This is a genomic window from Streptomyces sp. NPDC085460 (genome assembly GCF_044541975.1).
Classification (GTDB): Bacteria; Actinomycetota; Actinomycetes; order Streptomycetales; family Streptomycetaceae; genus Streptomyces.
In genome coordinates this window covers 336,053-448,797 of the sequence record NZ_JBITTO010000004.1, presented here as the reverse complement: position 1 = coordinate 448,797, position 112,745 = coordinate 336,053, and the positions used below count along the sequence as shown (strand labels likewise).

At 74.2% G+C, this 112,745-nt stretch carries 103 protein-coding genes, 1 pseudogene and 1 riboswitch (2 of these 105 running past the window's edge); of the genes and pseudogenes, 63 read left to right on the top strand and 41 right to left on the bottom strand.

Annotated features, from left to right (window positions below; translation table 11 throughout):
- Positions 1-196: the beginning of a hypothetical protein gene (locus ACIGHB_RS13095; protein WP_399912460.1), read on the bottom strand. Its footprint begins 401 nt before the window's first position; 196 of the gene's 597 nt are visible here — the first part of the coding sequence; the start codon lies at positions 194-196; the stop codon falls past the left edge of the window.
- A gap of 118 nt (positions 197-314) precedes the next feature.
- Here ACIGHB_RS13095 and ACIGHB_RS13090 point away from each other — a divergent pair, with 118 nt between their 5' ends.
- Positions 315-1,652 (top strand): phytase, encoded by a 1,338-nt coding sequence (locus tag ACIGHB_RS13090; protein WP_399912457.1) that lies wholly within the window; start codon positions 315-317, stop codon positions 1,650-1,652.
- Between the two features lie 16 nt (positions 1,653-1,668).
- Here ACIGHB_RS13090 and ACIGHB_RS13085 read toward each other — a convergent pair whose 3' ends face one another.
- Entirely contained in the window at positions 1,669-2,154 is a 486-nt protein-coding gene (locus tag ACIGHB_RS13085; RefSeq protein WP_399912454.1) for a VOC family protein, read from the bottom strand.
- A 143-nt stretch (positions 2,155-2,297) separates the two neighbouring features.
- Between ACIGHB_RS13085 and ACIGHB_RS13080 the strand changes: the two genes are divergently transcribed.
- Positions 2,298-3,695: a cytochrome P450 gene (locus tag ACIGHB_RS13080; RefSeq protein ID WP_399912452.1), complete on the top strand. Its 1,398-nt coding sequence runs from the start codon at positions 2,298-2,300 to the stop codon at positions 3,693-3,695.
- A gap of 8 nt (positions 3,696-3,703) precedes the next feature.
- Here the strand turns inward: ACIGHB_RS13080 and ACIGHB_RS13075 are convergent, their stop codons facing one another.
- The 4 genes from ACIGHB_RS13075 to ACIGHB_RS13060 all read right to left on the bottom strand — a co-directional run bounded on the left by ACIGHB_RS13075 (position 3,704) and on the right by ACIGHB_RS13060 (position 8,649).
- The gene (locus ACIGHB_RS13075; RefSeq protein ID WP_399912449.1) at positions 3,704-4,912 is read right to left on the bottom strand and encodes a helix-turn-helix domain-containing protein; all 1,209 of its coding nucleotides are present in this window, start codon (positions 4,910-4,912) and stop codon (positions 3,704-3,706) included.
- A 220-nt stretch (positions 4,913-5,132) separates the two neighbouring features.
- Positions 5,133-6,077 carry a hypothetical protein gene (locus ACIGHB_RS13070; RefSeq protein ID WP_399912446.1) on the bottom strand — a complete coding sequence of 315 codons (945 nt, stop codon included), beginning with the start codon at positions 6,075-6,077 and terminating at the stop codon, positions 5,133-5,135.
- Between the two features lie 41 nt (positions 6,078-6,118).
- Positions 6,119-7,747 (bottom strand): DUF6801 domain-containing protein, encoded by a 1,629-nt coding sequence (locus tag ACIGHB_RS13065; protein ID WP_399912443.1) that lies wholly within the window; start codon positions 7,745-7,747, stop codon positions 6,119-6,121.
- A gap of 272 nt (positions 7,748-8,019) precedes the next feature.
- Positions 8,020-8,649 (bottom strand): hypothetical protein, encoded by a 630-nt coding sequence (locus tag ACIGHB_RS13060; RefSeq protein WP_360310952.1) that lies wholly within the window; start codon positions 8,647-8,649, stop codon positions 8,020-8,022.
- Positions 8,650-9,266: 617 nt separating this feature from the next.
- On the opposite strand from ACIGHB_RS13060, the gene ACIGHB_RS13055 reads away from it, so the two are divergent.
- The 13 genes and pseudogenes from ACIGHB_RS13055 to ACIGHB_RS12995 all read left to right on the top strand — a co-directional run bounded on the left by ACIGHB_RS13055 (position 9,267) and on the right by ACIGHB_RS12995 (position 21,364).
- Positions 9,267-10,280: an ABC transporter ATP-binding protein gene (locus ACIGHB_RS13055; RefSeq protein WP_399912439.1), complete on the top strand. Its 1,014-nt coding sequence runs from the start codon at positions 9,267-9,269 to the stop codon at positions 10,278-10,280.
- Between the two features lie 5 nt (positions 10,281-10,285).
- Positions 10,286-11,041: pseudogene (locus ACIGHB_RS13050) on the top strand (MlaE family ABC transporter permease); the annotation flags it as partial.
- 4 nt (positions 11,042-11,045) lie between these two features.
- A complete protein-coding gene (locus tag ACIGHB_RS13045) occupies positions 11,046-11,852 on the top strand; it encodes an MlaE family ABC transporter permease (protein WP_399912436.1) in 807 nt (268 codons plus the stop codon).
- A 1-nt stretch (position 11,853) separates the two neighbouring features.
- Positions 11,854-13,107: an MCE family protein gene (locus ACIGHB_RS13040; RefSeq protein ID WP_360310960.1), complete on the top strand. Its 1,254-nt coding sequence runs from the start codon at positions 11,854-11,856 to the stop codon at positions 13,105-13,107.
- Complete coding sequence (locus tag ACIGHB_RS13035) at positions 13,104-14,159, top strand: MlaD family protein (RefSeq protein ID WP_360310962.1); 1,056 nt, start codon at positions 13,104-13,106, stop codon at positions 14,157-14,159. The genes ACIGHB_RS13040 and ACIGHB_RS13035 overlap by 4 nt, the downstream gene beginning before the upstream one ends.
- Positions 14,156-15,202: an MCE family protein gene (locus tag ACIGHB_RS13030; protein ID WP_360310964.1), complete on the top strand. Its 1,047-nt coding sequence runs from the start codon at positions 14,156-14,158 to the stop codon at positions 15,200-15,202. The genes ACIGHB_RS13035 and ACIGHB_RS13030 overlap by 4 nt, the downstream gene beginning before the upstream one ends.
- Positions 15,199-16,275, top strand: a complete 1,077-nt coding sequence (locus tag ACIGHB_RS13025; RefSeq protein WP_360310966.1) for an MCE family protein — start codon at positions 15,199-15,201, stop codon at positions 16,273-16,275. The genes ACIGHB_RS13030 and ACIGHB_RS13025 overlap by 4 nt, the downstream gene beginning before the upstream one ends.
- Positions 16,272-17,552 carry an MCE family protein gene (locus ACIGHB_RS13020; protein ID WP_399912430.1) on the top strand — a complete coding sequence of 427 codons (1,281 nt, stop codon included), beginning with the start codon at positions 16,272-16,274 and terminating at the stop codon, positions 17,550-17,552. The genes ACIGHB_RS13025 and ACIGHB_RS13020 overlap by 4 nt, the downstream gene beginning before the upstream one ends.
- Positions 17,549-18,823, top strand: a complete 1,275-nt coding sequence (locus ACIGHB_RS13015; protein WP_399912428.1) for an MCE family protein — start codon at positions 17,549-17,551, stop codon at positions 18,821-18,823. Before ACIGHB_RS13020 ends, ACIGHB_RS13015 begins: the two co-directional genes overlap by 4 nt.
- Positions 18,820-19,326, top strand: coding sequence for a hypothetical protein (locus ACIGHB_RS13010; protein WP_399912426.1), 507 nt, complete (start codon positions 18,820-18,822; stop codon positions 19,324-19,326). The genes ACIGHB_RS13015 and ACIGHB_RS13010 overlap by 4 nt, the downstream gene beginning before the upstream one ends.
- Positions 19,323-19,997: a hypothetical protein gene (locus tag ACIGHB_RS13005; protein WP_399912423.1), complete on the top strand. Its 675-nt coding sequence runs from the start codon at positions 19,323-19,325 to the stop codon at positions 19,995-19,997. Before ACIGHB_RS13010 ends, ACIGHB_RS13005 begins: the two co-directional genes overlap by 4 nt.
- Positions 19,998-20,023: 26 nt before the next feature.
- Positions 20,024-20,566 (top strand): nuclear transport factor 2 family protein, encoded by a 543-nt coding sequence (locus ACIGHB_RS13000; protein ID WP_360310976.1) that lies wholly within the window; start codon positions 20,024-20,026, stop codon positions 20,564-20,566.
- A 54-nt stretch (positions 20,567-20,620) separates the two neighbouring features.
- Complete coding sequence (locus tag ACIGHB_RS12995; protein WP_399912419.1) at positions 20,621-21,364, top strand: hypothetical protein; 744 nt, start codon at positions 20,621-20,623, stop codon at positions 21,362-21,364.
- Between the two features lie 10 nt (positions 21,365-21,374).
- On the opposite strand, the gene ACIGHB_RS12990 is transcribed toward ACIGHB_RS12995, so the two are convergent.
- Both ACIGHB_RS12990 and ACIGHB_RS12985 read right to left on the bottom strand, forming a co-directional pair.
- Entirely contained in the window at positions 21,375-22,166 is a 792-nt protein-coding gene (locus ACIGHB_RS12990) for a putative protein N(5)-glutamine methyltransferase (protein ID WP_399912416.1), read from the bottom strand.
- Between the two features lie 198 nt (positions 22,167-22,364).
- On the bottom strand, positions 22,365-22,847 hold the full coding sequence (locus ACIGHB_RS12985; protein ID WP_399912412.1) for a glutathione peroxidase: 483 nt from the start codon (positions 22,845-22,847) through the stop codon (positions 22,365-22,367).
- Positions 22,848-22,886: 39 nt separating this feature from the next.
- On the opposite strand from ACIGHB_RS12985, the gene ACIGHB_RS12980 reads away from it, so the two are divergent.
- A complete protein-coding gene (locus ACIGHB_RS12980) occupies positions 22,887-23,120 on the top strand; it encodes a DUF6011 domain-containing protein (protein WP_360310984.1) in 234 nt (77 codons plus the stop codon).
- 132 nt (positions 23,121-23,252) lie between these two features.
- On the top strand, positions 23,253-24,323 hold the full coding sequence (locus tag ACIGHB_RS12975) for an RNA ligase (ATP) (protein WP_399912409.1): 1,071 nt from the start codon (positions 23,253-23,255) through the stop codon (positions 24,321-24,323).
- Positions 24,324-24,327: 4 nt separating this feature from the next.
- Here ACIGHB_RS12975 and ACIGHB_RS12970 read toward each other — a convergent pair whose 3' ends face one another.
- The gene (locus tag ACIGHB_RS12970) at positions 24,328-25,194 is read right to left on the bottom strand and encodes an acyl-CoA thioesterase II (protein ID WP_360310988.1); all 867 of its coding nucleotides are present in this window, start codon (positions 25,192-25,194) and stop codon (positions 24,328-24,330) included.
- Between the two features lie 12 nt (positions 25,195-25,206).
- A complete protein-coding gene (locus ACIGHB_RS12965; RefSeq protein WP_360310990.1) occupies positions 25,207-27,720 on the bottom strand; it encodes a DUF3516 domain-containing protein in 2,514 nt (837 codons plus the stop codon).
- A gap of 132 nt (positions 27,721-27,852) precedes the next feature.
- Between ACIGHB_RS12965 and ACIGHB_RS12960 the strand changes: the two genes are divergently transcribed.
- Together ACIGHB_RS12960 and ACIGHB_RS12955 are read left to right on the top strand one after the other, a co-directional pair.
- Entirely contained in the window at positions 27,853-28,644 is a 792-nt protein-coding gene (locus ACIGHB_RS12960) for a metal-dependent hydrolase (RefSeq protein WP_360310992.1), read from the top strand.
- A 161-nt stretch (positions 28,645-28,805) separates the two neighbouring features.
- The gene (locus ACIGHB_RS12955) at positions 28,806-29,501 is read left to right on the top strand and encodes a S1 family peptidase (RefSeq protein WP_399912742.1); all 696 of its coding nucleotides are present in this window, start codon (positions 28,806-28,808) and stop codon (positions 29,499-29,501) included.
- 70 nt (positions 29,502-29,571) lie between these two features.
- On the opposite strand, the gene ACIGHB_RS12950 is transcribed toward ACIGHB_RS12955, so the two are convergent.
- From ACIGHB_RS12950 to ACIGHB_RS12930, 5 genes are all read right to left on the bottom strand, one after another.
- Complete coding sequence (locus tag ACIGHB_RS12950) at positions 29,572-31,353, bottom strand: ABC transporter ATP-binding protein (protein WP_399912403.1); 1,782 nt, start codon at positions 31,351-31,353, stop codon at positions 29,572-29,574.
- Positions 31,350-33,155 (bottom strand): ABC transporter transmembrane domain-containing protein, encoded by a 1,806-nt coding sequence (locus ACIGHB_RS12945; protein ID WP_399912399.1) that lies wholly within the window; start codon positions 33,153-33,155, stop codon positions 31,350-31,352. The genes ACIGHB_RS12950 and ACIGHB_RS12945 overlap by 4 nt, the downstream gene beginning before the upstream one ends.
- A gap of 301 nt (positions 33,156-33,456) precedes the next feature.
- Positions 33,457-35,406, bottom strand: a complete 1,950-nt coding sequence (locus tag ACIGHB_RS12940; RefSeq protein WP_360311000.1) for an ABC transporter ATP-binding protein — start codon at positions 35,404-35,406, stop codon at positions 33,457-33,459.
- Between the two features lie 207 nt (positions 35,407-35,613).
- A complete protein-coding gene (locus ACIGHB_RS12935; protein ID WP_399912395.1) occupies positions 35,614-38,538 on the bottom strand; it encodes an FAD-binding and (Fe-S)-binding domain-containing protein in 2,925 nt (974 codons plus the stop codon).
- A 34-nt stretch (positions 38,539-38,572) separates the two neighbouring features.
- Complete coding sequence (locus ACIGHB_RS12930; RefSeq protein WP_360311119.1) at positions 38,573-39,019, bottom strand: MarR family transcriptional regulator; 447 nt, start codon at positions 39,017-39,019, stop codon at positions 38,573-38,575.
- 113 nt (positions 39,020-39,132) lie between these two features.
- Here ACIGHB_RS12930 and ACIGHB_RS12925 point away from each other — a divergent pair, with 113 nt between their 5' ends.
- On the top strand, positions 39,133-40,968 hold the full coding sequence (locus tag ACIGHB_RS12925; protein ID WP_399912392.1) for an ABC transporter ATP-binding protein: 1,836 nt from the start codon (positions 39,133-39,135) through the stop codon (positions 40,966-40,968).
- A gap of 303 nt (positions 40,969-41,271) precedes the next feature.
- Positions 41,272-41,610: a hypothetical protein gene (locus tag ACIGHB_RS12920; protein WP_399912389.1), complete on the top strand. Its 339-nt coding sequence runs from the start codon at positions 41,272-41,274 to the stop codon at positions 41,608-41,610.
- Here ACIGHB_RS12920 and ACIGHB_RS12915 read toward each other — a convergent pair.
- Positions 41,600-42,724, bottom strand: coding sequence for an NAD(P)-binding domain-containing protein (locus tag ACIGHB_RS12915; protein ID WP_399912387.1), 1,125 nt, complete (start codon positions 42,722-42,724; stop codon positions 41,600-41,602). The genes ACIGHB_RS12920 and ACIGHB_RS12915 overlap by 11 nt on opposite strands.
- Before the next feature lie 194 nt (positions 42,725-42,918).
- Between ACIGHB_RS12915 and ACIGHB_RS12910 the strand changes: the two genes are divergently transcribed.
- Positions 42,919-43,341 (top strand): YjbQ family protein, encoded by a 423-nt coding sequence (locus tag ACIGHB_RS12910; protein ID WP_399912384.1) that lies wholly within the window; start codon positions 42,919-42,921, stop codon positions 43,339-43,341.
- Between the two features lie 110 nt (positions 43,342-43,451).
- Positions 43,452-44,234, top strand: a complete 783-nt coding sequence (locus tag ACIGHB_RS12905; RefSeq protein ID WP_399912381.1) for an SAM-dependent methyltransferase — start codon at positions 43,452-43,454, stop codon at positions 44,232-44,234.
- A 57-nt stretch (positions 44,235-44,291) separates the two neighbouring features.
- Here the strand turns inward: ACIGHB_RS12905 and ACIGHB_RS12900 are convergent, their stop codons facing one another.
- The 3 genes from ACIGHB_RS12900 to ACIGHB_RS12890 all read right to left on the bottom strand — a co-directional run bounded on the left by ACIGHB_RS12900 (position 44,292) and on the right by ACIGHB_RS12890 (position 47,942).
- The gene (locus ACIGHB_RS12900) at positions 44,292-45,848 is read right to left on the bottom strand and encodes a hypothetical protein (RefSeq protein ID WP_399912378.1); all 1,557 of its coding nucleotides are present in this window, start codon (positions 45,846-45,848) and stop codon (positions 44,292-44,294) included.
- Between the two features lie 222 nt (positions 45,849-46,070).
- Positions 46,071-47,318, bottom strand: coding sequence for a cytochrome P450 (locus ACIGHB_RS12895; protein WP_399912375.1), 1,248 nt, complete (start codon positions 47,316-47,318; stop codon positions 46,071-46,073).
- 93 nt (positions 47,319-47,411) lie between these two features.
- Positions 47,412-47,942: a GtrA family protein gene (locus tag ACIGHB_RS12890; protein WP_399912372.1), complete on the bottom strand. Its 531-nt coding sequence runs from the start codon at positions 47,940-47,942 to the stop codon at positions 47,412-47,414.
- Positions 47,943-48,501: 559 nt separating this feature from the next.
- Between ACIGHB_RS12890 and ACIGHB_RS12885 the strand changes: the two genes are divergently transcribed.
- Positions 48,502-48,987, top strand: a complete 486-nt coding sequence (locus tag ACIGHB_RS12885; RefSeq protein ID WP_360311016.1) for a VTT domain-containing protein — start codon at positions 48,502-48,504, stop codon at positions 48,985-48,987.
- A gap of 60 nt (positions 48,988-49,047) precedes the next feature.
- On the opposite strand, the gene ACIGHB_RS12880 is transcribed toward ACIGHB_RS12885, so the two are convergent.
- The 3 genes from ACIGHB_RS12880 to ACIGHB_RS12870 all read right to left on the bottom strand — a co-directional run bounded on the left by ACIGHB_RS12880 (position 49,048) and on the right by ACIGHB_RS12870 (position 52,934).
- The gene (locus ACIGHB_RS12880) at positions 49,048-49,491 is read right to left on the bottom strand and encodes an acyl-CoA thioesterase (protein ID WP_399912367.1); all 444 of its coding nucleotides are present in this window, start codon (positions 49,489-49,491) and stop codon (positions 49,048-49,050) included.
- Positions 49,492-49,562: 71 nt separating this feature from the next.
- Positions 49,563-49,719: riboswitch (cobalamin riboswitch) on the bottom strand.
- Between the two features lie 126 nt (positions 49,720-49,845).
- Entirely contained in the window at positions 49,846-52,197 is a 2,352-nt protein-coding gene (locus ACIGHB_RS12875; protein ID WP_399912364.1) for an ABC transporter permease, read from the bottom strand.
- Positions 52,194-52,934 carry an ABC transporter ATP-binding protein gene (locus tag ACIGHB_RS12870; protein WP_360311020.1) on the bottom strand — a complete coding sequence of 247 codons (741 nt, stop codon included), beginning with the start codon at positions 52,932-52,934 and terminating at the stop codon, positions 52,194-52,196. Before ACIGHB_RS12870 ends, ACIGHB_RS12875 begins: the two co-directional genes overlap by 4 nt.
- 351 nt (positions 52,935-53,285) lie before the next feature.
- Between ACIGHB_RS12870 and ACIGHB_RS12865 the strand changes: the two genes are divergently transcribed.
- From ACIGHB_RS12865 to ACIGHB_RS12840, 6 genes are all read left to right on the top strand, one after another.
- The gene (locus tag ACIGHB_RS12865; RefSeq protein WP_399912361.1) at positions 53,286-54,611 is read left to right on the top strand and encodes a sensor histidine kinase; all 1,326 of its coding nucleotides are present in this window, start codon (positions 53,286-53,288) and stop codon (positions 54,609-54,611) included.
- A complete protein-coding gene (locus ACIGHB_RS12860) occupies positions 54,608-55,297 on the top strand; it encodes a response regulator transcription factor (RefSeq protein ID WP_360311024.1) in 690 nt (229 codons plus the stop codon). The genes ACIGHB_RS12865 and ACIGHB_RS12860 overlap by 4 nt, the downstream gene beginning before the upstream one ends.
- A 62-nt stretch (positions 55,298-55,359) precedes the next feature.
- On the top strand, positions 55,360-56,001 hold the full coding sequence (locus ACIGHB_RS12855) for a PadR family transcriptional regulator (protein WP_399912358.1): 642 nt from the start codon (positions 55,360-55,362) through the stop codon (positions 55,999-56,001).
- 64 nt (positions 56,002-56,065) lie between these two features.
- A complete protein-coding gene (locus tag ACIGHB_RS12850) occupies positions 56,066-57,796 on the top strand; it encodes an acyl-CoA dehydrogenase family protein (protein WP_399912354.1) in 1,731 nt (576 codons plus the stop codon).
- Between the two features lie 79 nt (positions 57,797-57,875).
- Positions 57,876-59,543, top strand: a complete 1,668-nt coding sequence (locus ACIGHB_RS12845; RefSeq protein WP_399912351.1) for a protein kinase — start codon at positions 57,876-57,878, stop codon at positions 59,541-59,543.
- 27 nt (positions 59,544-59,570) lie between these two features.
- Positions 59,571-61,595 (top strand): prolyl oligopeptidase family protein, encoded by a 2,025-nt coding sequence (locus tag ACIGHB_RS12840; protein WP_399912347.1) that lies wholly within the window; start codon positions 59,571-59,573, stop codon positions 61,593-61,595.
- A gap of 42 nt (positions 61,596-61,637) precedes the next feature.
- Here ACIGHB_RS12840 and ACIGHB_RS12835 read toward each other — a convergent pair whose 3' ends face one another.
- Positions 61,638-62,621: a LuxR family transcriptional regulator gene (locus ACIGHB_RS12835; RefSeq protein ID WP_360311034.1), complete on the bottom strand. Its 984-nt coding sequence runs from the start codon at positions 62,619-62,621 to the stop codon at positions 61,638-61,640.
- 150 nt (positions 62,622-62,771) lie between these two features.
- On the opposite strand from ACIGHB_RS12835, the gene ACIGHB_RS12830 reads away from it, so the two are divergent.
- The 11 genes from ACIGHB_RS12830 to ACIGHB_RS12780 all read left to right on the top strand — a co-directional run bounded on the left by ACIGHB_RS12830 (position 62,772) and on the right by ACIGHB_RS12780 (position 72,218).
- Positions 62,772-64,184, top strand: coding sequence for an aminopeptidase P family protein (locus tag ACIGHB_RS12830; RefSeq protein WP_360311036.1), 1,413 nt, complete (start codon positions 62,772-62,774; stop codon positions 64,182-64,184).
- 129 nt (positions 64,185-64,313) lie between these two features.
- On the top strand, positions 64,314-64,643 hold the full coding sequence (locus tag ACIGHB_RS12825) for a hypothetical protein (RefSeq protein WP_360311038.1): 330 nt from the start codon (positions 64,314-64,316) through the stop codon (positions 64,641-64,643).
- A 233-nt stretch (positions 64,644-64,876) separates the two neighbouring features.
- Positions 64,877-65,083, top strand: a complete 207-nt coding sequence (locus tag ACIGHB_RS12820) for a cold shock domain-containing protein (RefSeq protein WP_360311040.1) — start codon at positions 64,877-64,879, stop codon at positions 65,081-65,083.
- Between the two features lie 164 nt (positions 65,084-65,247).
- Positions 65,248-65,820, top strand: coding sequence for a GNAT family N-acetyltransferase (locus ACIGHB_RS12815; protein WP_360311042.1), 573 nt, complete (start codon positions 65,248-65,250; stop codon positions 65,818-65,820).
- 155 nt (positions 65,821-65,975) lie between these two features.
- Positions 65,976-67,415, top strand: coding sequence for a rifampin monooxygenase (rox, locus tag ACIGHB_RS12810; protein ID WP_399912340.1), 1,440 nt, complete (start codon positions 65,976-65,978; stop codon positions 67,413-67,415).
- Between the two features lie 350 nt (positions 67,416-67,765).
- A complete protein-coding gene (locus tag ACIGHB_RS12805) occupies positions 67,766-68,158 on the top strand; it encodes an STAS domain-containing protein (protein ID WP_360311046.1) in 393 nt (130 codons plus the stop codon).
- Positions 68,159-68,181: 23 nt separating this feature from the next.
- The gene (locus ACIGHB_RS12800; RefSeq protein WP_399912337.1) at positions 68,182-68,748 is read left to right on the top strand and encodes a helix-turn-helix transcriptional regulator; all 567 of its coding nucleotides are present in this window, start codon (positions 68,182-68,184) and stop codon (positions 68,746-68,748) included.
- A 102-nt stretch (positions 68,749-68,850) separates the two neighbouring features.
- Complete coding sequence (locus ACIGHB_RS12795; protein ID WP_399912334.1) at positions 68,851-70,077, top strand: DUF2306 domain-containing protein; 1,227 nt, start codon at positions 68,851-68,853, stop codon at positions 70,075-70,077.
- Positions 70,074-71,033 (top strand): hypothetical protein, encoded by a 960-nt coding sequence (locus ACIGHB_RS12790; RefSeq protein WP_399912331.1) that lies wholly within the window; start codon positions 70,074-70,076, stop codon positions 71,031-71,033. The genes ACIGHB_RS12795 and ACIGHB_RS12790 overlap by 4 nt, the downstream gene beginning before the upstream one ends.
- A 46-nt stretch (positions 71,034-71,079) precedes the next feature.
- Complete coding sequence (locus tag ACIGHB_RS12785) at positions 71,080-71,697, top strand: isochorismatase family protein (RefSeq protein ID WP_399912328.1); 618 nt, start codon at positions 71,080-71,082, stop codon at positions 71,695-71,697.
- A complete protein-coding gene (locus ACIGHB_RS12780) occupies positions 71,694-72,218 on the top strand; it encodes a GNAT family N-acetyltransferase (protein ID WP_399912326.1) in 525 nt (174 codons plus the stop codon). The genes ACIGHB_RS12785 and ACIGHB_RS12780 overlap by 4 nt, the downstream gene beginning before the upstream one ends.
- Here ACIGHB_RS12780 and ACIGHB_RS12775 read toward each other — a convergent pair.
- Positions 72,175-72,933 carry a carboxymuconolactone decarboxylase family protein gene (locus ACIGHB_RS12775; RefSeq protein WP_399912322.1) on the bottom strand — a complete coding sequence of 253 codons (759 nt, stop codon included), beginning with the start codon at positions 72,931-72,933 and terminating at the stop codon, positions 72,175-72,177. The two genes, ACIGHB_RS12780 and ACIGHB_RS12775, sit on opposite strands and share 44 nt — an antisense overlap.
- A gap of 839 nt (positions 72,934-73,772) precedes the next feature.
- Here ACIGHB_RS12775 and ACIGHB_RS12770 point away from each other — a divergent pair.
- The gene (locus ACIGHB_RS12770) at positions 73,773-74,255 is read left to right on the top strand and encodes an SSI family serine proteinase inhibitor (protein ID WP_399912318.1); all 483 of its coding nucleotides are present in this window, start codon (positions 73,773-73,775) and stop codon (positions 74,253-74,255) included.
- Between the two features lie 187 nt (positions 74,256-74,442).
- On the top strand, positions 74,443-76,677 hold the full coding sequence (locus tag ACIGHB_RS12765; protein WP_399912315.1) for a SpoIIE family protein phosphatase: 2,235 nt from the start codon (positions 74,443-74,445) through the stop codon (positions 76,675-76,677).
- Between the two features lie 24 nt (positions 76,678-76,701).
- Here the strand turns inward: ACIGHB_RS12765 and ACIGHB_RS12760 are convergent, their stop codons facing one another.
- A complete protein-coding gene (locus ACIGHB_RS12760) occupies positions 76,702-77,322 on the bottom strand; it encodes a DinB family protein (protein ID WP_360311064.1) in 621 nt (206 codons plus the stop codon).
- Between the two features lie 312 nt (positions 77,323-77,634).
- Entirely contained in the window at positions 77,635-78,129 is a 495-nt protein-coding gene (locus ACIGHB_RS12755) for an Lrp/AsnC family transcriptional regulator (RefSeq protein ID WP_360311065.1), read from the bottom strand.
- A gap of 360 nt (positions 78,130-78,489) precedes the next feature.
- Between ACIGHB_RS12755 and ACIGHB_RS12750 the strand changes: the two genes are divergently transcribed.
- The 4 genes from ACIGHB_RS12750 to ACIGHB_RS12735 all read left to right on the top strand — a co-directional run bounded on the left by ACIGHB_RS12750 (position 78,490) and on the right by ACIGHB_RS12735 (position 82,850).
- Positions 78,490-79,050: a heme-binding protein gene (locus ACIGHB_RS12750; protein WP_399912310.1), complete on the top strand. Its 561-nt coding sequence runs from the start codon at positions 78,490-78,492 to the stop codon at positions 79,048-79,050.
- Positions 79,051-79,237: 187 nt separating this feature from the next.
- Complete coding sequence (locus ACIGHB_RS12745) at positions 79,238-79,918, top strand: ankyrin repeat domain-containing protein (RefSeq protein ID WP_399912308.1); 681 nt, start codon at positions 79,238-79,240, stop codon at positions 79,916-79,918.
- A 267-nt stretch (positions 79,919-80,185) separates the two neighbouring features.
- The gene (locus ACIGHB_RS12740) at positions 80,186-81,688 is read left to right on the top strand and encodes an FUSC family protein (protein WP_399912305.1); all 1,503 of its coding nucleotides are present in this window, start codon (positions 80,186-80,188) and stop codon (positions 81,686-81,688) included.
- Between the two features lie 100 nt (positions 81,689-81,788).
- A complete protein-coding gene (locus tag ACIGHB_RS12735; RefSeq protein WP_399912302.1) occupies positions 81,789-82,850 on the top strand; it encodes a lactonase family protein in 1,062 nt (353 codons plus the stop codon).
- Positions 82,851-82,919: 69 nt separating this feature from the next.
- Here ACIGHB_RS12735 and ACIGHB_RS12730 read toward each other — a convergent pair whose 3' ends face one another.
- Together ACIGHB_RS12730 and ACIGHB_RS12725 are read right to left on the bottom strand one after the other, a co-directional pair.
- Positions 82,920-83,837 carry a hypothetical protein gene (locus ACIGHB_RS12730; RefSeq protein ID WP_360311073.1) on the bottom strand — a complete coding sequence of 306 codons (918 nt, stop codon included), beginning with the start codon at positions 83,835-83,837 and terminating at the stop codon, positions 82,920-82,922.
- Positions 83,838-84,008: 171 nt separating this feature from the next.
- Complete coding sequence (locus ACIGHB_RS12725; RefSeq protein ID WP_399912298.1) at positions 84,009-85,028, bottom strand: N-acetylglucosamine kinase; 1,020 nt, start codon at positions 85,026-85,028, stop codon at positions 84,009-84,011.
- Positions 85,029-85,118: 90 nt separating this feature from the next.
- Between ACIGHB_RS12725 and ACIGHB_RS12720 the strand changes: the two genes are divergently transcribed.
- A complete protein-coding gene (locus tag ACIGHB_RS12720; protein WP_399912295.1) occupies positions 85,119-85,796 on the top strand; it encodes a uracil-DNA glycosylase in 678 nt (225 codons plus the stop codon).
- A 34-nt stretch (positions 85,797-85,830) separates the two neighbouring features.
- On the opposite strand, the gene ACIGHB_RS12715 is transcribed toward ACIGHB_RS12720, so the two are convergent.
- Positions 85,831-86,913 (bottom strand): exo-alpha-sialidase, encoded by a 1,083-nt coding sequence (locus ACIGHB_RS12715; RefSeq protein WP_360311079.1) that lies wholly within the window; start codon positions 86,911-86,913, stop codon positions 85,831-85,833.
- Between the two features lie 143 nt (positions 86,914-87,056).
- On the bottom strand, positions 87,057-88,136 hold the full coding sequence (locus tag ACIGHB_RS12710) for an NADH:flavin oxidoreductase/NADH oxidase (protein ID WP_399912292.1): 1,080 nt from the start codon (positions 88,134-88,136) through the stop codon (positions 87,057-87,059).
- 158 nt (positions 88,137-88,294) lie between these two features.
- On the opposite strand from ACIGHB_RS12710, the gene ACIGHB_RS12705 reads away from it, so the two are divergent.
- On the top strand, positions 88,295-88,687 hold the full coding sequence (locus ACIGHB_RS12705) for a helix-turn-helix domain-containing protein (protein WP_360311083.1): 393 nt from the start codon (positions 88,295-88,297) through the stop codon (positions 88,685-88,687).
- Here the strand turns inward: ACIGHB_RS12705 and ACIGHB_RS12700 are convergent.
- The gene (locus ACIGHB_RS12700; protein ID WP_399912287.1) at positions 88,665-89,321 is read right to left on the bottom strand and encodes a DUF305 domain-containing protein; all 657 of its coding nucleotides are present in this window, start codon (positions 89,319-89,321) and stop codon (positions 88,665-88,667) included. The two genes, ACIGHB_RS12705 and ACIGHB_RS12700, sit on opposite strands and share 23 nt — an antisense overlap.
- A gap of 175 nt (positions 89,322-89,496) precedes the next feature.
- On the opposite strand from ACIGHB_RS12700, the gene ACIGHB_RS12695 reads away from it, so the two are divergent.
- Positions 89,497-91,050: an LVIVD repeat-containing protein gene (locus ACIGHB_RS12695; protein WP_399912284.1), complete on the top strand. Its 1,554-nt coding sequence runs from the start codon at positions 89,497-89,499 to the stop codon at positions 91,048-91,050.
- An 18-nt stretch (positions 91,051-91,068) separates the two neighbouring features.
- On the opposite strand, the gene ACIGHB_RS12690 is transcribed toward ACIGHB_RS12695, so the two are convergent.
- The 4 genes from ACIGHB_RS12690 to ACIGHB_RS12675 form a co-directional block, all read right to left on the bottom strand.
- Positions 91,069-91,686: a helix-turn-helix domain-containing protein gene (locus tag ACIGHB_RS12690; protein WP_360311087.1), complete on the bottom strand. Its 618-nt coding sequence runs from the start codon at positions 91,684-91,686 to the stop codon at positions 91,069-91,071.
- 132 nt (positions 91,687-91,818) lie between these two features.
- On the bottom strand, positions 91,819-92,487 hold the full coding sequence (locus tag ACIGHB_RS12685) for a phosphatase PAP2 family protein (RefSeq protein ID WP_399912280.1): 669 nt from the start codon (positions 92,485-92,487) through the stop codon (positions 91,819-91,821).
- 96 nt (positions 92,488-92,583) lie between these two features.
- Positions 92,584-93,528 (bottom strand): M56 family metallopeptidase, encoded by a 945-nt coding sequence (locus ACIGHB_RS12680; RefSeq protein WP_360311091.1) that lies wholly within the window; start codon positions 93,526-93,528, stop codon positions 92,584-92,586.
- A 111-nt stretch (positions 93,529-93,639) separates the two neighbouring features.
- Positions 93,640-94,230 (bottom strand): DUF5134 domain-containing protein, encoded by a 591-nt coding sequence (locus tag ACIGHB_RS12675; RefSeq protein WP_399912277.1) that lies wholly within the window; start codon positions 94,228-94,230, stop codon positions 93,640-93,642.
- A 170-nt stretch (positions 94,231-94,400) separates the two neighbouring features.
- On the opposite strand from ACIGHB_RS12675, the gene ACIGHB_RS12670 reads away from it, so the two are divergent.
- The 5 genes from ACIGHB_RS12670 to ACIGHB_RS12650 all read left to right on the top strand — a co-directional run bounded on the left by ACIGHB_RS12670 (position 94,401) and on the right by ACIGHB_RS12650 (position 99,344).
- On the top strand, positions 94,401-94,997 hold the full coding sequence (locus ACIGHB_RS12670) for a GNAT family N-acetyltransferase (RefSeq protein ID WP_399912274.1): 597 nt from the start codon (positions 94,401-94,403) through the stop codon (positions 94,995-94,997).
- 156 nt (positions 94,998-95,153) lie between these two features.
- Positions 95,154-96,560 (top strand): DUF6421 family protein, encoded by a 1,407-nt coding sequence (locus tag ACIGHB_RS12665; RefSeq protein WP_360311097.1) that lies wholly within the window; start codon positions 95,154-95,156, stop codon positions 96,558-96,560.
- Positions 96,561-96,595: 35 nt separating this feature from the next.
- Positions 96,596-97,354 (top strand): SDR family NAD(P)-dependent oxidoreductase, encoded by a 759-nt coding sequence (locus ACIGHB_RS12660; RefSeq protein ID WP_360311099.1) that lies wholly within the window; start codon positions 96,596-96,598, stop codon positions 97,352-97,354.
- The gene (locus ACIGHB_RS12655) at positions 97,351-98,433 is read left to right on the top strand and encodes a low specificity L-threonine aldolase (RefSeq protein WP_360311129.1); all 1,083 of its coding nucleotides are present in this window, start codon (positions 97,351-97,353) and stop codon (positions 98,431-98,433) included. The genes ACIGHB_RS12660 and ACIGHB_RS12655 overlap by 4 nt, the downstream gene beginning before the upstream one ends.
- Positions 98,434-98,651: 218 nt before the next feature.
- On the top strand, positions 98,652-99,344 hold the full coding sequence (locus ACIGHB_RS12650; RefSeq protein ID WP_360311101.1) for a phenylalanine--tRNA ligase beta subunit-related protein: 693 nt from the start codon (positions 98,652-98,654) through the stop codon (positions 99,342-99,344).
- 36 nt (positions 99,345-99,380) lie between these two features.
- Here ACIGHB_RS12650 and ACIGHB_RS12645 read toward each other — a convergent pair whose 3' ends face one another.
- Positions 99,381-100,106 (bottom strand): lysophospholipid acyltransferase family protein, encoded by a 726-nt coding sequence (locus ACIGHB_RS12645; protein ID WP_360311103.1) that lies wholly within the window; start codon positions 100,104-100,106, stop codon positions 99,381-99,383.
- Between the two features lie 237 nt (positions 100,107-100,343).
- Between ACIGHB_RS12645 and ACIGHB_RS12640 the strand changes: the two genes are divergently transcribed.
- From ACIGHB_RS12640 to ACIGHB_RS12620, 5 genes are all read left to right on the top strand, one after another.
- Positions 100,344-100,718 (top strand): thioredoxin family protein, encoded by a 375-nt coding sequence (locus ACIGHB_RS12640; protein ID WP_360311105.1) that lies wholly within the window; start codon positions 100,344-100,346, stop codon positions 100,716-100,718.
- Between the two features lie 216 nt (positions 100,719-100,934).
- Entirely contained in the window at positions 100,935-101,462 is a 528-nt protein-coding gene (locus ACIGHB_RS12635) for a flavin reductase family protein (RefSeq protein WP_360311107.1), read from the top strand.
- 195 nt (positions 101,463-101,657) lie between these two features.
- A complete protein-coding gene (locus tag ACIGHB_RS12630) occupies positions 101,658-102,443 on the top strand; it encodes an electron transfer flavoprotein subunit beta/FixA family protein (RefSeq protein ID WP_360311109.1) in 786 nt (261 codons plus the stop codon).
- Between the two features lie 56 nt (positions 102,444-102,499).
- Positions 102,500-103,462 (top strand): electron transfer flavoprotein subunit alpha/FixB family protein, encoded by a 963-nt coding sequence (locus tag ACIGHB_RS12625; protein ID WP_360311111.1) that lies wholly within the window; start codon positions 102,500-102,502, stop codon positions 103,460-103,462.
- Positions 103,463-103,618: 156 nt separating this feature from the next.
- Positions 103,619-104,911, top strand: coding sequence for a DUF6986 family protein (locus ACIGHB_RS12620; RefSeq protein WP_360311113.1), 1,293 nt, complete (start codon positions 103,619-103,621; stop codon positions 104,909-104,911).
- 84 nt (positions 104,912-104,995) lie between these two features.
- On the opposite strand, the gene ACIGHB_RS12615 is transcribed toward ACIGHB_RS12620, so the two are convergent.
- Positions 104,996-106,036: a LacI family DNA-binding transcriptional regulator gene (locus tag ACIGHB_RS12615; protein WP_360311115.1), complete on the bottom strand. Its 1,041-nt coding sequence runs from the start codon at positions 106,034-106,036 to the stop codon at positions 104,996-104,998.
- 176 nt (positions 106,037-106,212) lie between these two features.
- Here ACIGHB_RS12615 and ACIGHB_RS12610 point away from each other — a divergent pair, with 176 nt between their 5' ends.
- On the top strand, positions 106,213-107,178 hold the full coding sequence (locus tag ACIGHB_RS12610; RefSeq protein ID WP_399912263.1) for an ROK family protein: 966 nt from the start codon (positions 106,213-106,215) through the stop codon (positions 107,176-107,178).
- Positions 107,179-107,262: 84 nt separating this feature from the next.
- On the opposite strand, the gene ACIGHB_RS12605 is transcribed toward ACIGHB_RS12610, so the two are convergent.
- Positions 107,263-107,463 carry a hypothetical protein gene (locus ACIGHB_RS12605; RefSeq protein ID WP_360320808.1) on the bottom strand — a complete coding sequence of 67 codons (201 nt, stop codon included), beginning with the start codon at positions 107,461-107,463 and terminating at the stop codon, positions 107,263-107,265.
- Positions 107,464-107,600: 137 nt separating this feature from the next.
- On the opposite strand from ACIGHB_RS12605, the gene ACIGHB_RS12600 reads away from it, so the two are divergent.
- Positions 107,601-108,638, top strand: a complete 1,038-nt coding sequence (locus tag ACIGHB_RS12600; protein ID WP_399912260.1) for an NUDIX domain-containing protein — start codon at positions 107,601-107,603, stop codon at positions 108,636-108,638.
- A 10-nt stretch (positions 108,639-108,648) separates the two neighbouring features.
- On the opposite strand, the gene ACIGHB_RS12595 is transcribed toward ACIGHB_RS12600, so the two are convergent.
- Both ACIGHB_RS12595 and ACIGHB_RS12590 read right to left on the bottom strand, forming a co-directional pair.
- A complete protein-coding gene (locus ACIGHB_RS12595) occupies positions 108,649-109,347 on the bottom strand; it encodes an MBL fold metallo-hydrolase (RefSeq protein WP_399912257.1) in 699 nt (232 codons plus the stop codon).
- 96 nt (positions 109,348-109,443) lie between these two features.
- Positions 109,444-110,811 (bottom strand): dipeptidase, encoded by a 1,368-nt coding sequence (locus tag ACIGHB_RS12590; protein ID WP_360320799.1) that lies wholly within the window; start codon positions 110,809-110,811, stop codon positions 109,444-109,446.
- Positions 110,812-111,282: 471 nt separating this feature from the next.
- Here ACIGHB_RS12590 and ACIGHB_RS12585 point away from each other — a divergent pair, with 471 nt between their 5' ends.
- Positions 111,283-112,677, top strand: coding sequence for a geranylgeranyl reductase family protein (locus tag ACIGHB_RS12585; RefSeq protein WP_399912737.1), 1,395 nt, complete (start codon positions 111,283-111,285; stop codon positions 112,675-112,677).
- 57 nt (positions 112,678-112,734) lie between these two features.
- Here the strand turns inward: ACIGHB_RS12585 and ACIGHB_RS12580 are convergent, their stop codons facing one another.
- Positions 112,735-112,745, bottom strand: partial view of a nitroreductase family deazaflavin-dependent oxidoreductase gene (locus ACIGHB_RS12580; protein WP_399912253.1) — the final stretch only. The gene runs 451 nt beyond the window's last position; 11 of the gene's 462 nt are visible here — the last part of the coding sequence; its start codon lies beyond the right edge, outside the window; its stop codon occupies positions 112,735-112,737.

Below are 112,745 nucleotides of genomic sequence, written 5' to 3'. Positions count from 1 at the left end.
TGCCCGCGGAGGCGTCCGCCGGGAGGCCCCGCATGTCGAACAGCGGACGGTCCACCTGGAGCGCGCCGCCGTACCCCCACAGGACCTCCCGCGCCTCCCGGTCGCGCACCGCCGCGCACTCCGGCAGCCAGTCGCGTACCGCCCAGCGCCCGTCCGGTCCCCGCACCTCGAACGCGCCCTCGATATCGCTGCCCATGCCGGGGAGGCTAACCGCGTGCGCGGTACCGCCGCTCGGAATTCACGGCTCCGCAAGGGCCGCTCCATCCCGCCTCCGTAGCGTCTCGGCCCGTCCGAGACCGCTACCGAGGAGTACCGTGAGCGCCTCCGCTCTGACCGCCCTGGCCGCCGCCTTCAGCGTCGTGGCCGCGGTCCCCGCCACCCCCCAGCCCCCTCCCGCCGCCGGCCCCGTCTCCGTCACCGCCCGCGCCGAGACGCCCGCCGTGTACGACGACGAGGCCGGCGGCAACGCCGACGCGGACGACCCCGCCGTCTGGGTCGACCCCGCGCGGCCCGGCCGCAGCCTCGTCATCGGCACCCTCAAGGAGGGCGGACTCGACGTCCACGGGCTCGACGGCCGCCGCCTCCAGCACATCGCCGCCCCGCAGGCCCCCGGCGAGGACGCGGCACCCGGCCGCTTCAACAACGTCGACCTCGTCTACGGCTTCGAGCTGAACGGCCGCCGCACCGACCTCGCCGTCGTCAGCGACCGGGGCCGCGACCGGATCCGCGCCTACGCCATCGACCCGGCCGCCGTCGCCGCCGGCCGCGCCCCGCTGAGGGACGTCACCGCCGCCGACGTCCGGCCCGTGTTCGCCGCGACCGAGGCCGAGGTCGACGACCAGACCACCGCCTACGGCCTCTCCGCCTACCGCGACGGCGACGACGCCTACGTCGTCGTCTCCCAGCGCGAGCGCAGCCGGCTGCGCCTGCTCGAACTGGAGGACCGCGGCGGCCGGGTCGGCTACCGCACCGAGGACACCCTCGACCTGCCCCGGTCCTTCACCCTGCCGGACGGCACCGCCTGGCGCCCGTGCGCCGACCCCGGCGAGCTGCCGCAGGTGGAGGGCATGGCCGTCGACCAGGAGGAGCACGTCCTCTACGCCGCCCAGGAGGCCGTCGGCCTGTGGCGGATCGAGCTCGACGACGAGGAGTTCGAGCGGCCCGAACTCCTCGACCGCGTCCGCGAGTACGGCACCCCGTGGAGCTACGACGCGGCCGAGGAGGAGTGCGTCCTCGACACCGCGCACGACCCCGGCTTCGGCGGCGACCACCTGAGCGCCGACGCCGAGGGCGTCACCGTCTACCACGGCGACGACGGAACGGGCTACGTCCTCGCCTCCAGCCAGGGCGACGACACCTACGCCGTCTACGCCCGCGAGGGCGGCAACGCCTACCTCGGCTCCTTCGCCGTCACCGACGGGCCCGCCACCGACGGGGTGCAGCACTCCGACGGGGCCACCGTGGTGAACGTGCCGCTCGGCGCGGCCTTCCCCAAGGGCCTCCTCGTCACCCACGACGGAGAGGCCACCCCGGCGGACGGCGAACGCGAGGGAACCAACTTCAAGTTCACCCGCTGGGACGCCGTCGCTGCCGCCTTCCCCGAGCCGCTCACCGTCGACACCCGCTCCTTCGACCCGCGCGACGCCGGCTGACCCCGCGCCCCGCCCGTCAGACCACGCAGAACTCGTTCCCCTCCGGGTCCTGGAGCACCACCGCGTAGTAGTCCATCCCGTCCGGCTCGTCCATCGTGTACAGCACGGTCGCGCCGAGCGCGGTCAGCCGGGCCACCTCCCCGTCGACCCGCTCCCGGCGCACCGCGAGCGGCACCCCGCGTCCACCGCCGACCTTCAGGTCCAGGTGGACGCGGTTCTTCCCCGTCTTCGGCTCCGGGACCTGCTGGAACCACACCCGGGGCCCGACGCCCGCCGGGTCGACCAGCGACTCCGGCAGGTCCCCGGCCCCGTCGCCCAGCTCCTCCTCCGGCACCCCGATCGCCTCCCAGTACGCCCGCCAGGTCGCGTGCCCCTCGGGCGGCGGCTCCGGAACGTACCGCAGGGCCTCCGCCCAGAACGGCACAAGGCGGGCCGGATCCGCGCAGTCGATCGTCAGCTGAAGGGTCATCGGGGGGCGCCCGTCCACCTCGTTCTCGTCCATGGAGCCAGCCTCCCAGACACCACCGACAACGCCCCCGGACCAAGCCGGCGGACCGGATCCGGACGCCACGTACACGGAAGCTACCCTCCGGTCACCTCCCTGCGGGACAATCGCCACGCCGTCGCGATCAAGGGGGAAACCACATGGCGACCGAAGCCGGAACCGAAGCCGGAACCCAAGCCGGAACCGAAGCACCCGTCCTCACCGGACTGCCCGTCATCGGCTCGATGTTCGACCTGAAGAACGACTCGCTCGGCACCTTCCTGCGGGCGCGCGCCGAACACGGCGACGTCGTCCGGATCAGCGCCGGCCCGCCCGGCGTCCGCGCCCACGTCTACGCCGTCTTCTCCGCCGAGGGCGTCCAGCAGGTCCTCGCCGGCGAGTCCGCCAACTTCCGCAAGGACAACGCCTTCTACCAGGAGGTCCGCGAGTCCTTCGGCAACGGCCTGCTCACCAGCCAGGACGACGACTACCTGCGCCAGCGCCGGCTCGTCCAGCCGCTCTTCACCAAGCGCCGCGTCGACGGCTACGCCGACGCCATCGCCACCGAGGTCGCCACCCTCACCGCCGAGTGGGAGAAGTCCGGCGCCACCACCGTCGACGTCCTCCACGAGTCGACCCGGCTCGCCCTGCGCGCCGTCGCCCGCATCCTCTTCGGCACCGACGTGGACTCCGCCGTCGAGGTCGTCGAGCGCTGCTTCCCCGGCGTCGGCTCGTACGTGCTCCGCCGCGGCTACGCCCCGGTCACCGTGCCCCGCGCGTGGCCCACCCCCGGCAACCGCAAGGCCGCCGCCCTCCACCGGGCCCTCTACGAGGAGTGCGACCGGATCATCGCCGAGCGGAAGGCCACCGGAAGGACCGGCACCGAGGGCGACGACCTGCTGAGCCTGCTCATGGCGGCCGAGAGCGCCGAGGACGGTGCCTTCTCCGCCACCGAACTGCGCGAGCAGGTCCTCGTCTTCCTGCTCGCCGGACACGAGACCACGGCCACCTCGATCGGCTTCGCCCTCCACCTCCTCGCCCGCCACCCGGAGGCGCAGCGGCGCGCCCATGAGGAGGTCGACCGGGTCCTCGCCGGCCGGGCCCCGGGCGCCGCCGACCTGGACGCGCTGCCGTACGTGACGCGGGTCCTGAAGGAGGCGATGCGGCTCTTCCCGGCGGCGCCGGTCATCGGCCGCAGGGCCGTCGCCGCCACGACCGTCGGCGGGGTCGCCGTCCCGGCCGGCGCCGACGTCATCGTGGCCCCGTGGGTCACCCACCGGCACCCCGCCTACTGGGAGGACGCCGAGCGCTTCGACCCGGACCGCTTCACCCCCGAGGCGGAGGCGGCCCGGCCCCGCTACGCCTGGTTCCCCTTCGGCGGCGGGCCCCGGGCCTGCATCGGCCAGCACTTCTCCATGCTGGAGTCGGTGACCGCGCTCGCGATGATCCTCCAGCGCCACGGCTTCGAGGCGGTGGACCAGGAGGTGCCGGTGGCCCCCGCGATCACCCTCCAGGCGGCCGGCCCGGCCCGCTGCCGGCTCGTCCCCAGGGAGGGCTAGGCGGGCGCTCAGTCGTGGGCGCGGCCGTGGAGGTGGAGCGAGCGGAGCGCCGCCTCCAGGGCGAAGCGGCGGTCCGGGTCGAGGAGCCGGTCGCCGAAGTGGTTGTCGAGGTTCCGCAGCCGGTAGCGGACGGTCTGGGCGTGCACGCCGAGCAGCTCGCCGACCTGCTCGGCGGGGGCCCGGGTGGAGACGTGCACGCGCAGCGTCTCGATCAGGCGCTCCCGCCGGGTGCCGGAGAGGCCGTCGAGCGGGGCCAGTTCGCGCCGTGCGAGCTGGTCCGTCAGGGCCGGGTCGGAGAGCAGCCACAGGGTCGTCAGATGGTCCTCGCAGCGCACGGCGGCGGCGTCCGGCACGATGCCGTCGTCGATCAGCTGGAGCACCCGCCGGGCCCAGCGCAGCGAGTGCGCGGCCTGCGGGGTCGCCACGGTCAGGCCCAGGACGGAGGGCGTGCCGGCCAGCGCGGAGTCGAGCATCGCTCGGCGCTCGGCGGTCAGCGCGCCGGGCACGAGCAGATGGGGGTGGGGGAGGCTGAGGTCGGCGAGCACGTCCCGGTCGAGCCGGGCCTGGAGGACGCCGATGGCGGGTGGCCGCAGCGCGATCAGGGTGCACTCGGCGGGCAGCTGCCAGGACGCCTCCTGGCAGAGCTCGGCGATGGTCGCGCGGGGCAGCGGCGGGCCGGCGACGACGAGGTGGAGCAGCTTCCTGCGCAGCGCGGTGACATCGGTGACCGCGCGGCTCTGCACGGCGAGGTAGCCCTCGCGGGAGAGCGTCTCCAGCTCGTCGACGTACGCGAAGAGGGCGTCGGCGAAGGCCAGGATCAGGGTGGGGGAGAGGTTGTAGGTGCGGCCGATGCTCTTGGCCCGGCGCAGGGCGATGCGGGCGCCCAGGCGGTAGGCCCCTTGTAACGTGTCGAGGTCCCGCCCCTCGTACGCCTCCACCCGGCCGAACTGGCGCAGGAGTTCGTCGCGGAGGGCGGGCTTCGCGCCGGGTCGGTCGACGCGGTCCACGAAGGCGGCCAGGGCCTGTTCCACGCCCTGGCGGATCGCGTCGGAGTGGGGCCCGTTGAAGAGGTGGGCGTACACGGGGTAGGCGCGCTCGATCTCCATGCCGATCTCTTTGATGAGGCCCGGGATCTCCGGTCTCATCAGGGCGGCGAACTCGCGGGGCAGCGGATCGAGCGGCTCACCGAGCTCGGGTGACTGTGCGGTGGAGGGCATGGATACCGATCCCTTGCTCTGCTACGTGACCGGTGGGGGGAGCGGCGCCGCGGCGCCCGTCCGGGAGGGGCGGGCGCCGCGGGAGCCGTCAGGTACGTACCGATGTGGACTGCTGAAAGCTAGGACAACTGCTGTGTGCTGTACACAACTTGAGCAAGGTTCATGTCTCCCGCCGGGTGGTACGCGACCGACTCGGCCGGTAATCACCCCTGGGTGGCCGTTAGTTGACGGCGGAGTGCCAGTTCTGCGAGAAGACCTTGCCGGCGTCGGGGGCGAGGACGCCGGGGGCGAAGAGGCCGGTCAGGAACGTCTGGGTGTTGTTCAGCGTGAGCTTGTTCTTGCCGGCGGCGGAGGGCAGGCCGGTCTTGAGGTTGACCGCCGCGTCGATGATGCCGAGGAGGCCGAGTCCGCAGCCGGTGGCGCCGGGGACGGCGAAGCTGTCGTCGTACTGGGTGGAGCCGAGGAGGTTGAGGCGGCTCATGTCGCCTTCCTCGTTGGCGGTGCCGTCGCCGTCGAAGCGCTCGACGCCGAAGGCGGGCGCGTCGAGGTTCTTCGGGCGGAGCAGGATCGGCTTGGACTTGGTCCCGATGTAGCAGTTGTCGCCGAGGAACGGGTTCTGCAGCCGGATGCGGACCGGGATGGTCACGATCGGCTGGTCGGTGAGGACGCCCGCGATCTGGTCGAACTGCGACGGGGTGCCCACCGACTCCATGGTGGCGGTGATCTTGTTGAGCTTGCCGTCCGACAGCTGCCGGCAGATGTCGGTGATGAACGGGATGTCGCTCGGGCACATCAGGCCCATGAGCCCGCCGGGGACGGTGGCGGAGTCCGCGATGAGCGCGCCGCCGGCGGGCGCGACGACCGAGTTGGTGCCGTCGGAGTTCTGCACCACGCCGATCTGGAGGTTGGTCTTCCCGGTGGTCACGGTGGTGTTGCCGAGCTTGATGCTGCCGCTGAGCGAGTACGAGACGACGCACTGCGGCGCCTTGTCGAGCCCGTCGGAGGAGAGCATCCCGGAGGCGTCGACGGGGCAGCGGGTGGAGGGTGCCCAGCCGCCGTTCAGGACGGGTCCGGCCGCGGTCGCCGTGCCCATGGAGGCGAAGGCGCCGAGCGCGGTCAGGGCGGAGACGGTGGCCAGCTTGGTGCGGGCGGTGATGCGCGGCATGGCGGGGGGCCTTTCGTCGGAGGGGACGGGGGTGCGCGGGATCAGCGTTCGGGCTTGGGGACCTGGCGGGGCTGGAGGTCCTCGGTGCAGAAGTCCATGGGCGGCGCCTCGACCCCCACGGAGCAGGTGCTGCCCTGCATCTGCTTGACGTGGTTGCCGGGCCCCGAGATGGAGGCGGTGAGGAGCCGGTCGAGGTCCTCGCCGGCGCCGCACCCCTTGAAGGCGGGGATCGTCACCTCGCCGGTGAGCGGACCGCCGCCGGTGAGGATGTAGCCGACGGGAGGGTCGGGGAGGGTCTGGCTGCCCTTTCCGACGAGCACCAGGTGGTCTCCGGGGTACGTGGCGGGGTCGGGCTCCGGGGAGGAGAGCGGCTTCTCCGTGCGGCAGGAGGGCCCGACGTCCAGCCGGGTGCCGTTCACCTCGGCGTCCAGGACGCGCAGGGTCAGGGGGACCCGGACGTGCGTGGTCAGGATGTTGGTGGGGAAGATCAGGAGGACGTCCGAGTCGATGGTCATGGGCCCCGTCTGTTCCAGGACCAGGGTCGCCGTGACGGGGACGAAGTCGAACGTGAGGAACGTGGCCCGGAAGGGCGGGGTCTGCGCCCGGCCCTCGTGGGAGAGCCTGCCCTCGGCCGGCGTGATGACGTGCATGCTGCCGTCCGGCTTGACGACGAACTCCGCCTGGCCCTGTTCGATCAGGGTGCAGGTCGTCGGGATGAGGTTGGCGCCGCCCAGTTTCCGCACGTTGGAGTAGCCGGTGATGTACGCCGACAGCGACATGGGGGTCGGCTTCTCCGTGACGCACGGCGGCGCTTCGGGCCGGTCGTCGGGGGCCCCGGGGGTCTCCTCGCCGGTCCCCGCCTCCTCCTCGTCCGCCTGCGGTCCGACGCGGGGCCCCTCCGTCGTGGAGCCCGTCGAGCCCGTCGAGCCCGCAGAGCCCGTCGCCCCCGTCGCGCCCGCCGTACCGGTGGGGTCCGGCGGTGCGGGCGCCGTCCCGTCGCCGGGGAGCGGCGGCACGGGGAGGCCGGAGGAGGGGGAGGGCGGCGCCGGCGAGGAGCCGGACGGGGACGGGGAGGAGGGTGTCGGGGACGCGGTGCCCGGCTCCCCGGTGCCGGCCGTGCCGACCGGAATCGTGGCGAGCTTCCCGCCGTCCTTCGCGTCCGGGGCGGGGGCGCAGGTGACGGCGAGGGACGGGGGCTCGGTGGCCGTGCCGTCGGCGGTGCTCGGGGCGAGGTCGAGGGCGAGCGGCCCGGCGGTGAGGGTGAGGTCGCCGACGGCGTCGGTGGTCAGCGAGGGCACGTCGCCGGTCGCGGTGAGCACGAGGGGCCCCTCGGCGGGAACGGCGACGGGCTGCGCGGTGCCGCTCCATGTGGCCTGGGTGCGCTGGTCGTTCTGGGCCACGCCGACCGTGACGTGGGTCTCGGCCCGTACGGTGGCGGCCCGGAGCGCGGTGAGGTCGGCGACGGCCGCCGGGGGGAGCTCCACCGTGGTGGTGACGTCGGTGGGCCGGATCTCCTCGCCCACGGCCGCCCGCTCGGGGAAGGCCGCCGTGATCCGTACGGTCGCGGGCCGGGGCCCCGACGGCAGGGCGCAGACATAGGGCAGCGCGGCGTCGACCTTCAGCGTCCCGGCGGCGACGGCCGCGGCCGGCAGCAGGGGGGCGAGCGCCACGAACGCGGCGATCGTCGCGCCGCGCGCTCGGACGCGGGAGGGTCGGGGGGTGGGCCGTGGGCCTCTCATCCGGTGCTCCGCTCGGGGTCGTTCGTGCATGCGGTGATCGCGCCTTACGGGTCGGGTGCGACGCGCGTTCGCGCCGTGCGGGTCGGGTGCGACGGGTCGTCGGGCGGGGGCGCTCGCCTCGGCCCGGCGTCTTCGCGGAGGCGGACAGGCCCGCGTCCGCCCGGCCGGGGGTGCCGGCCGGACGGACGCGGATTGCCCGGCCCTTACGGGTTCGAGCCGACGATCTTCGGGATGGTGGTGCCCACCTTGAAGAGGTAGGTGCCCTTGAAGGTCGGCTTCGCGCCGACCGGGACGGCCGAGCCGCAGTTCGTCGACGAGACGACGGTGAGCTCGCCCGCGAGGCTGTTGACGGCGAGCGCGCCGGTCGAGTTGGTGTACGTGCTCGACGCCTTGCCCGTCACGCGGAAGACGCAGGCGCCGACCGTCACCTTGGCGTCGACCGCGCCGACGTACCCCTTGGTGACACCCGTCGCGGCCGTGTAGTCCTGCGCCACGATCGTCCACGGGGTGGTCGGGACGGTGGACACGTTGCCCAGCACGCTGGTGCAGGGCGCGCCGGTGGCGCCGAAGGCGATGGAGTTGATCTTGCCGACGGTGGCCGGGTTGCCGGTGGTGCTCGCGCCCGTGCCCGCGCCGTTCGACTTCGTACACGTCATGGCGATGCCGTTGACGCTGAGGACGATGTTCCCGCTGTTGACGGCGGTGATGTTGGCCGGGTTCGGGGTGACGGTCCACACCGTCGAGGGCACCGCGGAGGCGGGGCTGACGGTGAGGGCGAAGGCGGCGGAGGCGCCGCCCGCGACGACGGCCAGGTTTCTGATCGACTTCTTCATGGCTCTGGGACTCTCCTTGGGGATTGACCGGCAGAGGGTGCTGCGGTGGGGGTGCCGCGGCGGGGCCGGAACGGCCGGCCGAGCGGGCCTTCGTCCCGCCGCGAAACGAGACGTTACTTGCGGGAAACTTAGCCGAACAATGGCGCGAACCATGATTCTTTGAAGACGGCTGAATGCCTGTCAAGGGGGTGAGCGATGGCGAGAATGCGCTTGGTTCCCGTGTGCGTAATGTCGACAATTCTGATCGATCAGGCGAGGTGGGGCACGGGTTGTGCCGGCCGGTGTGCGCGAATTCTCCCCGGCGTGACAAGCGCTCTCTGCGAATTGTCTCCCGCCTGATAAAGAGGGTCCTGATCGGGCCTGTTCCGCGAAAACTCCGGATCCGGTATTGCCCCGCGAGGTTACTCGGCCGTAGCGTTCCCCGGAGTCGACGCTCAGCCGCAGGTCGGCGCCCCCATCTGTCGTGGCGGAGACAACATCTCCTTCCGGTTTTGTCTCCGCCGTGACAAACGCGGAAGCGGATCAATGATTTTGGGCCAGAGCTATTGTCCGGGTGATCCAGAACGGCCTACCGTGCGCCCGCGGCGCACGCGCCACGCACGCCTGCTGGAGGTGGGATGGGAATCGAAGTAGTCGTTGAGGGGCTGACCATGTCCTTCGGCAAGCAGAACATCTGGCAGGACGTGTCGCTGACGTTGCCGGCCGGAGAGGTGAGCGTCATGCTCGGCCCTTCCGGCACCGGAAAGACCGTGTTCCTGAAATCGCTCATCGGACTGCTGAAACCCCAGCGGGGCCGCGTCCTCATCAACGGCGTCGACATGGTCAGCAGCCCCGAGCGGGACATCTACGAGACCCGCAAGCTCTTCGGCCTCATGTTCCAGGACGGCGCCCTCTTCGGCTCCATGACGCTCTTCGACAACATCGCCTTCCCGCTCCGCGAGCACACCCGCAAGCGCGAGTCCGAGATCCGGCGCATCGTCATGGAGCGCATCGAGCTCGTCGGCCTCCTCGGCGCCGAGGGCAAGCTGCCCGGCGAGATCAGCGGCGGCATGCGCAAGCGCGCCGGGCTCGCCCGCGCCCTCGTCCTCGACCCGCAGATCGTGCTGTGCGACGAGCCCGACTCCGGCCTCGACCCGGTCCGCACCGCGTACCTCTCACAGCTCCTGATCGACCTCAACGCGCGGATCGACGCGACCATGCTGATCGTCACCCACAACCTCGACATCGCGGCCACCGTCCCCGACAACATGGGGATGTTCTTCCGGCGGAACCTCGTCACCTTCGGCCCCCGCGAAGTGCTCCTCACCAGCGACGAACCGGTCGTCACCCAGTTCCTCGCCGGCCGCCGCGAAGGCCCCATCGGCATGTCCGAGGAGAAGGACGCCGCCACCCTCGCCGCCGAGGCCGAAAAGGCCCCCGCCGTCCGCCCGGACACCCCCCGGACCATCGTCCCGCAGCTGGAGCCCTCACCCGGGCTGCCCCCGCGCGCGGCCGTCGCCCGCCGCAGGGAACGCGTCCTCGGCATGCTCGACACCCTGCCGCCCGCCGCCCGCGCCGCCATCGAGGCGACCTACGCGCAGTACGCCGCCACGCGGACCGTCCCGATACACACCGCCGGGGGCGCCTCGTGATCGGCGGCGCGCTGCGGCAGACCGGCCGCCTCTTCGCCCTCGCCGCCGAGGTGAGCCGGGCCGTCTTCCGCCGGCCCTTCCAGCTCCGCGAGTTCGTCGAGCAGTTCTGGTTCGTCGCGAGCGTCACCATCCTCCCGGCGGCCCTCGTCTCCATCCCCTTCGGCGCCGTGATCGCCCTTCAGGTCGGCTCGCTCACCCAGCAGCTGGGCGCCCAGTCGTTCACCGGCGGCGCCAGCGTCCTCGCCGTCATCCAGCAGGCCAGCCCGCTCATCGTCGCGCTCCTCATCTCCGGCGCCGCCGGCTCCGCGATCTGCGCCGACCTCGGCTCCCGCAAGATCCGCGAGGAACTGGACGCGATGGAGGTGATGGGCGTCTCGCCGATCCAGCGGCTCGTCGTCCCCCGCGTCCTCGCCACCATGGCCGTCGCCGTCCTCCTCAACGGCATGGTCTCCGTCGTCGGCACCCTCGGCGGCTACTTCTTCAACATCGTCCTCCAGGGCGGCACCCCCGGCGCCTACCTCTCCAGCTTCTCCGCCCTCGCCCAGCTCCCCGACCTGTACATCAGCGAACTCAAGGCGCTGATCTTCGGGTTCATCGCCGGCATCGTCGCCGCCTACCGCGGCCTCAACCCCCGCGGCGGCCCCAAAGGCGTCGGCGACGCCGTCAACCAGGCCGTCGTCATCACCTTCATGCTGCTCTTCTTCGTGAACATGGTGCTGACCGGCCTCTACCTCCAGATCGTCCCGCCGAAGGGAGGCTGAGGCCATGGCCTCCCCGTTCGCCTGGCTCGACCGCTCCGGCGACCAGCTCCTGTTCTACGTGCGGGCCCTGCTCTGGGTCCCCAGGACCCTGCGCCGCTACCTCAAGGAGGTGCAGCGGCTGCTCGCCGAGGTCGCCTTCGGCTCCGGCGGCCTCGGCGTCGTCGGCGGCACCATCGGCGTCATGATCGCGATGACGCTCTTCACCGGAACCGTCGTCGGCCTCCAGGGCCACGCCGCCCTCGAACAGATCGGCACCGCCGCCTTCACCGGCTTCGTCTCCGCCTACTTCAACACCCGCGAGATCGCCCCGCTCGTCGCCGGCCTCGCCCTCTCCGCGACCGTCGGCGCCGGCTTCACCGCCCAGCTCGGCGCCATGCGGATCAACGAGGAGGTCGACGCCCTCGAAGGCATGGGCATCCGCTCCATGCCGTACCTCGTCACCACCCGCATCATCGCGGGCGTCGTCGCCATCGTGCCCCTCTACGCGGTCGGCCTGCTCTCCTCCTACCTGGCCTCCCGCACCGTGACGGTCCTCTTCAACGGCCAGTCCCAGGGCACGTACGACCACTACTTCAATCTGTTCCTGTCACCGACCGACGTCCTGCTGTCGATGCTCAAGGTGCTGATCTTCAGCGTCATGGTGATCGTCGCCCACTGCTACTACGGCTTCCGCGCCTCCGGCGGCCCCGCCGGCGTCGGCATCGCCGTCGGCCGGTCCGTGCGCAACGCCATCGTGCTGATCAGCGTCACCGACTTCTTCCTGTCCCTGGCCCTGTGGGGCGCGACCACGACCGTGAAGGTGGCGGGGTGAGATGAACGCTCCACGAGGCCAGACCCTGCGCCGCCGGTCCGCCGGCGTCGTCTTCCTGCTGGTGCCCGCCCTGCTCGCCTGGCTGGCGGTCGCCGTCTACGACAAGAAGTTCACCGACTCCGACCCGGTCGTCGTCGAGACCGGCAGCGTCGGCAACGAGATGCACCTCGGCGCCGAGGTCAAACTCCGCGGCGTCGTCGTCGGCGAGGTCCGCGCCATCGACGCCACCGGCACCGGCGCCCGGCTCACCCTCGCCATGCGCCCCGGAGCCCTGGACCACGTCCCCGCGGACGTCCGCGCCCAGATGCTGCCCACCACCCTCTTCGGCGAACGGTTCGTCGCCCTCGTACCGCCCGCCAACCCCGCCGCCCAGCGGCTCGGTCCCGGCGCCGTCATCCCCGAGGACCGCTCCGGCAACGCCGTCGAACTCCAGCAGGTCCTCGACAACGTCCTGCCCCTGCTCACCGCCGTCCAGCCGCAGAAGCTGTCGTCCACCCTGTCCGCCGTCTCCCAGGCCCTCGAAGGACGCGGCGACAAGCTCGGCGACACCCTCGCCCGGCTCGACGGCCACCTCAAGAAGTTCAACCCCCAACTCCCCACCCTCAACCGGGACCTCAAGGAACTCGTGAAGGTCAGCCACGTCTACGCGGACGCCGCCCCGGACATCCTCACCGCGCTCACCGACTTCACCACCACCAGCGGCACCCTCGCCGAGCAGGAGGCGGCCCTCTCCGGCACCCTCGGCGCCACCACCCGCACCGCCCAGGACCTCACCGCCTTCCTCCGCAGGAACAAGGACACGATCATCAGGCTCAGCGCCACGAGCCGCCCCACCCTGGAACTCCTCGCCGAGTACTCCTCCTCCTTCCCCTGCACCCTGCGCACCCTCGCCCAGTTCGTGCCGGCCATGGACAAGGCGCTCGGCAAGGGCACCGACCGGCCGGGACTGCACGTGAACGTCACCACCGTGCCCTCGCGCGGCGCGTACCGGCCCGGCCAGGACACCCCCCGGTACGGCTCCGGCGGCGGCCCCCGCTGCCACCCGGTGCCCTACCTCGGCGTGCCCGCCCCACCCGCCGCCCGCGCCTCCGCCGCGGCCGACCAGGACCTCGGCCCCGCGAACTCCCCGCAGGAGAACGACCTCGTCACCGAACTCCTCGCCCCCGGCACGGAGCAGCGGCCCGACGCCCTGCCGGACTGGAGCAGCCTGCTCGCCGGACCCGCCTTCAGAGGAGCGGAGGTGACCCTCCGATGAGCCCGAAGCAGACCCACACCCGGCGCCGCGGACTGACCGGAACCGTCCTCAAGTCCCTCGCCTTCGTCCTGGTCACGGCCCTCGCCACCACCGTGCTCGGCTTCAGCATCGCCAACACCGGCGTCGGCTCCGCCACCCGCTCCTACAAGGCGCTCTTCACCGACGTCACCGGCCTCGTCGCCGGCGACTCGGTGCGCATCGCCGGCGTCAAGGTCGGCGAGGTCACCGACGTCCGCGTCGTCGAACGGCGCACCGCCCAGGTCACCTTCACGGTCCGCGAGGACCGCACCCTGCCCCGCTCCGCCACCGCCGCCGTGAAGTACCTCAACATGGTCGGCCAGCGGTACGTCTCCCTCGGCCGGGGCAGCGGCGACGTGACGGGCACCCTGGGCGAGGGCGCGACCATCCCGCTCGACCGCACCACCCCCGCCCTCGACCTGACCCTGCTCTTCAACGGCTTCAAACCGCTCTTCGAGGGCCTGTCGCCCGCCGACGTCAACGACCTCGCCGGCTCGCTCGTCCAGGTCCTCCAGGGCGAGAGCGGCACCGTCGACAGCCTGCTCCGCCACATCGGCTCTCTGACCAAGACCGTCGCCGCCAAGGACAAGGTCATCGGCGACGTCGTCACCCACCTCAACACCGTCCTCACCACCCTCAACGACCGCGAGGCCGGCTTCGAGGACCTCGTCGTCACCCTCCAGAAGCTCGTCACCGGCTTCGACACCGACCGCAAGCCCCTCGGCGAGGCCGTCCAGGCCATGGGCGACCTCACCACGACCACCGCGGGACTCTTCCGGGACGGCCGCGCCCCCCTCAAGAAGGACATCCGCGAACTCGGCCGGCTCTCGGGCACCCTCGGCGCCCACACCCCCGCCATCGAGCGCTTCCTCGCCACCACCCCCGACAAGATGACCGCCCTCGCCCGCCTCTCCTCGTACGGCTCCTGGTTCAACCTCTACCTCTGCGAGGCGCGCGTGACCGGCGTCGAGACCTCCGACGGCTCCAAGCCGCCGACCGGCATCGCCGTGACCGAACCGAGGTGCCGCGGATGAGCCCCCTCCTCAAGCCCGTCAGGGAACGCAACCCGATCTCCGTCGCCGTCGTCGGACTCCTCCTCCTCGGCCTCCTCGCCGCCCTCGCCTACAACGTCGAGCGGCTCCCCCTCGTCGGCGACGGCACCACCTACAGCGCCGACTTCTCCGAGGCCGCCGGGCTCGACACCGGCGACGAGGTCCGCATCGCCGGCGTCAAGGTCGGGGAGGTCACCGGCGTCACCCTCGACGGCGCCAAGGTCAAGGTGACCTTCGAGGTCGGCGACGCCTGGGTCGGCGACCGGTCCACCGCCGCCATCGCCATCAAGACCCTGCTCGGCGAGAAGTACCTGGCCCTCGACCCCGTGGGCGCCGCCCGCCAGGACCCCGGGACCCGCATCCCCCTGGCCCGCACCACCTCCCCGTACGACGTGACCCAGGCGTTCCAGGACCTCAGCGGCACCATCGACGACCTCGACACCGGCAAGCTCGCCGAGAGCTTCCGCACGATCTCCGACACCTTCAGGAACTCGCCGCCGCACGTGCGCAGCGCCGCCGACGGCCTCTCCGAACTGTCGAAGTCCGTCTCCAAGCGCGACACCGAACTCGCCCGGCTCCTGAAGAACAGCGAGAAGTTCACCAAGACCCTCAAGGACAAGAAGTCCAGCTTCGAGCTGCTCCTTGAGGACGGCGGCTCCCTCCTCGGCGAGCTCAGCAAGCGCCGTACCGCCATCCGCGCCCTCCTCAAGGGCAGCAGGGCCCTCTCCACCGAACTCAGCGGCCTCGTCGGCGACAACGACCGGCAGCTCGGACCCACCCTCAAGGCCCTCGGCAGGGTCACCGGCGTCCTGGAGAAGAACAGCGGCCAGCTCGACAAGACCCTCGCGCTCGTCGGCCCCTACTACCGCCTCGTCGGCAACACCCTCGGAAACGGCCGCTGGTTCGACAGCTACCTGTGCGGTGTCGTACCGCGCGGCTACCTGCCCGAGGGCTCCCAGCCCAAGACCGGATGCCAGCCGCCCAAGCCGAAGACGGCGGCGGCGAAGGGGAGCGGTACGCGATGACCAGGACCAGGAAACCCCTCGCCGCCGGCCTCACCCTCGCGGTGCTCGCCGCCTGCGGACTCGTCGCCGTCCGCGCCCTCGACGAGGAAGGCACCCGCGTCACCGCCTGGTTCGACCGGGCCGTCGGCATCTACGCCGGATCCGACCTGCGCGTCCTCGGCGTCCGCGTCGGCGAGGTCGAGTCGGTGGAACCGCAGGGCACCCGGGTACGCGTCGCCCTCCGCCTCGACGAAGGCGTACGCGTCCCCGCCGACGCCCGCGCCCTCGTCGTCGCCCCGAGCATCGTCGCCGACCGGTACGTCCAGCTCACCCCCGCCTACACCTCCGGGCCCGCCCTCGACGACGGCGCCGAACTCCCCGCCTCCCGCAACCGCACCCCCGTCGAGATCGACCAGCTCTACGCCTCCCTCACCGACCTCGGCGAGGCACTCGGCCCCGACGGCGCCAACTCCGCCGGAGCCCTCTCGGACCTCCTCGACACCGGCGCGAAGAACCTCAAGGGCAACGGCGACGCCATCGGCGGCTCCATCGACCGCTTCGGCAAGGCCGCCAAGACCCTCGACGGCAACAGCGGCGCGCTCTTCGCCACCCTCGGACACCTCCAGTCCTTCACCACCATGCTCAAGGAGAAGGACGGCGACGTCCGCACCGCCCAGGAACGCCTGGACGAGGTGGTCGGCTTCTTCGCCGACAACAAGGACGACCTGGCCGGCGCCCTCAAGGAACTCGGCACGGCCCTCGCCCAGGTGAAGACCTTCATCAAGGACAACCGCGGCGAACTGAAGAAGAACGTCGACCGGCTCGTGCCCCTCACCCGGACCCTCGTCGACCAGCGCGCCTCCCTCGTCGAAGCCCTCGACGTCGCCCCGCTCGCCGCCGGCAACCTCGTCAACGCCTACGACCCGGACACCCGCACCATCGACGGCCGCGCCAACCTCAACGAGATCAGCATGGGCGGCCCGCTGCTCCCGCTGCCCGTGTCCGGGGACTCCGCGAGCGGCGAACCGCCCGCGAGCCCCACGGCCCCCGCGAGCACCACCGATCCCGCGAACCCCGGAGAGGAGGACCGGTGAGACGCCCCCGCCTGCCCTCGGGACGCGCCGTCGGCGCCGGAGCCGCCGGCGCGGTCGCCCTCGGCCTCGGCCTGGCCCTCGTCCTCGGCGCGCTCCCCACGCCGTCCGTACGGTTCGACGGCATCGAGGACCTGCCGCTGCCCGGCGGCGCCGACCTCGGCGACCACCCCTACACCGTCACCGCCGAGATCGCCGACGTCCTGAGCCTGGTGCCGCAGGCCGCGGTCAAGGTCAACGACGTCGCCGTCGGCCGGGTCACCGCCATCGAACTCGACCCCGCCACCTGGACCGCCCGCGTCACCCTGAAGGTCGCCGGAGACGTCCGGCTGCCCGCCGACGCCTCCGCCCGCGTCGAGCAGTCGAGCCTCCTCGGCGAGAAGTACGTCCAACTCGTCGCCCCCACACGCGGCGGCACCGCCCGCACCGGCGTCCGGCAGGCAGCCGCCCGCCAGGACGCCGGCGGCCGGCTCGCCGACGGCGCCGTCGTCCCGCTCGCCCGCACCAGCCGCAACACCGAGGTCGAGGAGGTGTTCGGCGCCCTCTCGCTCCTCCTCAACGGCGGCGGCGTCAACCAGCTCAAGACCATCACCCGCGAACTCAACGCGGCGCTCGGCGGCCGCGAACCCCAGGTCCGCTCCATGCTCAAGCGGGTCGACACCCTGGTGACCGACCTCGACGCGCACCGCGGCGACATCACCCGCGCCCTCGACGGCCTCAACCGGCTCTCCACCACCCTCGCCGCCCGTAAGAAGGACGTGGGCACGATCCTCACCGACCTCTCGCCCGGACTGAAGACGCTGGAGAACCAGCGGGGTTCCCTCATCACCATGCTCCGCGCCCTCGACACCCTGTCCGGCGTCGCCGTCACCACCGTCGAAGCGAGCAAGAAGGACATGGTCGCCGACCTCAAGGCCCTCGCCCCCACCCTCACCGCCCTCGCGGACGCGGGCGCCGACCTGCCCGCGTCGCTCCAGGTCCTCCTGACGTACCCGTTCACCGACGAGGTGCTCAAGGGCGTCAAGGGCGACTACCTCAACACCTACCTCCACCTCGCGGCCGAACCCGGCACCGAGCTGATCCCGCCCCTCGTCCCCAAGGCCGACCCCACCCCGAGCCCCACGCCCTCCCCGACGGACCCGAACGCGCCCGCCGGCCTGCGCCGGGGAACGGCCGGCACCGCCCAAGGCGCGGAGTCGCCCCTGCCCCTGCCCCCGGTCCGTACGGCCTCACCGTCAGGACCGGGCACCACGCCGAAGGACGGAGGCGACCCCCGGTGATCACCCGTACCGTACGGCTGAAGAACCTCGCGTTCCTCGTCATCGCCGTCACCGTCCTCGGCTTCGTCGGCGTCCGCTACGCCGACCTCGGCCGGTACGCCGGAGTGGCCGACCACTACACCGTCCGGGTCCATCTCGCCCGCACCGGAGGACTGTTCCCGCACTCCGACGTCACCTACCGGGGCGTCTCCGTGGGCCGCGTCGGCGCCATCGACCTCACCGCCGACGGCGTCGTCGCCGAACTCCGCATCAAGAAGTCGGCCCCCCGGATCCCCGCCGACGCGCGGGCCGTCGTCGCCGGCCTCTCCGCCGTCGGCGAGCAGTACATCGACCTGCGCCCCGACAGCGACGGCGGCCCCTTCCTCGCCGACGGCGCCCGCATCGACCGGTCCGACACCCAGGTGCCGGCCCCGGTCACCGACGTGCTCAGCAGCATGGACGACCTGACCCGCTCCGTCCCCCTGGACTCCCTCCGCACCGTCGTCGACGAGCTCGGCAAGGCGTTCGAGGGACACGGCGACGACCTCCAGGTCCTGCTCGACAGCGGCAGCGCCTTCGTCCAGGCCGCCGACGACGCCCTGCCCGTCACCACCCGGCTCATCCGGGACGGCGAGGTCGTCCTGCGCACCCAGGCCGACGAGAGCCGCGCCATCCGCGACTTCGCCACCGGCGCCCGCCGGCTCGCCACCACCCTCAAGAACTCCGACGCCGACCTGCGCAGACTGCTGGCGGTCACGCCCGAAGCGGCGGGCCAGGTCAGCGGCCTCCTGAACGACGTCGACCCGAGCCTCGGCGTCGTCCTCGCCAACCTCCTCACCACCTCGGAGATCGCCCTCACCCGGCAGCGCGGCATCGAGGAACTGCTCGTGACGTACCCCGCCGCCGTCTCGGCCGGCGCCACCGCCGTCGACGGCGGACGCCTCAACATCGGCATGGCCGTCACCTTCTTCAAGCCGCTCCCCTGCACCACCGGCTACCAGGGGACCCGCTACCGCAACGGCCTCGACCTCGGCACCGCGCCCGCCCTCAACACCGGCGCCGCCTGCACCAGCCCGGCCTCGTCCGGGACCAACGTACGCGGCTCCGCCCACGCGCCGAAGGGCGGCGCGGCGCCCGCCCCGCCCCGCGCCTCCGCCTTCCTCCCGGACGCGCCCAAGGGCCCGGTCGCGGAGAAGCCGTGGCTGCCGGGCGCACCGGCCCTGCCCGGAGCGAGCGACGGCCCCACCGACATGGCCGGACTCCTCGGCCTCGGCACCGGGAGCGAGCGATGAGGCGGGCCCGGATCCTCTCCGCCGCCGCCCTCGCCGTCGCCCTCGGCTTCTGCGCCACCGGAGCCTGGAGCTACGCCCAGGCCCGCACCGACGAGGAGCTCGCCTTCGCCCGCGCACGCGACACCGCCCTCGCCGAGGGCAGCCGGCGCCTCACCGTCCTGAACACCCTCGACGCCTCCACCCGCGAGCGCGCCGAGGCGGGCATCGCGGCCTGGCGCGACGCGTCCACGGGCGCGCTCCGCACCGAACTGGCGCGCACCGAGCCCGCGGTGGGCGCCTCCGCCCGGGCCACCGTGACCGAGGCGGCGCTCACCGCCCTCGACACCCGCGCCGGTACGGCGAAGCTCATCGCGACCGTACGGGTGGACGTCACGCCCGAGGGGCGCGCCGCCACCACCGACCGCAAACGCCTGGAGGCCGTGCTGACCCGCACCGGCGAGCACACCTGGAGGGTGGCGGCGCTGAGCGCGGTGCCCGTCGCCGGAGCGGAGGAGGAAGAATGACACTCCTGAACGGCAGGGACACCGACAGGGGCAGCGACACCGACACCGACACCGACACCGGGCCCGAGACGGAATCCGCGACCGACACGGACCCGGACACGGGCGCCGACGCGGACACCGCCACCGACACCGACACGGAGGCCGCGCCCGCCGGCCGTCGCCGCCGTGCCGCCGCCCGGCTGCGCAAGGCCGTCGTGCCGGTCGCGGTCACCGGCCTCCTCCTCGCCGGCGGCGCCTTCTTCTACGGCGCCCACCAGCTCCGCTCCACCCCCTCCGCGCGCAACCAGGCGCTCACCGACACCGCCGCCACCAACCGGGTCGGCGGCGACGTGAGCGAGGGCCTGGCCCGGATCTTCTCCTACACGCCCACCAGCGCCGACGCGGCCGAGCGCTCCGCCGCCACGGTCCTCGCGGGCCGCGCCGCCCGCCAGTACGCCGACCTGTTCGCCCAGGTCCGCAAGAGCCTGGTCCAGCAGCGCGTCACCCTCGCCACGCAGGCCGTCCGCACCGGCGTGATCGAACTCCACGGCGACACCGCCCGCCTCCTCGTCTTCCTGGACCAGGTCTCCCGGCGGGACAAGGGCGCCGCGACCTCCGCGGCGGCCCAGCTGACCGTCACCGCCCGGTTCCAGGACGACCGGTGGCAGATCACCGACATCAAGGCCCGCTGACTTCGAGCGGGAGACGGGAGCACCGCATGACACGCGCGGTCCGCACGGCGGCCGGGGCCCGGCCGGCCCTGCTCGTGGCCCTCGTGCTCACCCTGGTCGCGGGCGGCTTCGCCGCCTGGACGGGGCAGGGCTGGTACGCCGCGGCCCACGACGACTCCGCCGCGTACGCCGCCGAGCGGGACCGGGCGCTCGCGGCGGGGGAGCAGGCCGTGCAGAACCTCAACACGCTCGACCACCGCCGGGTGGACGAGGGGCTCGACCTGTGGGAGTCCTCCACCACCGGCGAACTGCACGAGCAACTCGTCGACGGACGCGCGGAGTTCGCCGGCCAGGTGAAGGCCGCGAAGACGGTGACGACGGCCCGGGTGCTCTCCGGCGCCGTCACCGAGCTCGACGACCGCTCGGGGCGGGCCCGGCTGCTGGTCGCCCTGCGGGTCACGGTCACCACGCCCGACAGCAAGAGCACCGAGAAGGACAGCCGCATGCTGGGCGAACTCACCCGCGCCGACGGCCGGTGGAAGCTCAGCGGTCTGGGGCAGGCCCCCGTGGGCGGCACGGCGTCCGGCTGACCGGGCCGCACGACAGCCCGCGCGAGCCACCCGCACCCGAAAGGACACCGCACGATGCCGACGCCCCGCCACCACATCGACCACCAGCGCCGCCGCCGCGCCCGCGCCGACCAGCCGGCCCCCGACCCCGGGACCCCCGGGGGCCTCCTGACCGAACCCGCGCCGATCGGGCGACGGCGAACGGCGGCGAAGCCCGTACCGGATCAGGCGGAGGCACCGGAGCGCGAGACGACCGGGGGAGCGGCGGAGACAGGGCCCCGGCGACCCGGGCACCGCGCGTCCCTCCTCGTCCTGTGCGTCCTCACCCTCCTGCTCGGCGGGTTCGCGGGGTGGGCGCACGGCAGGGCGGGCGAGCTGCGCGACGACCCCGCGCGCGCGAACACCGCCCTCACCGACCCGGCCCGCACCAGCGAGATCAAGGGCGGCACGGCCGAGGCCGTCGCCGCCCTCTTCTCCTACGACCACACCGACCCGGCCGCCTTCGAGCAGGCCGGGAAGGCGCTGCTCACGGGCAAGGCCGTCGAGCAGCACCGGACCCTGTTCACCGGGGTGCTCGCCCGCGCCGCCGAGCAGAAGTCGGTGATCACCACCACCGTCACCGACAGCGCGGTCGAGCGGATCGACGGCGACCGCGCGCGGGTCCTGGTCTACGCCGACCAGAGCAGCGTCAGCACGGCCGGCGCACAGCGGAAGAAGGCCCAGGACCAGGGCGTCTACGCGGGGGCGATGTTCGCGGTCGACGTCGTCCTGCGCGACGGGACCTGGCTGGTCGAGGGCATCGACACCTTCGGCCGCTGACGGTGGCCCGTCACGCCGCCCGGGTCGCCACGAGGACGGTCGCGTACCGCTCCTCGCAGGTCTCGAAGCGGGGCGTCAGACCGTGCGCGGCGACGGCCTCGGCCGCCGCCCCGGTCTGCCGCTCGCTCGTCTCGACGAAGAGCCGTCCGCCCGGCGCCAGCCACTCCGGCGCCCCCGCGGCCACCCGGCGCAGGACGTCGAGCCCGTCGGCCCCGCCGTCGAGCGCGACGAGCGGCTCGTGCTCGCGCGCCTCGGGCGGCAGCAGCCCGACCTCCCCGGTCGGTACGTACGGCACGTTGGCCACCAGGATCGCCACCCGCCCGCGCAGCTCCTCCGGCAGCGCGGCGAAGAGGTCGCCCTCGTGGACCCGGCCGCCGCGCGGCTCGACGTTCCGGCGGGCACAGCGGACGGCGGCGGGCTCGATGTCCGCCGCGTGCACACGCGCGCCGGGGACGGCCGAGAGCAGGACCGCGCCGGCGGCGCCGGAGCCGCAGCACAGGTCGACACAGAGCGCGCCGGGCGCGGCGAGCGCGACGGCCCGTTCGACGAGGAACTCGGTGCGGCGCCGGGGCACGAACACGCCCGGCTCGACGGCGATCCGCAGGCCGCCGAACGCGGCCCAGCCGACGACGTGCTCCAGCGGGTGGCCGAGGGCACGCCGTTCGACGAGCACGTCGAGTTCGGCGGTGTCACGGGCGGCGGAGAAGAGGAGTTCCGCCTCGTCCTCGGCGAACACGCAGCCCGCGGCGCGGAGCCGGGCGACGGTGGTGGAGCGGAGGGATGCGGTGGGGTCGAGCGACATGGGAGACCTTCCGGGAAGCCGTGAGGAGGCTCCCGCGGCCGCTACGACCGAGCCGGTGGTACGGCCGCCGAGGGGGAGCTTCCTGCCTGCGTGGTGCGGATCGAACCCACCTCCTCCGGTTGCCGTCTGCGGAACCCGATGATCATACCCCAGGGCCCGCGCCGGGCTGTGGCCCGGCGCGGACCCCCGGACGCGTGCTCAGACGAGCAGCGCCTCGATCGCCGCGACGACCTCGGCGGCCTCCGGCTCGGTGCGCGGACGGAAGCGGGTGACGGTGCCGTCGGCGGAGATCAGGAACTTCTCGAAGTTCCACTGCACGTCACCCGCCTCGCCGTCGGCGTCCGCGACCCGGGTCAGCTCCGCGTAGAGCGGGTGCCGGCCGTCGCCGTTGACCTCGGTCTTCTCCAGGAGCGGGAAGGTGACGCCGTACGTCGTCGAGCAGAAGCTCTGAATCTCCTCCGCCGAACCCGGCTCCTGCCCGAGGAACTGGTTGCAAGGCACGCCGACAACGGTCAGACCCCGCTCGCCGTACGCCTTCTGCAGCCGCTCCAGGCCCTCGTACTGCGGCGTGAGACCGCACTTCGAGGCCACGTTCACGACCAGCACGGCCCGGTCCCGGTAGTCGGCCAGGGAGACCGGCTCGCCGGCCAGGTTCTTCAGCGGAATGTCGTACAGACTCATGGGAGGCTCCTCGTCGAGAGATCAGGGTGTGATGACAACATGGGTGAAGAACCACTGGCAATCGCGGTCGATTCCGCCCCCGGCGCGTCACCGCGCCTGATCCGCTGCCGCCTCTGCGGCCGCCCCCTCACCGGCGCCGGCTCCCGCCGCACCGGCCTCGGCCCGACCTGCGACGCCAAGCTCCACCCGCCGTCCCCGGACATCCGCACCCGCCGCCACGAGGTCGACCAGGACCCGCTGCCGGGCCTGGACCCGTCAGCCGGGCAGCTCTGAGCGCGCGCGGCCGACAGCCGGGACGGCGCGACGCTACCAGCGCGAAAACCGGAGGCCAACGCAATTCGGGGCCCGGCACAGTGACCGGCGATGAGAGAGAAACGCCGACCACACCGAGCGGAGCCCTGAACCATGTCCACCCTGCGCGTCACCGCCGAAGTCCTCACCGTCCATCCCCACCCGAACGCCGACGCCCTCGAACTGGCGCAGGTCGGGCTCTACCGGGCCGTCGTCGCCAAGGGCGCCTATCGGACCGGCGACACCGCCGTGTACATCCCCGAGCAGGCGGTGCTGCCCGCCGCGCTCGTCGCCGAGCTCGGGCTGACCGGGCGGCTGGCCGGGAAGGCGTCGGACCGGGTGAAGGCGGTGCGGCTGCGCGGCGAGCTGTCGCAGGGGATCGTCTGCCGCCCGGGCGCCCTGGCCGGGATCGACCTGGACCGGGCCGCCGCCGACGGCACCGACTTCGCGGAGACGCTCGGGATCACCAAGTGGGTGCCGCCGATCCCGCCGACGATGAGCGGGGACGTCGAGGCCGCGCCGGACCTGCTGCCGTGGGTGGACATCGAGAACCTGCACCGCTACCCGGGCATCTTCGAGCCGGGCGAGGAGGTCGTCCTCACCGAGAAGATCCACGGCACGGCCTGCCTGCTCACCTACATCGCCGACGGCGGCCGGACGCACGTCTCGTCCAAGGGCTTCGGCGCCAAGGGCCTCGCGCTCCAGGAGGACCCGCGCAACCTGTACTGGCGCGCCGTCCACGCGCACGGGCTGCCCGCCGTCGCCGAGCGGCTCGCCGCCCGCCTCGGGGCCACCCGGGTCGGCTTCTTCGGCGAGGTGTACGGCTCCGGCGTCCAGGACCTGGCGTACGGCGCCGACGCCCGGCGCGAGGCCGTCGGCTACGCCCTCTTCGACGTCTCCGCCGAGATCGACGGACAGGTCCGCTGGCTCGACCCGGTCCGGGTCCTGGAGCCCGGCGAGGTCCCGCTCGTCCCGCGCCTGTACGAGGGCCCGTACGACCTCGGCACCGTCCTCGCCCACGCGAGCGGCGCCGAGACCGTCTCCGGCGGCTCCGCCCACCTCAGGGAGGGCGTCGTCGTCCGGCCGGCCGTCGAGCGGTACAGCCCGGTCACCGGCGGCCGGGCCGTCGCCAAGGCGGTCAGCCCGGCCTACCTGACCCGCAAGGGCGGCACCGAGTACGAGTGACCGGTCAGCCCAGGGAGCGGAACAGGCCCTCCTGGACCACCGAGACGAGCATCCGGCCCTCCCGGTCGTAGATCCGGCCCCGGGCCAGTCCCCGGCCGCCGGTCGCGACCGGGGACTCCTGCTCGTACAGGAACCACTCGTCCGCGCGGAACGGACGGTGGAACCACATCGCGTGGTCCAGCGAGGCCATGTCGAAGCCGCGCGGGCCCCAGAGCGGTTCCACGGGGATCCGTACGGCATCGAGCAAGGTCATGTCGGAGGCGTACGTCACCGCGCAGGTGTGCACCAGCGGGTCGTCGCCCAGCGGCCCCACCGCCCGCATCCACACCGCGCTGCGCGGGTCCGCGTCCTTGACCTCGTCCTTCGTCCAGCGCAGCCGGTCGACGTACCGGATGTCGAAGGGCATCCGCCGCGCCATCCGCTCCATCGACTCCGGCAGCCCGCCGAGGTGGTCGCGGACCTCGTCCGCGAGCATCGGCAGGCTCTCCGGGTCCACCAGGTGCCGGGGCGGCAGCTGGTGCTCGAAGCCCGCCTCCTCCGGCAGGTGGAAGGAGGCCGTCAGATTGAAGATCGTCCGCCCCTCCTGCACCGCCGTGACCCGCCGGGTGGTGAACGAGCGGCCGTCCCGCACCCGCTCCACCTGGTAGACGATCGGCACGCCCGGCCGGCCCGGCCGCAGGAAGTACGCGTGCAGCGAGTGCACCGGCCGGTCCGCGTCCACGGTCCGCCCGGCCGCCACCAGCGCCTGCCCGGCGACCTGCCCGCCGAAGACCCGCTGGAGCGACTCCTGCGGGCTGCGGCCGCGGAAGATGTTCACCTCGATCCGCTCCAGGTCGAGCAGGTCCACGAGCCTCTCGGCGGGATTCGTCACCTCTGAACTCCTCTACAGCTGTCCGACGGACGTCACGCGGACGACCGCCCGGCCCTCCTCGTCGGAGGCCGCCAGGTCCACCTCCGCGCCGATGCCCCAGTCATGGTCGCCGTTCGGGTCGGCGAAGGTCTGCCGGACGCGCCACAGGCCGTGCGCCGCGTCCTCCTCGATCGCGAGCAGCTTCGGACCGCGCGCGTCCGGGCCCGTGCCCAGGTCGTCGTACTCGTCCCAGTACGCGTCCATCGCCTCGCCCCACGCGTCCTCGTCCCAGCCGGACCCGGCGTCCATCTCGCCCAGCTCGCGGACCTTGTCGAGCGCCGCCAGCTCCACCCGCCGGAACATCGCGTTGCGCACCAGGACCCGGAACGCGCGGGCGTTCGCCGTGACCGGCTTGACCTGGTCGGCCTTCTCCTGCGCCTCCTCGGCCGTCTGGACCTCCGGGTTCGCCAGCTGCTCCCACTCGTCGAGCAGCGAGGAGTCCACCTGGCGCACCAGCTCGCCCAGCCAGGCGATCAGGTCCTGGAGGTCCTCCGTCTTCAGGTCGTCCGGGATGGTGTGGTCGAGCGCCTTGTACGCGCTCGCCAGATAGCGCAGCACGATGCCCTCGGTCCGCGCCAGCTCGTAGTGCGAGGTGAACTCGGTGAAGGTCATCGCCCGTTCGTACATGTCACGGATGACGGACTTCGGCGACACCGGGTGGTCGCCGACCCACGGGTGCGACTTCCGGTACACGTTGTACGCGTGCCAGAGCAGCTCCTCCAGCGGCTTCGGGTACGAGATGTCCTGGAGCCGCTCCATCCGCTCCTCGTACTCGACGCCGTCCGCCTTCATCTGCCCGACGGCCTCGCCGCGCGCCTTGTTCTGCATGGCGGCGAGGATCTGGCGCGGGTCGTCCAGCGTCGACTCCACCACCGACACCATGTCGAGCGCGTACGACGGCGACTCCGGGTCGAGCAGGTCGAAGGCGGCCAGCGCGAAGGTCGACAGCGGCTGGTTCAGCGCGAAGTCCTGCTGGAGGTCGACGGTGAGCCGGATGTGGCGGCCCTCCGCGTCCGGGGTGTCCAGCTGCTCCACCACACCGCCGTCGAGCAGCGAGCGGTAGATCGCGATGGCCCGGCGGATGTGCCGCAGCTGCGCCTTGCGCGGCTCGTGGTTGTCCTCCAGGAGCTTGCGCATCGCCTCGAAGGCGTTCCCCGGGCGGGCGATCACCGACAGCAGCATGGTGTGGGTGACCCTGAAGCGGGAGGTCAGCGGCTCCGGCTCGGCGGCCTGCAGCTTCTCGAAGGTCGTGTCGCTCCAGGCGACGAACCCCTCGGGCGCCTTCTTGCGGACCACCTTGCGGCGCTTCTTCGGGTCGTCGCCGGCCTTCGCCAGCGCCTTCTCGTTCTCGATGACGTGCTCGGGCGCCTGCGCCACCACGAAGCCGGCGGTGTCGAAGCCGGCCCGGCCTGCCCGGCCCGCGATCTGGTGGAACTCACGGGCCCGCAGGGTGCGCACCCGGTTGCCGTCGTACTTGGTGAGGGCGGTGAAGAGCACCGTGCGGATCGGCACGTTCACGCCGACGCCGAGGGTGTCCGTCCCGCAGATCACCTTCAGCAGGCCCGCCTGCGCCAGCTTCTCCACCAGGCGCCGGTACTTCGGCAGCATGCCCGCGTGGTGCACGCCGATGCCGTGCCGGACGTACCGCGAGAGGTTCTGGCCGAACTTGGTGGTGAAGCGGAAGTTGCCGATCAGCTCGGCGATCCTGTCCTTCTCCTCGCGCGTGCACATGTTGATGCTCATCAGCGACTGGGCGCGCTCGACCGCCTGCGCCTGCGTGAAGTGCACGATGTAGACCGGCGCCTGCTTGGTCTCCAGGAGCTCGGTCAGCGTGTCGGTGATGGGCGTGAGCCGGTACTCGTACGAGAGCGGCACCGGCCGGGTCGCCGAGCGGACCACCGACGTCGGCCGGCCGGTGCGCCGCGTCAGGTCCTTCTCGAACATCGACACGTCGCCGAGCGTCGCCGACATGAGGACGAACTGCGCCTGGGGGAGTTCGAGCAGCGGGATCTGCCAGGCCCACCCCCGGTCCGCCTCGGCGTAGAAGTGGAACTCGTCCATGACGACCTGGCCGATGTCGGCGTCCTTGCCGTCCCGCAGCGCGATCGAGGCCAGCACCTCCGCCGTGCAGCAGATGACGGGCGCGTCCGCGTTCACGGACGCGTCGCCGGTCAGCATGCCGACGTTCTCCGTGCCGAAGATCTTGCACAGGTCGAAGAACTTCTCCGACACCAGCGCCTTGATCGGCGCCGTGTAGAAGGTGACCTGGTCGTTGGCGAGCGCCGTGAAGTGCGCCCCCGCGGCCACCAGCGACTTCCCGGACCCCGTGGGGGTCGACAGGATGACGTTCGCCCCCGAGACCACCTCGATCAGCGCCTCCTCCTGCGCCGGGTAGAGCGAGATGCCGCGCTCCTCGGCCCAGGCGGAGAACGCCTCGAAGAGGGCGTCGGGGTCGGCGGTCGGCGGCAGCTGATCGATAAGGGTCACGTCCCCATCTTGCCTGCATTCCGTCCGGATGAGGGAACCGGCCGTCGAACGTGAAGATCACGCCCGATAGGCTGCTCCGTCGACCGGTCGTCAACTCGGCGCCGGCAGGGGAGAAACGGGGCGACACCGACGATGATGGGACCGGCGCACTCGCTGTCCGGAGCGGCGGCCTGGCTGGGCGTGGGAGCCGCCGCCGCCGCGCTCGACCACCCGATGCCGTGGCCGGTGCTCCTCGTCGGCGCCCTGCTCTGCGCCGGAGCGGCCCTCGCCCCGGACCTCGACCACAAGTCGGCCACCATCTCGCGCGCCTTCGGCCCCGTCTCCCGGATCCTGTGCGAGATCGTCGACAAGCTGTCGTACGCCGTCTACAAGGCGACCCGCAGCCCCCAGGACGCGCGCCGCACCGGCGGCCACCGTACCCTCACCCACACCTGGCTGTGGGCCGTCCTGATCGGCGGCGGCTGCTCGGTCGCGGCCGTCACCGGCGGGCGCTGGGCGGTCCTCGCGATCCTCTTCGTCCACCTCGTCCTCGCCGTCGAGGGGCTGCTGTGGCGGGCCGCCCGGATGTCCAGCGACATCCTGGTCTGGCTGCTCGGCGCGACCAGCGCCTGGATCCTCGCCGGCGTCCTCGACCAGCCGGGCAACGGCGCGGACTGGCTCTTCACCGGCCCCGGCCAGGAGTACCTGTGGCTGGGCCTGCCGGTCGTCCTCGGCGCCCTCGTCCACGACATCGGCGACGCGCTCACCGTCTCCGGCTGCCCGATACTCTGGCCGATCCCCATCGCCCGCAAGCGCTGGTACCCGATCGGCCCGCCGAAGGTGATGCGCTTCCGGGCCGGCAGCTGGGTCGAGCTGAAGGTCCTCATGCCGGTCTTCATGCTCCTCGGCGGGGTCGGCGGAGCGTCGGCGCTCGGTTTCTTCTGACGCGGGCCGACGCGCGGGGATAACGCGGTGTTATGGCCGAACGGGATTACCCGGGGGCCCCACGCGTGACGACCCTGGTTCCACCCACTCCCCCCACAGGCGGCGCCCCCGCGCGCCGTCGGAGACGAGGAACCTTGCGTACGTATCGCATAGGGGCGTCGATCGCCGCCGCGGCGCTGTCCGTGCTCGCCCTCTTCGCGCCCGCCGCCACCGCGGCGGAGCCGCCCGCCCGCGCCGACGCCGTGGCCGTCCAGCCGATCATCGGCGGCGGCCATGCCCAGAGCGGGCCGTGGGCGGCCCGGCTCTTCTCCAACGGCAGGGAGACCTGTTCCGCCACGATCATCGCCCCCACCTGGATCCTGACCGCCAAGCACTGCGTCACCGGCGGCGGTCTGTCCTTCCGGATCGGCAGCCTGGACCAGCACAGCGGCGGGACCGTCGCCAACGGCGTCCAGACCCACACCCACGGCTCCGACCTCGCGCTGGTCCGCCTCGACCGCTCCGTGACGGCGACCTACGCCCGCCTCGGGCAGCCCGGCTCCGTGAGCGTCGGACAGAGCGTCCAGGTCTACGGCTGGGGCGCCACCTCCCAGTGCGGCTCCGAGGCCACCTGCCAGTCCCGCTACCTGAAGGTCGCCAATGTGACGGTGACCGGCGGCTGCCGTGACGCGTACAACGGCTCGGCGATCTGCGCCCGCCGGGGCAACGGCATCACCGCGGGCGGGGACTCCGGCGGCCCGATGATGGCCAACGGCGTCCAGGTCGGCGTCGCCTCCACCAGCGACCGCCAGACGACCACCGCCTACACCAACGTGACGGCCTACCGGTCCTGGATCCAGTCGATCGCGGGCGTCTGACCGCCGCCGCCCGGAGATGTGGCCCGCGCCCTTCCGGGGCGCGGGCCGCATCCGTCGCACAGGGCCGGGCTCAGCCGTGCCAGGAGCGCCACAGCGCCGCGTACGCGCCGTCCGCCGCGACCAGCTCGTGGTGGCTGCCCAGCTCGCTGATCCGGCCCTGCTCGACCACCGCGATCAGGTCGGCGTCGTGGGCCGTGTGCAGCCGGTGCGCGATCGCGACCACCGTCCGCCCGTCCAGGACCCGGCCGAGCGACCGCTCCAGATCACGGGCGGCGCGCGGGTCGAGCAGCGAGGTCGCCTCGTCCAGGACCAGCGTGTGCGGATCGGCCAGGACCAGCCGGGCCAGCGCGATCTGCTGGGCCTGCGCCGGGGTCAGCGTCCGGCCGCCCGAACCGACCTCGGTGTCCAGGCCCGCGTCGAGCCCGCGCGCCCAGCCCTCCGCGTCCACCGCCGCCAGCGCCGACCACAGCTCCGGGTCGCCGGCCTCCGGGCGGGCGAGCAGCAGGTTGTCGCGGAGGGTGCCGACGAACACGTGGTGCTCCTGGTTGACCAGGGCCACGTGCTCGCGGACCCGTTCGGCCGGCATCCGGGCCAGCTCGGCGCCGCCGAGCGTGACCTCGCCGGCGCGCGGACCGTAGATGCCCGCGAGGAGCCGGCCCAGCGTCGACTTGCCCGCCCCGGAGGGGCCGACCAGCGCGAGCCGGGTGCCCGGCGCCACCGCGAGGGACACCCCGTGCAGGACGTCCACGCCCTCCCGGTACCCGAAGCGGACGTCGACCGCCTCCACGTCCCGCCCGTCGGGCCGCACCGCGCCGTCGCCGGGCTCCGGCTCGATGTCCCGCACGCCCACCAGCCGGGCCAGCGACACCTGCGCCACCTGGAGCTCGTCGTACCAGCGCAGCACGATCCCGATCGGGTCCACCAGCATCTGCGCGAGCAGCGCGCCGGTCGTCAGCTGCCCGACGTCCATCCAGCCCCGGAAGACACAGACGCCGCCGATGACGAGGACCCCGCACAGCACCGTCGAGTGCGTCGCGGTGACGACCGGGAAGAGCACCGAGCGCAGGTAGAGGGTGTACCGCTCCCATCGCGTCCACTCGTGGATCCGCCGGTCGGAGAGCGCCACCCGGCGCGCGCCGAGCCGGTGCGCCTCGACGGTGCGGCCCGCGTCGACGGTCTCGGCGAGCGCGGCGGCCACCGCCGCGTACCCGGCCGCCTCCGAGCGGTAGGCGGCGGGCGCCCGCCTGAAGTACCAGCGGCAGCCGGCGATCAGCAGCGGCGCGGCGATCACCGCCGCGAGCGCCAGCGGCGGCGCGGTGAGGGCGAGCCCGCCGATCAGCAGCCCGGCCCACACCACGCCGATCACCAGCTGCGGCACGGCCTCCCGCATGGCGTTGGCCAGCCGGTCGACGTCGGTGGTGATCCGGGAGAGCAGATCACCCGTGCCGGCCCGCTCCAGGACGCCCGGCGGCAGGCCGACCGAGCGGACCAGGAAGTCCTCCCGCAGGTCGGCGAGCATCTCCTCGCCGAGCATCGCCCCGCGCAGCCGCACCAGCCGCACGAACACCGTCTGCACCACGAGCGCCACGGCGAACACCGCGACCGCGGTCCCCAGATGCAGCTCCCGGGCGCCCGCGGCGAGCCGGTCCACGACCTGGCCGAGGACGTACGGGCCCGCCATGGACGCGGTCACGGCGACCGCGTTCACGCCGATGAGCAGGGCGAACGCCCTGCGGTGCCGGCGGAGCAGGCCGGTGACGTAGGCGCGGACGGTCGCGCCGGCGGCGACCGGCAGCGTGGTGGCCGTGGTGGGGGCCGCCGGGTCGTACGCGGGCGGCGCGAGGCCGATCATGCGGTGTCCCCTTCCCGTGCTTCGAGTCCGGCCGCGGTCGTCGCGGCGAACTCCCCTTCGGTCTCCCGGGTGACGACCGCCCGGTAGCGGGGCTCGTCCGCGAGCAGCGCCCGGTGGGTGCCGTGGGCGACGGCCCGGCCCTCGTGGACCAGGACCACCCGGTCCGCCAGGTCCAGGAGCAGCGGCGACGAGGCCAGCACCACGGTGGTCGCGCCGGAGCGCAGCTTGCGGACGCCGTCGGCGACCCGTGCCTCGGTGTGCGAGTCCACCGCCGAGGTCGGCTCGTCGAGGACGAGCACCTCCGGGTCGGTCACCAGCGACCGGGCGAGGGCGAGGCGCTGGCGCTGCCCGCCGGAGAGCGAGCGGCCCCGCTCGGTGATCCGGGTCCGCATCGGGTCGCCGTCGCCGTCCACCGACGCCTGCGCGAGCGCGTCGAGCACGTCGCCGCACTGGGCGGCGGCGAGCGCGTCCTCCGGCCGGACCCCGCCGGACGAGGGCACGTCGAGCAGGTCGTGGAGGGTGCCCGACAGCAGCACCGGCTCCTTGTCCTGGACGAGGACGGCCGTCCGGGCCGCGTCCAGCGACAGCTCGTCCAGCGGCACCCCGCCCAGCCGGACGGAGACGTGTCCGTCGCCCGGCTCGGCCGGGTGCCCGCCGAGCCGGTCGGCGAGCCGGCCGGCCGCGTCCGGGTCCCCGCACACCACGGCGGTGAGCAGCCCGGCGGGGGCGATGAGCCCGGTGACCGGGTCGTACAGGTCGCCGGACGCCGTACGGGCCCGGTCGCCGGACCCGCCGGACGGATCGGTGACGCGGCTGAGGGCCAGGACCCGCGCCGCGCGCCTCGCGGAGGGCCGGGAGAAGGCGTACGCCATGGCGATCTCCTCCACGTTCCGCAGCGGATGGTGGGTGAGCGCGACCGCGCCGTACACCGTGACCAGCGCGCCGACCGTGATCCGGCCGTCGAGCGCCAGGCCCGCGCCGTACACCACGACGGCGATGAGCAGCAGGCCGGGCAGCAGCACCTGGACGGCGGCGATCAGCGCCCACATGCGGGCGCTGCGCACGGCCGCCTCGCGGACCTCCTGGGAGGCGGCCCGGTAGCGGCCGAGGAACAGCTCCTCGCCGCCGATGCCGCGCAGCACGCGCAGCCCGGCGACCGTGTCGGAGGCCAGTTCGGTGGCCTTGCCGGCCTTCTCGCGCTGCTCGTCGGCCCGGCGGGTCGCGCGCGGCAGCAGCGGCAGCGCGGCGAGGGCGAGCGCCGGGACGCCGACCGCGACGACGACGCCGAGGGCCGGCTCGTACACGACGAGCCCGACGCAGACGGCCAGCAGGGTGAGGACGGCGGCGGCGAACCGCGAGAACGCCTCCACGAACCAGCCGATCTTCTCGACGTCGCCGGTGGAGACGGCCACCACCTCGCCGGCCGCGACCCGCCGGGTCAGCAGCGAGCCCAACTCGGCGGTCCTGCGGGCGAGGAGCTGCTGGACGCGCGCGGCGGCGGTGATCCAGTTGGTGACGGCGGTGCGGTGCAGCATCGTGTCGCCGACGGCGATCCCGGCGCCGAGCGCCACGACCACGCCGCAGCCGAGCGCGAGTCCTCCGCCGTCGCGGTCGACGACGCCCTGCACGGCGAGACCGACGCCGATCGGCAGACCGGCGATGGACAGCTGGAGCAGCAGACCCCACAGCAGCGCTCGCACCTGCCCGCCGAGCTGCATGCGCCCGAGCCAGATCAGGAACCGGGTCCCGGATCGGACGTCGGGCACCCCCGGGTCGGTGTACGGGAGTTGGTGGATCTGCATGACGTCCCCAGGGGTGCTCGGGGTGCGGACAGGGGGGTGGGGCCGGCGCGTGGGCACGGCTCGGCCGGGGCCCCGTCGAGGGACCCCGTGGGTACGGGCCCCGGGGTGCGGGGTCCGTGCCAGGTTCGCCCCCGGGCCCGTCCCGCGGCAACGGATTTTCCGGCTCCGACGGTACGGAGCGGCCGGACACGCCGCCGTCGGGGAGGGCTTCCGGCGGTGCGGGGCGCGTCGAGCCGTGGCCGTCGGGAAGGGGGTCCTGCCGTACCGGGCGCGCCGGCCCGTCGCCGTCGGGAACGGCCGGTCACCCCTGCCCCGCGGGCTCCTCCGGCTGCCGCTGCCCCGGGACGCCCCGGTCGTTCTGGAGGTCCAGGAGCTCGCGGAAGAGCCCCGGCGCGCCCGAGAGTTCGTCGAAGGTGCCCTCCTGCACGATCCGGCCGTGCCCGAGGACGACGATCCGGTCGGCGACGGCCACGTTGGCCAGGCGGTGGGTCACGAGCACGACGGGCCGGCCCTCGGCGACCTCCCGGAGCCCGGCGAAGATGCGGTGCTCGGCCCGGGCGTCCAGCGCGCTGGTGGGCTCGTCGAGGACGAGCACCCCGGGCCGGTAGAAGGCCCGCGCGATCGCGAGCCGCTGCCACTGTCCTCCGGACAGCTCGACCCCGCCGAACCACTCCCGGGCGAGCAGCGTTCCCCAGCCGCTGCGCAGCCCGTCCACGACCTCGCCCGCGCCGGACCGCTCGGCGGCCCGCAGCAGCGCGTCGTGCCCGCCCTTCGGCTGACCCAGGGTCACGTTCTCCTCGGCGGTCAGCGGCCAGTGCGCGAAGACCTGCGGGACGACCGCCGTGTGCCGCCACATGGCGTACGCGTCGAGCTCCCGGACGTCCCGCGCGTCCCAGGTCACCGTGCCGCCGGTCGGCAGGTACAGGCCGGTGAGCAGCCGGGAGAGGGTCGTCTTGCCGGAGCCGTTCTCGCCGACGAGGGCGACGATCTCGCCGGCCCGCACCTCCAGGGTGACGTCGGTGAGGGCGGCCCGGTCGGCGTCCGGGTAGGTGTAGCAGAGCCGTTCGGCGCGGACGGTCTTCGGCGGGCCGGGGACGATCGTGCCCCGGTCCAGGCGGTGGCCGCCCGCCTCGGCGATGAAGTCGGCCCAGTCGTCGACGTACAGCCCGGTGCGGAAGATCCGGGTGCCGTAGCCGACGATCCCGTACAGGTTGTTGCCGACGGTCTGGAGGGCGAAGACGGCGGTGCCGGCCGAGGCGAGCGTCATGCGCCCGGAGGCGAGCAGCAGCACCAGCGCGCCCCACATCACGGCCGAGGCGGCGCCGCCTGCCACCGAACCGGCCATCGCCCAGCGCGAACCGCGGTGGATGGACCGGTCGGTGACGGCGTCCACGCGGGCGCCGATCTCCCGGTAGCGGCCGAGGAGGAAGCCGAACATGGTGCCGGAGCGGAGCTGGTCGGCGATCTGCCGGTCGGCGATGTACCAGCGCAGGTGGCCCAGGGTGCGCCGCTCGGCGGAGACGGCCCGGCTGCTCTCCCACTGGAGGTGCGCGCCCTTCATCCGGGCCAGCGCCTGGGGGAGCACGGCGAGCACGAGGAGCGGCAGCAGCACGGGGTGGAGGACGGCGACGACGCCGGCGGCGGCGATGATCGAGGCGAGGCAGGACATCAGCATCTGCGACTCGGTGATGAGGTCCTTGGCGACGTCGGCGCCCCGGTCGGCGTGGTCCCACTTGTCGTTGAAGCCGGGGTGGTCGTACGCGGTGAGCTCGGCGTTCGCCGCCGCGTGCAGCATCTCCAGCTCGGCCTCGCGGGAGATGCGGGGGGAGAGGCGCGAGGAGACGTCGGAGATCACGATGCCGAGGACGGCCCGCAGGCCCACGGCGGCGGCGATGAGGGCGATGGCGGGGAGGGCCTGGACGAGCCGGTCGCGGATGTCGCCGGGGGCGACGAGCGAGGTGAGGGTGGCTCCGGTGGCGACGAGGCCGGTGGCCTCCAGGGCGGCGGAGAGGGCCTGGCAGGAGAGGAGCAGCGTGACGGCCCTGCGGTCCACCCGCCAGCCGAGCGCGAGCCCCCGGCGGACGAGCTGCGGCAGGCGGCGGGCCATCACCCAGGGAGAGGTGGGTCTGCCTTCGAGGGCGGCGAGCTTGCCCTGCTGGTAGCGGTACTCCTCGGCGGGCGGCCGGGTCCGGTCCCGGGGCGGTGCCGGGTCCGGCGCCGCGCTGTCGGTGGTGGTCTGCTCCGAGGCCATGGTGGTGGGTTCCCCCGTCCGGGTGACGACACGGAAGGGGAGGAGCTACCCAGCCGTGTCCCGGGCGCACCGCCCGGCGGACGGTTCACCCGCCGGAGTGAGCCGTTTCCGGCCAGACACCAGAGGCCAGACGCCAGACGCCAGACGCCAGGTGCCAGACGCCAGACGCCTGGTGTGCGGTGCCGGTCGCCCGGTGCCCGGTCCCGGTCAGGGGCGGGTGGCGCGCTCCAGGGCCAGGAGGGCGGAGACGTACCGGCGGCCCGTGGCCCGGTCCATGCCGATCTCGCACATCCGGTTGGCGGAGAGGTGCGCGTCGAAGGGGCGGGCGGTGACCTCGGCGGCCTCGCGGGCGGTGGCCGAGGCGGTCAGTTCGGGGTGGAGCATGCCCCGGTCCCCGGCGAAGGCGCAGCATCCGGCGTCCACCGGGACGACGACCTCCTCGGCGCAGAACCCGGCGATCTCGGTGAGCTTGTCCGCGTCGCCGAGGTGCCGCATCGAGCAGGTGGGGTGCACGACCGCGGAGTCCACCCGGCGGCGGGCGTCGAGCCGGGGGAGGAGTTCGTCGGCGGCCCACACCAGGGAGTCCACCACGGTCAGTTCGGCGTGCAGCGCGCGGTTGTCGTCGGTGAGGTACGGGACGACCTCGTGGGCGATGCCGAGGGTGCACGAGGAGGCGTCCACCACCAGGGGGAGCCGGCCGCCGGCGGTCCAGCCCCAGGCGGCCTCGACGATCCGGTTGGCCATCACCCGGTTGCCCTGCTCGTACCCCTTGGAGTGCCAGATGGTGGCGCAGCAGGTGCCGGCCGCGTCGTCGGGGATCCACACGGGGCGGCCGGCCCGGGCGGAGACGGCGACGACGGCCTCGGGCAGCGAGGGGCCCGCGACCCCGTCGGGGTTGCCGAAGATGCGGTTGACGCAGGCCGGGTAGTAGACGGCGGTGGCGGCCGGGCGGTGGGTGCGGGGCAGCCGGTGCCGGGCCGCGCCGGGGATCTCGGGCAGCCACTCCGGTACGAGGTCGGGCCGGACGGCCTTGCGGGCGAGGCCGGTCACCCGCGCCAGGAAGCCGTCGCCCATCCGGTCGGCGGCGCCGACGGCGAGCCGGGCGGCGCTCTCCACGGCGCGGAAGTGCCGGGCCGCGAGGGCGGCGACCCGTTCCTCGCGCGGGGAGTGCCGCTCGTGCCGGAGCTCCTTCATCAGCGCGCCGGTGTCGATGCCGACGGGGCAGGCCAGTTTGCAGGTCGAGTCGCCGGCGCAGGTGTCGACGGCGTCGTAGCCGTACGCCTCCAGGAGCCGCTGCTCGACGGGGGAGCCGTCGGCCTGCCGCAGCATCTCCCGGCGCAGCACGATCCGCTGGCGCGGAGTGGTCGTCAGGTCGTGGCTGGGGCAGGTCGGCTCGCAGAAGCCGCACTCGATGCACGGATCGGCGATCCGCTCGACCGTCGGGATGGTCTTGAGGCCGCGCAGATGGGCCTGGGGGTCCCGGTCGAGGACGATCCGGGGGGCCAGGACCCCGTCCGGGTCGATGAGCTCCTTGGTCCGCCACATCAGCTCGGTCGCCTTCGGGCCCCACTCCAGCTCCAGGAAGGGGGCGATGTTGCGGCCGGTGGCGTGCTCGGCCTTCAGGGAGCCGTCGAAGCGCTCGACGGTGAGCTTGCAGAAGTCGTCCATGAAGGAGGCGTACCGCTCGACGTCGGCGGGGTCGCCGGCGTCGAAGGCGAGCAGGAAGTGCAGGTTTCCGTGGGCGGCGTGGCCGGCGACGGCCGCGTCGAAGCCGTGCCGTCCCTGGAGGTCGAGCAGCTCCGCGCAGGCGTCGGCGAGCCGGGACGGGGGCACCGCGAAGTCCTCGGTGATCAGGGTCGTACCGGACGGGCGGGAGCCGCCGACGGCCGTCACGAACGCCTTGCGGGCCTTCCAGTAGCCGCCGATGACGGCCGGGTCACGGGTGAAGGCGTTGTCGACGGAGGGCACAGGGGCCACCAGGTCGAGCCCGGCCAGGACCTCGCCGGCGGCCCGCTCGTACGCGGCCAGGGCCGGCTCGTCCGGCGCCCGGAACTCGACGAGCAGCGCCGTGGTGTCCTTGGGCAGCTCCGCCCAGTCGGCCGGGACCCCCGGCACGCGCACCGAGGCCCGCAGGGTGTTGCCGTCCATCAGCTCGACGGCGAGCGCCCCCGCCGCGTTGAAGCGGGGCACGGCCGCCGCGGCGGCGGGCAGGGTGGGGAAGAAGAGCAGCGCGGTGGAGACCAGCCGGTCGAGCGGGAGGGTGTCGAAGACGACCTCGGAGAGGAAGCCGAAGGTGCCCTCGGAGCCGACCATCAGACCGCGCAGGATCTGCACCGGGGTGGCGCCGTCGAGGAAGGCGTCGAGCCGGTAGCCGTTGGTGTTCTTGATCTCGTACTTGGCGCGGATCCGGGCCGTGAGCTCCGCGTCGGCCTCGATCTCGGCCTTCAGCGCGAGCAGCCCCGCGCAGAGCCGGGGCTCGGCGCGGGCCAGCTCCTCGTCGGCGGCGGGGTCGGCGGTGTCGACGACCGTGCCGCTCGGGAGGACGAAGGTGAGCGAGGAGACCGTCCGGTACGAGTTCCGGGTGGTGCCGGCGGTCATCCCGGAGGCGTTGTTGGCGACGACGCCGCCGATGGTGCAGGCGATCGCGCTGGCCGGGTCGGGGCCGAGCACCCGCCCGTAGGGGGCGAGGGCGGCGTTGGCGCGGACCACGGTGGTGCCGGGGCGGATCCGGGCCCGGGCACCGCCGTCCAGGACCTCCACGCCCACCCAGTGGCGGCGGACGTCGACGAGGATGTCCTCGCCCTGCGCCTGCCCGTTGAGGCTGGTGCCGGCGGCCCGGAAGACCACTTCGCGGCCCTTGCCGTGGGCGTAGGACAGCACGGCGGAGATGTCGTCGACGTCCTCGGCGACGACGACCACCTGCGGCAGGAACCGGTACGGGCTGGCGTCGGAGGCGTACCGCACCAGGTCGGAGACGCCCGAGAGCACCTTCTCCGGCCCGAGCAGCGCCGCCAGGTCCTCGCGCAGCCGCCGCGGGGTGCCCTTGGCCTGAAGGTCCGGGACCCGGTCGGGAGCCGGGGTCCGCTTCCGGCGCGGGCCCAGGGCCCGCGGGTTCGGTTCCAGCAGCGGCATGGCACGGCTCCCCTCGGCGCGGGCGCCGCGGGTGTCAGCGGCCGCCGTCCGGGACGGGCCCGGCCAGGGCGGTCAGCAGACCCCCGAGCACCTCGCGCTGGTCGACGGTCAATGGAGCCAGGATGTCCTCTGCGGCGGCCCGGCGCGCGCTGCGCAGCTCCCGCAGCGTGGCGCGCCCCTCGTCGGTGAGCTCGATCCGGATCACCCGCCGGTTGGCCGGATCGGGCACCCGGCGGACCCGTCCGGCCGCCTCCAGGCCGTCGACGAGGCTGGTCACGGCGCGGGGCACCACTTCGAGACGGGCCGCGAGATCGGCCATCCGGGGCGGGGCGTCGCCGTAGTGGGCGACCACGCGCAGCAGCCGCGACTGGGCTGGGGTGATCCCGACCGGCTCCAGGTGGCGCTTCTGGATGCGGTGGAGCCGGCGGGTGAGCCGGAGCAGCTGCTCGGCGAGGAGCCCGTCGGGGTCGGGGGTGCTCACGGCGGGGGAGTTCATGGGGGAACATTATCAGGACCATGCTCATTGTGAACATAGGTAAGAGTGAGCTACAGTCCGATGTGCACGCTCATGTCCCATCACCCTCGAAGGAGCCCATGCGCCCCCACGACGAGTCCACCTGGACACCCCCGCCGCGCGACCCCGCGCAGCCGAAGGAGCCCGCCCAGCTGCGCCGCATCCTCGGCCTCTTCCGCCCCTACCGCGCCCGCCTCGCGCTCGTCGGCCTGCTGGTCGGCGCCGCCTCGCTGGTCTCGGTCGCCACCCCGTTCCTCCTCAAGGAGATCCTCGACACCGCGATCCCCCAGGGGCGCACCGGGCTGCTCAGTCTGCTCGCCCTCGGCATGATCGTCACCGCCGTCCTCACCGGCGTCTTCGGGGTGCTCCAGACCCTGATCTCCACCACGGTCGGCCAGCGCGTCATGCACGACCTGCGCACCGCCGTCTACGGCCGGCTCCAGCGGATGCCGCTGGCCTTCTTCACCCGGACCAGAACCGGCGAGGTCCAGTCCCGGATCGCCAACGACATCGGCGGCATGCAGGCCACCGTGACCTCCACGGCGACCTCCCTGGTCTCCAACCTCACCGCCGTCGTCGCGACCGTCGTCGCCATGCTCGCCCTCGACTGGCGGCTCACCCTCTTCTCCCTGCTCCTGCTCCCCGTCTTCGTCTGGATCAGCCGGCGGGTCGGCGACGAGCGGAAGCGGATCACCACCCGGCGGCAGAAGCAGATGGCCGCCATGGCGGCGACCGTGACCGAGTCCCTCTCCGTCAGCGGCATCCTGCTCGGCCGCACCATGGGCCGCGCCGACTCGCTGACCGAGTCCTTCGCCCGGGAGTCCGAGCGCCTCGTCGACCTCGAAGTGCGCTCCTCCATGGCCGGACGCTGGCGGATGTCCGTCATCGGCATCGTCATGGCCGCCATGCCGGCCCTGCTCTACTGGGCGGCCGGTTTCGCCGCGCAGGCCGGCGGCGCCGCGATCTCGCTCGGCACCCTGGTCGCCTTCGTCTCGCTCCAGCAGGGGCTCTTCCGGCCCACCGTGAGCCTGCTCTCCACCGGCGTCCAGATCCAGACCTCGCTCGCGCTCTTCCAGCGCATCTTCGAGTACCTCGACCTCCCGGTGGACATCACCGAGCCCGACGAGCCCGTCCGGATCGGCCCCGTGCGCGGCGAGATCGCCTTCGAGAAGGTCCGCTTCCACTACGACCCCGAGCGCGCGGACCGCCCCACCCTCGACTCCATCGACCTGACGGTGCCCGCCGGCGGCAGCCTCGCCGTCGTCGGCCCCACCGGCTCCGGCAAGTCGACGCTGAGCTACCTCGTGCCCCGGCTGTACGACGTGACCGAGGGGCGGGTCACCCTGGACGGCGTCGACGTGCGCGACCTCGGCTTCGACGCCCTCGCGGACGCGATCGGCGTCGTGTCCCAGGAGACGTACCTCTTCCACGCCTCCGTCGCCGACAACCTGCGCTTCGCCAAGCCGGACGCCACCGACGAGGAGATCGAGGCCGCCGCCAGAACCGCCCAGATCCACGACCACATCGCCTCGCTGCCCGACGGGTACGACACCCTGGTCGGCGAGCGCGGCTACCGCTTCTCCGGCGGCGAGAAGCAGCGCCTGGCCATCGCCCGCACCATCCTGCGCGACCCGCCGGTGCTCATCCTCGACGAGGCGACCAGCGCCCTCGACACCCGCACCGAACACGCGGTCCAGCAGGCCATCGACGCCCTCTCCGCCGGCCGCACCACGATCACCATCGCCCACCGCCTCTCCACCGTCCGCGACGCCGACCGGATCGTCGTCCTGGAGGCCGGCCGGATCGAGGAGAGCGGCAGCCACGCGGAACTCATGGCCGCGGACGGCAAGTACGCCGCCCTGGTCCGCCGCGACGAACAGGCGAACGTGGGAGCGGTTGTTCCCACGAACGTGTGATCGTCCCGGGATTCATTGCCCAACTCCCGTACGGCGTCGGATGATTACGGTGCGCAAGCGACGGGCTGCAGACCGCGACTGCGCTGTCCCACGAAACACCTGTACGAGGAGAAGCACCACCATGAACGTCATCACCGATCTGCTCGCCGGCGTCCTCCACTTCCTGGGCTGGCTCGTCTGACGCTCGCAGTTCACGGCGCCGCCGGTTCCCCGTCCCAGGGGACCGGCGGCGCCGCCGTTTGGCGGGGGGATATCGACCGATTTATGAGGTATCGCGAGGGCGTCCGGCTCGTTGGGCAGCGCATGAAGCAGCTCAGACGACGGCGCTGGATCTGGTCTCCCATCACTTCCTGGCAGGCCAGACGGCTGGCCCGGGTGACGGGGGCGCCCTTCGACGACGCCTGGGTCGAGATCAGGCTGACCACGCATCCGGACGAGCGGCACTTCGCCCTCGCCCACGACGTGCTCACCCAGGTCCTCCTCGCGCGGAGCGCCGTCTGCCTGGAGGACGGGCCGAGGTACGCACCGGGCGCGGGGTCGCGATGGGCGCCGGACGCGGGGGCGCGGGGGGCGCCGGACGTCGGATCGCGGTGGGCGCCGCAGAGCGAGTGGCGGCCCCGGGACGGTTCGCTCAGACCGTGACCGGTTCGCCCGCCCGCTCCTCCTCGCGGCCCAGGAGGCGGCGCAGCTCGTTCACCGCGGCCCGCCCGGCGCGGTTGGCGCCGATCGTCGAGGCCGACGGGCCGTAACCCACCAGGTGGACACGCTCGTCCAGGAGCGCGCGGGTCCCCTCCATCCGGATCCCGCCGCCCGGCCCCCGCAGCCGCAGCGGGGCCAGATGGTCGATGGCCGGCCGGAAGCCGGTCGCCCACAGGATCACGTCCGCCTCCACCGTGCGGCCGTCCGCCCACGCGGCCCCGGTCGGCGTGATCCGTTCGAACATCGGCTGCCGGTCCAGGACGCCGTCGGCGAGCCCGGCGCGGAGGGCGTCGTTCAGCGGCAGCCCGGTCACCGAGACCACGCTGCGCGGCGGCAGCCCCTGCCGTACCCGCTCCTCGACCAGGGCGACGGCAGCGCGGCCCTCGGCCTCGCCGAAGGGGCCCTCGCGGAAGACCGGCTCGCGCCGGGTCACCCACGTCGTCGCGGCGGCGTGGCCGGCGATCTCCAGCAGGTGCTGGGTGGCTGACGCGCCGCCGCCCACCACGATCACCCGCTTCCCGGCGAACGCCTCGGGACCCGGGTACCGAGCGGTGTGCAGCTGGACGCCCCGGAAGGTCTCCTGGCCGGGATAGCGCGGCCAGAACGGCCGGTCCCAGGTGCCGGTGGCGTTGATCAGCGCCCGGGTCGCGTACACCCCCTCCGAGGTCTCCACCCGCAGCCGCCCGCCCTCGCCCTCCCGGACGGCGCTCACGTCCACGGGCCGGTGCACGCGCAGTCCGAAGGTCTCCTCGTACGCGTCGAAGTAGGCGCCGATCACCTCGGAGGAGGGGCGGGAGGGGTCCGCCCCGGTCAGTTCCATGCCCGGCAGCGCGTGCATCCCGTGCACCTTGCCGTAGGTCAGCGAAGGCCAGCGGAACTGCCAGGCGCCGCCCGGGCGCGGCGCGTGGTCGAGGACGACGAAGTCCCGGTCCGGCTCCAGACCGACGCGCCGCAGGTGGAAGGCGGCGGAGAGCCCCGCCTGCCCGGCTCCGACCACGACGACGTCCACCGCCCGGACCGCGCCGCCGCCCACTGCTTCGACCACAGAATCGTTCACGTTTCTACCAACCGGGACGGGGGCCGGGTTCTTCCCGGGGGTGGGCCGGTCTTCGCAGCATGCCGATGTGACCGCGCGTGGTGAGCAGTGCTGTGCGCAACATGGTGCGAACGTCGCCACCCGCGGCCGACACGGTCAACGGTGTCTCGGAGCGTGGACGGGCGATACCGCGCCTCGGACGGCAGGATGACCCCATGTCACATGCGTTCACCTCCCGCGTCCTCAGCCTCACCACCGGCAGCCGCGAGACCGTCACCGACCTCACCAAGGTCTGCGAGGACTTCCTGGCGGAGGCGGCCACGGGCCGCGACGGCCTCCTCAACCTCTTCGTCCCCCACGCCACCGCCGGCCTCGCCGTCCTGGAGACCGGAGCGGGCAGCGACAGCGACCTCCTCTCCACCCTCCACCACCTGCTCCCCGCCGACGACCGCTGGCAGCACCGCCACGGCTCCCCCGGCCACGGCCGCGATCACGTCCTCCCCGCCTTCCTCCCACCCCACGCCACCCTCCCCGTCCTCGCCGGCCGCCTCTCCCTGGGCACCTGGCAGTCGGTCTGCCTGGTCGACACCAACGTCGACAACCCGGAGCGACAGGTGCGACTGAGCTTCCTGGCCTGACCGAGCCGACCGCCGGCGCGCAGGGGCTGCGTCGATCGACGTGAAGGGGGAGGGCGACAATGCGCCATCGGGGTACGGGAGTTGCCGGAGTGTTGCGCTACGTTGATGGGGTGACCGACATCGAATCGCGCATCGACACGTCCCGGCCGCACACCGCCCGGATATGGAACTACTGGACGGGCGGCAAGGACAACTACCCGGTCGACCGGGAGGCCGGAGACCGGATCCGGGAGCTGCATCCGGGGATCGGGGCGTACGCGAAGGCGGACCGGCTGTTCCTGGGGCGGGCTGTGCGGTACCTGGCCGAGCAGGAGGGCATCCGGCAGTTTCTGGACATCGGCACCGGCCTGCCGAGCGCCGACAACACCCACGAGGTCGCCCAGCGCGTCGCCTCCGACGCGCGGGTCGTGTACGTGGACAACGACCCCCTCGTGCTGGCGCACGCCCGCGCGCTGCTCGTGGGGACGCCCGAGGGGCGGACGGACTACCTGGACGCGGACCTGCGGGACGTCGACACGATCCTCGCCGCCGCCTCGAAGACGCTCGACCTCTCGCAGCCGGTCGCGCTGATGCTGCTCGGCGTCGTCATCTTCGTCGAGGACGACGAGGAGTCGTACGCGATCGTCCGCCGCCTCATGGACGCGCTCGCACCCGGCAGCCACCTCGTCCTCTCCCACACGGTCACGCACCCCGACATGCCGGACGTCGACGCGGCGGTCGCCTTCTGGAACGAGCACGGCACCCCGAAGCTCACCCAGCGCACCCCCGCCGCCGTCGCCCGCTACTTCGACGGCCTGGAACTGCTGGAGCCCGGCGTGGTCTCGTGCTCGGCATGGCGGCCGGAGGACCCGGCGGACGACGTCGCGATGTACGGAGGCGTCGGCCGCAAGTGACGGCGGGCGACCGGTGGCGGGTCGGGAGGCGGCGGGCCCCGGCGGAGTGACCCGAGGTCACTCGACCGTCACTTCGCCGTAGTGGCGGTGGAAGAGGGTGAGGACGTCGAAGGCGAGCGTCTTGCCGCGCAGGTCCTCGCGATCCGTGTGCACGGTCGCGTGCCGCAGGTCGGTGATGTCGACGGCGGTCACGTTGACCGCCGGGTCGTCGAAGCTGAAGGTCACCTTGCCGGGTTCCAGGTCGGCGTCGTTGAGGATCTCCACCGAGACGCTGCTGCCCGCCGCCGTCGCCCTGGCCCGCGGCAGCGGCAGGGGCATGTCCCAGGTCTCGATGAAGACCTCGCCGGAGAGCGGCCGCCCGAGCTTGTTGCACTCGACGAAGACGTAGTCCATGCTCACGACGTTGGGCGTGAGCCCGCTGCTGTAGCACTCCGAGGCCGAGAAGTCGGCGACGAGGGGCATCTCGTGATTGAGGAGCTGCGCCTCGGGGAAGTGCCCGCCGCCGGCCGACGAGTTGCTCGTGAACAGCTGACCCTTCCTGGTGCTGACCACCATGATGAGCCCGTGGCCGTCACTGACGCCGTTCCCGAAGGTGTTGCCGCTGCCCAGCGTGCTCGGGAAGACCTCCATGTCACCCTTGCCGAGCCCGCCGTCCTTGAAGCGCACGGCCTCGACCAGCAGGTCGGCCGCGGCGACGTAGTTCAGGGCCAGGACCTCGCTGTCGCTGTCCATGCCGATCGGTACGTGGAACGAGCCGCCCTTGTCCACGATCGGCTTCTGGTAGCCGGGGCGCGGCGCGAAGCCCTGCTCCCGTACGGGGGTGAGGTCGATCGGCTCCGGCGTGCCGAAGGTGCGTCCTCCGTCGCGAGAGGTGAGGAGCGCGGGCACGAGCCGGTCTTCTCTGAGGAGGTCCACCCGGGCGACGACCTCGTCGTCCATGATGCCGAAGGACACGCCCCCGACCGTGGGCTCCTCCACGACGACCTGCTCCGGCCCCGGCTCGGAACCCTCGAACCGCCGGAGGAAGATCCGTCCCGTGTCGCGGCACTTGTAGCCGAGGACGCCGAAGGGCGGCTCCTCGGACTGGACGAGCCCGATCGGCACCTGGCTGTAGGCGAAGAACGGGAAGTCGACGTTCCGCGCCTCGGTCTCGACGCGGCGCCCGTCGTGCCAGAGTTCGCCCTTGCCCTCGGGCCGGGACACCCAGGTCGCGCAGACCCGCCCGGTGTGCTTGTTCAGGCTGATGTGGTAGCGCCAGATCGGCCCCTCGGCGAGGGTGTGACGTCCCCGCTGGACTTCCGAGGCGGCGGGCTGCAGGTACTCGCTGAGGAGCAGGCGCTGCCCCTCCACCGTCGCGGCCCAGGTGAGGCGCCGCATGTCGTCACGCAGGACGAGCACCTGCGGGCCCTTGAAGTAGCGCGTGCTGTCCGTCGAGCGGGCGATCCGCCGTCCCCCGTGCACGTTGCCCTCGGGCAGCCAGTGGCGGGGGACGATCTCTCGCGGAAGGGGCTCGCCGTCGAAGAAGCGGTCGTCGAGGGCCTGGCTCGGCGACCTGCGCCAGTGCCCGTGTCGTTCCGTCAGCTCGTCCTGCTCCGCCCGGCTCACAAAGCGCATCGATTCCTCCACCAGCTCAGGCGGCCGAGGACCGTTTCCCCGGCCGGGCATCCTCGCGGCGAGCAGCCGGGATCATCGCTCGACCGCCCGCGCCGTAGGTCCGGCCAGTATTGGCGCCCGCCCTGGGATGCGGTGCTCAGCGTGACGACGGCATGGCGCGGAGTACCTCTCCTGGGCTGAAGGGGCGGCCGGGCGCGTCTCCCCGTGAGGCCCTCCGCCGGCTCAGTCCACGTCCCAGGTGACCGGCAGGCGGTGGACGCCGTAGATGCTCATGTCCGTGCGCAGCGGCACCTCCTCGGGCGGTACGCCGAGGCGCAGGGTGGGGAACCGGTCGAGCAGCGCGGGGAGGGCGACGGTCAGTTCGACGCGGGCCAGTTGCTGGCCGAGGCACTGGTGGATGCCGTGGCCGAAGCCGAGGTGTCCGGTGGCCTTGCGGCGCAGGTCGAGGACGTCGGGGTCGGGGAAGCGCTCCGGGTCGCGGTTGGCCGCTTCGAGCGAGAGGGTGACGGACTCGCCCGCCCTGATCGTCCGCCCGGCCACGTCGGCGTCCTCCAGCGCGGTCTTCACGGTGGTGTGGGCGACGGTGAGGTACCGCATCAGCTCCTCCACGGCCTGCGGGGCGAGGTCCGGGTCGGCGCGCAGGGCCTCGGTCTGGTCGGGGTTGCGGAGCAGGGCGAACGTTCCGTGGGCGATCATGTTCGCGGTCGTGTCGAGCCCCGCGGCGAGCAGGAAGCCGCCGATGCCGACGAGTTCCTCCTCGGTCAGGTCGGAGTCCTGGGCGAGGTCGCCGAGCAGGTCGTCGGAGCGTACGGCGCGTTTGGCGGCCACCAGCCCGGCCATGTACTCCTGGAGCCCGGCCATCGCCCCGTACCGCTCCTCGGGCGTCACGTCCTGGGACATCAGGGTGTGGGCGTGGTGCTGGAAGCGCCCGCGGTCGGCGTAGGGCACGCCGAGCAGCTCGCAGATCATCAGCGCGGGGACGGGCCGCGCGAACGCCTCGACGAGGTCGGTCCCGGGCCCGCTCCGCTCCAGCGCGTCCAGGTGCTCGGCGGTGATCTCCCGCATCCGCTCGGTGAGTTCGCGCATGCGGCGCACGGTGAACTTCCCCGCGAGGATCCGCCGGAAGCGGGTGTGCTCGGGCGCGTCCATCCCGGTCATGTCGCCGACGGGCGCGGGCGGGAGCGGGCCCTCGGGTGCGCCGGGGAAGGGGTAGTGGATCAGCTCGAACCGGGAGCTGAACCGGGGGTCGCCCATGAGGGCGCGGACCGTCGAGTAGCCGGTGGCGAGCCACCCCACGTGCCCGTCGGGGTACGTCATCCGGGCCAGGGGCGCCGCGTCGCGCAGCTCCGCCAGACCGGCGGGCGGGTCGAAGGGGCAGCCCGCGGCGCGCTCGGTCGGCAGCGTGACGGGCTCGGTCGGGAGCGTGTCGGGCTCGGTCGAGGTGCGGGGGGTCGTCGGTTCGTGCTGCATGGGTCCTCCGGTCGAGAGAGCGAGTGCGGTGAACGCGTGTGCGGGCCGGCCGGGTCGGCCGGTGGTGCGGGCAGGGGCTGCCCGGCCCGGGGGTCAGGCGGCGCGGCGGAGTGCCGCGCGGTCGACCGGGGCCGAGGCGGTCGCCGTGACGGCGCGCAAGGGGCGGCGAAGGGGAGTGGGGGCGGGGGTCGCGGCTCGCGAGCGGTGGCGCGCGAAGACGAGCAGGCGCAGTACGGCGAAGCGTCCGACGCCGGCCAGTGCGGAGGCGGCCAGGTAGACGGTCTGCCGGAGCATCGCGTCGGGCGCCGCCGCCAGGTGCTCCAGGACGAACATCGCCAGACAGGTCACGACATACGCCGCCGCGGCCGAACCGGCGGACTGCGCGTGCTGGCGCCGTGTCGCGCGTCCGCCCGTGCCGAAGGTGAAGCGCGCGTGCAGTTCGGTGGAGAGGACCGTGGAGACCACGGTGACCAGGGCGTTGGCCAGCACCCAGGGGATCCAGGCGCCCAGCGCCGTCACGGCGAACCCGGCGGCCACCCCCACTCCGCCGCCGCAGAGCACGAAACGGGTGAAGGCGGTGGCGGTGCCGGGTGCCGCCTGCCGTCGGCTCCGCGCTGTCGGCATGGCCCGACCCCCCTCTCCATGGCGAGCGTCGCGAGGTGCGCATCCCTCGACTCGGACCACCGAGGAATGTGCCGCCAGTGGTGCCATGATGGCACATAGATGGCGCCAGTGTCTTCATGATTTGGCATCACGTGGCGCGTCAGGCCGAAATCGGCCCCTTGGGGTGGGGTCGAACCCGCGTGGAGCTGGGGTTTTCGTGTGGCATCGCAGTGGTGCCACTTTTGCGCCACGGCGCACGGGACGCGGGTCGACGCCTTTCCGCTCGCACGCGCGGCGGCCGCCCGGGCGGGAGGGTGAGGCGTGGGCGGCGTGGGTAGCACTGGGGGCGGGGCAGGCTCTGTCCGGGTGGGCCCGATCCGGCGTACGCGCGTTCGGTTAGGGTGACCTTGCCGGGTGGCTTCCGCTCGGTGGTGGAGGCGGGTTCGCGTGCCGGTACGGTGGGGCTCGGGGCACGCGACGGGCAGAGGCGGAGCGCAGGTGACAGGCGGAGACCGGGCTGGTGCCCTTCGTGGGGCCACGGTGGCGGGACGCGCGCGGCTACTGACCGGGACGAGGCGTCGTGGGTAAGATCGCGATGACGGCCGCGACTCTCTACGTGATCGTCCTGCTCAGGGCCGGAGGGACCTTCGCCGTCGGCTGGCTCGCCGGCGCCGGCGCCCGCCGCAGCAGGTTCGCCGAGCGGATCTCCTCCGCCAAGTTCCAGCGCGTCGAGACCGCGATCCAGCGGTGGGGCGCCCCCGTCGTGGCCGTCTCCTTCCTGACCGTCGGCTTCCAGACCGCCGCCAACTTCCTCGCCGGCACCATGCGCATGCCGCTGCCGCGCTACCTTCCCGCGCTGTTCGTGGGCGGAGCGGCCTGGGCCCTGATCTACGCCACCGTCGGGATCGGCGCGCTCGCCGCTCTGGGCGCGCTGTTCGCCCGGCACACGGCGCTGGGCGTGGCCGGGGTGGCCGTCCTCCTCCTCGGGGCGTGCGGGCTCGTGGCGTACCGCAGGCGACGCGCGGCGACGACCGCGCCGGACGCGGACGAACCCGGCCTGTCCTGACGACCGGTCCTGACAGCCTGTCCTGACGACCGGGCGCGTCCAGCGCGGTCCCCGCCGGGATCAGGAGACGCCGGCGTTCACCACGTGCAGGGCGGGAACCGGGCGGGGGGAACCCTCGGCGTCGATGGCGACGAAGGTGAGGAAGGCGGTCGCGACCTCCGTGGCCGGGCCGGAACTGTTCCAGCGCTCGGCGGTCACGCGGACGCCGACGGTCATCGAGGTCCGCCCGGCCCGTTCCAGACCCGCCTCCACGCTGAGCAGGTCCCCGGCCCGGACCGGGGCGAGGAAGGTCATCCGGTCGACCGACACGGTCACCGCCGGTCCGTCGGCGTGACGCCCGGCGGCGGCCGCGGCGGCGTCGTCGATCAGCTTCATCATGACGCCACCGTGGATGGTGCCGTACAGGTTGGTGTCGTGCTCGCTCATGATGTGGGCGAGCACCACCCGGGAGTCGTCCGGGGTCTTGGCGGGTCGGGGGGATGCGGAGACGGCACGATCGGCCACGTCAACTCTCCTTCGCGAGTCGCGGCGGTGCGGCACCGCGCGCACGGGTCGCCGGCGCGCGGACAGTGGGCAGGTCTTCGGACTCGCGGGCACGCCCTCCGGATCTCCACCCGGCGGACCCCTACTGGCCGTCGCTTCCCAGGTCCTCCCCGGACCCAGTGCGTATGACGGCGGTCGTTCCCGCTCACCGCTGCGGGGCAGTCCCGGATTCCCACCGGGTTCCCTCTTGCGACGCCGTCCGTCACGGGATCCCCATGCCGTTCGGGCCAGGGGGAGGACGGGGGCGAACCAGCTGCACCCGCCAGCGTACGCGCCGCCGCCGCCCGCGCGGACCCTCCCCCTGTCCCGCCCCGGCTACTCCGTGCGCAGCGCCGTGGCCGTACGGGTCCGGGCGGCCCGGGCGGCGGGGAGGAGGGCCCCCAGGGCGGCGATGAGCAGGCCGCCGAGGGCCAGCGGGAGGAGCTCGCCCGCGCCGTACACGTCGATGACGGAGGCGGGCAGACGCAGCCCCACGCCGTCGGCCATCGCCGGCAGGACCCGGCCGTGCAGCGCCACCCCGAGCGGTACGCCCAGGGCACCCGCGGCCGTCCCGGTCACGGCGACCGACGTGAGGACCATCGCCACGGTCTGCCGGGGGGTCATGCCGAGCGCCTTGTGCACGCCGATCTCCCGGAAGCGCTCCCGGGTGTCGAGCAGCACGCCGTTGAGGACGCCGAGCGCGGCGACGGCGACGAGGACCAGGGTCAGGAGCGCCGCCAGCACCCGGAGCGTCACGACCATGTCGCCGCCCGAGCGGAGCCCGCCGGTCCGAGCGGTGGCCCCCAGCGGCGCCAGACGCGCGTTCAGCGCCTCGACGTAGGCCGGTACGTCGGTGCCCGGGGCGACCGCGATGTGGTGACTGGTCGGCGTCGGGTCGGGGTGCGCGGGGGCGACGCTCGCGACGTCGGTGAAGACCTGCATGCCGTCGTTGCGCGGGTCGAGGACCTCGCCGACGATCCGTACCGTGACCGGCTCGGCCATCCCGCTCAGGGTGACGGTGTCGCCGACGCGGGTGCCGGTGGCGGTCAGGAACGGGGTCGGCACGACGGCCTCGCCGGGCGCGCCGAACCAGCGGCCCGACACCATCGTGTACCCGCCCCAGGACGCCTCGCCGGTGAAGGCGACCACCTCGACGAGGCCGGTCAGGCCGGACACCGTCGCCCGTACCGTCGTGGCGCTGTAGTACCGCCCGGTGCCGGGGGTCGCCGCGACCGCCGCGCCGACGGCCGCGGGATCGACCTTCGGCGGCGGCCCGGGGGCGGCCCCGGTGCCGGGAGGGCCGGGGGCCGGCCGGGGCTCGGGCACGGTGACGTCCGCCACGTCGTGGGTCTTGGCCTTCATCACCTCGCCGAGCGAGGCGCTCATCCCCACGGTGAACGTGACGGCGACGGCGCCGAACAGGACCGCCGTGCCCATGGCCAGCGCGCGGAGCGGCCGGGCGAAGGGGCGCATCAGGCCCAGGGCGACCGGCTGCGGCAGCGGCAGGCGCCCGGCCAGGCGGGCCGCCCGCCCCCCGCGCCCCGTCGGGGCGGCGCGTCCGACGGCGAGCGCGTCGACCGTGCGCAGCCGGCCCGCCCGCCGGGCGCTCGCCCACGCGGTCGCCGCCACCAGGCCGAGCACCCCGGTGACCACCGCCAGGTCGACCGAGGGCGCGACGGCCAGCGAGGAAGTGCCGTACACCTCCTCGGCCTCGGCCAGGACGGGCACCGCGAGCAGATGACCGGCGAGCACGCCGACGGCCGTGCCGACGGCGGCGGGCACCAGCGCCTGGCCGACGTACGCGCGGACGACCTGGGCCGGGGTGCAGCCGACGGCCTTCAGGACGCCGATCCGGCGCGTCCCCGTGCCGACCGCCGACGCGACGACGTGGCCGACGACGAGCACCGACATGACCAGGCCGAGCGCGCCGAACGCCATGAGGAACGGCACGTAGAGGGCGGTGTCGCGCTCGGCGTCCCCCGCGACGGTCAGCCACGACCGCTCGCCGGCGGCCGCCCCGGCCGGCAGCCCCGCCGTCACCGCCCTCCCGCCGGCGGCGACGGCCTCGGCGGTGCCCGCGTCCGCGAAGCGGTACAGCATCTGGAACCCCCCGCCGCCGGACGGGGCGAGCGCCGGCATCTGCTCCGGGACCACCCACGCGTCGGCGGTCCCGGTGACCGAGCGGGCCACTCCGACCACCGTCAGCGTCGTGTCGCCGGACCGCCCGGGGAACCCGACCTTCAGACCCAGGACCGGGAACAGCGGGGCGTCGGCGGAGAGCACGATCTCCCCGGGGCCCGCGGCCCACCGCCCGTCGAGCAGCGCCACCGCGTCCACCTCGCGGCCCGGATCGGGCCGCCCTGCCACGGTCACCGGCCACCCGGGACCGGACCCGTCGGCGCGGGGGGTGACCGTCGCCGTGCGGAACGGGCCCGCCGCCGCGCTCACCCCCGCCGCCTCCCCGGAGCCCGCCAGCCGCCCGGCGCTCACCGCCTCCGCGTCGAACTCCACGGACAGGTGCGCCCCGTTCTGCCGGGCGAAGGCGTCGCGGAAGGGGTCGCCGGAGACCACGATCAGGGAGCCGGCCAGGACGGAGGCGGCCACCGCCGTCATCGCGGCGAGCCCGATCAGGAGCGACTGCGTCCGCCGGCGCACCCCCGCGCGCACCACCCCGCCGAGCGCCCTCACCGAACCTCCCCGGCGGCGGACGGAAGGCTCCCGGCGGTGCCGGACGGCGAAGGGAGGCGCGCCGGGCCGTCCTCCGTGATCCGGCCGTCGGTGATCCGCACCGTGCGGTGCGCGCAGGACCGGGCAAGCGCCGGATCGTGGGTGACGACGACGAGGGTCCGCCCCTCGGCGTGGAGCGCGGCGAGCAGCGCGCCGACGTCCTCCCCGGCGGCCGAGTCCAGCGCACCGGTCGGCTCGTCGGCGAGGAGCACCGCCGGGCGGTTCATCAACGCCCGTGCGACGGCGACGCGTTGGCGCTCGCCACCGGAGAGGCGGTTGGGCAGGGCGCGGGCGTGCCGGTCGATGCCGAGGCGCTCCAGGAGTTCCGCGGCGCGCGCCTCGGCCGCGCGCCGCGCGGTGCCCGCGAGGCGTGCGGGCAGGACGACGTTCTCGGTGACGGTCAGATCGTCGAGCAGGTGGAAGAACTGGAAGACCATGCCGACCCCCGCGCGCCGGTGCAGCGCCGCCCCGGCCTCGCTCAGGCGGTCCACCCGCACCCCGTCGACGGTGACGGTCCCCGCGTCGGGCCGGTCCAGGCCGGCGATGAGGTGGAGGAGCGTCGACTTGCCGCTGCCGGAGGGGCCGAGCACCGCGACGGCCTCGCCGGGCATCACGGTCAGCGACACGTCGTGCAGGGCGGGCGGCCCGTCGTCGTAGCGGCGGGTCACCCCGCGCAGTTCGATCACCGGTGCGGTCACGGATGGGCTCCTCGGGTACGGGGGAGGGGGCGGGTACGGGGGAGGGGTGGCCTCCGCCCGGGACTGCGGCGGCGGAGGCCACCGGAGTCGGGTACGGGGGAGGGGACGCCTCCGCCCGCCGCTCCGGCGGTGGCGGAGGCCGCCGGGGACGGCAGGGCGCCCCGGTCGCCCGAACGCTAGGACCCGGCCCGCCCGGCCCGCGTCGGCCGCCCGGACCCCTTTCCGTACCGCGCCGGCATGACTCCCCGGGACGTCATCCCCGAGAGGTAGGCGAGCGGTGTACGCGCGCCGCCGGAACCCCTTCCGGCGGCGGATCCCCCCGGTGCGGGCGACGGCGACAATGAGCCGGTGATGAACGTGCGTACGACCGCGGCCCGGCTGCGGGGCCTGGCTCGCGACGCGGTCCGTGACGCGGTCCGCGACGTGACGGTCCCGACCGGCCCGCCCCCGCGGCTCAGCCGGCGCGCCCGGCACGCCGACCTCGTCCTGGCGCTGTTCTTCGGCGTCGTCACCGTCCACTACGGCATCGACAACATCGGCGTCGTCGTGATCCGCGAGAGCCCGCCCGGCGTCGTGCACGTCCTGGCCCGGCCGTCCGGGTTCGCCGGAGGCGCCTGGATGGTCTCGCTCGCGGTCGTCGCCTCCGGCGCCCTCGCCTTCCGCCGCCGCCTGCCGCTCGCCGTGCTGTGCGTCGTGACGGCGGCGACCCTGGCGACCCCGCAGAGCGTCCTGAGGCTGACCTTCTACGCGTACGTCCTCGCCGTCTACAGCGCCGCCGTGTACAGCCCGTACCGGGCGGCGACCCTGGTGGCGCTGCCGGTCTCGGTCGTCCTCGTCGGCACGTCGGGAAACGCGGTCACGCCGATCGTCCCCAACGAGTACATCGCCCTGCTCATCCTGGTCCCGATGGCCATGGCCGCCGTCGGCGTGCGCACCTGGAAGCTCCGCACCGACGAGAGCCGCACCCGGATCTCCGCCCTCGAACGCGAACAGGCCGAGGCGCTGCGCAGGGCCGTCGCGCACGAGCGCGCCAGGATCGCCCGGGAACTCCACGACGTCGTCACCCACAACGTCAGCGTCATGATCATCCAGGCGGGCGCGGCCCGCACCGTCATGAAGACCTCGCCCGAGCAGGCCGGAGAGGCGCTGCTCGCCGTCGAGGCGAGCGGCCGCTCGGCCATGACCGAACTCCGGCACGTCATGGGGCTGCTCACCATGGCCGGTGAGGGCGAGGGGCGGGACGCGGAGGCGGAGCCGGACGGCGCGCCGGAGGAGGACCTGGCTCCCCAGCCGGGCCTCGGGCAACTGGAGGCGCTCGTCGGACGGGTGCGGGACGCGGGACTGCCGGTGGCGCTGACCGTGACCGGCGCGCCCCGCGAACTCCCTTCCGGCATCGGGCTCGCCGCCTACCGGGTGGTGCAGGAGGCGCTGACGAACGCGGTGAAGCACGCGGCCGGCGCCACGGCCGCCGTCACCGTCGCGTACGGTCCGGAGCTGCTGCGGGTGGAGGTCACCGACACCGGCGGCCGTCCCGGGCCCGGCGCGGCCGGCGGCAACGGCCGGGGCCTGATCGGGCTGCGCGAGCGACTCGCCGTCTACGGCGGCACGCTGGCCGCCGGCGCCCGTCCGGCGGGCGGCTACCGTGTGGAGGCCCTGATCCCCCTGGAGGCACCGTGACCGAGCCGCCGCCGCGCGTGGTCCTCGCCGACGACCAGACCCTGGTCCGCACCGGATTCCGGATGATCCTCGGCGCCGACGGCATCGACGTCGTCGCCGAGGCGACCAACGGCGTCGAAGCGGTCGAGGCGGTCCGCCGCACCCGTCCCGACGTGGTCCTGATGGACATCCGGATGCCGGAGATGGACGGCCTGGAGGCCACCCGCAGGATCCTGTCCGGGGGCCCGGACGAACCCCGCGTCGTCATGCTGACCACCTTCGACCTCGACCGGTACGTCTACGCGGCGCTGACCGCCGGGGCCAGCGGCTTCCTGCTCAAGGACGTCACCCCCGAGCACCTGGCCTCCGCCGTCCGCACGGTCCGCACCGGCGACGCCCTCCTCGCGCCCGCCATCACCCGCCGGCTCGTGCGGCGGTTCACCCGGCGCGGCGACGAGACCGTCGCCCTCCACCGCGACCTCGCCGCGCTCACCCCGCGCGAGCTGGAGGTCCTGGGACTGCTGGCGCGCGGGCTGAGCAACGCCGAACTCGCCGCCCGTCTGCACCTGGCCGAGGCGACCGTGAAGACCCATGTCGCCCGCGTCCTCGGCAAGCTCGGCCTGCGCGACCGCGCCCAGGCCGTCATCGTCGCGTACGAGACGGGGCTGGTCAGCGCGGGGGAGGGGGCGGCGGACGAGGACTCGTGAGGCGTGTCTCATCGGCAGGCGCCCCCCTTGCTATGCAACCAGTTGCATAGCAGGATCGGGGTATGGCGCTCGAACACGCGATCCTCGTCTCCCTGCTGGAGAAGCCGGGGTCCGGATACGAACTGGCCCGGCGGTTCGAGCGGTCCATCGGCTACTTCTGGACCGCCACCCACCAGCAGATCTACCGCGTCCTCAAGCGCATGGAGAACGACGGCTGGGTCGCCGCCCGCGAAGTGCCCCAGCAGGGGCGGCCGGACAAGAAGGAGTACTCCGTCGCCGACCTCGGGCACGCGGCGCTCAGCTCCTGGCTGCACGAGCCGATCGAACCCGAGAGCGTCCGGCACGACCTCGCCGTCAAGATCCGCGGCGCGGCCTTCGACGACCCCGCCGGCCTCGTCCGCGAGGTCGAGCGGCACCGGCAGGCGCACACCGACCGCCTCACCCACTACCTCGCGGGCGAGGCACGGGACTTCCCGCCGGACTGCGAGCCCGCCACGCCCCAGGGCGCCGAGCCCGCCGAGCGCCCGGACACGGGCCGCGCCGTGCCCCCGGACGCCGGCCGTGCCACGCCCCCGGACGCTCCCGCCACGCCCCCCGACCCCGAGCGCGAGCTCCAGCACGTCGTGCTGCGGGGCGGCATCGCGTACGAACGCATGATGATCGCCTGGCTCGACGACGTCCTCGCCACCCTGCACCGGTTCTGAGCCCACCTCCGGGCCCTCGCTCCTCATCCACCCCTCCACCCCTCCTTCCCTCAAGGCGGAACCCATGGCCGACGCGCTGCTGTTCAACCCCCGCACCTACGACCCCGCGCACTTCGACCCCGAGACCCGCAGGCTGCTGCGCGCCACCGTCGACTGGTTCGAGGAGCGCGGCAAGCGCCGGATCATCGAGGACTACCGCTCCCGCGCCTGGCTCGGCGACTTCCTCGACTTCGCCGCGAAGGAAGGGCTCTTCGCCACCTTCCTGACCCCCGCCGGCGAGGCCGGCGACAACACCGACAACCCCGCCAAGCGCTGGGACACCGCCCGCATCGCCGCCCTCAACGAGATCCTCGGCTTCTACGGGCTCGACTACTGGTACGCCTGGCAGGTCACCATCCTCGGCCTCGGCCCGGTCTGGCAGAGCGACAACGCCGCCGCCCGCGCCCGCGCCGCCGAACTCCTCGATCAGGGCGAGGTGTTCGCCTTCGGCCTCTCCGAGAAGACGCACGGCGCCGACATCTACTCCACCGACATGCTGCTCACGCCGGACGGCGAGGGCGGCTTCCGCGCCACCGGTTCCAAGTACTACATCGGCAACGGCAACAAGGCGGGCCTCGTCTCCGTCTTCGGCCGCCGCACCGACGTCGAGGGCCCCGACGGCTACGTCTTCTTCGCCGCCGACAGCCGCCACCCCGCCTACCACCTGGTCAAGAACGTCGTCGACTCCTCCAAGTTCGTCAGCGAGTTCCGCCTGGAGGGCTACCCGGTCGCCGCCGAGGACGTCCTGCACACCGGCCGCGCCGCCTTCGACGCCGCCCTCAACACCGTCAACGTCGGCAAGTTCAACCTCTGCACCGCCTCCATCGGCATCTGCGAGCACGCGATGTACGAGGCCGTCACCCACGCGCAGAACCGGATCCTCTACGGCCGCCCCGTCACCGCCTTCCCGCACGTGCGGCGCGAACTCACCGACGCCTACGTCCGGCTGGCCGGCATGAAGCTCTTCAGCGACCGCGCCGTCGACTACTTCCGCACCGCCGGGCCCGACGACCGCCGCTACCTCCTCTTCAACCCGATGACGAAGATGAAGGTGACCACCGAGGGCGAGAAGGTCATCGACCTCATGTGGGACGTCATCGCCGCGAAGGGCTTCGAGAAGGACAACTACTTCGCCCAGGCGGCCGTCGAGATCCGCGGCCTGCCCAAGCTGGAGGGCACGGTCCACGTCAACCTCGCCCTGATCCTCAAGTTCATGGGCAACCACCTCCTCGCCCCGGCCGCCTACGAGCCCGTCCCCACCCGCCTGGACGCCGCCGACGACGCCTTCCTCTTCCGCCAGGGCCCCGCCCGCGGCCTCGGCTCCGTCCGCTTCCACGACTGGCGGCCCGCCTTCGACGCGTACGACCGGCTGCCGAACGTCGTCCGCCTCCGCGAGCAGGCCGACGCGCTCTGCGACTTCGTCCGCACCGCCGCCCCCGACGAGGCCCAGAGCCGCGACCTCGACCTGCTCCTCGCCGTCGGCCAGCTCTTCGCGCTCGTCGTCCACGCCCAGCTCGTCCTGGAGCAGGCCGCCCTCACCGGCCTCGACGACGACGTCCTCGACGAGCTCTTCGCCGTCCTCGTCCGCGACTTCTCCGCCCACGCCGTCGAGCTCCACGGCAAGGACTCCGCCACCGAGGCCCAGCAGACCTGGGCGCTCGCCGCGGTCCGCCGCCCCGTCGTCGACGAGGCCCGCACCGCGCGCGTCTGGACCCGCGTCGAAGCCCTCTCCGGCGCGTACGAGATGCGGCCCTGACCCCCGCCGGCCGGGCGGCGCGCTCCGGCGCGCCGCCCGCGCCACCGGCTGTCACCCCCACCGCCTACGATGACCGCCCATGAGCACGAGTGACGACGACGGCAGACCCCTCGTCGACGGACGGTTCCGGCTGATCTCCCGCCTCGGCAGCGGCGGCATGGGCACGGTGTGGCGCGCCCGCGACATCGCCCTCGACCGGGACGTCGCCCTGAAAGAGGTGAGCCCGCCGGATCCCGCCGCCGAAGCGGCCCGCCCCGGGCTCACCGCGCAGCTGCGCGCGCGGGCGATCCGCGAGGCCAGGGCCCTCGCCCGCCTCTCCCACCCGCACGTCGTGACCGTCCACCACATCGTCGAGCCCGCCGACGGTTCCGCCCCGTGGATCGTCATGGAACTGGTCGAGGGGAACTCCGTCGCCGACCGGCTCGCCGCCGGGCCGCTCTCCGTACCCGAGGCGATCACCCTCGGCCGGGAGGTCCTCGGCGCCCTGCGCGCCGCCCACGCCGCCGGCATCCAGCACCGCGACGTCAAGCCCGCGAACGTCCTGCTGCGCGCCGGCGGCGGCGCCGTCCTCACCGACTTCGGCATCGCCGTCCTCGACGAGGCCACCTCCCGGCTCACCGCCTCCGGCGACCTCATCGGCTCCGCCGAGTTCATCGCCCCCGAGCGGGTGCGCGGCGAGGAGGGCAACCCGGCCTCCGACCTGTGGTCCCTCGGCATGCTGCTGTACGTCGCGGCCGAGGGCCACCACCCGCTGCGCCGCGCCACCAGCCTCGCCACCGTCGTCGCCGTCCTCGACGACCCGATCCCGCCACCGGTCCGCTCCGGCGCCCTCGGCCCCGTCCTCACCCGCCTCCTCGTCCGCGACCCGGCCCGGCGCCCCGACGGCGCCGAGCTCGACCGCCTCCTCGCGGAGGCGCAGGCCGCCGCCGGCGGTGCCGTCGCCGACGCCGTGCCCGCGGGCTTCGGCCCGCCCACGCCCGTCGCCCACCCGGCGCCCCCGGCGCATCCGTACGCCCGGCCCGCGTACGAGCTGCCCGGACCGCCGCCCGCCGAGCGCCCCACCGGCCCTGCCCGGCGCAAGCGCCTCGCCACGCTCTCCGGCGGACTGGTCCTCAGCGCGGCCCTGCTCGCCCTGGCCATCGCCCAGTTCCTTCCCTCGGGAGGAGACGGCGGCACCGGTGGCCTCGGCGACGGCAAGCCGAGCGGTACCAGCACCGGCGGGCAGACCCCCTCGTCCGGCCCGGCGACCGGCACCGCCCCCAGGACCACCGCGCCCGCCGGCCAGACCGCCGGCCCGCTCCTCACCCCCGACGGCGTCCGAACCGCCCTCGCCGCCTTCCGCGAGGCCACCGGCGTCACGACGATCAAGCAGATGTTCGTCTACGACGAGTACGCCATCGCCGAGATCCCGACCGAGCAGGGCGCCAAGACCTACGACCGCTACCAGTTCCGCGACGGCAAGGTCAGCCGGCAGGGCGTCGGCGGGACCATCAGCGCCTCCGACGCCGACGCACAGCCCTTCGACCCCTCCGTACTGCCCTGGGACGACCTGCCGGCCCTGATGCGGCGCGCCGACCGCGAACTGAAGGTCGACCCACCCCGGTCCCGGCACCTCATCGCCGAACGCTGGACCTTCAACGAGGACCGGCCCACCCTCCTCGTCTACCGGACCAACGAGTACAGCGCCGTCGGCTACCTCGCCGTCGACACCGAGGGCAAGCAGGTGCACAAGCTCACCGCCGACTGAGGCGCCGGCCTTCCGCTCCGGGGGACAATGGCCCGCGTGAACCAAGACGACCCGTACCTGTGGCTGGAAGACGTCGACGGCGAGGCGGCCCTCGCCTGGGTGGCCGAGCGGAACGCCGAGACCGAGGCCGCGCTCGCCTCCGGGCCCGGTTTCGACGCCTTCGCCGACCGCCTGCGCGAGGTGCTCGACGCCGTCGACCGCATCCCGTACACCACCCGCCGCGGCCCCTACCTCTACAACTTCTGGCAGGACGCCGAGCACGTACGGGGCCTGTGGCGGCGCACCACCCTGGAGCAGTACCGCAAGGACGCCCCCGAGTGGGAGACGCTGCTCGACGTGGACGCGCTCGCCGAGGCCGAGGGCGAGAAGTGGGTGTGGGCCGGGGCCGGGGTGCGGCGGCCCGCCCACGACCGGGCGCTGGTCCGCCTCTCCCGGGACGGCGGCGACGCCGTCGTGGTCCGCGAGTTCGACCTGGAGGCGCGGGCCTTCGTCGAGGACGGCTTCGCCGTGCCCGAGGCGAAGACCAGCATCGGCTGGATCGACGCCGACACCGTCTTCGTCGGCACCGACCACGGCCCCGGCTCGCTCACCGACGCCGGCTACCCGCGCACCGTCCGGCGCTGGCGGCGCGGCACCCCGCTCGCCGGGGCGCCCACCGTCTTCGAGGGCGAGCCCGCCGACGTCTCCGCCTGGGCCTGGCACGACGACACCCCCGGCTTCGAGCGCTCCTTCGTCGGCCGCTCCCTCGACTTCTTCCGCAGCGAGACCCACCTCCTCACCGGCGACGACCGGCTCGTTCGGATCGAGGTCCCCGAGGACGCCGAGGTCTACGCCCACCGCCGGCACCTGATCGTCACCCTCAAGTCGCCCTGGCTCGGCCACCCCGCCGGCGCCCTCCTCGCCTTCGGCTTCGACGCCTTCCTCGCCGGCGACCGCACGGCGGAGGCCCTCTTCACCCCGGACGAGCGCACCGCGCTCGCCGGCCACTCCTGGACCCGGCACCACCTGATCCTGGAGACCATGCGCGACGTCAGCACCCGCATCGAGGTGCTCACCCCGCGCGAGGAGGGCGGCTGGTCGCGCGCCCCGCTCGCCGACGTACCGCCGCTGTCGGCGGTCGCCGTCACCGACACCGACCCGGACGTCTCCGACGAGTACTTCCTCGACGTCTCCGGCTTCCTCCAGCCGTCCACCCTCACCCGCGGCACCATCGGCGGCGACAGCGAGATCCTGCGCCAGGCGCCGGCCCGCTTCGACACCACCGGCCTCTCCGTCGAGCAGTCCTTCGCCGTCTCCGACGACGGGACCCGCGTCCCGTACTTCGTCATCGGCCCCGACCGCGCCCCCGACCGGGGCCCCGGCCCCACGCTCCTCTACGGCTACGGCGGCTTCGAGGTCTCCCTCACCCCGTCGTACGCGGCCCTCACCGGCCGCGGCTGGCTGGAGACCGGCGGCACGTACGTCATCGCCAACATCCGAGGCGGCGGCGAGTACGGCCCCGACTGGCACCAGGCCGCCCTCGGCGCCCACCGGCACCGCGCCTTCGAGGACTTCGCCGCCGTCGCCCGCGACCTCGTCGCCCGGGGCATCACCACCCCCGAGCGGCTCGGCGCCGCCGGCGGCAGCAACGGCGGCCTCCTCATGGGCGCCATGCTCACCCGCTACCCGGAGCTCTTCGGCGCCCTCGTCTGCCAGGTGCCGCTGCTCGACATGGTCCGCTTCCACAAGCTCCTCGCCGGCGCCTCCTGGATCGCCGAGTACGGAGACCCCGACGACGAGGCCGACCTGCCGCACCTGCGGGAGCTCTCCCCGTACCACCGGATCACCGCCGGCGCCCCCTACCCGCCGGTGCTGCTCACCACGTCCACCCGCGACGACCGGGTCCACCCCGGACACGCGCGCAAGGCGGCGGCGCGGCTGCGCGAGCTCGGCCACCCGGTGCTCTTCCACGAGAACACCGGCGGCGGTCACGCGGGCGCCACCGACAACGCGCAGGCCGCCCGCAACAAGGCCCTGATGTACACCTTCCTGCGCGAGCACCTGGGCTCCTGACCCCGGCGGGTCGGAGCTGGCCGGGCGCCGGCCGGCAGGCGGTCAGAGCCAGCCGTGCCGCTGGGCCTGGAGCGCCAGCTGGAAACGGTTGGTGGCGCCCAGCCGGGCCATCAGGACCTGGATCCGGCGGAAGAGGGTGCGGCGGCTGACCCCGATCTCCCGGGCGATCACCTCGTCCGCCGCGCCCCCGGCGAGCAGCCAGAGCAGCCGCCGGTCGGCCGGCGGCAGGCCGCCCGGGAGCGCGGTGCGGCCGTGGAAGGGCAGTGCGTCCCGCCAGGACTGCTCGAAGAGCGCCACGAGCGCCGAGAACAGTCCGCACGGCTGCACCACGAGCATCGTGGTGAACACGTCGGCCTCCCGGATCGACAGCGACACCAGCGCGTACGCCTCGTCGATGATCACCAACTTGACCGGCACCGACGGCAGCACCCGGGCCTGCTCGCCGGCCGCGATCACCGGCTCGATCGACTGCTCCAGGTGACCCGGCTGCTCCAGGGAGGCCCGGGAGTAGATGACCCGCTGGGTGACGCCCCGGGCGAGGGTCGCGAGCGCGTCGTCGGTGGCGCCGGGGACCGTGAAGTACGGCGGCGAGTCCAGCTGCCTGATCTGCTGCCGGGCGCTCGCCCACGCCTGCCGCATCCGCGGCCCGATCGCCTCCCCGGTCACCACCTCCACCAGGTCGCCGTCGAACGCGGCGAGCCGCTGCCGCCGGAACGACTCGAAGGCGCCGCCCACCGTGATCCGCGACTCGTCCAGCTCCGCCGCCCGGTGCCGGCCCAGGATCTCCAGGCCCGCCGCCGGCGGCACCGGGGCCACCGTGCCGCCGCCGTCGACCGCCGGGCTCGCGAGCCCCGCGTCGACCAGCTCCCCGTACGCCTCCGCCAGCGCTGGCCCCTCGACCCCGGCCGCCGCGCCGACCTCCGCCAGCGGGGCCGGTGCCCGCTCCAGGAGCGCGCGGTAGACCCGCGCGGCCGTCTCGCCGAGGCCCAGGAGCCGCAGCGCCTCGCCCAGTCTCGCGTTCGCCATGGCCCCCATTCTGGCCGTGACCGGCGCCACCCGATGTCCGATCAGTGCCACTGGCACTCCTCGGCCCCACGGCGCCCCGGGGCGGGCTACGGTCCGTGAGCCGCCGACGACCGGCGGTGTCCCCCGGGATTCTCGACGAAGGAGCACGACGTGGCGAAGGGTCGCAAGAACGGCCTGTACGACGGCATATCCGAGGAGCTCTCCGCGCTCATGCGGACCGGCTGGGCCGACACCGAGCGGCACGACCTGACCGAGTCCCCGCAGGCGCCGTACGCCGCCGCCCGGCGGGCCGCGCTCTCCGCGCGGTTCCCCGGCGAGCGCCTGGTGATCCCCTCCGGCAACCTCAAGGTCCGCTCCAACGACGACACGTACCCCTTCCGCCCGTACTCCGGCTACGTTCACATGACCGGCGACCAGGCCCGCGACTGCGCGCTCGTCCTGGAGCCGCGCGAGGGCGGCGGCCACGACGCGTACTGCTACCAGCTGCCCCGCGACAGCCGTGACGACGACACCTTCTGGATCGGCTACACCGCCGAGCTGTGGATGGGCCGCCGGCTCTCCCTCGCCGAGGCCGAGACCGTCCTCGGACTGCCCTGCCGGGACGTCCGCGAGGCGGCCGGCGAGCTCGCCGCGGGCGCCGGCGTCCCCACCCGTGTCGTCCGGGGCGTCGACCCCGCCCTGGAGGCGGCCGTCACCACCGACGAGGAGCGCGACACCGAGCTGGCGGACGTCCTCAGCGAGCTGCGCCTGGTCAAGGACGCCTGGGAGATCGGCGAGCTGCGCAAGGCCGTCGACTCCACCGTCCGCGGCTTCACCGACGCCATCGGCGACCTGTCCACGGCCGTCGCCACCTCCGAGCGCTGGATCGAGGGCACCTTCTTCCGCCGCGCCCGCCTGGAGGGCAACTCGGTCGGCTACGGCTCCATCTGCGCCGCCGGCGAGCACGCCACGATCATGCACTGGACGGCCAACGACGGCCCGGTCCGCCCCGGCGAGCTGCTCCTCTTCGACGCCGGCGTCGAGACGAACTCCCTGTACACGGCCGACGTCACCCGCACCCTCCCCATCAGCGGCACCTTCACCCCCGTCCAGCGGCAGGTGTACGACGCCGTGTACGAGGCCCAGCAGGCCGGCTTCGACGCGGTGAAGCCCGGCGCCCCCTACCGCGCCTTCCACGAGGCCGCCCAGCGCCACCTGGCGGCCCGCCTGGTGGAGTGGGGCTTCATCGAGGGCCCGGTGGACCGCGCCTACGCACTCGGCCTCCAGCGGCGCTTCACCATGGCGGGAACCGGCCACATGCTCGGTCTTGACGTGCACGACTGCGCCACCGCGCGCACCGAGGAGTACGTCGGCGGCGTCCTCGTGCCGGGCATGGTCCTCACCGTCGAGCCGGGGCTCTACTTCCAGCCCGACGACCTGACGGTGCCCGCCGAGTGGCGCGGGATCGGCGTCCGCATCGAGGACGACCTGCTGGTCACGGAGGCCGGCCACGAGAATCTGTCGGCCGGCCTGCCCCGTACCTCCGCCGAGGTCGAGGAGTGGATGGCCCGCGTCGCGGGCTGATCCGCTCCCGCGCCCCCGGGAAGGGGGCGCGAGGGCGCGCGGCGGCGGAGCGCCGCACTCCGTTGTCCGGATTCCGGTGCGTCCGTACGGTCGAGAGGCACCGGAACTCCGCTCAGTTGGGGGTGGCCCATGAGGCTCCGTCTCATCTCGCTCTACTGCTCCAGGACCGAGGACGACACCGGCGAGGACGAGCAGCGCCTGCTCGTCAACGGCGTCCAGGTGTGGGGCGCGGAATCGCCCGGCCTCAACGACCGGGACACGGCCGACCTGTCGGGTGTCCCGCCCGTCGAGTTCGGCACCCGGGCGCGGGTCGAGCTCCTCGACTCCGACTCCCCGGACGACGACGACCTGCTCGGCCGCTTCTACGCGGGCCGGGCCCAACTCGGCCTCGGCGAACTGGAGTACAAGTTCGTCGAGGACGGCGGCGACTACACCCTCACCTACGAGGTCGTCGCCTGAGCCCCCGCCGGGCTCACGGCTCCCTCGCGGACACCCGGTCGACCAGGTCGGCCAGGGGCGTCCGCGAGGGCGCCGGGCCCGGGACCCGCCGGACCGCCCGGCTCCGTCACGTACCCGTCCCGGATCGGAGGCGGCCTTCCGCGCGGCCGTTCCCCGCCCGGCTGGCGAGGGCGCCGCCCACGGGGTACAGATCCGGTGGGGGCGCCGTGAGCGCCCGGAGCGAGGAGGTCGCCGTGGGACACCGCACCACCGGATTCGTACAGTCCTTCAACCGCCGCGCCGGCTACGGGTTCGTCCTGCCCGTCGGCTCCGAGGAACCCGTCCACTTCCGGGCGGAGGACATCGAGGGCGGTGTCCGCTCCCTCTCCGAGGGCCAGCAGGTCACCTTCGTGCTCGTCCTCGGCGAGGGCCGCTTCGAGGCGCGGGAGCTCCGCACCTGACCCGGGCCGGCCTGCCCCGTACGGAGCAGCGGCCCGCTACCGGTCGGACCGGGCGTTGCCCGTGAGGAGGCCGCTGCCGCGCACGTGGTACGGGTTTTCGGATCGGTCCATGACAAGGCTCCGTACGGCCTGCCGGGCCGGGCCGCGCGTGCCAGGGTGGAGGCATGACCATCGACGTGCGTCCGGCCTCCGTCTACGAGGACGTCCGCGCCGTGATCGGCCCCAAGTCGCCCACGGCCAATGTGTGTTTCTGCCTGAGCTACCGCGTGCCCTCCCGGCTGAACAACGAGCTGCGCGGACCGGCCAGGGGCGAGTACGTCGCCGGACTGTGCGCCGAGGAGCCCCCGCCGGGCGTCCTCGCGTACGAGGACGGCGAGCCGGCCGGCTGGGCGGCCGTGGCGCCCCGCTCGGAGACCACCTTCGCCCGCAACCGGAAGATCCCGCACGTCGACGACCTGCCGGTCTGGTCGCTCTGGTGCGTCCGCGTCCGTCCGGGCCACCGCAAGAAGGGCGTCAGCCACGCCCTGATCGCGGGCGCGGTCGAGTTCGCCCGCGCGCACGGGGCGCCGGTGGTGGAGGCGTACCCGCTGGACAACGGCGACGCCCGGGTGGACATGACGATGGCGTACGCCGGGCTTCGGAAGAACTTCGAGCGGGCCGGCTTCGTGAAGGCCGCCGACACCACCTCGGTGCTCGCCGGCCACCCCCGGATCCTGATGCGGCTCGACCTGCGCTGACCCCGGGGCGGGCGCCCCGGCCCCGGACACGACGAAGGCGGGGAACCACCGGTTCCTCGCCCTCTTCAACGTATAGCGCACGGGGGGCCTTGCGGCAAGGCCCCCACCAGGGCGCAGAATCGGCGGCCGTACCGCACACAGATGGGGGAACATCCATGTTCGATGCCGATGTCCTGGTGATCGGCGGCGGGCCGACCGGGCTCGTGCTCGCGTCCGAGCTGCGCCTGTGGGGCCTGCGCCCGCTCGTCCTGGAGAAGGCGGCGGAGCCCAGCGGGCACAGCCGCGCCCTCGGGCTGCACGCCCGCAGCATCGAGGTGATGGACCAGCGCGGCCTCCTCGACCGCTTCCTCGCCCGGGGGCAGCAGTACCGGGTCGGAGGCTTCTTCGCCGGGCTCGGCACCAGCTGGCCCGAGGGCCTGGACACGGCCCACTCGTACGTCCTCGGCATCCCGCAGAACGTCACCGAGGAACTGCTCGACGAGCGCGCCCGCGAGGTGGGCGTGGAGATCCGGCGCGGCCGGGAGCTCGTCGGACTCGACCAGGACGCGCAGGGCGTGACGGCGGAGCTCGCCGACGGCACCCGGCTGCGCGCCCGCTGGCTGGTCGGCTGCGACGGCGGTCGCAGCGCCGTGCGCGCCCTCGCCGGGATCGGCTTCCCCGGGCTGCCCGCCCGGCACGAGACGCTGATCGCCGAGGTGCGGATCGGGGTCCCGTGGGAGGAGGTCGTCCCGGTCGTGGCCGAGGTCCGCAAGACGTGCCTGCGGTACGGCGTGATGCCGCTCGGCGACGGGCTGTACCGCGTCGTCGTGCCCGCCGCCGGGCTCTCCGGCGACCGCTCCGCGCCGACGCTCGACGAACTGCGGGAGCGGCTGGTCGCGGTGGGCGGCACCGACTTCGGGGTGCGCGAGCCCCGCTGGCTGTCCCGCTTCGGCGACGGCACCCGGCAGGCCGAGCGGTACCGCGAGGGCCGGGTGCTGCTCGCCGGAGACGCCGCCCACATCCATCCGCCGACCGGCGGCCAGGGCCTCAACCTCGGCGTGCAGGACGCCTTCAACCTCGGCTGGAAGCTGGCCGCCGAGGTGCTGGGCTGGGCCCCTGAGGGGCTGCTCGACACGTACCACTCCGAGCGTCATCCGGTCGCCGCCGCCGTGCTCGACAACACCCGCGCCCAGATGGAGCTGATGTCCGAGGAGCCGGGGGCGCGGGCGGTGCGCCGGCTGCTCGCGGAGCTGATGGAGTTCGACCAGGTCAACCGGCACCTCATCGGGAAGATCACCGCCGTCGACCTCCGCTATGACTACGCGGGGGAGGGCGAGGACCCGCTGGTCGGGCGCCGGCTGCGGGACGTGCCGCTGAAGGAGGGGCGCCTCTTCGAGGCGGCGCGCGGCGGTCGCGGGCTCCTGCTCGACCGGACCGGGAGGCTCTCGGCGGAGGGCTGGGAGGACCGGGTGGAGCGGGTCGCCGGCGCGGGCGGCGAGCCGGACGTGCCGGCGGCGCTGCTGCGGCCGGACGGGCACGTCGTCTGGGTCGGCGACGACCAGGCGGAGCTGCGGGAACGCCTGGAGCGCTGGTTCGGGACGCCGACCGCCGGCTGACCGGACCGCCCGCCGTCCGGGCCGGGCGGCGGACGGACGCCCTCGGGCCGGGCTCGTCGTCCCCCCTGCCGGAGGCGGGTCCGGGGGCGGGTCCGGGGGCGGGAGGGGCGTGGGGGCGAGACGGGGTGCGGGCGAGACGGGGAGGGGGACGGCGCGCGCGGGGATGGGGACGGGGGACGGCGCGCGGGGACGGGCGCGGGGCCGCGCTCTGACCCCTCGTATGCCCGTCCGGCAAACCCTTGGCCGCCCATTCACCGAATCAGGTGACTGAGGCCGAGGTGAAACGTCCCTCCCGCCCGCGCTGCGGCCACGCTCGACGTGACACTTGGACCCACCCTGTGGAGCGTCCGATGCAGCTGATCCCCCGTCACGACCCCCACCTCGCCGTCCGCTCGGCCGGCGGCCTGACCGTCGCCGTGCTCAGCGGCGAACTGGACCTCGTCCTCGTCCGCCATCTGCGACCCGAACTCGACGCCCTCCTCCGCGAGGCCGACGCCCTCGCCGTGGACATCCGCCCGCTCGGCTTCTGCGACGCCACCGGCCTCGGCCTGCTCGCCCACTGTGCCCGGAGCGCCCGCGCGCGCGGGGCGCACTGGCAGCTCGTCTGCGACCAGCCGTGGATCCTCCGCCTGATCCGCCTCACCGGCCTCGATGACCTGCTCACCCCCGAACCCGCCCTGCGCCCGCTGCCCGCGCCCCCGCTGCTCTCCGGTCCCCGCGCGCGGGCCGAGCACCCCGTCTGAGGCCCCGCGATACGGTCGGCCCCATGTCTGAAGTCCGGCTGACCACGTCCTCCTTCCTCGTCCTCGGCATCATCGACAAGCTGGGCGAGGCCAGTCCGTACGACGTCAAGGTCGAGGCGGCGCGGACCGTCGCCCCCTTCTGGTCCGTGCCGCACGCGCAGGTCTACGCCCAGTGCGACCGGCTCCTGAAGGCCGGACTGCTGTCGGAGGCACGCCAGGAGGGCGGCCGCAACCGGCGCCTGATGCGGCTCACCGAGGAGGGGACGGCGGCCCTGCGGGGCTGGCTCGCCGACCCCTCCTTCGTACCGGTCGAGGCGCGCGAACGGGGCATCCTCAAGCTCTGGTTCGGGGCGAGCCCCGGCGTCCACGCCCCCGTCCAGACCGAGGAGCACCGGCGCACCCTGGAGGAGTACGAGGGGCTGGCGGCCGAGGTCGGCGACCTGCTCACCCGGGGCCAGCGCGAGGCGCTGGAGTTCGGCATCCGGTACGAGCGGATGATGGTCGACTTCTGGCGCTGGGTCGGCGACCGCGAGCCCCCGGAGGGCGAGGCCGACCGCGTCGACCGCGCCGACGGGGCCGATCAGCGCTGACCCCCGGTAACACCGCTTTGTTACCGACCGGTTGACCCCGGCCGGAACCGGCCCTACCTTCCTCCATAGTCCAGAGTGGACTATCGCAGAGGGGGAGCCGCCATGGGGCGTCCGACCAGCACCAGACGCGGAAGGGTGGCCATCGTCGCGCTGACGGCGGTCTGCCTCGCGTACGCACCGATCGCCTTCACCGAGCTCTGGCCCTACGCCAGCCCCGGCGCACCCGCCCTCGGCGAGTGGCTCCTCGGCCGTACCGTGTCGCCCGAGTTCGTCGCAGAGGCCGTCCGCGACCGGCTCGAACCGTACGGGCGCAGCCTCGTGCCGCTCATCGTCCACTCCGTCCTCGGCGGCCTGCTGATGCTGCTCGGCCCCGTGCAGCTGCTCACCGCCGTCCGCCGCCGCGTCCGCCTCCACCGGACCCTCGGCTTCGTCTTCGCCGCGACCGTCTACGTGTCGATGGCCGGCGCGGCCGTCTACCTGGTCCGCACACCCCCGGAGCGGGCCTTCAGCGGCGCCGCCTTCTGGGTCGTCCTCGCCGTCATCCTGGTCGGCACGGTCGGCAGCGTCACCTTCGGCGTCCTCGCCGCCCTCACCGGCCACCCCGACCTCCACCAGCGCTGGCTGCTGCTCTGCTACGGCTTCCTGATGACCGCCCCGCTGCTCCGCCTCGAATGGGGCTTCCTGCCCACCCTCTACCCGGGGCTGACGATCCAGGAGATCAACCGGGTCGCGATCATGCACCTCGGCGCCCTGGTCTCCTTCGGGGCGCTGCTCGCCACCCGCGCCCTGGACCGGCGCACCTCCGTCCCCGGCGTCACCGGCAGCTGGGCGCCCGGCCCCGTGCTGGTCCTCGCCCACCTCGCGGGCGCCGCCGGCCTCGCCGCGCTCGTCCCCGCCTTCCTCGACCAGGGCACGGCGGGCCGCCGACTGATCCTCGCCTACCTGGTGCCGTACGCCGTCACGTACGCCGTCCTCGCCGCCCGTGCCGCCGGCGCGCGCCGCTCCGGCAACGGCTGGGCCCGCGAGGAGTGGCGCCTCCACCTCGCGGCCCTGCTCCTCGCCCCGGCCTTCTCGGCGGTCATGGTGCCCGTCCTGGAACGGGCCATGGGCCTGGACCGGGCGACGGCCCTCGTCGCCGCCGCCGGCATCGGCTGCGGCACGCTCGCCTACACCGCCGTCACCGTCGTCAGCCTCCGCGTGCTCGCGGGCCGCGAACTCCTCCGCCGCCGCCCGAGCCCGGAACCGCCGCCGACGGCGACGGCCGCCTCGGGAGCCGCCGCCGCTCCGGAAGCCGCCGTCGTCGGACCGGCGGGGGAGGAGGGCCGATGAGCACGTCCGCCACCCCCTCGTCCGCCAACCCGTCGTCCACCACCCCCTCCGCCGCCAACCCGTCGGCCGCTCCCGCCTCAGCCGCTCCCTCGCCCGTGCCCGGCCGCGAGCTCTCCGCCGCCGTGGCCGTCCTGGGCACCGTCGTCGCCGTCGTCAGCCTCGGCGTCGGCTCTCTCCTCGCCGTCGCGGGCGCCGCCGGGTACGCGGCCGGGGCCTGGGTCTCTCCGGAACCGCTCAGCCCCGCCCTGATCGGCGCGGCCATGGTGGGCGTGGCGCCCGCGCTGTTCACGCTGCGCCGGGCCGACACCTGGGAGGAGGTGCGGAGCCTCTACCTGCCGCTGGTCGTCGTCATGGTCGGCCTGCTCGCCGTCACCCTGCTCAACGCCGGCTCGCTCCGCGTCGCCGAGGGCGGCCCGCTCTTCCTGGTCCTCTTCAGCCTCGGCTGGGTGCCGGTGGTGGCCGTCCTCGCGCTCGCCGCCGTCGGCTGTCTGGCCGCCCAGTACCGCAGGCCCGCCGGCGCCCCGGCCCGGACCTCGACCGCTCCGATACCCGGCTGGTCCAAGCCGCTGCTCGCGGTCCTCGGTTCCGGCTGGCTCGGCATCGGCGCCGGGCTCCTCTTCCTCCCGGGCTTCTGGAGCGCCTTCGTGCCCTGGGCGGTGAACCGCGCCGACGCCCAGGGGCTCGGCGTGTGGGCGCTCGCGCTCGGCGTCGGCGTCCTCACCTCGCTCGCCGAGGACGACCTGGCCCGCAGCCGGCCCGCCGTCCGCGCCGTGCCGCTCGTCGCCGTCGCCTGCGGGGTCGTGCTCGCCGCCCGCGCGCCCGCCGTCGACTGGACGTCGGGCGGGGCCGTCTCCCTCCTCGCGCTGCTCGCCGGACTGCTGGCGACCGGGGTGACCGGCCGACTGCTGCTCGGCCGGCCGGCCGGGCCGGGCGCCGCCGGCCCCGGGGCGCGGTGATCGAAACCCCGTGGAGGCGGCGGGGCGGACGCGTGATGATGGCCCGATGACCACCCCGCCGCTCCCGCCCGTGGACACGCTCATCGTCGTCGACGTCCAGTCGGCCTTCGTCACCGGCGACGGTGCCGTGCCCGACGCCGCCCGGCTCGTCGACCGGACCGCCGCGCTGCTCGCCCGCGCCCGCGCCGCCGGCGCGCTCGTCGTCCACCTCCAGAACGACGGACCGCCCGGCGCGGAGGACGAACCCCACACCCCGGGCTGGGAGTTGCACCACCCCGTCGTCCCCGGCCCCGCCGAGGCCGTCGTCCGCAAGCCGCACGACGACGGCTTCCAGGAGACCGGGCTCGGCGGCCTGCTCGCGGGACACGGCACCCGGGCCGTCGCCGTCTGCGGGGTGATGTCGGAGATGTGCGTCCAGGCCACCGCCCGTACGGCGCTGGCCCGTGGCTACCGGGTCGTGGTCCCGTACGACGCCCACGCCACCCAGGACTGCCCGGCGGTCCCGGGAGTCGCCGACGCCGTCCCGGCGGCGGTGGTCTCCCGGGTCGCCGCCTACGCGCTCGGCTCCGACGCGGAGGTCACCGCCCCGGCCGCCGCCGTCTCCTTCACCGCCCCGCCCGGCCCGCCGTCCCCCGGGGACGCCGTGGCAGGATCGGCCGCATGACCGCCCTGCGCCACCGGCCGGCCCGCGAGGCCGACCTCGCCACCCTCGTACGCCTCCGTGACGACGCCGCCCGCTGGATGCTGGCCCGTGGCGTCACCGGCCAGTGGAGCCCCGGCGAGCTGGGCGAGGACCACTTCCGCCGGATCATGGCGCACGGCGAGGTCTGGCTCGCGGAGAGCGCCGGGCGCGTCGCCGGGGCCTGGGAGCTGTGGTGGGACGACGAGGCGGCCTGGGGGCCGCAGCCGCCCGTCGCCGGCTACGTCCACCGGCTCATGGTGGACCGCCACGCGGCGCCGGGAACCGGACGGCTGCTCCTGGCCGAGGCCGAGCGCCGCGTCGCCGGGGCGGGCCGCACCCGGGTGCGGCTCGACTGCCTGACCGCCAACGCCAAGCTCACCTCCTACTACGAGCGCGCCGGCTACCGCGCCGTCGGCCGCAAGGACGGCAAGCCCCAGCCGGGCGGACCGCCGAAGTCCTTCACGCTGATGGAGAAGGAACTGCCGGCCCCCGCGCCGGTCTAGGGCGTGTCTGACCATTCCCGTCGGGTCCGGCCCGCCCGGCACGCACGCTCGCCGCACGGCCGAAACGCCCAAGTAGCTCCGCTACAAGGGCGCCCCGGCCGCACGCCGATCGCACGCACCGGACGACCCGGCCTGATCCGACGCCAATGGTCAGACACGCCCTAGGAGGTCTCCTCCTCGGCGGCCGGCTGGATGCCGGCGAGGAGGTTGAAGGCGCGGTGAGCAGGTTGAGGCTGACGACCCCGACCACCTCGGCGATAACCCGGTCGCTCCATCCGTGGGCCCGCACCTCGGCGACGTCGGCGTCCCCGAGTCCACCCGGCTCGGCGAAAACCTTCAGGGCGAGGGCGATGAGGGCGGCCTCGCGCGGGTCGGTGGACGTGCCCTGGCGGGCCAGGGCGATGTCCGACTCGCTCAGCCCGGCCGCCCGCCCCGCGGCCGCGTGCGCCTCGCGGCAGGTGCCGCAGCCGATCCACTCCTGGACGGCGAGCGACAGCTTCTCGCTCAGCGCGCGCGGGATCTTCACCCGCTTCATGGCGCGCGACAGGCTCAGGTAACCCTCGATCACGGCGGGCGAGTTGGCCATCGTGGAGACCATCTCGCCCGCCGATCCGTGCCGTTCCACGATGTCGGCGAGCAGCTCGCGGGCCCGCCCCTGGGCCTGGTCGGGGGTGAGCGCCGGCAGGCGGCGGGCGGTGGCGCTGGTCGTGGTCATGGAATCCTCCTCATCATACCCGTGGGGGGTATAACGGCGAGGGGGTGGAGATCGTTCCCGCGCCGGGCCCGGGACCGGGACCGGGACCGGGCCCCGGACCCGGACCTGCCTCCGCACCCGAAGCGTGTCCCGTAGGCGACCCCGACCCCGGCCTCGCCCCCGACCCCGGCCCCGACCCGGCCTCGGCCCGGCCTCGACCCCGACCCCGGCCCCGGCCCCGACCCGGCCTCGGCCCCGGACTCGACCCCGACCCCGGCCCCGGCCCGGCCTCGGCCCGGCCTCGACCCCGGCCCCGACCCGGCCTCGGCCCCGGACTCGACCCCGACCCCGGCCCCGGCCCGGCCTCGGCCCCGGCCTCGACCCCGACCCCGGCCCCGGCCCGGCCTCGGCCCCGGCCTCGACCCCGACCCCGGCCCCGACCCCAGCCTCGACCCCGGCCTCGGTCCCGTAGCCGGCCCCGGCCCCGCACCCGCACCCGCACCCGAAGCCGACCCTGGACTGCACCTGCTTCGGGTTTCCGCCAGGCGGCCGTCGCGTCCCGGGCGCGCAGCAGCGGCCGGGGCGGGCCGTGGAAGACCCAGTCCGGGGCGTCCGCCAGGTCAAGCGGCGACCGCCGCCGGTACGCCCGTCCGGGCCACTCCGCCGCCCCGGTTCACCCCCTTGCCTGGTACCGCCGGCGGCGACTTCACGCCGTCGGTCGGCCCCCGTCGGCGGCGAGTCCTCGCCACACCGGGACACGGCGTACCCTCGCTGCCAGCCCGCCACCTCGCCCGTCAGCCCGCTGCCCGCCGCACCGCCCCCGGCGGTGACCGTCGCTCCCTGTGTGTCGTTGGCCCGGCATGAACACGCACCTCCCGGCCGCCCTGCTGGCCGCCCTGTTCCTCGCCGCTCCCATGGCCTCCGCCGGCCCCACGACCCCCGCCGCCCCCACGACCCCCGCCTCGCCCGACGGCCCCGGCGCCACGGTCGTCCCCGCCCCCGCCCCCACCACCACCCTTCGGCTCACCGTCTCAGGACCCGCCCCCGCCACCACCGCGCCCTCACCCGACGCCGTGGCCCCCTCCGCCCCCGCCGCGCGCACCGTCACCCTCCTCTGCGACCCGGCCGGCGGCGACCACCCCCGGGCCGAGGCCGCCTGTGCCGACCTGGACGCGCGCCAGGGCCGGGTCGAGCGCGACTCCGACACCGCGTGCGTCCTCCTCTACGACCCCGTCGAGGTCCGCGCCGAGGGCATCTGGCGCGGCAGGCCGGTCTCCTTCAGCCGCCAGTACGGCAACACCTGCGAGCTGAACGCCCGTACCGGCGCCGTCTTCGCCTTCTGACGCGCCTTCCGGCGACCTTCTGGCGAGCCTTCCGGTGAGCCCTGTGGCGGGGCGGCGACGACCCCGAGGCGGGGGCGAGCGGTGCGCAGCCGAACGGATGCGCCGCGCAAGCCCCCCGAGGGCACCTCGGCTAGGGTGATTCGGTAGGGATTGCCCCCCGGGGCCAAGCCGATGCGTAGGTCGATGCGTGGACGCTCATCAGTCGTCGCCGAGCAGGGTTCCGCAGCCGCAGCGAGCGGCCGTCGGGGACGCGGGCGTGCTCCGGGAACTGCTGCCGATCGCCCTGTGGCGCGAGGACGCCGAGGGGCGCATCGTCGAATGGTCGCTCGCCGCCCAGGACCTCCTCGGCCACCGCCCCGAGCACGTCCTCGGCCTCCCCGCCACCCCGCTCCTCGTCCCCGACGCCAACCGGGAGCTCGCCGAACGGCTCACCCGCCGCGTCCAGGCCGGCGAGACCATGGTCGGCACGCTGCCGGTCCGGCACCGCGACGGCCACATGGTTCCGATGGAGATGTGGATCGTGCCCGCCGCCGACCCCACGGGCCGGCCGGGCGCGATGCTCATCGCCGTGGAGACCTCCGAGGTCCTGCGGATGCGGGAGAACCTCGCCGCCATGGAGAGCCTCTTCACCCAGTCGCCCATAGGGCTCGCCCTGCTCGGCCCCGACCTGCGTTTCCTGCGGGTCAACGACGCCCTCGCCCGGATGAACGGCGTCACCGCCGCCGAACACGTCGGCCGGCGCCTCACCGAGGTGGTGCCCGGCGTCAACGCCGCGGGTCTTGAGGCCCTGATGCGGCAGGTCCTCGACTCCCGTACGCCCGTCATCGACGCGCGGCGCGTCGGCCGCACGCCCGCCGACCCCGACCGCGACCACATCTGGTCCTGCTCCTACGCACCCCTCCTCGACCGCGGCCCGCGCTCCGGGCCGGCGACCGCCCACACCGGCGGCCCCACCGCTCCCGCCGTCAACCACACCGACGGCCCCGCCTCTCCCGACACCGTCCACACCGGCGGCCCCGGCACCCCCACCGGCACCCCCGCCGTCGACCACGCCGACGGTGGCGCCGACCCCTCGGGCAGGTCGGGGCGTCCCCTCGGCCTCATCGCCTCCCTCGTCGACATCACCGAGAGCCAGGAGGCGCACATAGAGGTCGAGCGGGCCCGGCGCCGTTTCGCCCTGCTCTCCGAGGCCGGCGCGCGCATCGGCACCACCCTCGACCTGCGCCAGACCGCCGAGGAGGTCGTCCGCTTCCTCGTACCGCAGCTCTGCGACTCCGCCGACGTGCAGATGCTGGAATCCGTCCTGGAGCCCGACGACCCGGCCGCCTCCTCCCGGGGCGTGCTGCGCCGCATCGCGGCCGTCTTCCCCGAACCGGTGCCGCCGAACCCGCTCCTGGCTCCCGGCCAGACCTTCCAGCTGCCCGTCGACTCCGCGTACGAGCGGCTCGTCCTCTCCGGCCGGCCCACCTTCCTCACCGCCGCCGACATCCCGGTCCTCTTCCCCGGGCAGGCCGCCGCGTCGCTGCGCGGCTACCTGTCGACCCGCTTCGGCTCGGCCCGTACCGTGCCGCTCGTCGCCCGCGGCCAGGTCCTCGGCGCCGTCACCGTCACCCGTCTGAAGACCCGGGAACCCTTCGACGACCAGGACGCGGTGCTCATCGACGAGGTCGTCGCCAGGGCCGCGCTCAACATCGACAACGCCCGGCTCTACACCACCCAGCGGGCCGCCGCCCTCGCCCTCCAGCGCAGCCTCACCAACAGCGCCCTGCCGGCCGTCACCGGCCTCGAACTCACCGGCCGCTACCTGCCCGCGAGCGCGCACGACGTCGGCGGCGACTGGTTCGACGTGATCGAGCTGCCCGCCGGCCGCACCGGCCTCGTCATCGGCGACGTGATGGGCCACGGCATCCACGCCGCCGCCGTCATGGGACAACTCCGCACCGCCGTACGGACCCTGGCCCGCCATGACATCCCGCCCACCGAGATGCTGCGTTCCCTCGACGCCGTCGTCGCCGATCTCGGCGAGGACACGATGGCGACCTGCCTGTACGCCGTCCACTCCCCGGCCACCGGCGTCTGGACGATCGCCCGCGCCGGCCACCCGCCGCCCGCCGTGGTCACGCCCGACGGGGCGGTCTCGTTCCTCCAGGGACCGCCCGGGACCCCGCTCGGCACCGGCGCGCACGACTTCGGCACGGAGGAGTTCCCGCTGCCTCCGGGCGCGCTGCTCGTGCTCTACACGGACGGGCTGATCGAGGCCAGGGACCGCGACCTCGACGAGGGCATGCGCCAGCTCGGCCGTGCCCTCGGCCGGGCCGACGGCCCGCTGGACGAGATCTGCGACGGTGTCCTCGACCGGCTGCTCGTCGGCCCGGCCCAGGACGACGTGGCGCTCGTCCTCGCCCGGACGACGATCGGCTGACCCGTCCCTCCCGGGCGGCCGCCGTCACACGCTCCGGATCCGGTACAGGTCGCGCAGGAGGGCGATCTCGGCGCCGTGGTGCAGGAGTTCCTGGTTGACCCACCAGACGATCTCCAGGAACGGTTCCTCGGCGTCGCTCCCGTGCGGGTAGGTGCAGTGTCCGACGGTGTCGAGCTCCTCGTCGCCGACCGAGAGCAGCGCCGCGCGCCACGCCCCGGCGGCCGTGTCGAAGGCGGCGATCGCGCCGGCGGCGTCACCTGCGGCGCGGTGGTCGTCCCGGGTCAGGGAACGGGTGCCGTTCGTGTGGTCGGCACGGAGCGCCAGCATCTCGCTCAGATGCGCGAGGCGCCAGGCGAGGGTGGTGAAGGGCGGCGGCACGGGATGCGGATACGGGGCGGTCTCCCGGCCCCACTCGCCGGCACCGGCCAGCCGCTCGGCGGCCGGGCCGGGGCCGTCCGCCACGCGCCGCAGCGACCAGCAGCCGGGCGCCGGCTCCCACAGGTACTCGGCGTCCGTCATCGGACCCACCGGCACGTCCGTGCCGTCGCCGCTGTCCACCACCGGCCCCGACAGCCGGTCCGTCAGCCGCTGCCGGGCGAAGTCGAACTGGGCGAGGAGGGGGACGAGTCGGGCGGGGATCGCCATGATGCGGCTCCGGAGGGCGGGGACGGGTGCGTGCGTACCCTGACACGCACCCACCGACACCCGCACCCGAGTTAATGCGGCGCACCCGCAGCCGGGTTGCCGCCGCGCGCCCGCCCCCGGGCCAGAACCCGGACCCCACGGTCCTGCCGCAGGCCGCAGGGCCCTGTTCCGGGCCCAGCGTCCAGTCCCGGCCAGCTGTCCGGCCCACCGCCCCGCGATCGCCATCCGGCCCACCGGCCCCGCGATCGCCATCCGGCTCACCGGCCCCGCGATCGCCATCCGACTCACCGGTCCCCACAACGGCCGTCCGGCTCACCGGCCCCCAGCCCGCCGTTCCCCGCCCCCGCGGCCCATCGACTCCACCAGCGGCAGCATCCGGTGGGCGACGCGTTCGCGCAGCGCGATCTCGGTGCGGGTGCGGACCACGCCCGGTAGTTGGATCAGACGCTGGATGACGTCCTCCAGGTGGCCCGCGTCCCGGGCCACCACCCTGGTCAGCAGATCGCCGCCGCCGGTGATGGAGAACGCCTCGACGATCTCCGGCACGGAGGCGAGCGCGTCGCCGACCTCGTCCAGGTGCCCCTGGGTGACCTCCACGTGCACGAAGGCCAGCACCGGATGCCCCAGCGCGGCGGGGGAGAGGACCGGGCCCGTGGCCGTGATCACCCCGTCGCGTTCGAGCCGGTCGATGCGGGCCTGCACGGTGCCCCGGGCGACGCCCAGGATCCGCGCGTACTCCCGCACGCTGGTGCGCGGCTGCTCGATCAGGAGCCGCAGGATGCGGGTGTCGAGTTCGTCCACCGCCATGTCGTGCCGGCCTCCCCGTGCCCCGCCGGAGTCGGGGCCCCGGCGCGATCGTCCGCCCGGCGGGCCGATCCGCCGGGACGGTCCCGACTGTAACCGGCGCGGAGGCGGCGGTTCCGGAGGGGCACGTACGGTCCCTCCCCGCGCGCGTACCCGCTCCGCGCCCGGGCCGGGGTCGTCCGATCGGCTGACCCCGCGGTCCGCCGGGCGGGGCCGGACGACCATCCGCCGGGCCGACCGTACGGGCGCGGGGCCGCACCCAGGATGGAGTGCAGAGCGGGACGGCGAGTCGGCCGCCCGGTCGTGCGGGCCGGTTCCCACCGGTCCGATCCCGCCCCGTAGCAGTCCGAGGAGTGACCGTCCATGAAGCAGATCTCGAAGCGTGCCCGTGTCCTGACCGGTGGCGCCGCCCTCGTCGCCCTGGGCGCCGGCGCCTTCGGCGCGGTCTCCGCGAACGCCGCCACCCCGGCCGCCGCTCCCGCCGCCGCCGTCGCCAAGGCGGACGCGAAGAAGAAGGACACCACGTCCAGCACCCACCTGACGATCGACGCCGCGACCAAGGCCGCCCAGGCCGCCCTCGACGCCGCCGAGAAGGAGAACCAGCGCGTCTCCGTCGCCGTCGTCGACCGCAACGGCAACACGCTCGTCACCCTCCGCGGCGACGGCGCCGGCCCGCAGTCCTACGAGTCCGCCGAGAAGAAGGCGTACACCGCCGTCTCCTGGAACGCCCCGACCACCGAACTGGTCAAGCGCCTGGAGCAGGCCCCCAACCTCAAGGACATCCCCGGCACCCTCTTCCTCGGCGGCGGCGCCCCCGTCACCGCGAAGAACGCCCCGATCGCTGGCATCGGCGTCGCCGGCGCCCCCTCCGGCGACCTCGACCAGAAGTTCGCCCAGGCCGGCGTCGACGCCCTCGCCAAGTAGGCCCGTCGCCCCCCGCCGCGCGAGCGGCCGGGTCGCAGACCCCGACGGCGTCCGGGCACGCCCGCCCGGACGCCGTCGGTCCAGTCACCCCCCGCCCGCCGCCGTACGGCCGGGCGCGTGAGCCGATCCGCCCCGTACGCACCGTACGAACCGTCCCGAGTCCGCCGCCGTCCCAGAGGAGACCGACGTGACCGCCTCACCCGACCGCCGCCTCCTCGACGCCGCCCGCCGGGGCGACGCCGACGGTGTCCGTGCCGCGCTCGCCGACGGAGCCCGGACCGAGGCCCGCGACGAGGAGCTGCGCTCCCCGCTGCTCCTCGCCGTGGCCGGCGACCACGTCGAGACCGCCCGCGCGCTCGTCGCCGCCGGCGCCGACGTCAACGCCGTGGACGCCCGGCACGACAGCCCCTGGCTGGCCACCGGCGCCACCGGCAGCGTCGCCATGCTGCGGGTGCTGCTCGCCGCGGAGCCCGCCCCCGACTTCCGGCTGACCAACCGCTTCGGCGGCACCAGCCTCATCCCCGCCGCCGAACGCGGCCACGTGCCGTACGTCCGGGCCGTCCTGCGCGACACCCCGACCGACGTCGACCACGTCAACGACCTCGGCTGGACCGCGCTCCTGGAGGCGGTCATCCTCGGCGACGGCGGCCCGGCCCACCAGAAGACCGTCGCGCTGCTGCTCGCCGCCGGCGCCGACCCCGGGCTGGCCGACGCGCACGGCGTCACCGCCCTGGAGCACGCCGAACGGCGCGGCCACACCGCACTCGCCGCCCTCCTGCGGCACACCCAGGCCGCTCCGGCCGCTTCATCCGCACCGGCAGCTCCGGCCGCCTCAGCCGCCCCGGTCGCTCCGGCCGCCCTCGCCTGAGGTGGTCCGATGGCCCGCAACCGGGCCGGTGTGACGCGCGAAGACCGGACCAATGGCTCAGCTCTCCGAGGGCGATTTGAGCCAAGGGCCCGGTCGGTGTTTCCCTTGTATCCATCAGACAACTTCGGCGCCGCGGCGCCGGGACGGCGACGAGGCCGCCCCGGACGGCGGCGCCTTCGTCGTGTCCGTGCGCCCCCCACCACCCCGGGGACCGCCCACGGGAGGGCGAGCGGCAAGACGAGGGGGCGGCCGACCGTCGTGAAGAGGATGTTCATGGCTCCGGATCCGGGGCTTCTCCGGCTCAGGACCGGCCTGCGCGCCGTACTCGGCATCGCGCTCGCGGTGACCGTCGCCGAGCTGGCCGGCTTCTCGCTGACCGCGTCGATCACCGGAGGACTGGCGGCGCTGCTCGCCCTGTTCACCGTCACCGACGCCACCGTCCGCGGGCAGGCCGTCACGACCCTGCTGCTGCCGCTCGCCGGCTTCCCGGTCCTCGCGCTGGCCACCACGCTGCACGACCACACCCTCCTGCGGGACTCCGCCTTCCTGCTCGTCGTCCTCTGCGGCGTCTACGCCCGGCGCTGGGGCCCGCGCGGCCACGCGCTCGGCATCTTCGCCTTCATGAACTTCTTCAGCACCCAGTTCCTGCACGCCGTCCCCGGCCAGCTCCCCGAGCTGTACGCGGCCGTCGGCATCGCCCTCGCGGCGGCCGGGACCGTGCGCTTCGCGCTCTGGCCGATCGAGCGGCGCACCCCGCCGCCCGCCGCGCCCGCCCCGCTGCCCGGCACCGGTCTCGCGCGGATCACCACCCGGCAGGCCGTCCAGGCCACCGCCGCCTGCGCCGTGGCGCTCGGCGTCGGCCAGGTGCTGTCCGAGGACCGCTGGTACTGGGCCGTCGGCACCACCTGGTGGATCTTCGTGAACACCGTCTCCCGCGGCGAGACCCTGGTCCGCGGCTTCCGCCGCTTCCTCGGCACGCTGCTCGGCATCGCCGTCGGCATGGTCGTCGCGATCCCGCTGCACGGCGCCCCGCTGCCCACCGCCCTTCTGGTGGCGGTCTGCGTCTTCGGGATCTTCTACACCGCGCCGCTCTCCTACAGCTGGATGATGCTGGCGGTCACCGTGATGGCCGGGCTGCTCTACGGCCTCCTCGGCGTCCTCGACCCGGCGCTCCTGGTGCTGCGCCTGGAGGAGACCGTCGTCGGCGCGGTCTGCGCCGCCCTCGCCGTCCTGCTGATCCTCCCGGTCACCACCCACGCCATCAACGACGCCTGGATCCAGCGCGCGCTGCGGGCCGTCCACGCCGCGACGGCCGCCTCCGAGCGACGCCTCGCCGGTGACGAGCGGGCCGACCCGAGCCCGCACGTCGCCGAGCTCGACCTGCTCCTCGGCCGGGTGCGGCTCTCCGTCGCCCCGCTCGTCCACCCGCTCAGCCCGTTCCGCGAGCGCAAGACGCGCGCCCGCCAGGTCCTCGCCCTGCTCGACGAGTGCGCCGCCGAGGTCCGCGGGCTCGCCGCCGTCGCCGCCGACCCGGACGCCAGCCACGACGCCCGTCTCGCCGCCGCCTGCTGGCGGGTCGAGACCGCCGTCGAGCGGCTCACCTCGCCCGGCGCGCCGGCCCCCGCCCCGCTCCGGCAGGCCGACGGGCCCGAGACCGCTCACATCCCGGCCCCCGCCGCCCTCGGCCACGTCAGCGGCCTGGAGCGGCTGCTCGCCGCCCTCGACGAGCCGCTCCGCACCCCGCCGGGCTCCCTCCTGGTCCGCTCCTGACCGCACCGGCCCCCAGCTGATCGAACTTGGTCTAGACCGCCTGCTACCGTCGGCGCGAGACGGCCGGTCGCAGCGACCGGCCTTGGGGCAGGGAGGCGCCGTGGGCGGGACCGACGAGACACATGAGCGGGGAGCCGGCCGGGCCCGGGCCTACCTCGGCTCCTTCACCTCGGCCGGCGGCCTCGGCGTGCTCGCCGCCGACGTCGATCCGGGGACCGGCGCGCTCACCGTCACCGGCGCGACCGACGCCGTCGCCGACCCCTCCTACCTCGCCCTCGCCGGCGGCGTCCTCTACGCCGTCTCCGAGACCGCGCCGGGCGCCGTCGCCGCCCTCGCCCCCGACGGCCCCGCGCCCCGCCCGCTCGGCGCCCCCGTGCCCGTCGACGGCGCCGGACCCACCCACCTGGCCGTCGCCGGCGGCCACCTCCTCACCGCCAACTACACCTCCGGCAGCGTCACCGTCCTGCCCCTCGGCGCCGACGGCACGCCCGGCCCGGCCACCGGCGTCCTCCACCACGAGGGCGGCGGCCCGGTCGCGGACCGGCAGGCGGGGCCGCACGCCCACCAGGTCCTGCCGGACCCGAGCGGCCGCTGGACGGTCAGCGTGGACCTCGGTACGGACTCGGTGCGCGTCTGCGCCCTCGACCCGGCCGCCGGCACCCTCCGCCTGCACCGGGAGACCGCCCTGCGGCCCGGCTACGGCCCCCGCCACCTCGCCTTCCACCCGGCCGGCGGCCACGCCTACGTGGTCGGCGAGCTGGAGCCCGCCGTCACCGTCTGCCGCTGGGACGCCGAACGCGGCGAGCTGACGCCGCTGGCGGAGATCCCGCTCGTCGACGCGGGCACCGCCCGGCCGGCGTACCCCTCGGCCGTCGTCGTGGCGCCCGACGGGCGGTTCCTGTGGGTGGCGGTGCGCGGCACCGACACGATCGCCGTCCTCGTCCTCTCCCCGGCGGGCGACGAGGCGATCCGCTCCGCCACCGTGTCCTGCGGCGGAGCCTGGCCCCGCGACCTCGCCCTCGACCCGTCCGGGCGGCGGCTCTACGCGGCGAATGAGCGCTCCGGCGACGTCACCTGGTTCGACGTCGACCCCGGCACCGGTACGCCGGTCCGCGCCGGCTCCGTCGAGGCCCCGGCCGTCACCTGCGTCGTCTTCGGCTGACCGCCCGGACATGCCGAAGGGCCCGCACCGGACGGTTCCGGTGCGGGCCCTCGCGCGGTTCCGGGCGCCTCAGAGCGCGGGGGCCGCGCCCTGCTGCGGGAGGCCGAGCACGGCCGCGTACTGCGACAGCACCAGCTTGCCGATGGCCGGGTAGGCGCCCAGGGCCTCGGCGGCGGGGCAGCCGGCCTCCTTCGACGCCTCGTCGAGCAGACCCTCGGCCAGCTCCGGGCCGATCAGGTACGGGGCGAGCGCCAGCTGCACCGCGCCCGCCTCGCGCAGCTGCTCGGCCACGGCGGTGATCGAGCCCTCCTGGTCGAGCGCGGCGGCCATCACCGGCACGGCGAGCCGGGCCGCGAGCAGCATGCCCGTGATGCCGGCCGCCTGTACGGCCTCCTCGCCGCCGACGGTGGCCAGGACGATGCCGTCCGCCGCCGTGGCGACGGTGAAGAGCCGGGCGCGGTCGGCGCGGGCGAGCCCGGCCTCCGACAGACGCACGTGCAGCGCCTCGGCGAGCAGCGGGTGCGGGCCGAGCACATCGGTCAGTTCGGCGGTGTTGCCGCTGTCCATGATCGCCTGGCGGACCTGGCGCATCACGGCGCTGTCCGGGCCCGCGAGCAGCGGGACGACGATCGCGGCCGGGCCCTCCGGGGCCCCGACCTCGCGGCCGGCCGCCACGGCGATCCGGTACCGCTCCTCGCGCAGCTCCGCGGCGGCGGTCAGCACGCCGGCGAGCGTCGGGTACTCCGCGCCGTCGCCGTCCACGAACCCGATCGCGGCCTCCAGGCCGGGCAGCTCGGACCGGGCGATGCTGATCAGCTCGTCGGCGAGTGAGCGTATGGCGGCCGAGGGCGCGCCGGGGACGGCGAGCACCAGGGCGGGAGCGCCCTCGGGCGCCGCCGCCGGGTCGGGGCGACGGTGCCGCCCGGACGGGCGGGGGCGCGGCATTCGTACAGGCAGGCCGTTGGCGGGCCCAGTGGGGGAGCTCATGGCGCCGCATGCTACTGGCTTTGCGGACGGCGGCGTTCGGTGAGGTGGCACCCCGCGCCTTCTGCCCCTGTATGTCCGGTCCCCTGTGCCCCGGATTCCGGACGGCGACCTCGTACGGAGCTCCCGCACCGCTTCCACCAGCGGCGATGCCCGCGGGCCCGGGTGCCGCCGTCAGGCGATCCGGAGCAGCGCGGGGTCCTCGGGGAGCCGGATTCCGGCGCCCGCGAGCCCGGTGGCCAGCGTCACCGCGCCGTCGAGGGGATCGCCCGCGGGGGCGACGGCGTCCACGCCGGGCAGCCGGTCCGCGAGCGCCGCCCGCAGCGGTGCGAGAAGCGGTTCGCCGAGCCGGAACAGGCCGCCGGTCAGCGCCACGACGGAGCCGGGGCCCGGTGGGCAGACCGCCTCGGCGGCGTCGGCGATGTGCTCGGCGGCCCGCTCCAGGATGCCCGCGGCGACCGGGTCGGCCCCGGCGCAGGACGCGACCTCCGGAGCGAAGGCGGCGAGCACCGCCGGCCGGTCGGTGCGCGGGTAGAGCGCGGCGGGGAGACCCGCCGCCGGGCCGTGGAGCGTCTCCGCCCGGGCCAGCAGCGCCGCGGAACCGCCGCGCCGCCCGTCGTACGCCCGCATGGCCGCCTCCAGTCCGGCGCGGCCGATCCAGGCGCCGCTGCCGCAGTCGCCCAGCAGGTGGCCCCAGCCGTCGGCCCGGCGCCAGCCGGTCAGGTCGGTGCCGAGGGCGATGAGGCCGGTGCCGCCGGCGACGACCGCGCCGGGCCGCGCGCCGAGCGCTCCGGCGTAGGCGGTGACGGCGTCGGCGGCGAGCGCGGTGACGCGTACGCCCCAGGCGTCCGCGAAGGCTCCGGGGAGGACCGCCCGCAGCTCCTCGCCGAGGGTGGCCATGCCGGCGGCGCCCACGGCGGCGGCGAGCACGGGCCGTCCCGCCGCGCCGCGCGCCCGCAGCGCGGCGACGGCCGGCAGCACCGACTCCAGGAAGTGGGCGGCGGAGATCCCGGCCGGCCCGGTCCGCACGGGACCGGGCGCGGTCTCCCGGCCGAGCACCGTGCCGTCGGAGGCGCGGGCGAGGGCGACCCTCAGTCCCGAGCCGCCCGAGTCGACGCCGACGACCACCGCGTCTGCCGGGAGGACGGCGGGTGTGCCCGGGGGCTGGTGCCGGGGTTCGTTCCGGTGCTCCACGCTCGCGACCGTCCTCACCGGGTGGGGTGGCTGGGGTCCGCAGTCTAGGGCGGAGGGCGTTGTCGGTGTAGGCCGCTAGAGTGACGCACTGTGACTGCGAGACCGTTGAGCGAACTGGTGGAGCCCGGTTGGGCGAAGGCCCTGGAGCCCGTCGCGGGCCGGGTGGCGGAGATGGGGGACTTCCTGCGGGCGGAGGTCGCCGCGGGCCGGACCTATCTGCCGTCGGGGGCGAACGTGCTGCGCGCGTTCCAGCAGCCCTTCGACGAGGTGCGGGTCCTGATCGTGGGTCAGGACCCCTATCCCACGCCGGGGATGGCGATCGGCCTGAGCTTCGCGGTGGCGCCGGAGGTGCGGCAGCTGCCGGCGAGTCTCCTGAACATCTTCTGGGAGATGCACCAGGACCTGGGCCATCCCCGCCCCTCCAACGGCGACCTCACGCCGTGGACCCGGCAGGGCGTCCTGCTGCTCAACAGGACGCTCACCACCTCCCCGCGCAACGCGGGCGCCCACCGGAACAAGGGCTGGGAGGAGGTCACGGAGCAGGCCATCCGGGCCCTCGCCGACCGGGGCAGGCCGCTGGTGTCCATCCTCTGGGGGCGGGACGCCCGCAACGCCCGTCCGCTCCTCGGCGGTCTGCCCGCCGTCGAGTCGGCGCACCCGTCGCCGCGCTCCGCGGACCGGGGCTTCTTCGGCTCCCGCCCGTTCAGCCGGGCCAACGAGATGCTGGTCGCCCAGGGCGCCGAGCCGGTGGACTGGCTGCTGCCCTGAGCGGGTGGCCGACGGCCGCGGGGCGGCGGGGAGTTCAGATCACCGCCGCTCTGACGCACAGGACGTCCGGCAGGTGGTCGGCGAGGAGGCGCCAGGTGTCGCCGTCGTCGTCGCTGCCGTACAGCTCGCCGTTGCGGTTGCCGAAGTAGACGCCGGCCGGGTCCGCGTCGTCCGTGCACAGGGCGTCGCGGAGGACCGTGCCGTAGTGGTCGCCCTGGGGGAGGCCCTTGTCCAGCGCCTCCCAGCTGGTGCCGGCGTCCCTGGTGCGGTAGACGCGGCAGCGGCGCCCGGCCGGGACCCGGTCGGAGTCGGCGGTGATGGGGAAGACGTAGGCGGTGTCGGGGCGGTGCGGGTGCGCGGTGACGGCGAATCCGAAGTCGGAGGGGAGCGGCCCGCCGATGTCGGTCCAGCTGCCGCCGGCGTCGTCGCTGCGGTAGACGCCCCAGTGGTTCTGGAGGTAGAGCCGGTCCAGGTCGCCCGCGTCCTGGGCGATCTTGTGCACGCACTGCCCGAACTCGGGGTGCGGGTCGGGCCGGAAGACGGCGGAGACGCCCTGGTTGGACGGGGCCCAGGAGGCGCCGCCGTCCCGGCTCCGGAAGACGCCGGCCGTGGAGACGGCCACGGTGACGGCGTCCGGGTCGCGGGGGTCGGTGACGACGGTGTGCACGGCCTCGCCGCCGCCGCCCGGCTCCCAGCGGGAGCGGGTGGGGTGCTCCCACAGGGGCCGGACCAGCGCGAAGGACTCGCCGCCGTCGTCGGAGCGGAAGAGCGCGGCCGGTTCGGTGCCCGCGTAGACGACGCCGGGGGAGTGGGCGGGGGCCGGGTGGAGCTGCCAGACGCGCTCCAGGGAGGCGCCGGTGTCCTCGGGGAACTTGACGGCGGGCGCGGGCGGTTCGGTCCAGGTGCGGCCGAGGTCGTCGGAGTGGAAGACGGACGGGCCCCAGTGGGAGCTGTCGCCGCCGACCAGGAGCCGCGGGGTGCCGGGCCGGGTGTCGATGGCCACCGAGTAGACGGCCTGCGCGGGGAAGTGGGGATCGTCGAACTCCCAGCGCCCGTCGTGCCTGCGGCCGATGAAGAGTCCCTTGCGGGTGCCTACGGTGAGAAGTACGTCGGGCATGGGGCCCACCTCCAGGACGCCGTTGTCGCGGATACCGGCCAGTCTGCACCCCGCCGCTGACAACGGCGCCCGGACACCCCGTGACCTGGTGGTCACGGGGTGTCCGGGCCATGTGACCCCGTCGGTTCTTCCGGCCGGAGGGGTCAGATGGCCCAGGCGTACTGCGGCGGCGCGGAGATCGAGCCGCCGAGTTCGCGGGCGGCCCGCCGGGGCCAGGAGGCGTCGCGGAGCAGCTCGCGGCCGAGCAGGACGGCGTCGGCCTCGCCGTTGGCGACGATCTTCTCGGCCTGCGCGGGCTCGGTGATGAGCCCCACGGCGGCGACCGGCAGACCGGTCTCGGCCCTGACCCGGGCGGCGAAGGGCACCTGGTAGCCGGGGCCGACGGGGATCCGCGCGGGGCCGCCGTTGCCGCCGCTGGAGACGTCGAGCAGGTCGACGCCGTGCTCGCGCAGGAGCGCGGCGAAGCGCACGGTCTCGTCCGGGGTCCACCCCGCCTCCTCCAGCCAGTCGGTGGCGGAGACGCGGAAGAGGACGGGCAGCTCCTCGGGCCAGACGGCGCGGACCGCGTCCACGACCTCCAGGGCGAGGCGGGTGCGGTTCTCGAAGGAGCCGCCGTAGGCGTCGGTGCGGTGGTTGCTGTGCGGGGAGAGGAACTCGCCGATGAGGTAGCCGTGGGCGCCGTGCACCTCGACGACCTCGAAGCCCGCGGCCAGGGCGCGGCGGGCCGCGTCGGCGAACTGCCCGACGATCTCCCGGATGGCGGCCTCGGTCAGCTCGGCGGGCACCTGGTGGTCGTCGGCGTACGGGACCGGGCTGGGGGCGACCGGCTGCCACGCCTCCTCGTCCGGCGCGGGGCCGCGGCCGAGCCAGGGGCGCTCGGTGGCGGCCTTGCGGCCGGCGTGGGCGATCTGGATGCCGGGGACGGTGCCCTGGGCCTTGAGGAAGGAGGCGATCCGGCGCAGCGCCTCGGTCTGGGTGTCGTTCCACAGGCCGAGGTCGGCGGGGCTGATCCGGCCCTCGGGGGAGACCGCGGTGGCCTCGACCAGGATGAGGCCGGCGCCGCCGGTGGCGCGGGAGGCGTAGTGGGCGAAGTGCCAGTCGTTGGCGACGCCGGCGTTCGGCCCGAAGACCTCCGCCGAGTACTGGCACATCGGCGCCATCCAGACGCGGTTGGGGACGGTCAGCGAGCGGAGGGTGTAGGGCTCGAAGAGGGCGGCGCTCATCGCGGACTCCGTTTCGGCAGCGGCTGGGGAGCCGGACGTGGGAAGCCCGGCGGATGCTCGTACGATACCCATCGTAGTACGGCGACTGTCAAACTACGAGAGTCTTCGTACAATGGGCCCCGAAGACCGCAGCAGCCGGAGAGAGTGGAGCCGCCGCCATGCCGACCCCCGCCAGCCACCGCCTCCTGGAGCACCCCGAGCGCGAGGAGATCCGCCTGGAGCCGGTGCTGCACGCGCTGTCGGACCCCGTGCGGCTGCGGATCGTGCGCGAACTGGCCGCCGCGGAGACCGAGCTGAGCTGCTCGTACTTCGTCCTCCCGGTCACCAAGTCGACCACCACCCACCACTTCAGGGTGCTCCGCGAGGCCGGCGTCATCCGGCAGGGGTACCGCGGCACGACCAAGCTCAACGGGCTCCGGCGCGCCGCCCTCGACGCCCTCTTCCCCGGCCTCCTCGACACCGTCCTGGCGGCGGCCGAGGCCCAGTCCGTCCGCCAGGGCGGCGAGGAGGCCGCAGCGGCCGGTCAGGTCACAGCGACCGCATCCGGTTGATCTCGGCCGTCTGCTGCGCGATCACGTCGTTCGCCATCTCCTCCACCTGGATGTTGTTGCCCTGGCCCAGCGCCTCGGTGGCCATCGTCACCGCGCCCTCGTGGTGCGTCACCATCAGCCTCACGAACAGCTCGTCGAAGGCCGGGCCCTTCGCCGCCCGCAACTCCGCGAGCTGCGCCTCCGTCGCCATCCCCGGCATCGTGTGATGGGCGTGCTCGCCCTGGTCCCGCGGCCCCCCGTGGGTCTTCAGCCACCCCTCCATCGCGCCGATCTCCGGCTGCTGGGCCGCCGCGATCCGCTCCGCCACCTTCGTGACCGCGGGCGAGCCCGCCCGGCCGGGGGCCAGCGCGGTCATCGTCAGGGCCTGGCGGTGGTGGACGATCATCATCTGCACGTACCGGAAGTCCGCGCCGTTCGGCCGCTCGTCGGGGAGCAGGCTCGCCGCCTCCTCCGGTGAGACCCGCCGCGCCTGCTCGCCGGGCCTGCCCGGGACCACGACCTCCGCGCCCGCGCCGGTCGCCGCCGGCTTCGGCGCCGCCGCGCCGTCGGGCCCGGACTCGCAGGCGCCCAGGGCGAGTACGGCCAGTGTGGCGAGGGCCGCGGCGGCGGCGCGCCGGTGGTGGCGTATCAGCAACGGTGTCTCCAGGGGGATGTGCGGGTACAGGGGCCGTTCCTAGCGGTTCGCGCAAGGGAGTCGCGCGGAATCCCGCATGACATCTGTGTTTCCATCTGTTGGGATGTGCACGCCAAGGAACATACTGCCGGGGTCCAGCACCGTTCAGCATTGAACGGAAAACACGGAGGACGGAGTGACTTCGTTGCATACCCCGCACAGTCCACGGTCCAGGACCAGACGCCTCGGCGCGGCCACCGCCGCCGCCGGGCTCCTCGCGGCGCTGCTCGCCACGGGAACGGCCACCGCCACCCCCGACCCCGGAGACGCGCAGGTCAAGACACCCGTCTCGGCGGAGCAGGCGGCGGAGGCCCGGGCCGCGATCCGCAGCGGCGAGATACCCGGCGTCGACGAGATCGTCAAAACCGACAACATCACCCACCTGGCGAACGTCCCCAAGGACGCCCTCAAGGGCCTCAATACGGACCTGGCCTTCCAGGGCAAGTACGCCTTCGCGGGCAACTACGACGGCTTCCGGATCTTCGACATCAGCGACCCGAAGGCCCCCAAGACCGTCGCCCAGGTCCTGTGCCCCGGTTCCCAGAACGACGTCTCCGTCTCCGGGGACCTCCTCTTCCTCTCCACCGACTCCTCCCGCAGCGACGACTCGTGCGCCAGCACGACGCAGCCCGCCTCGGTCAAGGAGTCCTGGGAGGGCATGAAGATCTTCGACATCAGCGACGTCACCGACCCGAAGTACGTCGCCTCCGTCGAGACCGCCTGCGGCTCCCACACCCACACGATCCTGCCGCAGCGCAAGGACGTGTACGTGTACGTCTCCTCCTACTCGCCCAATACGAACTTCCCCGACTGCCAGCCGCCGCACGACGGCCTCTCGGTCATCAAGGTGCCCCGCAAGGCGCCCCAGCAGGCCCGCGTCGTCGCCTTCCCCGTCCTCTTCCCGGGCGAGGGCCCCGACGGCGGCGGCAACCCCGGCAGCCCGACCAACCCGGGCGTCTCCAAGACCACCGGCTGCCACGACATCACCGTGCTGCCCGGCAAGGACCTCGCGGCCGGCGCCTGCATGGGCGACGGCATCCTCTTCGACGTCTCCGACCCCGAGCGCCCCCGGGTGATCGACCAGGTCCAGGACAACGTCAACTTCGCGTTCTGGCACTCCGCGACCTTCAACCAGGGGGCGAACAAGGTCGTCTTCACCGACGAGCTCGGCGGCGGTGGCGGCGCCACGTGCAACGCCGCCGTCGGCCCGAACCGCGGCGCCAACGGCATCTACGACATCGTCGGCAAGGGCAAGAAGCGCCAGCTCGTCTTCCGCAGCTACTACAAGATCCCGCGCCACCAGGCCGACACCGAGAACTGCGTCGCCCACAACGGTTCGCTGATCCCGGTCAAGGGCAAGGACCTCATGGTCCAGGCGTGGTACCAGGGCGGCGTCTCCGTCTGGGACTTCACCGACTCCCGGCGTCCCAAGGAGATCGGCTACTTCGACCGCGGCCCGGTCTCCGACACCGCGCTCACCACCGGCGGCTCCTGGTCCGCGTACTACTACAACGGCCACGTCTACTCGAACGAGATCGCCCGGGGCCTCGACGTCCTGAAGATCTCCGACCGCCGCACCGACCCCGCCAAGCGCGTCCGCATGGACGAGCTCAACGTCCAGACCCAGCCGGACTACTTCGACGACTTCGACGACGACCACGGGCACGGACACGGCCACGACCGGGACTGATCCGGTCCCGTGACGCTGTCAGCGCATGCCGTCGGGCGGTCCGCCGTCCGGCGGCATGCCGCTCTCCCACGCCAGCCCGTAGCGGTGGAAGAGCTCCGCGCGCAGCCGCGCCATCGGCATCGGCGCGCCCGGCAGCAGCACCGCCACCACCGCGCCCATCAGCAGCGCCCGCAGCAGCGGGTAGTCCCGGTCCACGTCCTCGGAGCCGTACCGCTCCACCGTGTCCCGCAGCAGGAACGCGAGCCGCTGCTGCTCCTCGCACCGCACGAAGCCCTCGGCCTGGAGGATCCCGGCCATGTGGGTCCGCATCAGCGTCGGCCGGTCCACCGCGAGCCCCAGGATCGCGTCGATCGCCCGGGCGAGCCGCTCCGCGCCGTCCTCCGTGCGCGGCTCGCGCTCCAGCGCCTCGGCGAGCGTGAGGTGCATCAGCCGGTGTACGGCCGCCTGGAGCAGCTGGCGCTTGCCGGGGAAGTAGTACGAGATCAGGCCCCTCGCCACCCCGGCCCGCTCGGCGATGTCGCCGAGGGTGGTGGCCTCGTAGCCGTGCCGCCCGACCAGCTCGACCGTCGCCGCCAGGATCCGCTCCCGCGAGCGTCGGCGAAGCTCTTCGTTGACCGATGGGCTACGCGGCGTCATGCTGGGCTCCTGCGTTGACTGGCTCTCGGCCAATATACTCAGCGTGGTTCGCCGTCCCGCCCTCGTGGCGCGACGGCGAGGAGGCCGCCTGCCCTGGGCGACACGGGGGATCGTCCAGGCCGGGCGGCCTCGTCATGTCCCCTCCCCCTCGCTCGCGCGCTCGCCGCCGGGGACGGGTCCGCGGTCGAGGCTCCGCCGGTACGAGATCGCCGCGAGGGCCACGCAGCACCAGCCCAGCAGCCAGCCGGCCAGCACGTCCGACGGCCAGTGCACCCCCAGGTAGAGACGGGTGAAGCCGACCCCGAGCACGGAGACGACCGCGAGCCCCGCGAGCGTGCCCCAGCCGCGCCACGGTTCCCGCCCGACCAGCGCGACCACCCACAGGAGCAGCCCGCAGACCACCGCCGCCGTCATCGCGTGCCCCGACGGGAAGGCGGCGAAGGAGCCCGAGTCCACCGGGTCCCGCCACTCCGGCCGGTCCCGGCCGACCAGCGCCTTCAGCGCCTGCTGCACCCCGAGCGCCACCAGCACCGTCCCCGCCACCCACAGCGCGAGCCGCCGGTGCCCGTACCGGAAGAGCGCGAGGACGACGGCGAACGCCAGCGCGCGCAGCGTCAACGGGTCCCACACCCAGTCGCTGAGCACCCGGTTGACCCGGGTGAAGCCGGGATGGGCGACGGCGCTGCGGTGCAGCGCCTCGACGATCGCCCGGTCGAGGGAGAGCAGGGGGGACCAGCCGGCCACCACGAGAACGAGCAGCAGCAGGGCGAGGCCCCCGGAGAGCACGGCGGAAGTACGCATTCCACGATCCTGCCGGACCGGCCGCCGCGGACCGCCGCGCGCAACACCGGAACCGGCGGGGGCCGGCGGGCCGGAGGCCGTACGGGAGGCCACGGATCAGTCCAGCGCGGCCAGGCCCGGATAGAAGGCGACGAGCAGCGGGACGACCGGCACCAGCGCGGCGGTCGCCGTCAGGCGGAGGCGGTGGGCGGCGGGGAGGCGGGGCGTGGCGGTGAGCAGCCGGTCGACGCGGCGGGGGAGTCCGGCCACGGGGCCGGTGCCGGGTGCGGCGGCGAACACCCCCCGCTCCTCGTTCAGTTCGACCAGGGCGAGCGCGACGGTGAGCCGGCCGAAGCGGCGGGAGGCCACGTCGTCGGCGGCCAGCTCGACCAGCCGGTGCATCTCCTCGCGGAAGGCGGCGAAGACCGGGATGCCGGGGAAGCCGGCGGCGAGCGCGCCGGAGCAGTTGAGCAGCCAGTCGTGCCGGGCGCGGGCGTGGCCCTGCTCGTGGGCGAGGACCGCGTCGAGCTGACGGCCCTTCAGGCGGCGTAGGGCGGCGGTGGTGATGACGAGCCGCGGGGTGGTGCCGGGCAGCCACCAGGCGTCGGGCCGCTCCCCCTCCAGGACGACGAGCCGCCCGCCGCTCTCCTCCTCGCCGGGCAGCTGCGGGGCGCGGACCAGCAGGTCGTCGCGGCGCTGCCGGCGGCGGGCGCGGGCGAGCCCGATCTCGCGCCCCAGCATCGCGCCGGACCACAGCCCGGCGGCGGCGAGGACCACGGCGAGCACGGCCGACCAGGGGCCGCCGCCGGTGGAGAGCTCGTACGCGTCGATCACCGCGCGCGGCGCGGGCGCGAAGACCTGCCCGCGCACCGCCTGCCAGGCGGCGGCCGCGCTGAGGGTCATCGAGAGCGCGAAACTGACCAGCACCGCGGCCACCACGCACTGCCACACCCAGAGCGCCACGACCGGTTCTCGCTCCACCCAGTCGGCCCGCGCGAGCATCCGCGGAGCGGTGAGAGCGGTCAGGACGCCGAGCAGGAGCAGTGCGAGGGAGACCGACATGGGGCCAGCCTATGAGGGGGGTGCTCCCCGGGGGTATGGCCGCACCGGCCAAGTGACGCACGCCACGGTTTCGGTCCGCTCCGGCCCGAACGGCCGCGCGGGACAAGGAACTCAGAGCGTGGAGAGCATCGCCAGCATCGCCAGGCCCATCGACAGCCGGCACACCAGGGCCAGTTCCGGGCGGGTCGCCCACGCGGGCCCGCCCCCGCCCGCCGGCCCGGCCACGCGCGCGTGCGGCGCGATCGGGACGAGCCGGGCGCCGGTGCGGAGCACGTACACCACGAAGTAGAGGAGGAGCCCGCCGGTGAGCAGGGGTATGCCGCCGACCGCGCCCGCGCCCGTGCCGTGCGCCGTGTGCACCCCCTGCGCGCCGCCGGCCGCCGGAGCCATCGCGAGCGCCATGTAGAGCATGGCCAGGGAGCCGACCGCGTGGTGCAGCCGGTGCCCGTCGCGGCGCGCCGCGACGAGGTCGGCCGCGGCCAGCGAGCCGAACAGCGCCGCGTACGCCGCCCAGCTCCAGGACGGCGGGCCGACGACCGCCGCGGGCAGGGCCATCGCCGTCATGCCGAAGCCCATCACCGCCTCCGCGCGGGCGGCCCGGCGCTCCTCGCCGGCGCACACCCGCGTCCGCAGCAGGCCGTACCCGCCGCCGGCCGCGCAGAGTGCGACGAGCAGCCAGCCGGACAGGGCCGGTCCGTGCACGGCACACCTCCCCCTCGACTCGTACCCCTGCCGGGAAGCTGCCCGCGGCGCGGTGTGCGCACGCGGGCGCACGGGTGCGCACAGGCGTACGAAAGGGAGTGCGGAGGCGCGCGTTAGGCTCGGAACGATCGCGTACGCCGATCCGCAGCACCCGAGGGGAGCCCCGCACGATGGACACCGCCACGCCCGTTCCCGACACCGCCGAGAGCCCGGAGCCCGGTACCGCCGAGAGCCCGGAGACCGGCACCGTCACCTACCGGCGGGCGGTGCTCGACGACGTCCCCGTCGTGGTGCCGCTCGTCGAGTCGGCCTACCGGGGCGACGCGAGCCGTGCGGGCTGGACCACCGAGGCGCACCTGCTGGACGGGCAGCGCACCGACCCCGAGGCGGTGGCCGCCGTGATCGCCGCCCCCGGCAGCGTGCTGCTCCTGGTGGAGCGGGACGGCGAGACCGTCGCCTGCTGCCAGCTGGAGCACCGCGGCGAGGCCGCCTACTTCGGCATGTTCGCGGTCCGGCCGGAGCTCCAGGGCGCCGGCCTGGGCAGGGCGATCATCGCGGAGGCCGAGCGCCGGGTCCGCGCGCTGTGGGACGTCCGTGAGATGCACATGACCGTGATCAGCGTCCGGGAGGAGCTGATCGCCTGGTACGAGCGGCGCGGCTACCGGCGCACGGGCGAGATGAGCCCCTTCCCGTACGGGGACGAGCGCTTCGGGGTGCCCCGGCAGGAGGGCCTTCGGTTCGAGCTCCTGGTGAAGCCCCTGGTCTGATACTTCCGGCGGAAGCACGCCCGCACCCCCCGACCGACAGGAAAAAATGCGGTCGGGTGGGTGTCTGGCGGGAGAATTTCTCTTGCTCCTCTTGCGGGGATCACCCCTGCGTGGATACGGTTCCTTAACGCAAGGTTCTCCTGTGGAGGAAGAGGCATGACGGAAATTCTTGTGCAGGACGTGACCGGTGAGGGGATAGTCGCCGACGCCCGCGTGATCGACCACCCCGCGTGGGCCGAGCTCAAGAACGCCGTGGAGGAGATCCGGGTCTGGCAGCGCGCCGACGGCTCCGTGGACTTCGAGGCCGAGGACGCGCCAGCCCGCGCCCTCGTCGAACTGACCGTGGACCGGCTGGTCGCCGCCGTCGAGCAGCTCTCCCCGCTCGTGCCGCACGACGCCGCGTACCACCGGGCGCTCGTCGCCGACCTGCGCAAGTGGTCCGAGGGCGGCTTCGCCGTCCCGGACTTCCTGGACTCCCTCATGGAGTTCCACCCGGCCGCCGGCCGCGCCGACGGGCTCCAGCACCTCGTGCTCTTCCCGATGTACACGCAGAACGGCAACCCGGACCGCAACTTCGAGGCCGTCGTCCTGCGCATGGTCTGGCCGGACTGGCTGGCCGAGCTGGAGGGCGCCCGCTACGACAACCCGGGCTTCTGCGGGATCACCTTCGAGGACTTCACCGCCGGGTACGACACCAACTCGGCCGTCCTCTTCCCGGAGACCGTCGCGGTCCGCGAGGTCCCCGAGCGCTTCACCTGGGGCGGCATCTTCTGCGACCGCGAGGCCGCCCGCTTCCGCAAGGTCACCGAGGCCGCCGTCGACACCCTGGGCCTCAAGCTGCCCGCGGACATCGCCGCGATGCTCGACGACCAGAGCCGCTGCGAGCAGGCGTTCGTCCTCTGGGACCTGGTCCACGACCGCGCCCACAGCCGCGGCGACCTGCCCTTCGACCCCTTCATGATCAAGCAGCGCCAGCCGTTCTGGATGTACGGCCTGGAGGAGCTCCGCTGCGACCTCACCGCCTTCAAGGAGGCCGTGAAGCTGGAGGGCGAGGGCAACGAGCACGGCCGCGACGTGCAGTACGCGGTCCTCTTCGACCGGATGTTCCGCTTCCCGCTCACCGGCGACCGCGTCCGCAACTACGACGGCCTGGGCGGCCAGCTCCTCTTCGCGTACCTCCACAAGAACGACGTGGTGCGCTGGACGGACAACGTCCTCACGATCGACTGGGAGCGCGCCCCCGAGGTCACCAACCGCCTCTGCGCCGACATCGAGAAGCTCTACCGCGACGGCATCGACCGCCCGAAGCTCGTCCACTGGTTCAAGGCGTACGAGTTCGTCGCCGGCTACCTCGCCCCGCACCCGGGCTCCAAGTGGGCCAAGGGCCCCGACGCCCTGGACCTCACCCTTCCGCCGCGCAAGCTCGTCGACGACGTGCTTCCCGACGAGTTTCCGCTGAGCATGTTCTTCGAGGCCCTCGCCAAGAAGCTCAAGGGCGTCATCGCCGGGACCAAGGGCATCACGGCCGCGGACGTCACGGGCACCGAGCGGGTCGCCGCGTGAGCGACGCCCGCCAGGACACGGAGGAGGCGGCACCCATGCACGCCGAGACGAACGGCGGCCCCCTCGACGGGCTCGTCATCGCGGTGGCCGGCGCGGCCGGCCCCGCGGGCCGGGCGGCCCTGCTCCGCCTCGCCGGCGCCGGCGCGACCGTGGTCGCCGCCGACGCCGACCCCACCCGCCTGGCCGAGGCCGTCGAGGCCGCCCGCCAGGCCCACGGCGCCAAGGTCATCGGCGACACCGTGGACCTCCTCGACCTCGGCGCCACGCGCGCGTGGGCCGACAAGACGGAGAAGGAGTTCGGCCGCGTCGACGGGCTCGTCCACCTCGTGGGCGGCTGGCGCGGCGCCCCCTCCTTCGCCGAGACCGACCTCAAGGACTGGGACCTCCTGGAGAAGCTCCTCGTCCGTACGGTCCAGCACACCTCGCTCGCCTTCCACGACGCCCTGCTCCGCGGCGGCGGCACCGGCCGCTACGCCCTGGTCAGCCAGGCCGGCGCGCACAAGCCGCAGGCCGGCAACGCGGCGTACAACGCCGGCAAGGCCGCCGCGGAGGCGTGGACCCTCGCCATGGCGGACTCCTTCCGCAAGCTGGGGGGCGAGGACGGCCCGCAGGCCGCGGCTGCCATCCTGGTGATCAAGGCATTGGTGCACGACGCCATGCGCGCCGAACGCCCCAACGCGAAGTTCGCGGGCTTCACCGACGTGAAGGACCTGGCCGACGAGATCGCCGGTCTGTGGGAGCGGCCCGCCCAGGAAGTGAATGGACAGCGCCTGTGGCTGACCCCCGAGCCGTGACCGCGGCCCTCGGACACCGGACCGACGCCCGTCGTCACCACGACCCGTCGGTCCGGGGCTTCGCCAGCGACAACTACGCCGGCGTCCACCCCGAGGTGCTCGCCGCGATCGCCCTCGCCAACGGCGGCCACCAGGTCTCCTACGGCGAGGACGAGTACACCGACCACCTCCAGCGGATCGTGCACAGCCACTTCGGTCCGCTCGCCGAGGCGTTCCCGGTCTTCAACGGCACCGGCGCGAACGTGACCGCCCTCCAGGCGCTCACCGACCGCTGGGGTGCCGTGATCTGCGCCGAGTCCGCCCACATCAACGTGGACGAGGGCGGGGCTCCGGAGCGCATGGGCGGCCTCAAGCTGCTCACCGTGCCGACCCCGGACGGCAAGCTCACCCCCGAGCTGATCGACCGGCAGGCATGGGGCTGGGAGGACGAGCACCGGGCGATGCCCCAGGTCGTCTCGATCACCCAGAACACCGAGCTCGGCACCGTCTACACCGTGGACGAGATCCGCGCCATCGTCGAGCACGCCCACTCCAAGGGCATGAAGGTGCACCTCGACGGCGCCCGGATAGCCAACGCCGCCGCCTCGCTGGACGTGCCGATGCGGGCGTTCACCAACGCGGTCGGCGTCGACGTCATCTCGTACGGCGGCACCAAGAACGGCATGCTCTTCGGCGAGGCCGTGATCGTCCTGAACCCGGACGCGGTCAGCCACATGAAGCACCTGCGCAAGCTGTCCATGCAGCTCGCGTCCAAGATGCGCTTCCTGTCGGTGCAGCTGGAGGCGCTGCTCGCCAAGGACCTGTGGCTGCGCAACGCCCGGCACGCCAACGCGATGGCCGCCCGCCTCGCCGAGGGCGTGCGCTCCCTGGACGGCGTGGAGATCCTCTACCCGGTGCAGGCCAACGCGGTCTTCGCGCGCCTCCCGCACGAGGTCACCCGACGGCTCCAGCGGCGCTTCCGCTTCTACTTCTGGGACGAGGCGGCCGGCGACGTGCGCTGGATGTGCTCCTACGACACCACGGAGGACGACGTCGACGCGTTCCTCCAGGCACTGAAGGAAGAGCTGGCCCGCCAGTAGCGGGCGTGCACGCACGGGAAAGCGGTCGAGCGGAGACGAGGACTCCGCCCGACCGCTTCGCCGTGCCCGGGCACGGCGTGGGTTCCCGGTCCGGGACTCAGGCGGGGGTTCCCGGTCCGGGACCCCAGGTGGGTTCAATGAAGTGAATCGGTCGGTGCTCTACACTGAACCACGCACCACTGAACCGAATGCACCCCCGGCAGCAAGGAACGGCGACCATGCCCCTGACGCTCACCGTCTCCGACGAGGTGCGCGCCCTCGTCCCCGGCTTCACCCACCTCGCCATCGAGGCCCGCGGGCTCGTCAACGGCCCGAGCGACGCGACCAGCTCGGCCCTCCTCGACGAGGCGGCCGCCCGGCTCGCCGCCCGCCTCGACGGCCGCACCCCGGACCAGGACCCGCACGTCGCCGCCTGGCGCGCCGCGTACACCGCCTTCGGCGCCAAGCCGTCCCGCACCCGCAACTCCGCCGAGGCGCTCGCCCGACGGGCGGCGGCGGACGGCGGACTGCCCCGCATCAACCGCCTCGTCGACGCCTACAACGCGATCAGCGTCGCGCACCTCATCCCCGTGGGCGGCGAGGACCTGAACCGGATCGAGGGCGGCATGCGACTGGTCCGGGCCACCGGCGAGGAGGAGTTCGTCACCGTCGCCGGCGGCGAGGAGACCGTGGAGCACCCCGAGCCCGGGGAGATCGTCTGGTGCGACGAGCGGGGCGTCACCTGCCGCCGCTGGAACTGGCGCCAGGGCCCGCGCACCCGCATCGACGACGACACCACCGACGCCCTGTTCCTGCTGGAGTCCCTCGCCCCGATGACCCGCGAGGAGCTGCTGACCGCCGGGCAGGAGCTCGCCGAGGCGCTCCAGAAGGTCAGCCCCGGGGCGCGGATCACCGTCCGCGACCCCGAGTGAACCGGCGCGCGGCGACGTCCGGACCGGCGCGCGCGGCTACGCCCCGGACGCCTTGAGCTGCTCCGGGGTCGGCGCCGTGCCGCCCAGGTGCGCCGGGATCCACCACGTGTCCGCGGCGTCCTTCGGGCGCACCGGATAGGCGCGCTGGGCGGCCTCCAGGAGCTCCTGGACGCGCCCGCGCAGCCGCCGGGTGATGGCCCCCGCGTACTGGTCGGCGGGGGCCTCGACCGGCTCCCCGACCCGGATCGTCACCGGGATGTGGGCCCGCTTGAAGTTCCGCGGCTTGCCCTTCGTCCAGATCCGCTGGGTCCCCCACAGGGCCATCGGGATCAGCGGCACCCCGGCCTCCTGCGCGAGCCGCGCCGCGCCCGACTTGAAGCTCTTCAGCGTGAAGGACTCCGAGATGGTCGCCTCGGGGAAGACGCCGACGATCTCGCCCTTCCGCAGCGCCTCCAGGGCGTGCTGGTACGCGTGCTCGCCCTGCGCCCGGTCCACCGGGATGTGCTTCATGGCCCGCATCAGCGGACCGGAGACCTTGTGCCGGAAGACCGACTCCTTCGCCATGAACCGCACCAGACGCTTCTGCGGCAGCGCGGCCAGACCGCTGAAGATGAAGTCCAGGTAGCTGATGTGATTGCTCACCAGGACGGCGCCGCCGGTCCGCGGGATGTGCTCCGAACCCTGTGTGTCGATCTTGAGGTCGAGCGCCTTGAACATGGTGAGCGCTGCGCCGACCACCGGTCGGTACACGAGTTCTGCCATGGGAGAGGTACCCCTTCGTCTGTGCCTTTTTGGGAGGGCTCTCCCGGCGAAGTTACGCGGCCGTAGGTTTTCGGCTTTGGGCAGATCGTGCCGCATGTGGGCCGCTGTGACCAGTCCAGGCGGCTTCGTACGGGGAGATTCTCGTCACTCGCGGTGGTCGTGGCGGGAATGCGACGGTGCCGTGCGGCGCTGCACCGGAGAACAGGGACGCGGAGACCAGGAAGAGCGGGTGCGGGAATGACGGCGTACGCCACGGACGCGGGAGCCGGGCGCGGGTCCGGAGCGGGGCACCCGGGGGTCGAACCGGGTGCGGACCTGGGGGCCGAGCTGGGCGCGGACCTCGGGGAGCGGGCCACGCTCGTCCAGTTCTCCACCGCCTTCTGCCAGCCCTGCCGTGCCACCCGCCGCACCCTCGCCGAGGTGGCCGCCATGGTGCCGGGCGTCGCGCACGTGGAGATCGACGCCGAGGAGCGCCTCGGGCTCGTCCGCGCGCTCGGGATCACCCGTACCCCCACCGTCCTCGTCCTCGACGCGGCCGGCCGGATCGTCCGCAGGGCCGCAGGGCAGCCCCGCCGGGTCGACGTCATCGCCGCCCTCGGTCACGCGCTGTGAGGTCCCGAGGCCGGTCTGACGCGGTGACACATCTCCCACATCCCGGTACGCACTTGACCCGGGCGGTCACCCGTCGTCACCCTGACGGAGTGACCGGTGAACTCCTTCTCCACGGCCGGGCCCATGTGGACCTGGGCCGTCATGCGAGCGCGCGCTGTCCGGGTCTGTGAGACCCCAGGACCCCGCTCCCCGCCGCCCCGCACGAAGGACAACTCCATGACGGTTTCGCCCGAGCTCCGTACCGTACCCACGATCGGCGCCCCCAGGTCCGCCTCGCCCGACCTGCTCCGCTCCGTCTTCCGCCGCCACGCCGCCGGCGTCGCCGTGATCACCGCGCACGGCGAGCGTCCCGTCGGTTTCACCGCGACCTCGCTCAACTCGGTCGCGGCCGATCCGCCGCTGATCTCCTTCGGCGTGGGCACCGGCTCTTCCAGCTGGCCCGTGCTCGCCGAGGCCGAGCACATCGGCGTGCACATACTCGGCGACCACCAGGAGGAGCTGGCGGCCACCTTCGCGCGCAGCGGCGCCGACCGGTTCGCGGAGCCGACCCGCTGGAGCCGGGGCCCGGAGGGCGTGCCCGTGCTCGACGGGGTCCTGGCCTGGCTGGTCTGCCGCGTGGTGGCGAGGGTGCCCGCGGGCGACCACCGGATCGTGATAGCGCAGGCGGTCGCGGGAGACCCCGACGGCGCCGGCCGTCCGCTCCTCTATCACCACGGGCGCTTCAACGGTCTGCGCGACCGATAGTTCCCGTGGCGGCGGCGCTCCCCGCGTTGGCAAGGTCACATTCCTGAGCGCTTGCTTACTGGTCACGAACTGGGTGTACTGACGAGTAATATCTGGTCGGGGCGTCCGGTGCCCCGACCGGAAACCCGCCCTTCAGGCGCCTATGCTGCGAGCAACAAGGCAGCCCAGTTATGACGATGCAGTAGGAGAGCCGGCGTGAGCTTGAGGATCGTTGTCTGTGTGAAGTACGTGCCGGACGCCACTGGCGACCGGAAGTTCGCCGACGACCTGACGGTCGACCGCGAGGACGTCGACGGTCTCCTGTCGGAGCTCGACGAGTACGCGGTCGAGCAGGCGCTGCAGATCGCCGAGGAGGCCGACGACGCCGAGGTCACCGTCCTCACCGTCGGCCCCGAGGACGCGCGCGACGCGCTGCGCAAGGCGCTCTCGATGGGCGCCGACAAGGCCGTCCACGTCGACGACGAGGACATCCACGGCTCGGACGTCATGGCCACCTCGCTGGTGCTCGCGAAGGCGATCGAGAAGACCGGCTACGACCTGGTCATCGCCGGCATGGCCTCCACCGACGGCACCATGGGCGTCCTCCCGGCGATCCTGGCGGAGCGCCTGGGCGTCCCGCAGGTCACCCTGCTCTCCGAGGTCAAGGTCGAGGACGGCAAGGTGACGGGCCGCCGTGACGGCGACACCGCCTCCGAGACGCTGGAGGCGTCCCTCCCGGCCGTCGTCTCCGTGACGGACCAGTCGGGCGAGGCCCGCTACCCGTCCTTCAAGGGCATCATGGCCGCCAAGAAGAAGCCGGTCGAGGAGCTGGAGCTCGACGACCTGGAGCTGGACGCGGACGAGGTCGGCCTGGAGGGCTCCTGGACCGCCGTGGACTCCGCCGACGAGCGTCCGGCGCGCACCGCGGGCACGATCGTCAAGGACGAGGGCGAGGGCGGCAAGCAGCTCGCCGAGTACCTCGCGAGCCAGAAGTTCATCTAAGGCTCCCGCGAGCCGTACCGACCGCCCCCTTTTCGTTCGCAGGAGATTGAAGTCCCATGGCTGAGATTCTCGTCTACGTCGACCACGTCGACGGAGCCGTCCGCAAGCCCACCCTGGAGCTGCTGACCCTCGCCCGCCGCATCGGCGAGCCGGTCGCCGTCGCCCTCGGCAACGGCGCCACCGCCACCGCCGGTGTCCTCGGCGAGCACGGTGCCACCCGCGTCCTGACGGCCGAGGCCGCCGAGTTCGCCGACTACCTGGTCGTCCCGAAGGTCGACGCCCTCCAGGCCGCGTACGACGCCGTGTCCCCGGCCGCCGTGCTCGTCCCGTCCTCCGCCGAGGGCAAGGAGATCGCCGCCCGCCTCGCCGTCCGCATCGGCTCCGGCATCATCACCGACGCCGTGGACCTGGAGGCCGGTGACGAGGGCCCGGTCGCGACGCAGTCCGCGTTCGCCGCCTCGTACACGACCAAGTCCCGCGTCTCCAAGGGCACCCCGGTCATCACCGTCAAGCCGAACTCCGCCCCGGTGGAGCCGGCCCAGGCGGCCGGCGCCGTCGAGCCCCTCGCGGTCTCCTTCGGCGAGCTGGCCACCGGCACCAAGGTGACCGCCCGCACCCCGCGCGAGTCCACCGGCCGTCCGGAGCTGACCGAGGCCGCGATCGTGGTCTCCGGCGGCCGCGGCGTCAACGGCGCCGAGAACTTCGCGATCATCGAGGCCCTCGCCGACTCGCTCGGTGCGGCCGTCGGCGCCTCCCGCGCCGCCGTCGACGCCGGCTGGTACCCGCACTCCAACCAGGTCGGCCAGACCGGCAAGTCGGTCTCCCCGCAGCTGTACATCGCCGCGGGCATCTCCGGCGCGATCCAGCACCGCGCCGGCATGCAGACCTCGAAGACCATCGTCGCCATCAACAAGGACGCCGAGGCCCCGATCTTCGACCTCGTCGACTACGGCGTGGTGGGCGACCTCTTCGACGTCGTCCCGGTCCTGACCCAGGAGGTCCAGACCCGCAAGGGCTGACGACCAGCGCTTCCGCGGGTCCCGGGGGCCGCACGGCGAGTTTCGCCGTGCGGCCCCCGGCCGTTTCGGACAACCATTGACGCAGGTCCCGGCGGACTACTAACTTCGCTATACGGATTATTGATTCCGTGCAGCGGAAAACAGGAGGGAACAGGGATGGGTCAGCAGGAGAAGGTGTCGACGAGCCTCGCGGGCGCGGTCAGCGAGGGCATCAGCTCCTCCCTCGCCGCGGTGGACGCCGAGCTCGACCGCCGCTACCCGGGCGACCCCGGCACCCGCCAGCCCGTCCACACCGTCTACGTCCCCGGCAACGTCTTCGACGCCGGCACCATCCGCTCCTGGGGCGACCAGGCCCTGGCCGCGCTCGACGAGCACGCCCCCGACGCCGGCTCCTTCGCCGCCGTCCTCGGCCTCTCCGACGACCTCGCGGAGGACGTGTACGCGCGCGTGCGGACCAAGCTGGAGCGCGAGCCCATCGAGGACCTGCGCGTCGACTTCGAGGACGGTTACGCGGGCGCCGACGAGGACCAGGACGCGGCCCGTGCGGCCCGCCTGATCAACGAGGCGTACGCCAACGGCACCGCCGCCCCGTACATGGGCATCCGGATGAAGTGCATGGAGGCCGCCGTACGCGACCGCGGCATCCGCACCACGGACGTCTTCCTCACCGGCCTCCTGGAGAACGGCGGCCTGCCCGACGGTCTCGTCCTCACCCTCCCCAAGGTCACCTACCCCGAGCAGGTCACCGCCTTCGTCCGGCTCCTCGAAGCCTTCGAGAAGGCCCACGGCCTCGACGCCGGCCGCCTCGGCTTCGAGATCCAGATCGAGACCAGCCAGTCCATCCTCGCCGCCGACGGCACCGCCGCCGTCGCCCGCATGATCGACGCCGCCGAGGGCCGTGCCACGGGCCTCCACTACGGCACCTTCGACTACAGCGCCTGCCTCGGGGTCTCCGCCGCCTACCAGGCCAGCGACCACCCGGCCGCCGACCACGCCAAGGCGATCATGCAGGTCGCCGCCGCCGGCACCGGCGTACGCGTCTCCGACGGCTCCACCAACGTGCTCCCGGTCGGCTCCACCGCCCACGTCCACGAGGCGTGGAGGCTCCACTACGGCCTCACCCGCCGCGCCCTGGCCCGCGCCTACTACCAGGGCTGGGACATGCACCCGGGCCACATCCCGACCCGTTACGCCGCCGTCTTCGCCTTCTACCGCGAGGGCTTCGAGACCGCCGCCAAGCGCCTCTCCGCCTACGCCAACCACGCCGGCGGCGACGTCATGGACGAGCCCGCCACCGCCAAGGCGCTCTCCTCCTACCTGCTCCGCGGCCTCCAGTGCGGCGCCCTCGACACCGCCGAGGTCGACGCCCTCACCGGCATGACCCGCGCCGCCCTGGAGCGCTTCGCCGCCCCGCGCCGCGGCGACCTCACCGCCAGCGCCGAGCACTGAGGCGCCGAGGCCCGAGCGGGCGCGGCCGACGGTGGCTTCGGCCGTCCCCGCCTCCGGGCGGGCCGCTCGGACGGAGGGCGGAGGTCAGACGGACGGCGGAGGCACCTCGCCCGAACCCCGGGCGAGGAGCCGCGTCCCGATGACGGCCCGGCGGGGCGGCTCGGCCGCCCCGTCCAGGCGCCGGAACAGCCACTCGGCGGCGGTCCTGCCGAGCGCCGCCGGGTCCTGGGCGATCACCGTGACGCCCAGGACGTCGCCGAGCTCGACGTCGTCGAAGCCGACCAGCGCCACCGGAGGCTCCCCTCCGGGCCTCTCGGCCAGCACCCGCACGGCGGTGACGGTGACCCGGTTGTTGCCCGCGAAGAGCGCGGTGACCGGCTCGGGGCCGGAGAGCATCGCGGCGAGCGCGGCCGCCACCCGCTCCGGATCCGTGGACCCCGGCGCCACCCACCGCTCGTCCACCGGAAGCTCCGCGTCCTCCATCGCCGCCCGGTAGCCGCGCAGCCGCTCCGCCGCGGTGTGGATCCGCGGCCGGTCGCCGACGAAACCGATCCGCCGGTGCCCGTGCGCGATCAGATGGGCCACCCCCTCGCGGGCCCCGCCGAAGCTGTCCGACAGAACGGCGTCCGCGTCGAGGAGCCCGGCCGGGCGGTCGGCGAACACCGTGGCCACGCCCGCGCGGATCTCCGGCTCCAGATAGCGGTGGTCGTCCCCGGCGGGGATCACGATCAGCCCGTCCACCCGGCGCGCGCAGAGCGTCAGCGCCAGTTCCTGCTCGCGCTCCGGGTCCGCCGCGCTGGAGCCGTTGATGAGCAGGGTGCCGTGCGCTCGCGCGACCTCCTCCACGGCCCGGCTGAGCTGCCCGTAGAACGGGTCGGCCAGGTCCTCCAGGACGAGTCCGATCGTCGCCGTGCGGCCCTTCCGCAGCACCCGCGCGCTGTCGTTGCGCCGGAAGCCCAGCGCGTCGATCGCCTCGCGGACCCGCCGTTCGGTCCCGGGGGTGACCCCCGGCTCGCCGTTCACGACCCGCGAGACGGTCTTGAGGCCGACGCCGGCCCGGGCGGCGACGTCCTTCATCGTGGGCCGGTTGCCGTAGCGGGGCTCGGGGCGGGTGGTCTCGGCCACGGTGCGGGGTCCTCCGTTGCGGGGTGCCGGCGGGCGCCGTCCGGCGGATCGTGCGCCTCCGGACCGAGCATAGAGCCTGGGAAACGTTGTCAGGCCGACCGGGTTCAGGCTGCCGTCCGTCCCGCGCGGCCGGTACCGGCCGGGGCCGGCGCGCGGCGCCGTGAGAACCTACCCGCATGCCCACCACCCCCCGTTCCGCCCCCTTCCCCGGCCCGGCCGCCGGCCCCGTCGCCGCGCTCGACATCGGCGGCACCAAGATCGCCGGGGCGCTGGTGGACGCCGAGGGGCGGATCCTGGCCCGCGCCCGGCGTCCCACCCCGGCCCGGGAGGACGCGGAGACGGTGCTGCGGGCGGTCGGCGAGGTGCTCGACGCCCTCGCGGCCTCCCCGCTCTGGGACGCCACCGAGGCCGTCGGCATCGGCAGCGCCGGACCCGTGGACGCTGCCCGTGGCACGGTCAGCCCGGTGAACGTGCCCGGCTGGCGCGACTTCCCGCTCGTCGAGCGGATCGGCCGGGTCGCCGGAGGGCGGCCGGTCACCCTCGTCGGCGACGGCGTCGCCATGACCGCCGCCGAACACTGGCTCGGCGCCGCCCGGGGCCACACCGACGCCCTGTGCCTGGTCGTCTCGACCGGCGTCGGAGGCGGTCTCGTCCTCGGCGGCCGGCTCCACCCGGGCCCCACGGGCAACGCGGGCCACATCGGCCACCTCAGTGTGGACCTCGACGGCGATCCCTGCGCCTGCGGCGGCCGGGGCTGCGTCGAACGCCTCGCCGCGGGGCCCCACATCGCCCGCCGCGCCCTCGACGAGGGCTGGCGGCCCGGCCCCGACGGCGACACCTCGGCGGCCGCGGTGGCCGAGGCCGCGCGGGCCGGCCACCCGGCCGCCGTCGCCGCCTTCGAACGGGCCGCCCGGGCGCTCGCGGCCGGCATCGCCGCCACCGCGCACCTGGTGGAGATCGACATCGCGGTGGTCGGCGGGGGAGTGGCCGGCGCCGGCGAGGTCCTCTTCGCCCCGCTCCGGCGCTCCCTCGCCGACTACGCCACGCTCTCCTTCGCGCGCGGGCTGACCGTCGTGCCCGCCGCCACCGGCACCGACGCGGGCCTCCTCGGCGCGGCGGCGGCGACCCGCGCGGCACACTGACCGCCCGCAGGACTCACCCGCGTACCAGGGCGGTTCCGGCGACCACGCTCGCCCGCGTACCGTCGCGCCGACCGTGCGCCGCGCTCACTCGCGTACGGGCGAGGCCCGGGGCTTCGTGCGCTCCGGGGCTCGCTGTTCCACCACGACCAGGAAGGCGTCGGTCGTCAGGTCCATCACCACCCGGGCCGGCACCCCCTCCTCGCGGCACGCGCCCGCGTACTCCTCGGCGGGCCAGTGACCCCGGGGCCCACCCGCAGGAAACCGTTCCAGAACCGTACGGTCCATCTCCGCACCCCCTCGTGCTCGCGTTCTCAACGACCCGCGGGCCCGAAGCGTTACGCAGCGGCCCGATCATGTGTTCGTGGTTTCCGTGGCAGGGTGTTGCGGGCAAGCCACAGGGGGCCGTCGATGAGGGGGGAATCGTGATCGTCTGGATCAACGGTGCTTTCGGCGCGGGGAAGTCCAGCGCCGCGCGCGAACTGGTCGGACTGATCCCGCACAGCACGCTGTACGACCCCGAGGCGACCGGCGGGGAGCTGCGCAGGCTCCTTCCCGCCAAACGCCTCGCCGAGGTGGACGACTACCAGGACCTGCCCATCTGGCGGCGGCTCGTCGTGGACACCGCCGCCGCCCTGCACGCCGAGGTCGGCGGGGTGCTCGTCGTCCCGATGACGCTGCTCAGGCAGGAGTACCGCGACGAGATCTTCGGCGGCCTCGCCGCCCGCCGCATCGACGTCCGGCATGTGCTCCTGGCACCGGAGGAAACGATCCTGCGGAGCCGTATCGACGGCCGCGCCGACTACGGCGACCCGGACGTCGACGCCGAGGTCCGCCGCTGGTGCCACGACCACCTCCCCGCCTACCGGGAGGCCACCGCCGGCTGGCTCGGCGCCGACGCCCACACCGTCGACACCTCGGCGCTCACCGTCGCCGAGACCGCCCGGGCCGTCGCCGACGCCGTCCAGGGCGGGCTCGCCGCGCCCTGCGGCATCGTGCAGACACCGGAACCGACCCGCGAGACGCTGGCCGCAGGCGTCCTCCTCTTCGACGAGCAGGACCGTTTCCTCCTCGTCGATCCCACCTACAAGCCCGGCTGGGAGTTCCCCGGCGGCGTCGTCGAGGCCGGCGAACCGCCCGCCCGCGCCGGGATGCGCGAGGTCGCCGAGGAGATCGGCCTGGAACTCGACGCCGTCCCCAGGCTCCTCCTCGTCGACTGGGAACGCCCCCAGCCGCCCGGCTTCGGCGGCCTCCGGCTCCTCTTCGACGGCGGCCGGCTCGGCGCCCGCGACACCGCCCGGCTGCGACTCCCCGGCGCCGAACTGCGCGCCTGGCGCTTCGTCACCGAGCAGGAGGCCGCCCACCTTCTCCCGCGCGTCCGGTACGACCGCCTCCGCTGGGCCCTGCGCGCACGCGAACGCGGCACCGTGCTCAACCTGGAGGCGGGCGTCCCGGTGGGCTGACCTCCCGCCGTCAGAGCTCCACGGCCCCGGCGGCCGCCGCCGCCGACAGTCGCTCCGCCGTGTCCTCCGTGACCGCCGGCCCGTGGCCGCAGCACAGCACCGCGGGACGCAGTGCGGCCAGCCGGCGCAGCGATTCCAGGGCCAGAGCGCGGTCCACGTGGAACACGCCGAAGGTCACCCCCCGCACCGACGCCACGGTGTCGCCCGCGAAGAGCACACCGTGGCGGGGGAGGTGGACCGCCATCGAGCCCGGAGTGTGCCCGGGGGTGTGGACGGCGACCGCGCCGTCCCCGAAGCCGAGCGCCTCGCCGTCCTCGATCTCCCGGTCGACCCGGGTCGGAGGGGCCTCGGGGCAGGTGAGGCCGTGCTCCCAGAGCGGGCGCTCCCACTCCAGCAGGTCGGGCCCGGGCGTCGGCAGCTCGCCGCGCACGTACGGCGCGTCGAGCCGGTGGGCGACGATCTCGGCGCCGTGCCGGTCGGCCAGCTCCTGAGCCGCGCCCACGTGGTCGCGGTGGCCGTGGGTGAGGACGATCCGGGCCAGCCGGTCCGGATCGAGGCCGGCCGCCCGTATCGCCGCCGTCGTGCGGTCCGCCGATCCGGCCCAGCCGGCGTCCACCAGGGTCAGTTCCGCGTCGTCCCGCCACAGGTACGCCTGCCCGATCGTGTAGTCGAGCAGGTGCAGCCGGGGCGTGATCCTGAGGGGTTCCATACCGCCGAACGTAAGCGCCGGAGCGGGCGTGAAGGGGGCTTCTACGCTCTCCGCGAGCTTCGCCCGACGCTGAATCGGCGAGTGGCCGTCCCGGCGTCAGGCCCGGCGGCTGCCCGCGTAGTTGACGAGGAACAGCGCCTCGGCGACCGAGAGCCGCTCCAGCTCCTCCGGCGACACCGACTCGTTGACCGCGTGGATCTGCGCGTCCGGCTCGCTCAGGCCGATGAGCAGGATCTCCGCCTGCGGGTAGAGCGTGGCGAGCGTGTTGCAGAGCGGGATCGAGCCGCCCATGCCCGCCGCCTGCATCTCCTGGCCCGGGTACGCGACCCGCATCGCCTCGGCCATCGACGCGTACGCCGGGCTGGCGGTGTCCGCCTGGAACGGCTGGCCCTGGCCGACCTGCTCCAGGGTCACCCGCGCGTTCCACGGCGTGTGCGCCTCGATGTGGGCGAAGAGCAGCTTGGTCGCCTCGGCCGCGTCCTGGCCGGGCGGCACCCGCAGGCTGATCTGCGCGCGGGCGGTCCGCGGGATCGACGGGGTCGCGCCGGCCACCGGGTGGCAGTCGATGCCGATGACGGTGACGGCCGGACGGGCCCAGATCCGGTCCGCGACCGTGCCGGCGCCGGGCAGGTCCACGCCCGGCAGCACCTTGGCGTCGGCGCGGAACTGCTCCTCCGGGTACTGGAGGCCCTCCCACGCGGCGTCGGCCGGCAGCCCGTCGATCCGCGTCGAGCCGTCCTCGGCCCGCAGCGAGTCCAGGACCCGGATGAGCGCGGCGAGCGCGTCGGGCGCGGCACCGCCGAACTGACCCGAGTGGAGGTTGCCCTCCAGGGTGTCGACCTGGACCCGGATCATCGTCATGCCGCGCAGGGTGGCGGTCACGGTCGGCAGTCCGACCCGGAAGTTGCCCGCGTCGCCGATCACGATGGTGTCGGCGGTCAGCAGCTCGGGGTGCTGCTCGGCGTACCGCTCCAGACCGCCGGTGCCCTGCTCCTCGGAGCCCTCGACGATCATCTTCACCGTCACCGGCACCCCGCCGTTGGCCTTCAGGGCCCGCAGCGCCAGCAGGTGGAGGATGAACCCGCCCTTGCAGTCGGCGGCGCCGCGCCCGTACCAGCGGCCGTCCTCGCGCTCGGTGAGCCGGAACGGCGGCGTCACCCAGGCCGACTCGTCGAGCTTCGGCTGCACGTCGTAGTGGGCGTAGAGGAGGACGGTCGGCGCGCCCGCCGGGCCCGGCAGCACGCCGTACACCGACTGCGAACCGTCCGGGGTGTCGAGCAGGGCCACGTCGCGGAAGTCCTCGGCGCGCAGCGCGTCGGCGACCCAGTTCGCCGCGGCCTCGCACTCGCTGCGGGGCGCCACGGCCTCGTCCGCGACCGACTCGAAGGCGACCAGTTCCGCCAGCTCGGCCTTGGCCCGAGGCATCAGGGACCGGACGGTCTCGGCGATCGGATTCGGCGTCATGGGCACGCTCCTCGTGGGTGCGACGTTGAGACAGAGAAGGAGCGAACGGCGTATCTGGTGGTACGGCGATCGCACCGTCGATCCTACGACCGGGCTGTGGCCTACCGAGCCGTAGGATGCGGGAAGCAGACGCCGGTCGGATCAGGAGCAGAAGCACACGTGAGCAGCGAGCACGCAGAGAACGCCGGTCCGGAGCACACCGAGCCGCTCGTGCCCGGCGAGCCGGCCGCGGCGGCCGGGCCGTCCGACGCGGCGACGGCGGGCGAGAAGCCCGGCCCCGCCGCGGCGACCGAGCCGGAGCGGGAACCGGCGGCGGAGGCGATCGCGGAGTCGGCGGCGGAGGCGATCGCGGAGTCGGACTCGGAGCCGGCGGCGGAGGCGATCGCGGAGCCGGACTCGGAGTCGGCGGCGGAGGCGTTCGCGGAAACGGTGACCGAGCCGGAGCCGGACGTGGCGGAGACCGGCACCGGCCTGGAGGGCCGGGACGGTCCGGACGGTCTCGGCCCGGAGCGTCCGGACGTGTGGGACGTCGTGGTCGTCGGCGCCGGCCCGGCCGGCGCGTCGGCGGCGTACGCGGCGGCCGTCGCCGGCCGCCGGGTGCTGCTCCTGGAGAAGGCCGAGCTGCCCCGCTACAAGACCTGCGGCGGCGGCATCATCGGCCCCTCCCGCGACTCCCTGCCGCCTGGCTTCGAACTGCCGCTCCAGGACCGGGTGCACGCGGTCACCTTCTCCCTCGAAGGCCGCTTCGCCCGCACCCGCCGCTCCCGCCGGATGCTCTTCGGGCTCATCAACCGGCCCGAGTTCGACGCCCAGCTCGTCGAGCACGCGCAGAAGGCCGGCGCCCAGCTGCGCACCGGCGCCACCGTGGTCCGGGTGGAGCAGCACGGTCCGTCGGTGCCGGACCGGCGGACGGTCGCGGTGGTCCTCGCCGACGGCGAGACCGTGCTCGCGCGGGCCGTGGTCGGCGCGGACGGCAGCGCCAGCCGGATAGGAGCGCACGTCGGGGTGAAGCTCGGTCAGGTCGACCTGGGCCTGGAGGCGGAGATCCCGGTGCCGCCGTCGGTGGCGGAGGACTGGAAGGGCCGCATCCTCATCGACTGGGGCCCGATGCCCGGCAGTTACGGCTGGGTGTTCCCGAAGGGGGACACGCTCACCGTCGGTGTCATCTCGGCGCGCGGTGAGGGCGCGGCGACCAAGCGGTACCTGGAGGACTTCGTCGCCCGGCTCGGCCTCTCCGGCTTCGAGCCCACGATCTCCTCGGGCCATCTGACCCGCTGCCGCGCCGACGACTCGCCGCTCTCCCGCGGCAGGGTCCTGGTCTGCGGCGACGCGGCGGGCCTGCTGGAGCCGTGGACCCGCGAGGGCATCTCGTACGCGCTCCGCTCCGGCCGGCTCGCCGGTGAGTGGGCGGTCCGGGTGGCGGAGGCGGGCGACGCGGTGGACGCCCGCCGCCAGGCGCTGAACTACGCCTTCGCGATCAAGGCCGGTCTGGGTGTGGAGATGGCGGTCGGCCGGCGGATGCTCGCCGTCTTCGAGCGCCGCCCGGGGCTGCTGCACGCGGTGATCACCGGTGTGCGGCCGGCCTGGAAGGCGTTCGCCGACATCACGCGCGGTTCGGCGACGCTGGCCGGCATGGTCCGGTCGAACGGTCTGGCCCGGCGCGCCCTCGAAGTGCTCGACAAGCGCATGGACACCGCGTCGGGCGTCGGCCCGGCGGGCCGGGGCGTGGGCCGCAGGGACGAGGACGGGACGGCCGGGGACGGCCTCGCCACGGACGGGGGCGGCGACGGAAACGGCGCCGGGACCGGCGACGGTACGGGCGGCGAGGAGCTCTCCGCGGGCGGGCGGGAGACCGGGGCGTCCTGACGCGGGTGCGTCCTTCAGTGGTGAGGGTGGGCGGGGACCATGGGTCCGCGCCCACCCTCACGCGTTGG

Excerpts from the sequence above, each read along its gene's own strand:
- ACIGHB_RS13085 (WP_399912454.1), bottom strand. The coding sequence starts at position 2,154 with ATGGACGAGAACGAGGTGGACGGGCGCCCCCCGATGACCCTTCAGCTG.
- ACIGHB_RS13080 (WP_399912452.1), top strand. The coding sequence starts at position 2,298 with ATGGCGACCGAAGCCGGAACCGAAGCCGGAACCCAAGCCGGAACCGAA.
- ACIGHB_RS13075 (WP_399912449.1), bottom strand. The coding sequence starts at position 4,912 with ATGCCCTCCACCGCACAGTCACCCGAGCTCGGTGAGCCGCTCGATCCG.
- ACIGHB_RS13070 (WP_399912446.1), bottom strand. The coding sequence starts at position 6,077 with ATGCCGCGCATCACCGCCCGCACCAAGCTGGCCACCGTCTCCGCCCTG.
- ACIGHB_RS13060 (WP_360310952.1), bottom strand. The coding sequence starts at position 8,649 with ATGAAGAAGTCGATCAGAAACCTGGCCGTCGTCGCGGGCGGCGCCTCC.
- ACIGHB_RS13055 (WP_399912439.1), top strand. The coding sequence starts at position 9,267 with ATGGGAATCGAAGTAGTCGTTGAGGGGCTGACCATGTCCTTCGGCAAG.
- ACIGHB_RS13045 (WP_399912436.1), top strand. The coding sequence starts at position 11,046 with ATGGCCTCCCCGTTCGCCTGGCTCGACCGCTCCGGCGACCAGCTCCTG.
- ACIGHB_RS13040 (WP_360310960.1), top strand. The coding sequence starts at position 11,854 with ATGAACGCTCCACGAGGCCAGACCCTGCGCCGCCGGTCCGCCGGCGTC.
- ACIGHB_RS13035 (WP_360310962.1), top strand. The coding sequence starts at position 13,104 with ATGAGCCCGAAGCAGACCCACACCCGGCGCCGCGGACTGACCGGAACC.
- ACIGHB_RS13030 (WP_360310964.1), top strand. The coding sequence starts at position 14,156 with ATGAGCCCCCTCCTCAAGCCCGTCAGGGAACGCAACCCGATCTCCGTC.
- ACIGHB_RS13025 (WP_360310966.1), top strand. The coding sequence starts at position 15,199 with ATGACCAGGACCAGGAAACCCCTCGCCGCCGGCCTCACCCTCGCGGTG.
- ACIGHB_RS13010 (WP_399912426.1), top strand. The coding sequence starts at position 18,820 with ATGAGGCGGGCCCGGATCCTCTCCGCCGCCGCCCTCGCCGTCGCCCTC.
- ACIGHB_RS13005 (WP_399912423.1), top strand. The coding sequence starts at position 19,323 with ATGACACTCCTGAACGGCAGGGACACCGACAGGGGCAGCGACACCGAC.
- ACIGHB_RS13000 (WP_360310976.1), top strand. The coding sequence starts at position 20,024 with ATGACACGCGCGGTCCGCACGGCGGCCGGGGCCCGGCCGGCCCTGCTC.
- ACIGHB_RS12995 (WP_399912419.1), top strand. The coding sequence starts at position 20,621 with ATGCCGACGCCCCGCCACCACATCGACCACCAGCGCCGCCGCCGCGCC.
- ACIGHB_RS12990 (WP_399912416.1), bottom strand. The coding sequence starts at position 22,166 with ATGTCGCTCGACCCCACCGCATCCCTCCGCTCCACCACCGTCGCCCGG.
- ACIGHB_RS12985 (WP_399912412.1), bottom strand. The coding sequence starts at position 22,847 with ATGAGTCTGTACGACATTCCGCTGAAGAACCTGGCCGGCGAGCCGGTC.
- ACIGHB_RS12980 (WP_360310984.1), top strand. The coding sequence starts at position 22,887 with ATGGGTGAAGAACCACTGGCAATCGCGGTCGATTCCGCCCCCGGCGCG.
- ACIGHB_RS12975 (WP_399912409.1), top strand. The coding sequence starts at position 23,253 with ATGTCCACCCTGCGCGTCACCGCCGAAGTCCTCACCGTCCATCCCCAC.
- ACIGHB_RS12960 (WP_360310992.1), top strand. The coding sequence starts at position 27,853 with ATGATGGGACCGGCGCACTCGCTGTCCGGAGCGGCGGCCTGGCTGGGC.
- ACIGHB_RS12950 (WP_399912403.1), bottom strand. The coding sequence starts at position 31,353 with ATGATCGGCCTCGCGCCGCCCGCGTACGACCCGGCGGCCCCCACCACG.
- ACIGHB_RS12945 (WP_399912399.1), bottom strand. The coding sequence starts at position 33,155 with ATGCAGATCCACCAACTCCCGTACACCGACCCGGGGGTGCCCGACGTC.
- ACIGHB_RS12940 (WP_360311000.1), bottom strand. The coding sequence starts at position 35,406 with ATGGCCTCGGAGCAGACCACCACCGACAGCGCGGCGCCGGACCCGGCA.
- ACIGHB_RS12935 (WP_399912395.1), bottom strand. The coding sequence starts at position 38,538 with ATGCCGCTGCTGGAACCGAACCCGCGGGCCCTGGGCCCGCGCCGGAAG.
- ACIGHB_RS12925 (WP_399912392.1), top strand. The coding sequence starts at position 39,133 with ATGCGCCCCCACGACGAGTCCACCTGGACACCCCCGCCGCGCGACCCC.
- ACIGHB_RS12920 (WP_399912389.1), top strand. The coding sequence starts at position 41,272 with ATGAAGCAGCTCAGACGACGGCGCTGGATCTGGTCTCCCATCACTTCC.
- ACIGHB_RS12910 (WP_399912384.1), top strand. The coding sequence starts at position 42,919 with ATGTCACATGCGTTCACCTCCCGCGTCCTCAGCCTCACCACCGGCAGC.
- ACIGHB_RS12900 (WP_399912378.1), bottom strand. The coding sequence starts at position 45,848 with ATGCGCTTTGTGAGCCGGGCGGAGCAGGACGAGCTGACGGAACGACAC.
- ACIGHB_RS12895 (WP_399912375.1), bottom strand. The coding sequence starts at position 47,318 with ATGCAGCACGAACCGACGACCCCCCGCACCTCGACCGAGCCCGACACG.
- ACIGHB_RS12890 (WP_399912372.1), bottom strand. The coding sequence starts at position 47,942 with ATGCCGACAGCGCGGAGCCGACGGCAGGCGGCACCCGGCACCGCCACC.
- ACIGHB_RS12865 (WP_399912361.1), top strand. The coding sequence starts at position 53,286 with ATGAACGTGCGTACGACCGCGGCCCGGCTGCGGGGCCTGGCTCGCGAC.
- ACIGHB_RS12855 (WP_399912358.1), top strand. The coding sequence starts at position 55,360 with ATGGCGCTCGAACACGCGATCCTCGTCTCCCTGCTGGAGAAGCCGGGG.
- ACIGHB_RS12850 (WP_399912354.1), top strand. The coding sequence starts at position 56,066 with ATGGCCGACGCGCTGCTGTTCAACCCCCGCACCTACGACCCCGCGCAC.
- ACIGHB_RS12845 (WP_399912351.1), top strand. The coding sequence starts at position 57,876 with ATGAGCACGAGTGACGACGACGGCAGACCCCTCGTCGACGGACGGTTC.
- ACIGHB_RS12840 (WP_399912347.1), top strand. The coding sequence starts at position 59,571 with ATGGCCCGCGTGAACCAAGACGACCCGTACCTGTGGCTGGAAGACGTC.
- ACIGHB_RS12835 (WP_360311034.1), bottom strand. The coding sequence starts at position 62,621 with ATGGCGAACGCGAGACTGGGCGAGGCGCTGCGGCTCCTGGGCCTCGGC.
- ACIGHB_RS12825 (WP_360311038.1), top strand. The coding sequence starts at position 64,314 with ATGAGGCTCCGTCTCATCTCGCTCTACTGCTCCAGGACCGAGGACGAC.
- ACIGHB_RS12815 (WP_360311042.1), top strand. The coding sequence starts at position 65,248 with ATGACCATCGACGTGCGTCCGGCCTCCGTCTACGAGGACGTCCGCGCC.
- rox (WP_399912340.1), top strand. The coding sequence starts at position 65,976 with ATGTTCGATGCCGATGTCCTGGTGATCGGCGGCGGGCCGACCGGGCTC.
- ACIGHB_RS12805 (WP_360311046.1), top strand. The coding sequence starts at position 67,766 with ATGCAGCTGATCCCCCGTCACGACCCCCACCTCGCCGTCCGCTCGGCC.
- ACIGHB_RS12800 (WP_399912337.1), top strand. The coding sequence starts at position 68,182 with ATGTCTGAAGTCCGGCTGACCACGTCCTCCTTCCTCGTCCTCGGCATC.
- ACIGHB_RS12795 (WP_399912334.1), top strand. The coding sequence starts at position 68,851 with ATGGGGCGTCCGACCAGCACCAGACGCGGAAGGGTGGCCATCGTCGCG.
- ACIGHB_RS12790 (WP_399912331.1), top strand. The coding sequence starts at position 70,074 with ATGAGCACGTCCGCCACCCCCTCGTCCGCCAACCCGTCGTCCACCACC.
- ACIGHB_RS12785 (WP_399912328.1), top strand. The coding sequence starts at position 71,080 with ATGACCACCCCGCCGCTCCCGCCCGTGGACACGCTCATCGTCGTCGAC.
- ACIGHB_RS12780 (WP_399912326.1), top strand. The coding sequence starts at position 71,694 with ATGACCGCCCTGCGCCACCGGCCGGCCCGCGAGGCCGACCTCGCCACC.
- ACIGHB_RS12775 (WP_399912322.1), bottom strand. The coding sequence starts at position 72,933 with ATGACCACGACCAGCGCCACCGCCCGCCGCCTGCCGGCGCTCACCCCC.
- ACIGHB_RS12770 (WP_399912318.1), top strand. The coding sequence starts at position 73,773 with ATGAACACGCACCTCCCGGCCGCCCTGCTGGCCGCCCTGTTCCTCGCC.
- ACIGHB_RS12760 (WP_360311064.1), bottom strand. The coding sequence starts at position 77,322 with ATGGCGATCCCCGCCCGACTCGTCCCCCTCCTCGCCCAGTTCGACTTC.
- ACIGHB_RS12755 (WP_360311065.1), bottom strand. The coding sequence starts at position 78,129 with ATGGCGGTGGACGAACTCGACACCCGCATCCTGCGGCTCCTGATCGAG.
- ACIGHB_RS12750 (WP_399912310.1), top strand. The coding sequence starts at position 78,490 with ATGAAGCAGATCTCGAAGCGTGCCCGTGTCCTGACCGGTGGCGCCGCC.
- ACIGHB_RS12740 (WP_399912305.1), top strand. The coding sequence starts at position 80,186 with ATGTTCATGGCTCCGGATCCGGGGCTTCTCCGGCTCAGGACCGGCCTG.
- ACIGHB_RS12730 (WP_360311073.1), bottom strand. The coding sequence starts at position 83,837 with ATGAGCTCCCCCACTGGGCCCGCCAACGGCCTGCCTGTACGAATGCCG.
- ACIGHB_RS12715 (WP_360311079.1), bottom strand. The coding sequence starts at position 86,913 with ATGCCCGACGTACTTCTCACCGTAGGCACCCGCAAGGGACTCTTCATC.
- ACIGHB_RS12710 (WP_399912292.1), bottom strand. The coding sequence starts at position 88,136 with ATGAGCGCCGCCCTCTTCGAGCCCTACACCCTCCGCTCGCTGACCGTC.
- ACIGHB_RS12705 (WP_360311083.1), top strand. The coding sequence starts at position 88,295 with ATGCCGACCCCCGCCAGCCACCGCCTCCTGGAGCACCCCGAGCGCGAG.
- ACIGHB_RS12690 (WP_360311087.1), bottom strand. The coding sequence starts at position 91,686 with ATGACGCCGCGTAGCCCATCGGTCAACGAAGAGCTTCGCCGACGCTCG.
- ACIGHB_RS12685 (WP_399912280.1), bottom strand. The coding sequence starts at position 92,487 with ATGCGTACTTCCGCCGTGCTCTCCGGGGGCCTCGCCCTGCTGCTGCTC.
- ACIGHB_RS12680 (WP_360311091.1), bottom strand. The coding sequence starts at position 93,528 with ATGTCGGTCTCCCTCGCACTGCTCCTGCTCGGCGTCCTGACCGCTCTC.
- ACIGHB_RS12670 (WP_399912274.1), top strand. The coding sequence starts at position 94,401 with ATGGACACCGCCACGCCCGTTCCCGACACCGCCGAGAGCCCGGAGCCC.
- ACIGHB_RS12665 (WP_360311097.1), top strand. The coding sequence starts at position 95,154 with ATGACGGAAATTCTTGTGCAGGACGTGACCGGTGAGGGGATAGTCGCC.
- ACIGHB_RS12660 (WP_360311099.1), top strand. The coding sequence starts at position 96,596 with ATGCACGCCGAGACGAACGGCGGCCCCCTCGACGGGCTCGTCATCGCG.
- ACIGHB_RS12650 (WP_360311101.1), top strand. The coding sequence starts at position 98,652 with ATGCCCCTGACGCTCACCGTCTCCGACGAGGTGCGCGCCCTCGTCCCC.
- ACIGHB_RS12645 (WP_360311103.1), bottom strand. The coding sequence starts at position 100,106 with ATGGCAGAACTCGTGTACCGACCGGTGGTCGGCGCAGCGCTCACCATG.
- ACIGHB_RS12640 (WP_360311105.1), top strand. The coding sequence starts at position 100,344 with ATGACGGCGTACGCCACGGACGCGGGAGCCGGGCGCGGGTCCGGAGCG.
- ACIGHB_RS12635 (WP_360311107.1), top strand. The coding sequence starts at position 100,935 with ATGACGGTTTCGCCCGAGCTCCGTACCGTACCCACGATCGGCGCCCCC.
- ACIGHB_RS12625 (WP_360311111.1), top strand. The coding sequence starts at position 102,500 with ATGGCTGAGATTCTCGTCTACGTCGACCACGTCGACGGAGCCGTCCGC.
- ACIGHB_RS12620 (WP_360311113.1), top strand. The coding sequence starts at position 103,619 with ATGGGTCAGCAGGAGAAGGTGTCGACGAGCCTCGCGGGCGCGGTCAGC.
- ACIGHB_RS12610 (WP_399912263.1), top strand. The coding sequence starts at position 106,213 with ATGCCCACCACCCCCCGTTCCGCCCCCTTCCCCGGCCCGGCCGCCGGC.
- ACIGHB_RS12605 (WP_360320808.1), bottom strand. The coding sequence starts at position 107,463 with ATGGACCGTACGGTTCTGGAACGGTTTCCTGCGGGTGGGCCCCGGGGT.
- ACIGHB_RS12595 (WP_399912257.1), bottom strand. The coding sequence starts at position 109,347 with ATGGAACCCCTCAGGATCACGCCCCGGCTGCACCTGCTCGACTACACG.
- ACIGHB_RS12590 (WP_360320799.1), bottom strand. The coding sequence starts at position 110,811 with ATGACGCCGAATCCGATCGCCGAGACCGTCCGGTCCCTGATGCCTCGG.